This window comes from Sulfitobacter sp. LC.270.F.C4, assembly GCF_032922545.1.
In the GTDB taxonomy this organism is placed as follows: Bacteria; Pseudomonadota; Alphaproteobacteria; order Rhodobacterales; family Rhodobacteraceae; genus Sulfitobacter; species Sulfitobacter profundi.
Genome location: NZ_CP136692.1, coordinates 2,126,370 through 2,241,712, shown reverse-complemented (window position 1 = coordinate 2,241,712; position 115,343 = coordinate 2,126,370). Strand labels below are relative to the sequence as shown.

General features: G+C 61.9%; 99 protein-coding genes, 1 tRNA gene and 1 pseudogene (2 of these 101 cut by a window edge). 48 read left to right on the top strand and 53 right to left on the bottom strand.

All coding sequences use genetic code 11. The features are described 5' to 3' along the window. Positions 1–331, bottom strand: the start of a protein-coding gene (gene gap, locus R1T45_RS14860) for a type I glyceraldehyde-3-phosphate dehydrogenase (RefSeq protein ID WP_317389455.1). It extends 671 nt beyond the left edge of the window; 331 of the gene's 1,002 nt are visible here — the first part of the coding sequence; its start codon is at positions 329–331; the stop codon falls past the left edge of the window. A 218-nt stretch (positions 332–549) separates the two neighbouring features. Between gap and R1T45_RS14855 the strand changes: the two genes are divergently transcribed. Then, a complete protein-coding gene (locus tag R1T45_RS14855; RefSeq protein ID WP_132443532.1) occupies positions 550–1,524 on the top strand; it encodes a DUF808 domain-containing protein in 975 nt (324 codons plus the stop codon). 82 nt (positions 1,525–1,606) lie between these two features. Here R1T45_RS14855 and tkt read toward each other — a convergent pair whose 3' ends face one another. Next, positions 1,607–3,622 (bottom strand): transketolase, encoded by a 2,016-nt coding sequence (gene tkt, locus R1T45_RS14850; protein ID WP_317389454.1) that lies wholly within the window; start codon positions 3,620–3,622, stop codon positions 1,607–1,609. Positions 3,623–3,951: 329 nt separating this feature from the next. Here tkt and R1T45_RS14845 point away from each other — a divergent pair, with 329 nt between their 5' ends. The 4 genes from R1T45_RS14845 to rpiB all read left to right on the top strand — a co-directional run bounded on the left by R1T45_RS14845 (position 3,952) and on the right by rpiB (position 5,758). Further along, entirely contained in the window at positions 3,952–4,482 is a 531-nt protein-coding gene (locus tag R1T45_RS14845) for a hypothetical protein (RefSeq protein WP_067629153.1), read from the top strand. Next, positions 4,482–4,874 carry a cell division protein ZapA gene (locus R1T45_RS14840; RefSeq protein WP_067629152.1) on the top strand — a complete coding sequence of 131 codons (393 nt, stop codon included), beginning with the start codon at positions 4,482–4,484 and terminating at the stop codon, positions 4,872–4,874. Before R1T45_RS14845 ends, R1T45_RS14840 begins: the two co-directional genes overlap by 1 nt. Beyond that, the gene (locus R1T45_RS14835; protein ID WP_317389453.1) at positions 4,871–5,206 is read left to right on the top strand and encodes an MliC family protein; all 336 of its coding nucleotides are present in this window, start codon (positions 4,871–4,873) and stop codon (positions 5,204–5,206) included. The genes R1T45_RS14840 and R1T45_RS14835 overlap by 4 nt, the downstream gene beginning before the upstream one ends. Positions 5,207–5,308: 102 nt before the next feature. Then, the gene (gene rpiB, locus R1T45_RS14830; protein ID WP_067629151.1) at positions 5,309–5,758 is read left to right on the top strand and encodes a ribose 5-phosphate isomerase B; all 450 of its coding nucleotides are present in this window, start codon (positions 5,309–5,311) and stop codon (positions 5,756–5,758) included. Positions 5,759–5,934: 176 nt separating this feature from the next. Here the strand turns inward: rpiB and grxD are convergent, their stop codons facing one another. Genes grxD through R1T45_RS14815 form a run of 3 tightly spaced genes read right to left on the bottom strand, consistent with a single transcriptional unit; the run spans position 5,935 to position 6,882 of the window. Beyond that, positions 5,935–6,297: a Grx4 family monothiol glutaredoxin gene (grxD, locus tag R1T45_RS14825; protein ID WP_317389452.1), complete on the bottom strand. Its 363-nt coding sequence runs from the start codon at positions 6,295–6,297 to the stop codon at positions 5,935–5,937. Position 6,298: 1 nt separating this feature from the next. Further along, entirely contained in the window at positions 6,299–6,643 is a 345-nt protein-coding gene (locus R1T45_RS14820) for a hypothetical protein (RefSeq protein WP_317389451.1), read from the bottom strand. Positions 6,644–6,645: 2 nt separating this feature from the next. Next, a complete protein-coding gene (locus R1T45_RS14815) occupies positions 6,646–6,882 on the bottom strand; it encodes a BolA family protein (protein WP_067629149.1) in 237 nt (78 codons plus the stop codon). 143 nt (positions 6,883–7,025) lie between these two features. On the opposite strand from R1T45_RS14815, the gene R1T45_RS14810 reads away from it, so the two are divergent. From R1T45_RS14810 to R1T45_RS14785, 6 genes are all read left to right on the top strand, one after another. Beyond that, positions 7,026–7,985 carry an XdhC family protein gene (locus R1T45_RS14810; RefSeq protein ID WP_317389450.1) on the top strand — a complete coding sequence of 320 codons (960 nt, stop codon included), beginning with the start codon at positions 7,026–7,028 and terminating at the stop codon, positions 7,983–7,985. Then, positions 7,982–8,983 (top strand): molybdopterin-binding protein, encoded by a 1,002-nt coding sequence (locus R1T45_RS14805; RefSeq protein WP_317389449.1) that lies wholly within the window; start codon positions 7,982–7,984, stop codon positions 8,981–8,983. Before R1T45_RS14810 ends, R1T45_RS14805 begins: the two co-directional genes overlap by 4 nt. Before the next feature lie 86 nt (positions 8,984–9,069). Further along, positions 9,070–9,555: a (2Fe-2S)-binding protein gene (locus R1T45_RS14800; protein WP_120350911.1), complete on the top strand. Its 486-nt coding sequence runs from the start codon at positions 9,070–9,072 to the stop codon at positions 9,553–9,555. Between the two features lie 115 nt (positions 9,556–9,670). Further along, positions 9,671–12,046: a xanthine dehydrogenase family protein molybdopterin-binding subunit gene (locus R1T45_RS14795; RefSeq protein ID WP_317389448.1), complete on the top strand. Its 2,376-nt coding sequence runs from the start codon at positions 9,671–9,673 to the stop codon at positions 12,044–12,046. A 71-nt stretch (positions 12,047–12,117) separates the two neighbouring features. Then, positions 12,118–12,906 carry an FAD binding domain-containing protein gene (locus R1T45_RS14790; RefSeq protein WP_132443524.1) on the top strand — a complete coding sequence of 263 codons (789 nt, stop codon included), beginning with the start codon at positions 12,118–12,120 and terminating at the stop codon, positions 12,904–12,906. Between the two features lie 162 nt (positions 12,907–13,068). Beyond that, positions 13,069–14,994 carry an OmpA family protein gene (locus R1T45_RS14785; protein WP_317389447.1) on the top strand — a complete coding sequence of 642 codons (1,926 nt, stop codon included), beginning with the start codon at positions 13,069–13,071 and terminating at the stop codon, positions 14,992–14,994. A gap of 111 nt (positions 14,995–15,105) precedes the next feature. On the opposite strand, the gene infC is transcribed toward R1T45_RS14785, so the two are convergent. After that, a complete protein-coding gene (gene infC / locus R1T45_RS14780; RefSeq protein ID WP_067941840.1) occupies positions 15,106–15,654 on the bottom strand; it encodes a translation initiation factor IF-3 in 549 nt (182 codons plus the stop codon). 199 nt (positions 15,655–15,853) lie between these two features. Between infC and R1T45_RS14775 the strand changes: the two genes are divergently transcribed. Continuing rightward, complete coding sequence (locus R1T45_RS14775; RefSeq protein ID WP_067629134.1) at positions 15,854–16,123, top strand: hypothetical protein; 270 nt, start codon at positions 15,854–15,856, stop codon at positions 16,121–16,123. Between the two features lie 88 nt (positions 16,124–16,211). Here the strand turns inward: R1T45_RS14775 and purF are convergent, their stop codons facing one another. The 5 genes from purF to alr all read right to left on the bottom strand — a co-directional run bounded on the left by purF (position 16,212) and on the right by alr (position 22,119). Further along, positions 16,212–17,696: an amidophosphoribosyltransferase gene (gene purF / locus R1T45_RS14770; RefSeq protein ID WP_067629132.1), complete on the bottom strand. Its 1,485-nt coding sequence runs from the start codon at positions 17,694–17,696 to the stop codon at positions 16,212–16,214. A 245-nt stretch (positions 17,697–17,941) separates the two neighbouring features. After that, positions 17,942–18,496 (bottom strand): CvpA family protein, encoded by a 555-nt coding sequence (locus R1T45_RS14765; protein WP_067629130.1) that lies wholly within the window; start codon positions 18,494–18,496, stop codon positions 17,942–17,944. Between the two features lie 29 nt (positions 18,497–18,525). After that, positions 18,526–19,893, bottom strand: a complete 1,368-nt coding sequence (gene radA / locus R1T45_RS14760; protein WP_120350916.1) for a DNA repair protein RadA — start codon at positions 19,891–19,893, stop codon at positions 18,526–18,528. A gap of 104 nt (positions 19,894–19,997) precedes the next feature. Beyond that, complete coding sequence (locus R1T45_RS14755; protein WP_067629125.1) at positions 19,998–20,795, bottom strand: DNA repair protein; 798 nt, start codon at positions 20,793–20,795, stop codon at positions 19,998–20,000. A gap of 280 nt (positions 20,796–21,075) precedes the next feature. Next, positions 21,076–22,119, bottom strand: coding sequence for an alanine racemase (gene alr / locus R1T45_RS14750; protein ID WP_317389446.1), 1,044 nt, complete (start codon positions 22,117–22,119; stop codon positions 21,076–21,078). Between the two features lie 147 nt (positions 22,120–22,266). Here alr and R1T45_RS14745 point away from each other — a divergent pair, with 147 nt between their 5' ends. Together R1T45_RS14745 and R1T45_RS14740 are read left to right on the top strand one after the other, a co-directional pair. After that, entirely contained in the window at positions 22,267–22,974 is a 708-nt protein-coding gene (locus R1T45_RS14745) for a sterol desaturase family protein (protein ID WP_317389445.1), read from the top strand. Positions 22,975–23,074: 100 nt separating this feature from the next. After that, positions 23,075–24,382: a dienelactone hydrolase gene (locus R1T45_RS14740; protein WP_317391102.1), complete on the top strand. Its 1,308-nt coding sequence runs from the start codon at positions 23,075–23,077 to the stop codon at positions 24,380–24,382. Between the two features lie 48 nt (positions 24,383–24,430). Here the strand turns inward: R1T45_RS14740 and R1T45_RS14735 are convergent, their stop codons facing one another. The 10 genes and pseudogenes from R1T45_RS14735 to R1T45_RS14690 all read right to left on the bottom strand — a co-directional run bounded on the left by R1T45_RS14735 (position 24,431) and on the right by R1T45_RS14690 (position 35,371). Continuing rightward, positions 24,431–24,886 carry a DsrE family protein gene (locus R1T45_RS14735; RefSeq protein WP_067941853.1) on the bottom strand — a complete coding sequence of 152 codons (456 nt, stop codon included), beginning with the start codon at positions 24,884–24,886 and terminating at the stop codon, positions 24,431–24,433. A gap of 177 nt (positions 24,887–25,063) precedes the next feature. Then, positions 25,064–26,563, bottom strand: a complete 1,500-nt coding sequence (locus R1T45_RS14730) for a replicative DNA helicase (RefSeq protein WP_067629172.1) — start codon at positions 26,561–26,563, stop codon at positions 25,064–25,066. A 150-nt stretch (positions 26,564–26,713) separates the two neighbouring features. Further along, the gene (locus R1T45_RS14725) at positions 26,714–27,391 is read right to left on the bottom strand and encodes an orotate phosphoribosyltransferase (RefSeq protein WP_132443518.1); all 678 of its coding nucleotides are present in this window, start codon (positions 27,389–27,391) and stop codon (positions 26,714–26,716) included. Positions 27,392–27,446: 55 nt separating this feature from the next. Then, positions 27,447–28,479: pseudogene (gene pyrC / locus R1T45_RS14720) on the bottom strand (dihydroorotase). 46 nt (positions 28,480–28,525) lie between these two features. Next, positions 28,526–29,485, bottom strand: a complete 960-nt coding sequence (locus R1T45_RS14715) for a phosphoadenosine phosphosulfate reductase (protein WP_317389444.1) — start codon at positions 29,483–29,485, stop codon at positions 28,526–28,528. A gap of 142 nt (positions 29,486–29,627) precedes the next feature. Then, entirely contained in the window at positions 29,628–30,692 is a 1,065-nt protein-coding gene (locus R1T45_RS14710; protein WP_317389443.1) for a glycosyltransferase family 2 protein, read from the bottom strand. Further along, on the bottom strand, positions 30,682–31,371 hold the full coding sequence (locus tag R1T45_RS14705; RefSeq protein ID WP_317389442.1) for an FkbM family methyltransferase: 690 nt from the start codon (positions 31,369–31,371) through the stop codon (positions 30,682–30,684). Before R1T45_RS14705 ends, R1T45_RS14710 begins: the two co-directional genes overlap by 11 nt. Before the next feature lie 3 nt (positions 31,372–31,374). Continuing rightward, complete coding sequence (locus R1T45_RS14700; protein WP_317391101.1) at positions 31,375–33,729, bottom strand: glycosyltransferase family 2 protein; 2,355 nt, start codon at positions 33,727–33,729, stop codon at positions 31,375–31,377. Beyond that, complete coding sequence (locus tag R1T45_RS14695; protein ID WP_317389441.1) at positions 33,729–34,355, bottom strand: sulfotransferase; 627 nt, start codon at positions 34,353–34,355, stop codon at positions 33,729–33,731. The genes R1T45_RS14700 and R1T45_RS14695 overlap by 1 nt, the downstream gene beginning before the upstream one ends. Then, positions 34,352–35,371, bottom strand: a complete 1,020-nt coding sequence (locus R1T45_RS14690) for a glycosyltransferase family 2 protein (protein ID WP_317389440.1) — start codon at positions 35,369–35,371, stop codon at positions 34,352–34,354. The genes R1T45_RS14695 and R1T45_RS14690 overlap by 4 nt, the downstream gene beginning before the upstream one ends. Before the next feature lie 185 nt (positions 35,372–35,556). Here R1T45_RS14690 and R1T45_RS14685 point away from each other — a divergent pair, with 185 nt between their 5' ends. Together R1T45_RS14685 and R1T45_RS14680 are read left to right on the top strand one after the other, a co-directional pair. Next, positions 35,557–36,465, top strand: a complete 909-nt coding sequence (locus tag R1T45_RS14685; RefSeq protein WP_067629100.1) for an AAA family ATPase — start codon at positions 35,557–35,559, stop codon at positions 36,463–36,465. 5 nt (positions 36,466–36,470) lie between these two features. Further along, on the top strand, positions 36,471–37,730 hold the full coding sequence (locus tag R1T45_RS14680) for a VWA domain-containing protein (protein ID WP_317389439.1): 1,260 nt from the start codon (positions 36,471–36,473) through the stop codon (positions 37,728–37,730). A 209-nt stretch (positions 37,731–37,939) separates the two neighbouring features. Here the strand turns inward: R1T45_RS14680 and purL are convergent, their stop codons facing one another. Further along, on the bottom strand, positions 37,940–40,099 hold the full coding sequence (purL, locus tag R1T45_RS14675) for a phosphoribosylformylglycinamidine synthase subunit PurL (RefSeq protein WP_120350930.1): 2,160 nt from the start codon (positions 40,097–40,099) through the stop codon (positions 37,940–37,942). Positions 40,100–40,383: 284 nt separating this feature from the next. After that, the gene (locus R1T45_RS14670) at positions 40,384–41,295 is read right to left on the bottom strand and encodes a LysR family transcriptional regulator (protein ID WP_120350931.1); all 912 of its coding nucleotides are present in this window, start codon (positions 41,293–41,295) and stop codon (positions 40,384–40,386) included. 169 nt (positions 41,296–41,464) lie between these two features. On the opposite strand from R1T45_RS14670, the gene R1T45_RS14665 reads away from it, so the two are divergent. The 10 genes from R1T45_RS14665 (at position 41,465) to R1T45_RS14620 (ending at position 52,726) form a co-directional block, all read left to right on the top strand. Beyond that, a complete protein-coding gene (locus R1T45_RS14665; RefSeq protein WP_317389438.1) occupies positions 41,465–44,881 on the top strand; it encodes an indolepyruvate ferredoxin oxidoreductase family protein in 3,417 nt (1,138 codons plus the stop codon). Positions 44,882–44,938: 57 nt separating this feature from the next. Beyond that, positions 44,939–45,811: a lysophospholipid acyltransferase family protein gene (locus R1T45_RS14660; protein WP_317389437.1), complete on the top strand. Its 873-nt coding sequence runs from the start codon at positions 44,939–44,941 to the stop codon at positions 45,809–45,811. A 9-nt stretch (positions 45,812–45,820) separates the two neighbouring features. Next, positions 45,821–46,630: a glutamate racemase gene (locus tag R1T45_RS14655; protein WP_120350934.1), complete on the top strand. Its 810-nt coding sequence runs from the start codon at positions 45,821–45,823 to the stop codon at positions 46,628–46,630. 38 nt (positions 46,631–46,668) lie between these two features. Further along, positions 46,669–47,697 carry an N-acetyl-gamma-glutamyl-phosphate reductase gene (gene argC, locus R1T45_RS14650; RefSeq protein WP_317389436.1) on the top strand — a complete coding sequence of 343 codons (1,029 nt, stop codon included), beginning with the start codon at positions 46,669–46,671 and terminating at the stop codon, positions 47,695–47,697. Then, positions 47,694–48,137 (top strand): cytochrome c maturation protein CcmE, encoded by a 444-nt coding sequence (gene ccmE, locus R1T45_RS14645; RefSeq protein ID WP_067937768.1) that lies wholly within the window; start codon positions 47,694–47,696, stop codon positions 48,135–48,137. Before argC ends, ccmE begins: the two co-directional genes overlap by 4 nt. Before the next feature lie 82 nt (positions 48,138–48,219). Continuing rightward, positions 48,220–48,831: a holin-associated N-acetylmuramidase gene (locus R1T45_RS14640; protein WP_317389435.1), complete on the top strand. Its 612-nt coding sequence runs from the start codon at positions 48,220–48,222 to the stop codon at positions 48,829–48,831. Further along, positions 48,822–49,397 (top strand): holin family protein, encoded by a 576-nt coding sequence (locus R1T45_RS14635; protein WP_317389434.1) that lies wholly within the window; start codon positions 48,822–48,824, stop codon positions 49,395–49,397. The genes R1T45_RS14640 and R1T45_RS14635 overlap by 10 nt, the downstream gene beginning before the upstream one ends. Positions 49,398–49,471: 74 nt before the next feature. Then, entirely contained in the window at positions 49,472–51,436 is a 1,965-nt protein-coding gene (locus R1T45_RS14630; protein ID WP_120350938.1) for a heme lyase CcmF/NrfE family subunit, read from the top strand. Then, complete coding sequence (locus R1T45_RS14625) at positions 51,433–51,885, top strand: cytochrome c-type biogenesis protein CcmH (RefSeq protein WP_067626983.1); 453 nt, start codon at positions 51,433–51,435, stop codon at positions 51,883–51,885. Before R1T45_RS14630 ends, R1T45_RS14625 begins: the two co-directional genes overlap by 4 nt. Before the next feature lie 67 nt (positions 51,886–51,952). Further along, a complete protein-coding gene (locus R1T45_RS14620) occupies positions 51,953–52,726 on the top strand; it encodes an enoyl-CoA hydratase-related protein (protein WP_120350940.1) in 774 nt (257 codons plus the stop codon). Positions 52,727–52,728: 2 nt separating this feature from the next. On the opposite strand, the gene R1T45_RS14615 is transcribed toward R1T45_RS14620, so the two are convergent. From R1T45_RS14615 to gltX, 3 genes are all read right to left on the bottom strand, one after another. Further along, positions 52,729–53,028 carry a hypothetical protein gene (locus tag R1T45_RS14615; protein ID WP_120350941.1) on the bottom strand — a complete coding sequence of 100 codons (300 nt, stop codon included), beginning with the start codon at positions 53,026–53,028 and terminating at the stop codon, positions 52,729–52,731. Between the two features lie 480 nt (positions 53,029–53,508). After that, a complete protein-coding gene (locus R1T45_RS14610; RefSeq protein ID WP_067626303.1) occupies positions 53,509–54,804 on the bottom strand; it encodes a citrate synthase in 1,296 nt (431 codons plus the stop codon). Between the two features lie 115 nt (positions 54,805–54,919). Next, positions 54,920–56,320 carry a glutamate--tRNA ligase gene (gene gltX, locus R1T45_RS14605; protein WP_317389433.1) on the bottom strand — a complete coding sequence of 467 codons (1,401 nt, stop codon included), beginning with the start codon at positions 56,318–56,320 and terminating at the stop codon, positions 54,920–54,922. Between the two features lie 115 nt (positions 56,321–56,435). Between gltX and R1T45_RS14600 the strand changes: the two genes are divergently transcribed. Further along, positions 56,436–58,463, top strand: coding sequence for a ComEC/Rec2 family competence protein (locus tag R1T45_RS14600; RefSeq protein WP_317389432.1), 2,028 nt, complete (start codon positions 56,436–56,438; stop codon positions 58,461–58,463). On the opposite strand, the gene lexA is transcribed toward R1T45_RS14600, so the two are convergent. The 7 genes from lexA to R1T45_RS14565 all read right to left on the bottom strand — a co-directional run bounded on the left by lexA (position 58,457) and on the right by R1T45_RS14565 (position 63,936). Next, positions 58,457–59,152, bottom strand: a complete 696-nt coding sequence (gene lexA / locus R1T45_RS14595; protein ID WP_317389431.1) for a transcriptional repressor LexA — start codon at positions 59,150–59,152, stop codon at positions 58,457–58,459. The genes R1T45_RS14600 and lexA overlap by 7 nt on opposite strands. Positions 59,153–59,223: 71 nt before the next feature. Continuing rightward, a complete protein-coding gene (gene glp / locus R1T45_RS14590; protein WP_317389430.1) occupies positions 59,224–60,396 on the bottom strand; it encodes a gephyrin-like molybdotransferase Glp in 1,173 nt (390 codons plus the stop codon). Further along, positions 60,393–60,866 carry a cyclic pyranopterin monophosphate synthase MoaC gene (gene moaC / locus R1T45_RS14585; RefSeq protein ID WP_067941390.1) on the bottom strand — a complete coding sequence of 158 codons (474 nt, stop codon included), beginning with the start codon at positions 60,864–60,866 and terminating at the stop codon, positions 60,393–60,395. Before moaC ends, glp begins: the two co-directional genes overlap by 4 nt. Beyond that, positions 60,866–61,678, bottom strand: coding sequence for an indole-3-glycerol phosphate synthase TrpC (gene trpC / locus R1T45_RS14580; RefSeq protein WP_317389429.1), 813 nt, complete (start codon positions 61,676–61,678; stop codon positions 60,866–60,868). The genes moaC and trpC overlap by 1 nt, the downstream gene beginning before the upstream one ends. Positions 61,679–61,685: 7 nt before the next feature. Continuing rightward, positions 61,686–62,345 carry a uracil-DNA glycosylase gene (locus R1T45_RS14575; protein WP_132443500.1) on the bottom strand — a complete coding sequence of 220 codons (660 nt, stop codon included), beginning with the start codon at positions 62,343–62,345 and terminating at the stop codon, positions 61,686–61,688. Next, positions 62,342–63,358 carry an anthranilate phosphoribosyltransferase gene (gene trpD, locus R1T45_RS14570; RefSeq protein ID WP_120350948.1) on the bottom strand — a complete coding sequence of 339 codons (1,017 nt, stop codon included), beginning with the start codon at positions 63,356–63,358 and terminating at the stop codon, positions 62,342–62,344. The genes R1T45_RS14575 and trpD overlap by 4 nt, the downstream gene beginning before the upstream one ends. After that, a complete protein-coding gene (locus R1T45_RS14565) occupies positions 63,355–63,936 on the bottom strand; it encodes an anthranilate synthase component II (protein WP_132443498.1) in 582 nt (193 codons plus the stop codon). The genes trpD and R1T45_RS14565 overlap by 4 nt, the downstream gene beginning before the upstream one ends. Positions 63,937–64,102: 166 nt before the next feature. Between R1T45_RS14565 and R1T45_RS14560 the strand changes: the two genes are divergently transcribed. Beyond that, a complete protein-coding gene (locus tag R1T45_RS14560; RefSeq protein WP_317389428.1) occupies positions 64,103–65,668 on the top strand; it encodes a divergent polysaccharide deacetylase family protein in 1,566 nt (521 codons plus the stop codon). A 24-nt stretch (positions 65,669–65,692) separates the two neighbouring features. Here R1T45_RS14560 and R1T45_RS14555 read toward each other — a convergent pair whose 3' ends face one another. The 6 genes from R1T45_RS14555 to fabI are packed head-to-tail and all read right to left on the bottom strand — an operon-like array spanning position 65,693 to position 72,765. Further along, positions 65,693–66,733 carry a succinylglutamate desuccinylase/aspartoacylase family protein gene (locus R1T45_RS14555; protein WP_067935596.1) on the bottom strand — a complete coding sequence of 347 codons (1,041 nt, stop codon included), beginning with the start codon at positions 66,731–66,733 and terminating at the stop codon, positions 65,693–65,695. A 2-nt stretch (positions 66,734–66,735) separates the two neighbouring features. After that, positions 66,736–68,247, bottom strand: a complete 1,512-nt coding sequence (gene trpE / locus R1T45_RS14550; protein WP_317389427.1) for an anthranilate synthase component I — start codon at positions 68,245–68,247, stop codon at positions 66,736–66,738. A 12-nt stretch (positions 68,248–68,259) separates the two neighbouring features. Continuing rightward, positions 68,260–70,104, bottom strand: a complete 1,845-nt coding sequence (locus R1T45_RS14545; protein ID WP_317389426.1) for a peptidyl-prolyl cis-trans isomerase — start codon at positions 70,102–70,104, stop codon at positions 68,260–68,262. A 30-nt stretch (positions 70,105–70,134) separates the two neighbouring features. After that, positions 70,135–71,316 (bottom strand): aminotransferase, encoded by a 1,182-nt coding sequence (locus tag R1T45_RS14540; protein ID WP_317389425.1) that lies wholly within the window; start codon positions 71,314–71,316, stop codon positions 70,135–70,137. Positions 71,317–71,370: 54 nt separating this feature from the next. After that, on the bottom strand, positions 71,371–71,904 hold the full coding sequence (gene gpt, locus R1T45_RS14535; RefSeq protein ID WP_317389424.1) for a xanthine phosphoribosyltransferase: 534 nt from the start codon (positions 71,902–71,904) through the stop codon (positions 71,371–71,373). Positions 71,905–71,958: 54 nt separating this feature from the next. After that, positions 71,959–72,765, bottom strand: coding sequence for an enoyl-ACP reductase FabI (fabI, locus tag R1T45_RS14530; protein ID WP_067629420.1), 807 nt, complete (start codon positions 72,763–72,765; stop codon positions 71,959–71,961). A 238-nt stretch (positions 72,766–73,003) separates the two neighbouring features. Here fabI and pdxH point away from each other — a divergent pair, with 238 nt between their 5' ends. The 10 genes from pdxH (at position 73,004) to R1T45_RS14480 (ending at position 85,102) form a co-directional block, all read left to right on the top strand. After that, positions 73,004–73,609 (top strand): pyridoxamine 5'-phosphate oxidase, encoded by a 606-nt coding sequence (pdxH, locus tag R1T45_RS14525; protein ID WP_317389423.1) that lies wholly within the window; start codon positions 73,004–73,006, stop codon positions 73,607–73,609. 20 nt (positions 73,610–73,629) lie between these two features. Next, positions 73,630–74,178 carry a cold shock domain-containing protein gene (locus R1T45_RS14520; protein ID WP_205570849.1) on the top strand — a complete coding sequence of 183 codons (549 nt, stop codon included), beginning with the start codon at positions 73,630–73,632 and terminating at the stop codon, positions 74,176–74,178. Further along, the gene (locus tag R1T45_RS14515) at positions 74,154–74,645 is read left to right on the top strand and encodes a DUF192 domain-containing protein (protein ID WP_317389422.1); all 492 of its coding nucleotides are present in this window, start codon (positions 74,154–74,156) and stop codon (positions 74,643–74,645) included. Before R1T45_RS14520 ends, R1T45_RS14515 begins: the two co-directional genes overlap by 25 nt. Before the next feature lie 77 nt (positions 74,646–74,722). Further along, positions 74,723–74,799: transfer RNA gene (locus tag R1T45_RS14510), tRNA-Pro, on the top strand. 696 nt (positions 74,800–75,495) lie between these two features. Continuing rightward, positions 75,496–79,152, top strand: a complete 3,657-nt coding sequence (locus tag R1T45_RS14505; RefSeq protein WP_317389421.1) for a vitamin B12-dependent ribonucleotide reductase — start codon at positions 75,496–75,498, stop codon at positions 79,150–79,152. Between the two features lie 557 nt (positions 79,153–79,709). Then, a complete protein-coding gene (locus R1T45_RS14500; RefSeq protein WP_317389420.1) occupies positions 79,710–82,202 on the top strand; it encodes a TonB-dependent siderophore receptor in 2,493 nt (830 codons plus the stop codon). Between the two features lie 61 nt (positions 82,203–82,263). Continuing rightward, positions 82,264–82,947, top strand: coding sequence for a Fe2+-dependent dioxygenase (locus tag R1T45_RS14495; RefSeq protein WP_317389419.1), 684 nt, complete (start codon positions 82,264–82,266; stop codon positions 82,945–82,947). 3 nt (positions 82,948–82,950) lie between these two features. Beyond that, positions 82,951–83,796, top strand: a complete 846-nt coding sequence (gene exbB, locus R1T45_RS14490) for a tonB-system energizer ExbB (protein WP_317389418.1) — start codon at positions 82,951–82,953, stop codon at positions 83,794–83,796. Between the two features lie 5 nt (positions 83,797–83,801). After that, positions 83,802–84,260, top strand: coding sequence for a TonB system transport protein ExbD (exbD, locus tag R1T45_RS14485; protein ID WP_120350966.1), 459 nt, complete (start codon positions 83,802–83,804; stop codon positions 84,258–84,260). Beyond that, positions 84,257–85,102: an energy transducer TonB gene (locus R1T45_RS14480; RefSeq protein ID WP_317389417.1), complete on the top strand. Its 846-nt coding sequence runs from the start codon at positions 84,257–84,259 to the stop codon at positions 85,100–85,102. The genes exbD and R1T45_RS14480 overlap by 4 nt, the downstream gene beginning before the upstream one ends. On the opposite strand, the gene R1T45_RS14475 is transcribed toward R1T45_RS14480, so the two are convergent. From R1T45_RS14475 to R1T45_RS14460, 4 genes are all read right to left on the bottom strand, one after another. Then, positions 85,087–86,187 (bottom strand): alpha-hydroxy acid oxidase, encoded by a 1,101-nt coding sequence (locus R1T45_RS14475; protein ID WP_317389416.1) that lies wholly within the window; start codon positions 86,185–86,187, stop codon positions 85,087–85,089. The genes R1T45_RS14480 and R1T45_RS14475 overlap by 16 nt on opposite strands. 196 nt (positions 86,188–86,383) lie before the next feature. Continuing rightward, positions 86,384–87,451, bottom strand: coding sequence for a tricarballylate utilization 4Fe-4S protein TcuB (gene tcuB / locus R1T45_RS14470; protein WP_317389415.1), 1,068 nt, complete (start codon positions 87,449–87,451; stop codon positions 86,384–86,386). Continuing rightward, on the bottom strand, positions 87,441–88,826 hold the full coding sequence (gene tcuA / locus R1T45_RS14465) for an FAD-dependent tricarballylate dehydrogenase TcuA (protein WP_317389414.1): 1,386 nt from the start codon (positions 88,824–88,826) through the stop codon (positions 87,441–87,443). Before tcuA ends, tcuB begins: the two co-directional genes overlap by 11 nt. Beyond that, on the bottom strand, positions 88,823–89,503 hold the full coding sequence (locus R1T45_RS14460; RefSeq protein ID WP_132443485.1) for a GntR family transcriptional regulator: 681 nt from the start codon (positions 89,501–89,503) through the stop codon (positions 88,823–88,825). The genes tcuA and R1T45_RS14460 overlap by 4 nt, the downstream gene beginning before the upstream one ends. A gap of 88 nt (positions 89,504–89,591) precedes the next feature. Between R1T45_RS14460 and R1T45_RS14455 the strand changes: the two genes are divergently transcribed. Continuing rightward, on the top strand, positions 89,592–90,638 hold the full coding sequence (locus tag R1T45_RS14455) for an AbrB family transcriptional regulator (protein ID WP_317389413.1): 1,047 nt from the start codon (positions 89,592–89,594) through the stop codon (positions 90,636–90,638). On the opposite strand, the gene R1T45_RS14450 is transcribed toward R1T45_RS14455, so the two are convergent. The 6 genes from R1T45_RS14450 to R1T45_RS14425 all read right to left on the bottom strand — a co-directional run bounded on the left by R1T45_RS14450 (position 90,613) and on the right by R1T45_RS14425 (position 96,859). Next, positions 90,613–91,587: a D-2-hydroxyacid dehydrogenase family protein gene (locus R1T45_RS14450; protein ID WP_317389412.1), complete on the bottom strand. Its 975-nt coding sequence runs from the start codon at positions 91,585–91,587 to the stop codon at positions 90,613–90,615. The genes R1T45_RS14455 and R1T45_RS14450 overlap by 26 nt on opposite strands. A 10-nt stretch (positions 91,588–91,597) precedes the next feature. Beyond that, positions 91,598–91,756 carry a hypothetical protein gene (locus R1T45_RS14445; protein ID WP_162931835.1) on the bottom strand — a complete coding sequence of 53 codons (159 nt, stop codon included), beginning with the start codon at positions 91,754–91,756 and terminating at the stop codon, positions 91,598–91,600. A gap of 7 nt (positions 91,757–91,763) precedes the next feature. Then, a complete protein-coding gene (locus R1T45_RS14440; protein ID WP_317389411.1) occupies positions 91,764–92,579 on the bottom strand; it encodes a universal stress protein in 816 nt (271 codons plus the stop codon). Between the two features lies 1 nt (position 92,580). Beyond that, positions 92,581–93,669, bottom strand: a complete 1,089-nt coding sequence (locus R1T45_RS14435) for a 4-oxalomesaconate tautomerase (protein WP_132443481.1) — start codon at positions 93,667–93,669, stop codon at positions 92,581–92,583. An 11-nt stretch (positions 93,670–93,680) separates the two neighbouring features. Then, positions 93,681–95,711, bottom strand: coding sequence for a tripartite tricarboxylate transporter permease (locus R1T45_RS14430; protein ID WP_317389410.1), 2,031 nt, complete (start codon positions 95,709–95,711; stop codon positions 93,681–93,683). Positions 95,712–95,782: 71 nt separating this feature from the next. Continuing rightward, positions 95,783–96,859 (bottom strand): tricarboxylate transporter, encoded by a 1,077-nt coding sequence (locus R1T45_RS14425; protein ID WP_317389409.1) that lies wholly within the window; start codon positions 96,857–96,859, stop codon positions 95,783–95,785. 149 nt (positions 96,860–97,008) lie between these two features. Here R1T45_RS14425 and R1T45_RS14420 point away from each other — a divergent pair, with 149 nt between their 5' ends. Together R1T45_RS14420 and R1T45_RS14415 are read left to right on the top strand one after the other, a co-directional pair. After that, entirely contained in the window at positions 97,009–97,680 is a 672-nt protein-coding gene (locus R1T45_RS14420; RefSeq protein ID WP_120350978.1) for a response regulator transcription factor, read from the top strand. Continuing rightward, entirely contained in the window at positions 97,677–99,041 is a 1,365-nt protein-coding gene (locus R1T45_RS14415) for a sensor histidine kinase (RefSeq protein WP_317389408.1), read from the top strand. The genes R1T45_RS14420 and R1T45_RS14415 overlap by 4 nt, the downstream gene beginning before the upstream one ends. A 13-nt stretch (positions 99,042–99,054) precedes the next feature. Here R1T45_RS14415 and R1T45_RS14410 read toward each other — a convergent pair whose 3' ends face one another. Further along, positions 99,055–104,907, bottom strand: a complete 5,853-nt coding sequence (locus tag R1T45_RS14410; RefSeq protein WP_317389407.1) for a DUF11 domain-containing protein — start codon at positions 104,905–104,907, stop codon at positions 99,055–99,057. Positions 104,908–105,266: 359 nt separating this feature from the next. Between R1T45_RS14410 and R1T45_RS14405 the strand changes: the two genes are divergently transcribed. Then, the gene (locus R1T45_RS14405) at positions 105,267–105,605 is read left to right on the top strand and encodes a hypothetical protein (protein ID WP_067622059.1); all 339 of its coding nucleotides are present in this window, start codon (positions 105,267–105,269) and stop codon (positions 105,603–105,605) included. A gap of 6 nt (positions 105,606–105,611) precedes the next feature. Here the strand turns inward: R1T45_RS14405 and R1T45_RS14400 are convergent, their stop codons facing one another. Continuing rightward, positions 105,612–106,322, bottom strand: a complete 711-nt coding sequence (locus tag R1T45_RS14400) for an endonuclease/exonuclease/phosphatase family protein (protein ID WP_317389406.1) — start codon at positions 106,320–106,322, stop codon at positions 105,612–105,614. Next, a complete protein-coding gene (locus tag R1T45_RS14395) occupies positions 106,319–107,689 on the bottom strand; it encodes a phospholipase D-like domain-containing protein (protein ID WP_317389405.1) in 1,371 nt (456 codons plus the stop codon). Before R1T45_RS14395 ends, R1T45_RS14400 begins: the two co-directional genes overlap by 4 nt. A 457-nt stretch (positions 107,690–108,146) precedes the next feature. On the opposite strand from R1T45_RS14395, the gene R1T45_RS14390 reads away from it, so the two are divergent. From R1T45_RS14390 to R1T45_RS14370, 5 genes are all read left to right on the top strand, one after another. Beyond that, a complete protein-coding gene (locus R1T45_RS14390; RefSeq protein ID WP_067621921.1) occupies positions 108,147–108,746 on the top strand; it encodes an outer membrane protein in 600 nt (199 codons plus the stop codon). 353 nt (positions 108,747–109,099) lie between these two features. Further along, complete coding sequence (gene cysS, locus R1T45_RS14385) at positions 109,100–110,470, top strand: cysteine--tRNA ligase (protein WP_317389404.1); 1,371 nt, start codon at positions 109,100–109,102, stop codon at positions 110,468–110,470. Next, entirely contained in the window at positions 110,467–112,083 is a 1,617-nt protein-coding gene (gene cimA, locus R1T45_RS14380; RefSeq protein WP_317389403.1) for a citramalate synthase, read from the top strand. Before cysS ends, cimA begins: the two co-directional genes overlap by 4 nt. 8 nt (positions 112,084–112,091) lie before the next feature. Beyond that, the gene (locus R1T45_RS14375) at positions 112,092–112,799 is read left to right on the top strand and encodes a class I SAM-dependent methyltransferase (RefSeq protein ID WP_132443725.1); all 708 of its coding nucleotides are present in this window, start codon (positions 112,092–112,094) and stop codon (positions 112,797–112,799) included. After that, positions 112,796–113,560 (top strand): squalene/phytoene synthase family protein, encoded by a 765-nt coding sequence (locus R1T45_RS14370; protein ID WP_317389402.1) that lies wholly within the window; start codon positions 112,796–112,798, stop codon positions 113,558–113,560. The genes R1T45_RS14375 and R1T45_RS14370 overlap by 4 nt, the downstream gene beginning before the upstream one ends. Before the next feature lie 4 nt (positions 113,561–113,564). Here the strand turns inward: R1T45_RS14370 and R1T45_RS14365 are convergent, their stop codons facing one another. After that, positions 113,565–114,776, bottom strand: a complete 1,212-nt coding sequence (locus tag R1T45_RS14365) for an MFS transporter (protein WP_317389401.1) — start codon at positions 114,774–114,776, stop codon at positions 113,565–113,567. A 123-nt stretch (positions 114,777–114,899) separates the two neighbouring features. Here R1T45_RS14365 and R1T45_RS14360 point away from each other — a divergent pair, with 123 nt between their 5' ends. Then, positions 114,900–115,343, top strand: the 5' portion of a protein-coding gene (locus R1T45_RS14360; protein ID WP_317389400.1) for a precorrin-6A/cobalt-precorrin-6A reductase. The gene runs 303 nt beyond the window's last position; the window shows 444 of its 747 coding nt (coding positions 1–444); its start codon is at positions 114,900–114,902; its stop codon lies beyond the right edge, outside the window.

The window sequence follows — 115,343 nt, the reverse complement described above, 5'->3', positions numbered from 1 at the left end:
TAAGGTGAACGTTGGCTTTGTTGCCGTCGTTGAACTTGCCGGTGCATTCCAGAACCACGTCACAGCCGGACCAGTCCAGTTCTTCGAGGTTATAGCTCGACATCATCTCGATGTCGTTTTGGCCGAGGTTCATATAGCCGCCGTCGACAGAGACTTCGCCGGGAAAACGGCCATGGACGGAATCGTATTTGATGAGATGCGCGGCGGTGCTGAGCGGGCCAGTGGCGTTCACCTTGATCACTTCGATGTCATCGCGCCCCGAGGCTGCGATATGGCTGAGGGTGCAGCGGCCGATGCGGCCAAATCCGTTGATGCCAACTTTGATGGTCATGGTGCATTCCTTGTCATGGGCCGCGCGATCGGGGGCCGTATGTCGGGGTTGCGGGCTCTATATCTGGGGTAGGCAGTCAGGGGAAAGGGGCAAAGCTAAATGATTTCCGGATGTTAGCGTTAAACCTGCATGTTAGCGGTAAAGGTCGCTCCGGCTTCGGACTTGCCAGATGGGCTGCACATGCTACTTCGGTTGCAACACGCAAAAAGGGGCATGGAATGAGCGGTTTACTGGCACTTGTGGATGACGTGGCGGCGATCGCCAAGGTTGCGGCGGCGAGCGTGGATGACGTGATCGGGCAGGCGGCCAAGGCGGGCTCGAAGGCGGCGGGCGCTGTGATCGACGATGCGGCCGTGACGCCGAAGTATCTGCATGGGTTCAAGGCCGAGCGTGAATTGCCGGTGATTTGGCGGATCACTAAAGGCTCGTTGCGCAACAAGTTGGTGTATCTGCTCCCAGTGGGGCTGCTGTTGGCGAATTTCGCGCCATGGGCGATTCCGCCTTTGTTGATGCTGGGCGGGGCTTACCTGTGTTTTGAGGGGGCCGAGAAGGTTGCCCATGCGCTTGGCTGGGGGCACGGGCACGAGGATTATCCCGATAAGGAGAAGGTCGTCGAAGACCCCGCACAGCTGGAAGAGAAGAAGGCAGCAGGCGCGATCAAGACTGACTTTATCCTCTCGGCGGAGATCATGACAATCGCCCTGTCCGCGATCCCCGAAAGTAACTTTTGGATGGAAGCGGCCACGCTGGCGGCGGTGGCGGTGATGATCACTATCGCGGTCTATGGCTCCGTCGCTTTGATCGTCAAAATGGATGATCTGGGGCTGGTGATGGCGAACCGGGGGCGTTTTGGCCTGACGCGTAGCGTGGGCCGCGGGCTGGTGCGCGGGATGCCGGGGTTCCTGAAACTGCTCACTGTTGTTGGCACGGCGGCCATGCTGTGGGTCGGCGGGTCGATCATCATTCACGGGTTGGAGCAGATGGGCTTTGCCGCGCCCTACAACTGGATCCACGACATCGCGGTCGCCGTCGGTCACGCGGTCCCGGCCCAGTTCGAGGGGGCGGTCGAATGGATCACCACGGCGGGGATTGATGGGCTCTTTGGTCTGGCGCTTGGTCTGGTGCTGATCCCGATCGGGGAAAAGATCGTCACGCCGATATGGCGCAAGGTCTTTCACAAGGCCGCTGTGTAAACCGCAGGCCAGAGGGTAGAACAACGAAAAGGGGGCGACGGATAGTCCGTCGCCCCCTTTTTTGTACCATATGATCCGTGGCTCAGAGCAGTGCTTTGGCTTTCTGAGCGACATTCTCAGCAGTAAAGCCGAACCGTTCGAACAGTTCTTCGGCCGGGGCAGAGGCACCGAAACGGTCCATGCCGACGAAATCGGCCTTGCCGTATTTGCCGCGCTCGCCAAAGAGCCACTGGTCCCAGCCCTGACGCATGCCTGCCTCAACGCCAACACGCACGGCACCACCGGGCAGCACGCGCTTGCGATAGGCTTCATCCTGCGCGGCGAAAAGTTCCATACAAGGCATAGAGACGACGCGGGTGCCGATGCCTTCGGCCTGCAGCAGATCACGCGCGGCCAGTGCCACATGCACTTCCGAACCGGTGGCGATCAGGATTACCTGACGCTTGCCCTCGGCATCGGCCAAGACATAGGCGCCTTTTTCGGTGAGGTTGTTGTTCTTGTGCTCAAGACGCACGGTCGGCAGGCCCTGACGGGTCAGCGACAGAACCGACGGCGTGGTTTTCGAGGTGAAGGCAATCTCCCAAGCTTCTGCCGTTTCCACCGCGTCGGCGGGGCGGAAGACATAGGTGTTGGGTGTGGCACGGCTGATCGCCAGATGCTCGACCGGCTGGTGGGTCGGGCCATCCTCGCCAAGGCCGATGCTGTCATGGGTCATGACAAAGGCCGTGGGGATTTGCATCAGCGCCGCCAGACGCATCGAAGGACGCGCGTAGTCGGTGAAACACATGAAGGTGCCGCCATAGGGACGGATGCCGCCGTGCAGCGCCATGCCGTTCATCGCCGCCGCCATGCCGTGCTCGCGGATGCCCCAGTAGACATAGCGCCCGCCGCGGTTGTCCACGTCGAAGACGCCCAGATCGGAGGTCTTGGTGTTGTTCGAGCCGGTCAGGTCCGCCGAGCCGCCAACCGTTTCGGGCAGGATCGGGTTCAGCACTTCGAGGGCTTTTTCGCTCGCCGCGCGGGTCGCCATTTTGGGCGCGCTCTCGGTGATCTGCTTTTTGAAGGCTTTGACGGTCGCGCTCATCTTTTTGGGCGCGTCCAAAGCCAAGGCGCGGTTAAATGTCTCGCGCTTGGCGCGGGGCATCTTGTCAAAACGCTCTTCCCAGTCGCGGCGCGTGTCGGCGCCGCGTTTGCCGATCTCTTCCCATGCGGATTTCACGTCAGCGGGCACTTCGAAGGGGCCGGTTGTCCAGCCGTAGGCCTTTTTGGCCTCGGCCATCTGGTCGGCGTCTGTCAAAGCGCCGTGGCCTTTTGAGGTGTCCTGCGCCGCGTGGCCCAGAGCAATATGGGTCTTGCAGGCGATCATCGTCGGCAGGTCAGTGGCTTTCGCCTCGGTTAGGGCCGCGTCGATCTCATCGGGGTTGTGGCCGTCGATCTCGATCACATGCCACTGCGCGGCTTTGAAACGCGCGACCTGATCGGTGTTGTCCGACAGGGTCACCGGGCCGTCGATGGTGATGTTGTTGTTGTCCCACATCACGATGAGCTTGCCCAGTTTGTGGCGGCCGGCGAGGGTGATCGCCTCTTGGCTCACGCCTTCCATCAAGCAGCCGTCGCCCGCGATGACATAGGTGTGGTGATCCACGACCTTTGCCCCGTACTGCGCGCGTAGCATTTCTTCGGCCATGGCGAAACCGACCGAATTGGCGATACCTTGGCCGAGCGGGCCGGTGGTGGTTTCAATCGCGTCGGCGAGAAAGTTCTCCGGGTGCCCGGCTGTGCGCGCGCCCATCTGGCGGAAATTCTTCAGCTCTTCGATGGGGAACTGCTCGTAGCCCGTCAGGTGCAGCAGTGAATAGATCAGCATGGAGCCGTGGCCCGCAGACAGGATGAAGCGGTCACGATCAGGCCAAAGCGGGTTCGCCGCGTCAAACTTGAGGTGCTTTTCGAAAAGCACGGTTGCCACATCGGCCATGCCCATCGGCATGCCGGAGTGGCCCGAATTGGCGGCGGCGACGGCATCGAGGGTCAGCGCGCGAATGGCGGTGGCCTTGGACCAGTGATCGGGGTTTGCGCTTGCGAGGGCTGTCAGATCCACGGGGCGTTCCTTTGCGGCTGTGGCAGATTGGGCCTGTGCATACCAGCGATCGGGCAAAGTTCAAGCACAACCGGGCGCCAGAAGCGGTGTGCGGTACGGGCAGAGGTGAACTCTGCGCCTCAAGTCGCTGAAACGAAAGGGGGGGCGCAATTTGCCTGCGCTTTGGCTAGGATTGCGGAAACCGGCTGATCCGGGCGATTCGCGCGCGTGACATTGCGTGGGCTGCGCGCTATCTGCCGAATATGGCGGCCATAACGGGCCGCCGCCACGGGGCACGGCAGGCGAAAACGCCGCCGATAGAGCAGGACGAACGAGGAGACTTCATGCGGATGAGTGAACTTGAAGAATATCAACGCCGCATCACGGCCGCGATGGACCGGATGGCGAAGGGGCTGGATCAGCTCAACGCCGCCCCGGCCGAGCCGGATGAGGATATCGTGCAGGCGCTGGAAGACGAGCGGCAAGCCAACGCTCAGCTGACCGACCGGGTCAAAACCCTGAAGGAAAGCCATCAGGACGAATTGACCGCCCTGCGCGATCAGATGGAATTCAACAATGACCGGGTGACCCAGCTGGATATGGACGTGCAGCGTCTGCGTCAGGCGAATGAGCAGTTGTCGGCGGCCTGTGAACAGTTGCGCTTGGCCAATGCCGAAGGGCTGGCCGACCCCAAGTTGATCGACACCGCCGTTATTGCCGAGCTGGAAAGCCTGCGTGCCACCCGCGCCATTGAGATGGCCGAGATTGACGCCGTGTTGACTGCGCTGGCACCTCTGGTCGAAGACGGTGAGCCCGAACCCGAAGCACCCGCCGAGGATGACCGCGCCGAAGAAGAACCCAAGTCAGGAGGGGCCGACTGATGCCCGAAATACGGATCACCATTGGCGGCCGCCAGTTCGAGGTCGCCTGTCAGGAAGGTGAAGAGAGCTATCTGCACGCCGCCGCCAAGATGCTGGACGATGAAGCCCGCGTGCTGAGCGATCAAGTGGGCCGCATGCCCGAGGCGCGGATGTTGCTGATGGCCGGTCTGCTTTTGGCCGACAAAACCGCCAGCGTCGAAGACCGCATCGCCGAAGTGCGCGCCGAATTGGCCGAGCGTGAGGCCGAGTTGACCAGCCTACGCAACACCAAGATCGAGCCGGAGCGTATCGAAGTGCCCGTCGTGCCGCAGGGTGTCAAAGACACGCTGGCCGAGATCGCCGCACGGGCCGAGGCGCTGGCCGCCGAGATCGAAGAGAAATCTGGCAAATGAGCACTGGCATCAGGGCAGCCCTCTGCGCGCTGCTCTGGGCCGCGCCCGCGGGGGCCGAGACCACCGCCATGACCTATCTCTGTGACCGTGGGGTATCGGTGCCGGTGGTCTATGTCCCCGATGCCGATCCCGCTATTGCGGTGCTTTATATCGAAGGGCGGCTCATCCATTTGCAGACCATGCCCTCCGGCTTTGGCGCGCGATACGGCTGGCCTTCGGATGGGTCGTCCTATGAATGGTGGGAACATCAGGGCCGTGCGCGCCTTGGCTGGCACGAGGGGGCCAGTGACGCGATGACGCCGATCTATACGGACTGTGTGCCGCAAGATTGACCCCATGCGGGATTGCGGCGCGGGCGGCAATATGCTCTGGGGGGCGCGAAAAGTGCCCCTTGGGCGCTGGCTTTTGCGACCTAACAATCAGGACACCCTCCCATGACCGTGAAACCCCGCATCATCATCTCAAGCGACCATGCCGACATCGCCCTGCGCCAAGACATCGCGCGCCATGTGGCCGAGCGCGGTTTTGAGGTCGAAGACATCGGCCCGGCAACGGCAGAGAGCACGGATTACCCCAAACACGGCGAAGCCGCCGCACGACGCATCGCAGCAGGGGAGTTCGACCTTGGCATCCTGATCTGCGGCACGGGGCAGGGCATCATGATGGCGGCCAATAAGGTCAAGGGCATTCGCTGCGGCGTCTGTGCCGATACCTTTTCGGCCAAGATGATCCGGGCGCATAACGACGCGAATATGCTGTCGATGGGCGCGCGGGTGATTGGGGCCGGGCTTGCGCTTGAGATCGTGGATGCCTTTCTTGATACCGAGTTTGAAGGCGGGCGTCATGGCCGCCGCGTCGATATGATCACGGCGATTGAAGACTGAGGTTAAGGTGCTGCCGGGGCGCGCCCGTTTGGGGTGCGTTCGGGGCGGTTTTCGACACCGATTTTGCAGGGCGCTATCGCTGGTGGTGCAGCGCGGGGCGCCTGCAGGTGCCGGACAAAAAAACACCCCGGAGGGCCAAGCCGCTCCGGGGTGTTTTCGTCTAACCTGTGGTCGCTTTAACCGTTGGCTTCGCGGATCTTATCCGCAGCGTCCTTATCAAAGGTCACGCCATTCTCGGCAAAGAGCGTGTCCAACTCGCCCGAGAGCGTCATCTCGGTGATGATGTCACAGCCACCGACGAACTCGCCCTTGACGTAAAGCTGGGGAATGGTCGGCCAGTCAGAGAAATCCTTGATCCCCTGACGCAGCCCCTCATCGGCCAGCACGTTCACATCGCTATAGTTCACGCCCATGTAGTTCAGCACCCCGGCCACGCGGCTGGAGAAACCGCACTGCGGCATTTCTTTAGTGCCTTTCATAAACAGCACAACATCGCTTTTGGTGATTTGTTCTTTGATCTGGTTTGAGGCATCGCTCATGTCATTTGTCCTTCGTATCTAATTTCTTGAACGCAGCGTGATAGCGCCGCGCATAGGTTTCATCGTCGGCCCAGGGCTTCACGTCCAACTCGGCCCCGCCGAGAAAGAAACCGCCCCGTTTCTTCGTCCAATTCGTGTGCCCGCGCTCTAGGCTCTCGTTGCGCCGCGCGGTGCTGGCCACGGCATCTAGATCCAGCGCCTCCATCCCCAGCGGTACTTTGCCGGTCTCAGGGCGCGGAGGCTGGCGTTGCGACAGCGGCACATGCCGCCCGCGCCGCGTCCGGTGCTGGGCATAGGCGGTGGCGGCGATCCCGCCCAGAACAACCGCTGCGGCCCAGCCCCACATCGTTAGTCCGGCGTCCGTGTGGTCAGCGCCAGCGCGTGCAAATCGCCGTTCGATCCGTCCATCTTGCCCTTAAGGGCCGCATAGACGGCGCGCTGTTGCTGGACCCGGTTCATACCACGGAAGCTTTCGTCAACAACCATGGCCGCCATATGCACGCCGTCATTGCCTTCGACGGTGATCTTGGCGTCCGGAAAGGAAGCGCGGATCAGGTCTTCAATTTCGCTGGCTTGCATGGGCATGGGGTGGCTCCGAGTGTTGTGATATCTTGGCCTAGATGTAGTGCCGCACTGCGCTGCGTGCAAGGCGAAGGCTTGTGCCGTTCTCGCATTGACCTTTGCCCGCGAAGCAACACACTCTGCCCCCCGATAGGAAAGGAAACCAGATGGACCGGATCCCCGAACAGGCGCTCGATTGGGCCGAGGCTGGGCAGCCCGTTGCGCTGGCCACGGTGGTGGAGACTTGGGGCTCGGCGCCGCGCCGCGCAGGGGCGCAACTGGTGGTGGCGGGCGATGGCACGATGATGGGCTCGGTGTCAGGCGGCTGTGTCGAAGGGGCCGTGGTGGTCGAGGCGTTGGAGGCGATCGAAGACGGGCGCACACGGCTGTTGGAATACGGCGTCAGCGACGGCGATGCCTTTGCCGTGGGTCTGGCCTGCGGCGGCACGATCAAAGTGCTGGTGGAGCCGGTCGGGCCTGACGCTTTGACCCTAGAGATGCTGCGCGAATTGGTCGCGAAACGCGCAAGCCGGCAGGCGGTGGCCTATGAGGTTGCGCTTGACGGCAGCACCCGGCACCTGACCCACGACGGCCACCAAGACCGCTTCCGCCGAGACCGTTCGGGCGTGGACGAGGAGACCGGGCGTTTCATTGCCATCCACAACCCGCCGCTGCGGCTGGTGATTGTCGGCGCGGTGCATATCGCGCAGCATCTGGTGCATATGGCGGGGGAAGCTGGGTTTGATCCGATTGTCGTCGATCCGCGTGAGGCCTTTGGCTCGCCCGCGCGCTTTCCTGATTGTGACCTTATGAACGACTGGCCCGATGCCGCTCTCAGAGAGATCGGCCTCGACGCGCGCTCCGCCGTTGTTTTGCTCACCCATGACCCCAAACTCGACGATCCGGCGCTGCATGTGGCGCTCGCATCAGAGGCTTTCTACATCGGCGCTCTCGGCTCGACCCGGACACAGGCCAGCCGCCTTGCGCGGTTGGAAGAGGCGGGCGTGGCCGCAGATCAGGCTGCACGGATCCACGGGCCGGTCGGTCTCGACATTGGTGCTGCCAGCCCTGCCGAGATCGCCGTGTCGATCCTCGCTCAAATGATCCAAAGCCTGCGTCGGCCATGAGGTTCGGCCCGGTTCCTTTAAGCGATGCCCTTAACGCGACGCTGGCGCATTCCGTGGCCGTTGCAGAGGGGCGTCTGCGCAAGGGGCGGGTGTTGGAGCAGCCCGATATCGACGCGCTTTCGGCTGCAGGCATCGAAGAGGTGATCGTCGCCCGGCTCGACCCCGGCGACATTGACGAAAACGCCGGTGCTGCCAAATTGGCCCAAGCGCTCTGTGGTCCGGGTCTTCGGATGTCGAACCCCTTCACCGGGCGGGTAAACCTGCTTTCCGATGGGCCGGGTGTGGTGGTGATGGACCGCGCGGCGCTGGAGGCGGTCAATGCGGTGCATCCGATGATCACGCTGGCCACGGTACCGCCCCATCAACAGATGGGCGAGAACGGCATGGTGGCGACAATCAAGATCATATCCTACGCCGTGCCTGCCGAGGCGGTGGCGACCGCCTGCGCGGCTGCGGGAGTGGGCGCGCTGCGCCTTGCGCCACCCGTCTTGCGCAATGCGACACTTATCATTACCGATGTCCCCGGCGGCGCCGGAGAGAAGGGCCGCGCGGCGGTGGAGGGGCGGCTGAAAGCCCTGAACGTGACGCTGAAAGATGCCACAACGGTCCCTCATCGCACCGCCCCGCTGGCCAAGGCCATTGCCGCAGCCCAGACCGATCTGATCCTCATCCTCACCGCCTCGGCCACCTCAGACATCAATGACATCGCCCCGTCGGCCTTGCGCCATGCAGGCGGCGAAGTGACGCGTTTTGGCATGCCGGTGGACCCCGGCAACCTGCTCTTTCTCGGCCACCTTGGGGGCCGCGCGGTGATTGGCCTGCCGGGCTGCGCCCGCTCGCCTGCGCTCAACGGCGCGGATTGGGTGCTGTCGCGGCTGGTCTGCGGCATTCCCGTCACCAGCGCGGATATCGCGGGCATGGGGGTGGGCGGATTGCTCAAGGAAATTCCGACCCGCCCGCAGCCGCGAAACCCCGGCAAAAGCGCAGGTGGGGGCTGAGAAAAAGCCCTAGGAAAATATATGTTCTCAACTAGGGCTTGTCGTGCTTAACTGCCTCTAACAAGCGTCAGACTGGGAGGAAGAACATGACACAGGTCAATATGACCGTGAACGGCAAACCCGCGTCAGGGGAGGTCGAAGGCCGCACGCTGCTGGTGCATTTCCTACGCGATGATCTGGAACTTACCGGGACTCATGTGGGCTGTGACACCAGCCAATGCGGGGCCTGTGTGGTTCATGTGAATGGCAATGCGGTCAAAGCCTGCACCATGTTCGCGATTGAGGCTGACGGCGCCGAAGTCGACACCATCGAAGGGCAGGCGGCCCCAGATGGCACGCTCAACACCATCCAGCAGGCGTTTCAGGATCACCACGGGCTGCAATGCGGATTTTGCACGCCGGGCATGGTGATGTCGGCGGCAGCCCTGCTCAAGGACAACCCCAAGCCGAGCGAGGCCGAGGTGCGCCACTACCTTGACGGCAACATCTGCCGCTGCACCGGGTATCATAACATCGTCAAAGCGATCATGGCCGCCAGTGGTCAGGACGTCAGCGCGCTGGCGGCAGAGTAAATCCAAGAACAGCGTCACGCAGAGCAGACCGGTGATGGCGGAGGGAGGACCACCAGAACCGGGCGCCGCGTGACAGATCAGGTGCATCCGCACCGCCACCAAACGGGAGGACATTATGCCTAAGGATCTTGAACCGACGCGCGGAATCGGCGCTAGCAGCAAACGACGGGAGGACATTCGCTTTCTCACCGGGTCGGGGCGCTACACGGATGATATTAACCTGCGCCGCCAGACCCATGTGTTTTTCCTGCGCTCCGACGTGGCGCATGGGCGGCTGACGGGGGTCGATACCTCTGCCGCTGAAGACATGCCCGGCGTGCTGAAGATTTTCACCGGCGCGGATTTTGCCGAAATCGGCGGGATGCCCTGTGGCTGGCAGATCACCGATAAACATGGCCAACCCATGCAAGAGCCGAAGCACCCGGTGCTGGCCCACGAAAAGGTCCGCCATGTGGGGGAACCAATCGCCGCCGTGGTGGCGGAGACTTTGGCACAGGCGCGCGATGCTGCTGAGGCAATCGTCGTAGACATTGACGAGTTGCCCGCCGTGGTGAACATGAAAGACGCAGTCAAAGGCGATGCGCCCAAGGTGCATGACGATCTGACCAGCAACCTTTGCTATGACTGGGGTTTCGTTGAGGAAAACAAAGACGCGGTGAACAAGGCCTTCGAAGACGCCGCGCATGTCACCACGCTGGAACTGGTCAACAACCGTCTTGTGGCCAACCCGATGGAGCCGCGCGTGGCCATCGGCGAGTACGACCGCTCGGCTGGCGATTATACGCTTTATACAACCAGCCAGAACCCGCATGTGATCCGCCTGCTGATGGGCGCCTTTGTGCTGGGCATCCCCGAGCATAAGCTGCGCGTTGTGGCCCCGGATGTGGGCGGCGGTTTCGGCACCAAGATTTTCCACTACCAAGAAGAAGCCTTTTGCACCTTTGCCGCCAAGGCGGTGGGGCGTCCGGTAAAATGGACCTCCAGCCGGTCGGAGGCTTTCATGTCGGATGCCCATGGCCGCGACCATGTGACCAAGATCGAACTGGCGCTGGATGCCGACAACAACTTCACCGCGCTGCGCACCGATACCTACGCCAATATGGGGGCCTATCTGTCGACCTTCGCGCCCTCGGTGCCGACGTGGCTGCATGGCACGCTAATGGCGGGGAACTACAAAACGCCGCTGATTTACGTGAACGTTAAGGCGGTCTTTACCAATACCGTGCCAGTAGATGCCTATCGCGGTGCCGGACGGCCCGAGGCGACCTATCAATTGGAGCGTCTGATCGACAAGGCCGCGCATGAGTTGCAGGTCGACCCGATCAAACTGCGCCGCCAGAACTTCGTGACGGAGTTTCCCTATGCCACGCCGGTGGCAGTGGAATATGACACCGGCGACTACAACGCCACGATGGACAAGCTAGAGGAGATTGCCGACCACGCCGGTTTCGAAGCCCGTCGCAAGGAAAGCGAAGCCAAAGGCAAGCTGCGCGGTTTCGGCGTGAACTGCTATATCGAGGCTTGCGGCATCGCGCCGTCGAACCTTGTCGGCCAACTGGGTGCACGTGCGGGCCTGTATGAAAGCGCCACGGTGCGGGTCAACGCGACCGGCGGGCTGGTTGTCATGACCGGCAGTCACAGCCACGGGCAGGGGCATGAGACCTCTTTTGCGCAAGTGGTGGCCGATATGATTGGCATCGATGAGAATATGGTCGAGATCGTCCATGGCGACACGGCGCGCACACCGATGGGCATGGGCACCTATGGCTCACGCTCGCTGGCCGTGGGCGGCAGCGCCATGGTCCGGGCGACGGAAAAGATCATCGCCAAGGCCAAAAAGATCGCCAGCCACCTGCTCGAAGCCTCGGAAGGGGATATCGAGTTGAAGGATGGGGCCTTCAGCGTCGCGGGCACAGACAAATCCGTGGCTTGGGGCGATGTGACGCTCGCGGCTTACGTGCCGCATAACTATCCGCTAGAGGAGATCGAACCGGGTCTTGAGGAAACCGCCTTTTACGACCCGTCGAACTTCACCTATCCGGCGGGTGCCTATGCCTGCGAGGTCGAGCTTGATCCCGACACCGGGCATGTCACGATCGAGCGGTTCACCGCAGCCGATGATTTTGGCAACGTCGTGAACCCGATGATCGTGACCGGCCAAGTGCACGGCGGCTTGGCCCAAGGGATCGGTCAGGCTTTGTTGGAGAACTGCGCCTATGACGAAGACGGCCAATTGCTCAGCGCGTCTTATATGGACTACGCCATGCCTCGCGCCAGCGATCTGCCGTTCTATGACGTGGATCATTCCTGCCAGACGCCCTGCACCCACAACCCCTTGGGCGTCAAAGGCTGCGGGGAGGCGGGGGCGATTGGCTCGCCGCCTGCTGTGGTAAACGCGGTCCTCGACGCCATGCGTTCAGGTGGCAAGGACATCGGCCATATCGACATGCCGGTCAGCCCCGCGCGGGTTTGGGAGGCGATGAATGGCTGAGCGCCTTGGCCTACTGAAAAGTGTATTGGACAAAGAGGCGACGCACGGGCGGCCTCTGGGAAGGATGAAAGATGTATGAATTCGAAGTAGAGTGCCCCAGCAGCGTGGCGGATGCGGTCAAGGCCTTGGGGCAGGAAGACGCGCAACCGCTGAGCGGGGGGCAGACGCTGATCCCCACGCTGAAGGCGCGGCTGGCGATGCCCTCGGTTCTGGTGTCGCTGGCGGGGATTGATGCGTTGAAAGGCGTGGAAATGCGCGATGGCGCGCTTTGGATTGGCGGCGGCACGACCCACGCGACCGTCATGCGCGAGGCCGCGGAAAGCTATCCCGCCTTGGCCAGCCTCGCCGCGCGGATCGGTGACCCGGCGGTACGCAACCGCGGCACGATCGGCGGATCGCTTGCCAATAACGACCCCTCTGCCTGCTATCCCGCCGGGGCCTTGGCCAGCGGGGCGACGATTGAAACCGACCGGCGCGAAATTGCGGCTGATGACTATTTTCAGGGCATGTTCACCACCGCCTTGGAAGAAGGGGAGATCGTGACCGGCGTGCGCTTTCCCATTCCGCATGCCGCGCATTACGAGAAGTTCATCCAACCCGCCTCACGCTTTCCGCTGGTCGCGGCCTATGTCGCCCGGTTCAGTGATGGAGTGCGCGTGGCGATCACCGGCGCGTCGAACGATGGTGTCTTCCGCTGGACGGAGGCCGAAGCCGCTTTGTCTGGCCGGTTTGAGGCTGGTGCCTTAGAGGGGCTCACCCTCGGTTCGGATGATATGATCAGTGATCTGCACGGCAGCGGCGCCTACCGCGCGCATCTTTGCGGCGTGATGACCCGCCGCGCTGTCGCAGCCATCGCCTGATAGTCGATAACACTTTGTAAACCTTTGCCGCGTCCCCGAATGGGGGCGCGGTATTTTCATGGGATAAGGTATTGATATTGGATAGCGGAACCAGCGCCCCCATTATGCGTTGGGTGACAAGCGCTGCCCGAACGGCGTTCCCGTAATAATGAGGACGTGAACATGAAAAACCTACTGAGATCTACGACTTCGCTGGGTCTGAGCCTTGCATTGGCCTTCCCGCATGGCGCTTTCGCTCAGGAGCAGAATCTGGCCGAATGCGGCCCCGTGGGCGAAGCGACAGAGTTTCCCTGCGCATTTGACGATCAAACGGTAGAGAACGCCGAAGAGTTGCGCGTCATCGCCGGGCTGAGCGCTGATGCGGAAGCTTCGGCGGAAGTGGAAGCCGAAGCGGAAGCTGAAGTTGAAACCGAGGCCGAAGCGGAACCCGGTTCTGTCTTGGATCAAGCTGCCGATGCGGTTGAGTCCACCGGCGATGCCGCCGCTGCCGCTGTAGACAGCGCGGTTGAACAGGCCGACGAAGCTGCTGATGCCGCAGAGGCGCAAGCTGAAGCTGCCGCCGAAGCTGCGTCGGAAGCCGAGGCCGAGGCGACTGCTGAAGCCGAAGTTGACGAAGAGGTAGAGGCCGAAGCGGAAGCAGAAGCAGAGGTTGAGCAAGAGGTCGAAGCCGAACCCGTCGTCGAGCAAGAGGCTGAAGTTGAAGCCGAGACCATGCAGGACGCGGAAGTTGAGGCCGAGGCCGAAACCACTGCAGAAGCCGAAGCAACTGCTGATACACCCGTAGAAACCACCGAGCCTGTCGAAAGCGAGCTGGAGGGCGAAACTGCGACCGAAGCAGAAACGGTCCAGAATGACGAAGCTGCTGCCACAACCGCTCAGGATGCCGAAACCGAAGCCGAAATGAGCGGCGAAGCGGTGGGCGAAGAAGACAACGCTGGTCTGACCGAAGAGCAGATCCAAGCCCGTGAAGAGCGCCGCGAAGCCCGCCGTGCCGAGCGCCGCGAAGAGCGTCGTGAGGAACGCCGTGCCGAGCGTGAGGCCGCCGCTGCTGCGGCTGCCGCTGCTGCCGAAAACGATGCGGAAGCAGAAGTAGTGACCGAAGAAGTTACCGAAGAGGACGTGCGTACCTCGGACGAAGATTTCGACACCAAAGTGACCGCCGCCGGTGAAGCCGAAGCAGCGGCCTCAAACGATGACGACAGCGGGCTGTCGGACTTCGAGAAAGCCTTGCTGCTTGGCCTTGGCGCCGTGGCCGTGGGGTCGGTGCTGAACAACGGTGAAAAGATCGTCAGCCGTTCCGGTGACCGTGTGGTTGTTCAGGACGACACTGGTGAACTGCGTGTTCTGAAGGACGACAACGCGCTGCTGCGTCGCCCCGGCGATGAAGTGCAAACGCAGACCTTCGACGACGGCTCCACCCGTACCATCGTGACCAAGAGCGATGGCAGCCGGGTCGAGACCATTCGTTCGCGCGATGGTACCGTGTTGCGCCGCACCAACTTTGACGCACAGGGCCGCGAGTACGTACTTGTGGATGACCTTGTCGAAGAGCGTGAAGTTGTGGTGAACGACCTGCCGCAGGTTCAGGAAACCCAGCAAGCTCAGCGCGCCAGCACGCAGGACGAAGCAGCGCTGCGTCAGGCTCTGCAAACGGAATTGCGCAACGATCAGGGGCGGACATTCTCCCTGCGTCAGGTGCGCGAAATCCGTGAGGTGCGCTCTCTCGCGCCGCAGCTGGAACTGGACGCCGTGCGCTTCCCCACAGGCTCTGCTGCGATCCAGCCTGAGCAGGCCCGTTCGCTTGCCAATATCGGCACCACGCTGCGTGACCTGATCCAGAAGGACCCGCGCACCGTGATCCTTGTCGAAGGGCATACGGATGCGGTTGGCGATGCGAGCTACAACCTCGCCCTGTCGGACCGCCGTGCAGAGACCGTTGCACTGGCTCTGACGGAGTACTTCGATGTACCGCCTGCCAACCTGATCACGCAGGGCTACGGTGAAAGCCAGCTGCGCGTGCCGACGACGTCAGCGGAACCTGCGAACCGCCGTGCGGTCGTGCGGAACATTACCGGTCTGCTGCGTTAAGCAGACCTACCCCTAAAATGAAAACGCCCCCGGAGCGATCCGGGGGCGTTTTGCGTTATAGGCTGTAAGATGATCAATCGGGCCCGCCGTGCGGACCCGACATAGAGCGGATCACTTGTTGGGCAGGGGCCCGATCACCATGACCATCTGGCGGCCTTCCATCTTGGGGAAGTTCTCAACCCGGCCGATGTCTTTGGTATCCGCAGCAACGCGCTCCAAAAGCTCACGACCCAGGTTCTGGTGCGCCATCTCACGGCCACGGAACCGTAGGGTGACCTTCACCTTGTCGCCACCTTCGAGAAACTTGAAGACATTGCGCATCTTCACATCGTAGTCGTTCGTATCCGTATTGGGACGGAACTTGACCTCTTTGATCTCGATGATCTTCTGTTTCTTGCGGGCTTCGCTCTCGCGCTTTTGCTGTTCATATTTGAACTTGCCGAAATCCATGATCTTGCACACGGGCGGCTTGGCATTGGGCGAAATCTCGACAAGGTCGAGCCCAGCTTCTTCGGCCATTTCCATGGCACGCTGAGGCGTCACAACGCCGACGTTTTCGCCGTCCGCCCCGATCAGGCGGATTTCATTGGAGCGGATCTTGTCGTTGACGCGCGGGCCGGTGTCACGTTGGGGCGGCGCGTTATGAGGTCTGCGAGCGATGGTGATGGTCCTTTGATTGTTACCTAATTCGAGAATGCAAGGTAAACCCGCAGGGGGGCATCTTCAAGCCGCAAAATCGCGCTATGCGTGGGCTTTGCGGCGATTTACCCTTGATCTGGGGCGAATGTGGCGCAATTGACGGCTATGCGGCCCCGGGGGTAATCTCTAACGTCGCGGGGCGTAGATTAAGGGGAATGGAATGAAGAATCTGGTCTGGTTGGTCGTGGCGGCGTTGATTGCGCTGGCGGGCTATATGCTTTTCACCGGCAAAGGGCCGCAGGAAGTGGCCATCGAAGCCTCTGAGGCGATAAATGCCCCAGAGGTGGCCGAGGATGTGACCAATGCCGCCGAAGACGCGGCAGAGGCGATCACCGATACGGTCGATGCCGCCGGAGAGGCGATCAGCGACGCCGTGGATGATGCGACGGACAGCGCCAATGATGCGGCCGAGCCTGCGGCGCAAAACTAAGCAAGCGACCCCGCGAGGGTGGTAAAAAACAAGGCCGCGTCCGGGGTTCCGGGCGCGGCCTTTGCTTTGATAAAATCTGTCTCGCAGGTTATTCGGCGGCGGGCTTCATCTGGAACCCTTCCTTGACCTGATCGGCAGGGGTGACCGGGTAGTCGCCCGAGAAGCAGGCGTCGCAATACTGCGGGCACTCGGCCTTGCGGCCTTCGGCTTCGCCCACCGCGCGGTACAGACCGTCGAGCGAGATGAACTTGAGGCTGTCGACCTGTAGGTGATCGCGCATCTCGTCTTCGGACATGGTCGCCGCCAGCAGCTTTTCGCGCTGCGGGGTGTCGACACCGTAGAAACAAGGCCATGCCGTAGGCGGGGAGGCGATGCGGAAGTGAACCTCGGCGGCGCCAGCGTCGAGGATCATCTCTTTGATCTTGCGCGAGGTCGTGCCGCGCACCACCGAGTCGTCGACCAAGATCACCCGCTTGCCCTTGATAAGCGCACGGTTGACGTTGAGCTTGAGACGCACACCCATGTTGCGGATCTGCTCTGTCGGCTCGATGAAGGTCCGGCCCATATATTGGTTGCGGATGATGCCCATCGCGTAGGGAATGCCGGATTCAAGGCTGAAACCAATCGCTGCCGGGGTGCCACTGTCGGGCACGGGGCAGACGAGATCGGCGTCAACCGGGCTTTCCTTGGCCAGTTCGCGGCCAATATTCTCGCGCGTTTCATAGACCGAGCGACCGCCGAGGATGCTGTCGGGGCGGCTGAAATACACGTGCTCAAAAATGCAGAAACGCGAGGCGACGCGGCGGAAGGGGAAGTGGCTTTCGACGCCTTTCTCAGTGATTACCACCATCTCGCCCGGCTCGATCTCGCGCACGAATTCGGCCCCGATGATGTCAAGCGCGCAGGTTTCAGAGCTCAGCGCCCATCCATCGCCGACACGGCCCAGAACCAGCGGGCGAACTCCTAGCGGATCGCGCACGCCAATCAACTTGGTGCGGGTCATTGCCACGACAGAAAACGCCCCTTCGACCCGCCGCAGGGCATCTTCCATCCGTTCGGGAATGTTGCGCTGCAACGACCGCGCCATCAGGTGAATGATGCACTCACTGTCCGAGGAAGACTGAAAGATCGAACCGCGTTCGATCAGCTCGCGGCGCAGCGCGTTGGCATTGGTGATGTTGCCGTTATGCGCAATCGCGGCACCGCCCATGGCAAACTCGCCAAAGAAAGGCTGCACATCGCGGATCGCGGTGGGGCCTTTGTTGCCGGAGGTGGAATAGCGCACATGTCCGATGGACAACTCGCCGGGCAGGGTCTGCATGATATCCTGCGAGGTGAAGTTATCACGGACATAGCCAAAGCGGCGGGCCGATTGGAAACCAGCTTCGGGATCGTAGCTGACGATGCCGCCTGCCTCTTGTCCGCGGTGCTGGAGGGCGTGGAGGCCAAGGGCCACGAAAGTGGCGGCGTCAGCAACGCCAACCACGCCGAAAACGCCGCATTCCTCCTTCAGTTTATCCTCATCTCCGCTGTCGCGCAGGTAGGATGTGTCAAAGGGATGGGCGGGTGGCATGAGCTTGGACAACGGGGCAACTCCGAATCCGGGTGGGGTCGGTGCCTATGTAGGGGCTTCGCACCCGACTGTCACCCCGCATGTCGCCCGCAAGGAGCGACAGGCGCGATAAAGCGTGCCGAGGGGTCGAGAACTGGGCAGCAGGTGCACCGCTGCCAGTCCCGGATGTGCCCCAAACGCAAAACAGGCGGCCCGTTGTTCTGGCCGCCTGTCTAAAACGATAGTGTTAAGAGTTTATGAAGGCTTTAGGCGCTACATTTCCCAACGAGCGCCTCATAACGGTTGGTGATCCAACCAAGCGCCTCTTGCGGGTCTTTTTCTTCGATCTGGCCGGTAAAGCGCGAGAATACAGCAGCGGAGCGGCTGTTTTCGACCATTGTCGTGCGCTCACCCGTGATGACCGTGTCGTAGACGAAGAAGGCAATCGCCACCAAAAGCACGCCGCGCACGACGCCGAAAATAAAGCCAAGCCCTTGATCAAGGCCGCCCAGCATCGAACGATGCACCAACGAAGAGAACAGCGGGGTGAAAAGTGAAACCACGATCAAGGCGGCAGCAAAGACCAGCGCGAAGGCACCGATCACCGACAATTCGCAACTGTCGGCAAGGAATTCGCCAACATAGGGCAGCTCACGCACCAGCGGCTCAACCTGCGGCGCAAAGAGAAAGGCCAGCACTGCCGCTGCAATCCAGCCGACAATCGCCATCAGCTCGCGCACCAGCCCGCGGCCATAGGCCAGCAGTGCCGATAGCACGATGACCACCGCGACCACCCCGTCAATAATGGTAAAACCGTCCATGCGCGTTCTCGCCCTCGTCTAAGGGGGGATCAGCCCGCCCCGAAAATTTCGCCAACAAATCCGGTCAGATCGCTCATCGTATTCAGCGCAATTCCGGTCGCACCCACGGCTTTCCCGCCGCGCGGTGCAATAGCGCTCGTAAAACCAAGTTTTTGCGCCTCTTTCAACCTGTTTTCCGTCTGGCTGGCGGGGCGCAGCGCACCGGACAGGCTGATTTCCCCGAAAACAACGGTTTCGGCAGGCAGGGCCGCGTCTTCTCGGGCCGAAAGGATCGCGGCAGCCACGGCCAGATCAGCGGCGGGCTCCGAGATTTTCATGCCGCCGGCCACATTGAGATAGACATCCAGCCCCGCAAAAGGAATCCCGCAGCGCGCCTCCAACACCGCGAGGATCATCGCCAGACGGCCCGAATCCCACCCCACCACGGTGCGGCGCGCCTGGGAATGGGGCGAGGGGGCAACAAGCGCCTGAAGCTCGACCAAGACGGGCCGCGTGCCTTCGATGCCCGCAAAGACCACCGACCCGGGGGAGGGTTGGCCGCGTTCCGACAAAAACAGCGCCGAGGGGTTGAGGACCTCAGACAGACCGCCGCCCGTCATCTCGAACACGCCGATTTCATCCGCCGGGCCAAAACGGTTTTTGACCGCGCGCAGGATGCGGAATTGGTGGCCCCGTTCGCCTTCGAAATAAAGCACAGTGTCGACCATATGCTCCACCACCCGCGGGCCTGCGATCTGACCTTCTTTGGTGACGTGGCCCACGAGGATCACGGCAACCCCGCGCCGTTTGGCGAAACTGGTCAACTCATGCGCCGCGGCGCGCACCTGACTGACCGAGCCCGGCGCGCTTTCGACGTTATCGGCCCACATGGTTTGAATGGAATCGATGATGGCAAGCTGCGGCCGCTCGGCTTCCAACGTGGTGAGGATGTCGCGCAGATTGGTTTCCGCTGCTAGTTTCACGGGCGCTTCTGAAAGGCCCAGCCGTTGGGCGCGCATGCGGACCTGCGCGCTGGCTTCCTCTCCGCTGACGTAAATCGTTTTTAGCCCCGAATTCGCAAAATGGGCGGCGGCTTGAAGCAGGAGGGTTGATTTGCCGATGCCCGGATCGCCGCCCACAAGGATCGCCGAGGCGGGCACCAAGCCGCCGCCCAGAACGCGGTCCAACTCGGCAATACCGGATTGCGCGCGCGGTGGCGGGGTTTCTTGGGTGGCAAGGTCGGTGAGTTCAATGGCAGAGCCGCGCCGTGCGCCCAAGGATTTGCTGGGCGGGCCTGCGGAGATGCCCTTGTCTTCGACGATCGAATTCCAAGCGCCACAGGCGTCACAGCGCCCGGACCATTTGGAATGTTTCGCACCGCATTCGGCGCAGGAAAAACTGGAGGAGGATTTGGCCATGGGCCCTTTTCGCGCAGGTGCCGGATGGCGTCAAAGGAAAAGCATCCGGCCTTTGGGTGATGATCCCGGGGGGGAACCCAATAGGCCGGATGCTGCCGCCGGTGTTACTCGGCAGCTTTGGGAGGCAGATCGATCACGATATTGTCGAGCGATGTCGGCTCCGGCTGGCGCTCGGGGGCTTCGGTTTGCACCACACGTTCGAGGCCAAGCTCCGGCATGATCTCACGCATCTCGTCACGCAGGCGCTCAAGCTGGGCTACGGCGACGCTCTCTTCGAGTTCGACTTCGTGGAGCCAATGTTTCATCTCTGTCGAGATGGCTTTGGCCTGATCCAGACGGCTGTTGAACAACTCGACCTCTTCTTGGCGCTGTTTCAGGAAGCTGCGTGCACGGGCCAGTTTCTCATCCGAGTAAACTTCGGCCAGATCGCGGGCCACGTGGCTCATTTGTGCGGCCATTTCCAGAACGGCGGGCTCCAGCGTGCTGAGGTCGGGGTGATCGCGCAGATAGGCCAGACGTTCGCGCACCGAATCAAATTCCGAACTCATCTGAAAGGTTTCCGCACGGTCGGCAGCGTGCACGGCACCGTAGGCGCGGGCCACGTCCTGCATGCCGACATTGAACTGGCGGTGCGAGGTTTCAAGCTGCATGACGCGACGGTTGGTGGGCAGGAAAAAACACAGGCCCACGGCAAGAGCGGTCAAGGTTAGCTGGGCGTACATCCCAGCGTTTTCAACAGGCTCACCGCCATATCGAAGGTCAAGACTGATCCAATCCCAAAGGCCGATCCCGGCCATGATGCTGGCCACGGTGAGGGCAAGGGCCGCGAGGGCAAAGACCACAACGGCCAGCCGTTGAAAGGCGAATTGGATGAGGTAGGCGAATGAACGAAGCTGGGACATACTTTCTCCCCCCTGGAAGAGCTACTAAGCAAGTTTCTGCCGACCAACGCCTCTTTATCCTTCTTTGTTCCCATTCAGTGCGGAATTATGCTGAGGATTTAACGCAGTTTTGCCCACATTATGGCACAACCTCAGGTTTTTCGTAAACTTTTTGCAGTGATTGGGGTGATTTACCTGTCGCTTGCCGAAGACGGGCGGGGCAGGCCTGTGGGAAAATAGCCACGCTAAAGCGCCGCCGATCTGCAGTCCACTCAATACGAAATGGGGGAAAGTCGCCGAACTATTCGGCGTAGGTCCGCGCGTATCTCGCCCCGAGTGAGGTGAGCATTTCGTAGCCGATCGTCCCGGCCCAATCCGCCAGATCATCGACACCCTGCTTTGGCCCCAGCAATTGCAATGTCGTGGGAACTTCATCCAACGCAGAAACATCCACCGTGATCAGGTCCATCGACACGCGCCCGACAATTGGCAGCGAAATGCCGTCATGTTGGAAAGAGGCCGCGCCGACTGCATTGCCCATGGCGCGCTGGAGCCCGTCGGCGTAGCCCGCAGCGACGGTGGCGAGCTTCACCGTGCTCTCTGCCGTCCATGTGTTGCCATATCCCACAGTCTCTCCCGGGGTGACGTTGCGGGTTTGGATCACCGGCACATCAAGGGTGACCACAGGCCGCGCATCGGTGAAGGGCCGCCCGCCATAAAGGCCAATCCCGGGCCGCGTGACATCGAAGTGATAATCAGAGCCCAGCAGGATGCCCCCCGTGGCAGAGAGCGAGCGCGGGACGTCGATCCCTTGGGTCATCTCGTGAAAGCTGCGCAGCTGCGCGTCGTTCATCTCGTGTCCCGGTTCGTCTGAGCAGGCCAGATGCGACATGATCAGCGAGGGGTTCTGGCTGAGTGCGATGTCGCGCAGGGCCGCCCATTCCGCAGGCTCCATCCCCAGCCGGTTCATGCCGCTGTCGAGTTGGATGCCAAAGCCATGGCCGGGCAGGGTCTCAAGCTGGCGCAAAAGCTGCTCGGTCGAGTTGACCATCGGCGTCAAGGCGGCACCGGCAATCGCCTCGGCGTCGCCTGCCATGTGGCCGGAAAAGACATTGATCACCGGGCCTTCGCCCAAGGCCTGCCGCAGTGCTACGCCTTCTTCGGTCAAGGCCACAAAGAACTGTCGCGCGCCAGCCTCGGCCAAGGCTGTCGCCACACGGGCCGCACCAAGGCCATAGCTGTCGGCTTTGACCACGGCGCCGGTCTCGGCTCCCGTCATGCGGTCAAGGGCGCGCCAGTTGTCGGCGATGGCTTGCAGGTCGATGGTCAGGGTCGCTTTGCTCATGGGCGGATGTGGGCCAGAATGCGGGGGGAGGTCAAGCGACCAAGGGCACCTAACGTCATGCGCGACAGGGGCGAGGGGGATTTGTTACACTTTTGCCTACCGGATGCGCAGGATGGGGAGGTCAGGCGGATGTCACGGATCAGGATCATGTTTGGCCACGCGGGGGTATCGCTCATGGCGCTGGCCGGTGTGGTTGCCTTTGGCGCGATGCTCTGGGGCGCGCCGCTGTGGTGCTGGGCGCTGGTGCCGCTGGGGATCGCGGCGCAGATGCTCAATGAATACAACCTGCACCGGCATGTCTTTCACCTTGATCCGCCGAAACGGCAATGGGCCTTTGATCTGCTCTACCGCGCGCATTACGGGCATCATGATTTTCCCACCAATCACGGGCTGTTCTTTGTGCCGCTCTGGGTCGCTTTGCCGATGCTTGTGGGTAATTTCCTTTTGGTTTGGGGCATTGCGGCGCTGCTGGGGTTTGACGCAAGCCTTTGGATTGCCACGGCAATCGTGCCCTTGGGCGGGGTGCTGACCTTTTTGGGCTATGAGTGGTTCCACATGACCGCGCATCTGACGGTCCCCAAAACGCCGGTCGAGCGGCATGTCACGCGGCTGCACAACCAGCATCACTTCCGCGACTTCAACAAGTGGTTCCACGTCAGCCCCGGCGGAGAGATTATCGACCGCGCCATGGGCACGGATATCGACACCGAAGCCTTGAAACAGCAGCAGCGCATCGCCTTTATCCGCACCTTGGGCATGAAACCCGATGACCCAAGGCTGTTGGCCGCCCGCGCCAAATTCGCCGGGAGGTATGGGCTCTCTGAGGCAGAAGTGGCCCGCGCCGCGCGGGGGTAAGTGTGAAACTTCCGTAACGTCACGGCTAGGGCGCTTGCTTGCCTCCGCAACGCAGGTAGGCTCGGGCCTATCCAAGGGAGGACGAACCATGCATAGACATATGACCACCACGGCCCTGCTTGCCGCCAGCCTTACCGCAGGGGCGGCGCAGGCGGAGAATCGGATCGACCGACAATTGCCGAACGCGCCCGAACTCGCGGCCTATGGCGACCACGCGGTGGGCGTGCGCACGCTTGAGATGGTCAACCCCGATCAGATCGACATACTCGCCATCGACCCGGCCGCCGATAAGCCCGATGAGATGCCGCGCTATGACCGACCTTTGACCGTTGAGATGTATTACCCTGCCGCCGAGGGCGCGCAGGGCGAAACCGCCTTCAAAGCCTATCTGCGCGACGGCACCACCGAGGTCACGTTGCAGGGACAGGCGATGCGCGATGTCGATCCGGCCTCGGGCGAGACCTTTCCGCTGGTCCTGATCAGCCACGGCTATCCGGGCAACCGCTATCTGCTGTCGCATCTGGCCGAGAACCTCGCCTCCAAGGGCTATGTCGTGGCCTCCATCGACCACACCGACAGCACCTACCGCACGCAGGCGGCCTTTGGCTCGACGCTGGTGAACCGCTCGCTGGACCAACTCTTTGTCCTGGAGCAGATGGCGCAAAAAGCCGCGGAGGGTGGCGATTTTGCAGGGCTTTATGACGCCGAGAACACCGGGCTGATCGGCTATTCCATGGGCGGCTATGGCGCGATTATCACCGCAGGCGGCGGCGTGACCGAGGCTTCTGTAGGCTACACATGGGGTGGGCCGCATGGCACATTGGGCATTCATCAGGCCGGGTCAGACACCCACGACGCGCTGCCTGATCCGCGCATCAAGACGGCCGTGGCCTTTGGCCCTTGGGGCATGAACCGTGGTTTTTGGGATGCCGAAGGTCTGGCGGGTGTGCAGATCCCGATGCTCTTTATCGCCGGATCGCAGGATGACACATCGCTTTACGAAGACGGCATTCGCGCCATCTGGCAAAACACTTCAAACGTCGACCGTGCGCTGCTGACCTATATGAACGCAGGCCATAACGCCGGCGCGCCGATGCCCGCGCCCACGGAGTCCTATTACTTCAGCGAGGACAAAGGGTTCAACATTTCAGAACATTACACCGATGCGGTTTGGGACACGGCGCGGATGAACAATATCGCCCAGCATTTCGTGACCGCATGGATGGATAGCCATCTGAAGAATGATGCCGAGAAGGGGGGCTACCTTGATCTGGTAGAGGATTCCAACGCTGGCGTCTGGTCGGTCGAAGAAGACGGGACCAAAAAGGACGACCACAGCTATTGGAAGGGTTTCGCCGAAGGCAGCGCCAAGGGGCTGATGTATGAGACCCGCGCAGCGGGAGAGTGACAAAACGAACGCCCGGGGGGAGTGTTCCCCCCTCCCGGGCGGTACGGTTCAAGGTTTGATGTAGGTGTAGCCCATCTGTTGCAGGCGCGACAGTTCCGCCACGCCGGAGGGCACGATGTCTTCCTCCCACACATCATAGAGATCATCCTCATAGCTGATTTCGCGGCCGCGCAGGGTGTTGTTGCAGACGTGAAAGCTGACGTTCTGCCCTTTGAGCGATGATACGGTTGTCTGCATCTTGTCGTTGCCCTTGGCATCGGCCAAGAGGCTCAGCCCATTGCCATGCAGCACGACCTTCACGTCGATATTCTCGGCCCCGACGGCATTGATGTGGTTCTGAATGTTGCGCATGGCCCCCAGATGCGCTTTGGAGCCTTCGCCGCCGTTATAGTTGATGTGATAGACGACTTTCTGCTTGCCGTAACGCTCGGTCTCTTCGGCGTGGAGCGCGAAGGCAAAGCTGGTGGCGAGCATCAGACAGATGGCGCGGATGATATTGGTCATTTTGGTCCTCCCAAGGTGAGTGACGGTACTGGCGCGAGGCGCAGAACCGCCCATCTAGCCTAACGGCAGTTTGGGGCAATCCAAATCACTTATTCAGGACTTTGAATTCGATGGGGATGGGGGCGATGGGCTGAGGGTCACTGCCCGCAAAGAGCGGTGGCCTTCAGCCGTGGGGGATCAAAATTCCTGTTCGTCGCCGCCACCCTGCTGCCAAGGCTGCACAAGGTTGCCAAAACGGGTAAACCGGCCCTCAAAGCTGAGGTCCACCGTGCCGATCGGCCCGTGACGCTGCTTGCCGATGACTACCTCGGCGCGGCCGTGCAGGCGCTCCATCTCTTCTTGCCAGACCGCCATTTTGTCGAGCTCATGATCGCCCGGTTTTTCGCGTTCTTTGTAGTATTCCTCGCGGTAGACGAACATCACCACATCGGCGTCCTGCTCGATCGAGCCCGATTCACGCAGGTCCGACAGCTGCGGGCGTTTATCGTCGCGGCTTTCCACCTGACGCGAAAGCTGCGAAAGCGCGATCACCGGAATGTCGAGTTCCTTGGCGATGGCCTTGAGACCCATGGTGATTTCCGAGATTTCGTTCACCCGGTTTTCCGATTTGCCGGTGCCGCGGACCAGCTGCAGGTAGTCGATGATTAGTACATCAAGCCCGTGGGTCCGTTTGAGCCGCCGCGCGCGGGCGGCAAGCTGGCTGATCGGCAGGGCGGGCGTGTCGTCGATGAACAGCGGGCAGGCTTCCAGTGCTTTGGCGGCATCGACGAAGCGGCGGAACTCTGTCTCGGTCATGTCGCCCGAACGGATCTGTTGGCTGGGGATCTCGGCGGCTTCCGACAGGATCCGCGCGGCAAGCTGTTCGGCGCTCATCTCAAGGCTGTAGAAACCCACCACGCCGCCGTCGACCGCGCCTTCGGTGCCGTCGGGCTTCATCCCGCGTTTGTAGGCTTTGGCCACGTTGAAGGCGATGTTGGTCGCAAGCGAGGTTTTCCCCATCGATGGACGGCCCGCAAGGATCAGAAGGTCAGAGCGGTGCAGACCGCCCAGTTTCTTGTCCATGTCGATCAGCCCGGTGGAGACGCCTGAGAGGCCGCCGTCACGCTGGTAGGCGGCGTTAGCCACGTTGACCGCATCTGTCACGGCCTTGAGGAAAGACTGGAAACCGCTTTCGACCTGACCCTGTTCGGCCAGCTTGTAGAGTTCTTGCTCGGCCTCGACGATCTGCTCGCGCGGCTCGGAGGCGACATCGACCTGCGCGGCCTTGGCCGAAATGTCGCGGCCCAGCTGGATCAGGTCGCGGCGCACGGCGAGGTCATAGATCATCTGCGCGTAGTCGCGCACCGCAAAAGCGCTGATCGCAGCACCCGCGAGACGGGCGAGATAGGCAGGGCCGCCCAGCTCCTTCAGCCCCTCGTCGTCCTCCATAAAGGCTTTGAGCGTGACCGGAGAGGCGAGGTTGTTCTTGGCGATCCGCTGGGAGGCGATGTCGAAGATGCGCGCGTGGACCGGCTCGTAGAAATGCTTGGGGCCAATGACTGAGGCCACGCGGTCATAAACGTCGTTGTTGGTGAGGATCGCACCCAGCAACTGCTGCTCGGCCTCGATCGAATGCGGCATCGATTCCGGTGCCTGCACGGCCAATTGGTTCGCGTTCAGCGATGTAATTTCGTTCATGACCTCACCCATTTCTACCCAGATGGTCGTCATAGCCAGTGGGGTCGTCCGGCGCAAATTGTATCTTTTGTGGATATCTTTATCAACAAAAGGCCCCACCACATTTTGCCTTGTGGAGGGGCCTTGGGTCAACATCTTGCGGAAATTCGGTTAACTTTTGCGGGATTCCTGCCATTCGCGCGGGGCGTTCAGGAAGGCTTCGACTTCGGTCAATGTTGCCGCGTCAAAGGCGCCTTGTGCGCGCGCTTCGGCCAAGACATCCCACCATGTGCACAGCGCATGAAGCGTAACGCCATGGTCACCAAGGGTCTTTTCGGTTTGTGGGAAAATGCCGTAGTGGAAGATCACGGCGGTATGGGCGCAGCTTGCGCCGGTTTCCCGAATCGCGTCGACAAAGCTGAGCTTTGAGCCACCATCGGTGGTCAGATCCTCGACCAGCAGCACGCGTTGGCCTTCGGTCATGTCACCTTCGATCCGCGCGTTGCGGCCATAGCCTTTGGGCTTTTTGCGCACATAGGTCATCGGCAGCGCCATGCGCTCAGCCACCATAGCGGCGAAGGGGATGCCTGCGGTCTCGCCACCGGCGATATTGTCGAAAGCCTCAAACCCCGCGTTGCGCATCACGGTGACGGTGAGGAAGTCCATCAGCGTCGACCGGATGCGCGGGTGGGAGATCAGCTTGCGGCAGTCGATATAGGTCGGGGACGGCAGGCCCGAGGCCAGTGTGAAGGGTTCATCCGCGTTGAAATGCACCGCGCCGATCTCCAGCAACATGCGCGCGGTGAGGCGGGCCATTTCTTCGGGGCTGGGGTGGCTGGTGGGGATCATGGCAGGCGTCCTTGGCTGGGGAGAGGTCGGATCGGTATTTAAGAAAGGATGAAGATTAGGTGGTCCAGTGCAGATCGAAGCCGGGGTCGAAGACCGTGACCGGGCCGTCGGGGGTGTCGATGCTGGTGGGGTGTTTCGGTGTTTCGTGGCGCAGGGTGATGCGAGTTCTCGTTTGGCGGCAGGCCATAGAAGGCGGGGCCGTTGAGCGAGGTGAAGGCTTCGAGCTTGTCGAGGGCGCCGTCCTCTTCGAAAACCTGTGCGAGGATCGACATTGTGTTGGGCGCGGTGAAGCAGCCGGCGCAGCCGCAGGGTTGCAGCTTGGCGCCATCGGTATGGGGCGCGCTGTCGGTGCCGAGGAAGAAGCGCGGATCGCCAGAGGTGGCCGCTTGGCGCAGGGCGAGGCGGTGGGTCTCGCGTTTGGCCACGGGCAGGCAGTAGTAATGCGGGCGGATGCCGCCAGCGAGGATGTGGTTGCGGTTGATCACGAGGTGATGCGTGGTGATCGTGGCCGCAAGGCCGCTGTCGTTGCTGCGCACGTAGTCGGCGGCATCGGCGGTGGTGATATGTTCCATGATCACGCGCAGCGCAGGATGCGCGCGGCGAATTGGGTCGAGCACGCGGTCGATGAAGACGGCCTCGCGGTCGAATATGTCGATCTCGCTGTCGGTGACTTCGCCGTGGGTGCAAAGGGGCAGGCCAATCTCGGCCATACGGTCGAGCACCGGGGCGACTTTGTCGAAGTTGGACACGCCGCTGGCGGAGTTGGTGGTGGCGCCGGCGGGGTAGAGTTTGACCGCGTGGATGAGGCCATCGGCATGGGCGCGGGCCACGTCGTCAGGGTCCGTGTCCTTGGTCAGGTAGAGAGTCATCAGCGGGGTGAAATCGGCATCCTCAGGCAGGGCGGCCATGATGCGGTCGCGGTAGGCGGCGGCTTGGGCGCCGGTGACCACCGGGGGCACGAGATTTGGCATGATGATGGCGCGGGCAAAGTCGCGGGCGCTATGGGGCAGCACGGCGCGCAGCATGTCGCCGTCGCGCAGGTGCAAGTGCCAGTCGTCGGGACGGCGGATCGTGAAGCTTTGTGTCATGGCCGCGGGGCTAGCACAGAGCGGGGGCGCGCGCCAGATTGAAAACCTATCCGGTGGCGGTCGCCACCTCTGTCACGGCGGCTTCTCGGCGGGCGCGAATGCGTTCAAGGCGGCGAGCAAAGCGTGGGGCGCTCATCCGCGCGCTGACATTGGCACAGACCGCTTCGAGCAGTCTCTCGCGCCCTTGGGCGTTGACCGCTTGGCTGAGGTTGCGCAGGTAGGGCAGATAGTCGCGTCGTGCGCGGTAGAGGGCGGCGAAACGGGCCGCGTCCAGCGTGCCGTCGGCGGCGGCCTGCAGCAGCGGGTCAAGCTGGTCGATCTCCAGCAGGTCGGTTTGCAGCGCATCGCCCATGAAGGGCATGCGCAGTTTGGTGACATTGGCGCGGGTAAAGAGCGCGGCATGCATCGCGTCGAGTTTTTCTCGCGGGTCGTAGAGCACAAAGACCCGTTCTGCGGCGTCAAGCATATCGGGCGCATAGCCATAGCGGGAAGTGAAATCGAGGATGCGCATATCGGTGAAGCGGTCGTCCCAATCGGTGATGCGCGGGTTAAGTGTGGCCTGTGGTTGGATCGCCACAACCGCTGCACCGGGGGAGGCGACGGAGTAGGCGGCGGCGGCATAGGCGCAGGGGCCAGCGCCGTAGAACAGCACCTGATCGAATTCATCAAAGAACCCGTCGTCGATCAGCCTGTCGAAATAGGCATAGACCTCTTCGGCGCGGAACCATGTGTCGCCATCGCTGGCAAGGCAGAGATGCGACCAGTCGTGATTGCGGACCATGTCCCAGCCCAAGGGCTGCGCCTTGTCGGAAAGAGCGTGCATGCCTTGATAGGTCTCAAACGTGACCAGCAGGGTGGTCTCACGCTCAATGAAGGCAGAGAAATGACGTTTGCCCAAGGACTGGAAATAGCCATCCTCTTCGGCCACGGCCTCTATTGCGCGCAGCCAGTCGCGTTTGGGCATATCGGCCAGTGAGCTTTCGATCGTGGGCGTCTCGCGCGGCATCGGGCATCCTCGGGCTTGTCAGGGCGGGGCAGAACCGCCGTTTCAGCAGGGTATAGCCGGATAATAGGGCGAAAATGCGGAAAATCCGTGAGAAATTGAAGAGAATGTGACGGTTTTCCGGGGGCGGTGTGGTGGCTGTGCGCTATTGGGATGGCTCGGCGGCTTGGGCGCGCCTCGCATATTCCAGCATGATACGCGCCGCTTTGGCGGTGACCGGGCGGCTTGGCGGGGCCATCAGCAGGCGTCCGAATAGGGCGCGGAATGGCTCTTGGGCCATTAGCGCGTCGAACCGGGTGCGACGCCAAGCGACGGCCGTTTCGTGCAGGGCGGTGAGGGGTGCGTCGGCCTTGAGGGCGGCAAGTTCGCGGGCCCGCGCCGGGGCGCTGGCGTTGATGGTTGTGTCGGTTTCGGTGTTGAAATTCCGCTCAACCCAATAGTCCAGCCCCAGCATGTCTGCGCGGTGCACCGCGCGGCCGCGGTCGGCTTTGAGCACATAGGATTCCATCGCGCCCAAGGGGTAGTGATTGATCTGGGCCAGCCCATAGTTCTGCCGACCGTAGGTTGAAAAAATGCGCCGCGTCTTGAAGAGATCGGGCAGGGCGCGGCCATGGCCGTCAAACCAGCGGGATTGGTCCAGCCGTGCGGGGTTGGGGCCACGGGGGCGGTGCACGCCCGGCTGCGCATAGGTGCCATCGTTGCGGTAGAGGGTTTTGAACATGGCAGCCCGCCATGGCCAGTGCATCACCGCAGGGGCGCAGCGGGTAAAGCCTTCGGTCACCGGGCGGTCTTCGTAGCGGACCTGATCGCCACTGCCGAAAAGCCGCCATGTGAGGGTGATCGCCGTGGCTTCGGGCAGGGCGGCGTGCAGCGCGGAGAGGCTGTGATCGCCGACATGGATGTTTACAAATTCATCGACATCGAGCGGCAGGATCCAATCGGCCTGCTGCACGATCTTTAGTTCGGCAGCGGCCTTCAGCGCGGTGAACTGGATGCCGCCTTTCTCATAGGGGCCGTCGTTGCGGATGTGGGTGACACCGCCAAGCGCTTGCAGCCGGTCAAGCATGTCATCGGTGCCGTCGTCGCAATCGTTGGAAAAAACCAGCACATGATCGAAGCCGATGGCGCGGTGATGGGCAAGCCATTCCAGCAAGAACGCGCTTTCGTTGCGCACACAAAGGATCGCGAGGTGGGAGACTTTACCATTCACGGCGGAAGGCCACGACTTTGTTATGCGAGCCCCGGTGGTAATAGGCCATGCCCGCCTGCATGAAAGCGGCAAAGACCTTGTTGACCCCCTCGGGGCCGATCCATTGTGGGTGCAACTCGATGATGGCGGCGCGCAGAGTGTCGAGCGGCAGCGACGGGATCAGGTCAACTTCAGCGCCTTCAATGTCGCAGATCAGCACGCTGGGGGCGAGGTCGGCGAAAACCTCAGCGGCGCCCAGCACGTCGATTTGATGGGTCTCGGGCGGGGCTTCGCCTTCGAAACGGGTCATGGAGGAGGACAGGATTTGTCCGCGTACGTGGAAATCAACCTTGCCCGGCGCAGGGCCGAGGATGGCGTTGGTGACATGGGCATTGCTCAGCCCGTTGGCCGCATGGACCCGGCGGATATAGGGGATAAGGTTCGGGTTCGCCTCAAATGAATGAACCGAAGCCACGTTGCGTTTGCTGGCCACCAGCGTCGACATATAGCCCACGCCGCCACCCAGTTCGATCACCCGGTCGCCCTCCCGGACCACGCGCAGCGCGGCCTCGCTTTCTTTTGCCTCATAGGCGTTTTGGCGCAGCAGTTTGCGGACCCGCCCGCGCAGGATCGTTGGATCGTCGGGGAATTTCATGCCGCGCGAGTGGATGAAATTCGGCTCAGGCTTGGTGTCTGTCACGGGTCAGCTTTCCATGTCGAGAGCGAGGGCATAGGCGACACGCTCGGTCGCGCTTAACTTGACGTTAAGCGCTTGGCGGTACAGATCGCGGAACTCTGGCGTTTGGTGCAGCTCTTCTGCCTTGGCGCGGTGCCAGGCAAGGCCCGCTTCGTGATGCGCGCGAAGCGGGTCGTCGGCCAGCAGGCGGGCCATCTCGGCATGCAGACGCGGCAGGTTGCGCTGGATTGAGACATCTTGGTGGTCGTTCCAATCCATGCGGATCCAGTAGTTGATACCGATGGAGCGGTCGACATGCAGCGCGCGCCCGCGCTGGCGTTTGACAAGAAAGGAGTTGGCTGAGCGCAGAGCGTAGTGGTTCAATTGCAGCAGGTCATAGCCGATGTTGCTTTTGGAAGACCGCCACCCGTTGCGCAGCGCATCGCGCGTCATGTCGCGGCCCGAGCCGTTGACCCATTTGACCCGTTCCGCCTGCGCGTCGTCCAATTTGTTGGGCCGGTGGCAGGAGAGTTTTTCATAGGCGCCGATGTTGCGGAACATTGTCTTGAACCCCCATGCGGTATGGGGTTTCGGGCAAAAGCTGGGTGCGCAGTGGTCGAACTGGCCGATCACCGGCGCGCCCGACAGGGCCGTCACGCCGTTATGGCCAAAGAGCCGCCAAGTCATCGCGATATTGGTCGCCTCGGGCGCTGCGGCGAAAAAATCGTTGAGCGTGCCGTTGCCTGTGCGGATGTTCACGAATTCGTCAACATCGATATGCGCGATCCATTCCGCGTCCCGGATCAGCGGCTCTTTCAGCGCTTGGTTCAGGGCATGCTGCTGGGGCGAATTGCCCTTCCAGTCGTCGTTGTTGCGGTGGTGGAGGATGCCCATGTCTTGCAACCGCCCGAGCACGGCATCGGTGCCATCGGTGCAATCGTTGGTGTAGATCAGGAAGTTATCAAATCCCACGGCGCGGTGATAGGCGACCCATTCAAGGATATAGGGGGCCTCGTTCTTCATGCAGCCGACGATGACATTGCCGCTGTTGCCGGGCGGTAATTGGCGCGGCGGGACGGTGGTATAGGCGGGCGCGGGCTGGTCTGCGCCCTCGGACGCCGCGTCGTTATGCGGGCGGAAGGGGCTGCGAAGGATCGTTTCGTGGTTGACCTTTACCCGGTTCAAAAGCTGGGCATTGGCCGCGCGGGCGTCTTCTGAGGCGGCGGGGTCCGATAGCATCGCCTCGAATTTCGCGGCCGACTGGCGCGCCATCTCAGCCTCAGCGCGTTTCTGCGCCAGTGGGGTCGCGGTTGTTCGGATGCGGTGGGCGAAAGCGGCGAGGTACTGCGTGGCGCGAAAGCCGCGTTCGGGGTCTGCTTCGGTCCAAAGGGGTTCTGGCCTGTCGGGGGTGAGCGCCGCAGCCAGCGCGGGATATCGGGTGATGAGGGCTGCGTTGTCGCGGGCGAAATGGTCGGAGATCGGGGCGAGACTGCCGGGCGCAATCGCTGCGCCACCGATCTGCAGCGCCTGCAACATCTGGCTCCATGTGCTGCGCGGGCAGGAGAGGTCATGCGCTTGCAGATAGCGGATCAGTACATCGTTAAACGCGCGCATTCGGGCCAGCCAAGGCGCGGGCAGAGGGGCAAGCGCGCGGCCCGAATCAACCGGACCGAGGAGCGTGGTCAGGTCAAGGCTATCGGAAACTTCCCGCGCCCCGTTTTTGGACAGGAGTTGCGGCAGGTCGAGCGGACGGAATTGGACCTTTTCGGCCCCAAAGGCGTCTGCCCAATGACTGTGAAGGGCCTGATAATCCAGCCAGAAGGGCGGGTTTTGTACATCTGAGAATAGGCCAAAGTCGGGGGCATCCTCAGCAGGTTCGAGCGCGCCTTGCCACCACCTGCCACGCTCCGCCAAGGTGAGTTCCTGTGTCAGCGAATGGCGGCGGCCTTCGGTCACGGCAAAGGTATAATGCGCGGTGAGAAGTCGGGCCTGTTCATCAAGATGCGCGATAATGCGAATGTCGTCGAAATAGGGGCAGAGCAGATCGCGCAGGCGGGCAAGCTCCTCGGGGCGCGACAGCAGGTTGCCCAGTTGTGCCGCGCTCAGCACCACATGATCGGCGCGGCTCTCGGCCAAGTCACGAGGGATCAGCGCGTGAAATTCATCACGCAGCGTGGCGCCGATCAAAGCACTGTCGAGCCCGCGTCGATAGCGCAGCAGTCCAACCGCATCAGGCGCGGCGCAGGCGGCATAGAGGCGGACGTGGTTCCAATCGGGGGCCAAAACCCCTTGTTTCAACAGCGCGCCCTTTCCCTGCTGCAAGATATTGCGCAGTCGCGCGGCGGCTTTTTCGGTCGGGCCGATGAACAGGGTGAGGCGCATCACTCGGCCACTTCTTTGCCGGTGTTGCTTTGGCCCCACCATGGCAGGTCGATGCCGAGGTGGGCGGCGATCTTGTCGCGGGCGCCGGGGTCTTCGATGTCGAATTCCAGAAAGTTGGCATAGCTGGCAAAGACTCGGCGGCAAAAGGTGAAATGCCCCTCAACCCATTTGGCAAGCTCGGCCTCGCTGCGGCCAAACCCGCGGGGCAGGCCCGGCACGTCGGCCTGTGGCAGGCGGCGGCGGCCCAGATTGTTCCAGCGCATCATGCTGTTCGCCGTCTTTGCCGGATCGCGGTGCGACAGCAAAAACTTGATGTCGGGGTGGTGCTGCTGAATGGCGCTCAGCAGCCCCCAATCGGTCTGCGGCCAAAGGCTGCGGTCATGGCGCACGGCGCTCATCTCATTGATTGCGTCGAATTCTTGCAGCCGCGCCAGCGGGTCGCCGCTGGCAAAATAATCGGCATAGATGATCCGGCCGACATGCTCTCCGGTAATGTCAGGCAGAGCGCTTTGCCCTTTGCGGATGCGCCAATCGGCGACCCTAAGCCCCGCGTGGCGCAGCGCATCGGTGAGCGTGGTGGTGCCGGTCTTGGGCAGGCCAAGGTTGATGATCCGTGGGCCGGTCATTTCAGTCCAATCTCGGCACGGACCTGCGCTTCGGCGGCGGAGTAGGGGCTGGCCTCGCGGAGTTGTGCCTGCATCGCGCGGTAGGCCGGATCGGCCAGCAGGGCATCGCGGCGGGCGCGGTGCGCGGCCACGGCATTGGCATGAAGTTCAGCGATGCCGGGCAGCGCTGTGAGGCGGTCCATCTCGGCGCGCAGGGCGGGCAGGTAACGCTGGATCGTGCGATCCTCCCAAGCTGCATCATTGCGGTCGCGCCAATAGGTGTCGTCAAAGGCGCGGTGTTCGCGGTTCACGTCACCCCGATCATTCTTGACCAGATAGCTGTCGAGCGAGCGCAGCGCGTAGTGGTTCAGGGTCGCAAAACGCCGCGCGCCGCGGGCGGGAAAGGCGCGGATGCGGCGCTTGTTGGCGGCAGTCCGAAACGGCGCGGGCACCTGCCTGCCTGCGCCGTCCGTCCAATGGGGTTGAACTTTGCTGTCATCATGAAAAGGGCGGTGCGCCCCGTAATAGCCCAAGGGGAAATCTTGCCGGACCAATGATTTAACCTCAATCGCCGTATCGGCGCACCAGATGTCGGGGTTATGGCTGCGGGTGAATTGCGCGATGATCGGTTCGTCGACGAACTCCTCGATCCCGCCATTGGCGAAGAACTGGAAATGCAGCGAGATTGCCTGCGGATCGCCGCAGGCTGTGATCAGCGCGGGCAGGCGGTGGTCGCCCACATGGATGTTTAGAAACTCGTCCACATCCGCGACCCAGACCCAATCGGCCTGCGTGACGACGGGTTGGCGCCGGGCATCCTTCAGCGCCTGCATTTGGTAGTTTCGATTGCTGGCCGGGTTGGGCAGATGGGTGACGATACCGTGCCCGTCAAGCGCGCCCAGCAGGCGGTCGGTTCCATCGGTGCAATCATTTGAATAGAATAGGAAATCCGTGACCCCGATCACCCGATTGAAGGCAATCCATTCCAGCAGAAACGGGCCTTCGTTCTTGACGCAGGTGACAGCGGTGATGCGCATGTCAGACCCCGCCGCGCCGGATCGCGATGAAAATGCTCTGTCCCATATCCGCCCCTGTGGCCCCGTTGTTCTCGGTGACCGTCGATTATTGCTTGAGACTATGCCAGCGCGGGGAAATCACGTCAATCTGCCCGCGCCCTGTCAGGCCCCTTGACGGGGCGGGGCGGGAATGCACCACTGGGGCCATGAAAAACATTGATACGATCGACGCGGTCCAAGAGATGCTGAGCGCTGAGGGCTATGTTTGCGACCGCGCGCTTGGGGTTGTGGTTTTCCTCAGCCTTACGCTGGGGCGGCCTTTGTTTCTGGAAGGCGAGGCGGGTGTCGGCAAGACCGAGATAGCCAAGGCGCTGGCCGCCGGGTTGGGGCGGCGGTTGATCCGGTTGCAATGCTACGAAGGGCTTGATGCGTCGAGCGCGGTTTATGAATGGAATTTCCCCGCCCAGATGGTGGCGATCCGCACGGCGGAGGCGGGCGGTGGCGCGGATCGGCGCGCGCTGACCCAAGAGTTGTTCAGCGACGACTACCTGATCGAACGCCCGCTTTTGCAGGCGCTGCGCCCCGATGAGAACGGCGCGCCGGTGCTGCTCATCGACGAGTTGGACCGCACCGACGCGCCTTTTGAGGCGTTTTTGTTAGAAGCGCTGAGTGATTTTCAGGTGACGATCCCCGAGCTTGGCACGATCCGTGCGCCGGAGCCGCCGATCGTGATCCTGACCTCCAACCGCACGCGGGAGGTGCATGACGCGCTGAAGCGGCGTTGCCTTTACCATTGGGTCGATTACCCGGATGTGGCGCGTGAGATGGCGATCCTTTCGGCCCGCGCGCCCGAGGCGGCAGAGGCGCTCAGCCGCGAGGTGGTGGCTTTTGTTCAGCAATTGCGGACGGAGGATCTGTTCAAAAAACCCGGTGTGGCAGAGACCATCGATTGGGCGAAATGTTTGCTGGCCTTGGATGTAACGACCCTAAGCCCCGAGGTCATCGCCGATACGTTGGGGGCGGTGCTGAAATACCAAGACGACATCGCCAAGCTGCAAGGGTCCGAGGCCGCGCGCATTCTCGAACAGGCCCGCGCGTCGCTGGTGCCCGCCTAAGCAGGATGGCTGAGCAGACCCCCCTCGACCTGCCGGACGACCCGAAGCTGGCGGGGAATATCACTCATTTCGCCCGCGCCCTGCGGCGGGCGGGGCTGTCCATCGGGCCGGGGCGCGTGGTGGAGGCGGTGGAGGCTGTCGTCGCCGTGGGGTTCACCAGCCGCCGTGATTTCTATTGGACGCTGCACGCTTGTTTCGTGAACCGCCCTGAACAGGCGCGGGTTTTTGCGCAGATATTCCGGCTTTATTGGCGCGATCCGCGCTATCTGGAACATATGATGGCCGCGATGCTGCCCGCCATCCGCAGTGTGCAAGAGGACCGCCCCGCAACCCCGGCAGAGAAACGCGCGGCAGAAGCCCTGCTGGACGGGGCCGAAGCGCCGGAACGAGAAGAGCGGCCCGAGCCGGAAGAGACCCTCATTGAAGTCGATGCGAGCCTCACGATGTCGGCCCGCGAGCGGCTCCGGACGCTGGATTTCGAACAGATGAGCCTCGCCGAGATGGCGCAGGCGAAGCGGATGTTGGCCAAGCTGGAACTCCCGGTGCCGCCGATGCCGAGCCGCCGGAATGTGGCAGCGGCACAGGGGCGGATTGATGTGGCACGCACGATGAAAGCGGCGCTGCGGCGCGGGGGAGAGATGGAACGGCTCTACCGGATGACTCCGCGCGCGCGCTATCCCAACCTTGTGGTGCTCTGTGATATCTCAGGCTCAATGAGCCAATACAGTCGGGTGATCCTGCATTTCCTGCACGCGGTGGCCAACAGCAAGGGCGCGGGCTGGGCACAGGTGCACGGGTTCACCTTTGGCACGCGGCTGACCAATATCACCCGGCATCTTGCGACCCGCGATGTGGATGCGGCGCTGGCAGCGGCGGGCGCGCAGGCGCAGGACTGGGAGGGGGGGACGCGCATTGGGGCCGCGCTGGCAGCGTTCAACCGCGACTGGTCGCGGCGGGTCATGGGACAGGGCGCGGTGGTCTTGCTGATCACCGACGGGTTGGACCGGGACGATCCGGCGGAACTGGCGCGGCAAATGCAGCGGCTGCATTTGACCGCGCGGCGGGTGATCTGGCTAAATCCGCTTTTGAGGTGGGACGGGTTTGCGCCCAAAGCGGCGGGCATTCGCGCGATGTTGCCCCATGTCGATAGTTTTCGCGCGGGGCATTCCATTGCGTCGTTGGAGGCCTTGGCCGAGGCGATCTCGTGCCCCGATGATCCGGGTGAAAAGGCGCGGATGTTGGCGGGGTTGAACGCGGAAGGCTAGGCGCGAGGCCGAGGGAGCCGGCTGCGGGTCTCTCCAAAACCAGAAGGTTTCGGAACCCCCCTTGATTGATCCCGGCCTGTCACCCGCCTGTCGTCGGCTCAAGCGAAATAGCCGTATCCCCTGAAGGGGCCCCTCGGCGATTTAGCTTGCCCCGCCGCCCTGCGCGCGACCGTTTGGTCTCAAGCAAGGGCGGCTCCGAAACCAGAGGTTCAGGCGAAGGCTTGCGCAAAGGTGCTGCGGTAAGTGGCGCGCAGATCTGCCAGCAGTGCAGAGGCCGCGCCGAAGCTGATCTTCTCGCCGCCGAATGCGCCGACTTGGGCCACGGGCACACCGGCCTCTTTGCCTGCGGCGATCAGGGCCTCAGCGGCCTCGGCGGTACAGGCCACAAGGTAGCGGGCCTGATCTTCGCCAAAGAGGGTGGCTGTGTCATCGCTCTCGATCTCGATGCCGATACCTGCGGTCTCGGCCAGCTCGAAGGCGGCGAGGGCGAGGCCGCCATCGCCGAGGTCGGTGCAGGCGGAGATTTGGCCTGACTGGGCGCGGATGAATTCCCCGTGGCGGCGTTCGGCCACGAGGTCGACATGGGGCGCATCGCCCTCGGCCCGGCCGAAGGCTTCGGCGAGCAGGGCGGATTGGCCGAGGTGGCTGCCCGCGCTGCCGATCAAGAGGGCCACATGCCCCTCGCACAGCTGGTTGCAGATGATCTGCTCGACATTGTCGATCAGGCCGACCGCGCCGATGGTGGGCGTGGGCAGGATGCCTTTGCCGTCAGTCTCGTTATAAAGCGATACGTTGCCCGACACGATCGGCATATCGAGCGCGCCCACGGCTTCGCCGATGCCTTTGATCGCGCCGACGAACTGGCCCATGATTTCGGGCTTTTCGGGGTTGCCGAAGTTGAGGTTGTCGGTTGTCGCCAGTGGTTTGGCACCGACCGCACAGAGGTTGCGATAGGCTTCGGCCACGGCCTGTTTGCCGCCCTCGGTTGGGTTGGCTTTGACGTAGCGCGGGGTCACGTCGGAGGTGAAGGCCAGCGCCTTGTCGGTGCCATGGACCCGCACGATGCCAGCGCCAAGGCCGGGCAGACGGACGGTGTCGCCCATGACCATCGTGTCGTATTGCTCATAGACCCACGCTTTGGAGGCGTGGTTCACGGAGCCTATGAGGGCGCGGAGACCGTCGATGGGGTCGATGGTTGGCGCGTCGGACAAAGCGGCGGCGGCAGGGGTTTCGACCCAAGGACGGTCATATTCCGGCGCGGTGGAGGCGAGTTTCGACAGCGGCAGGTCGGCTTTGACCTCGCCATTGAGGCAGATGAGGAAGCGGTCCTCGGGGAGTGTTTCACCGACGATGGCGAAATCGAGGTCCCATTTGTCGAAGACGGCTTTGGCTTCGGCCTCAAGTTCGGGGCGCAGGACCATGAGCATCCGCTCTTGGCTTTCGCTGAGCATCATTTCATAGGCCGTCATATGCGGTTCGCGCGTCGGCACTTTTTCAAGGTCGAGACGCACGCCAAGGCCGCCTTTGTCCCCCATTTCCACGGCAGAGCAGGTCAGGCCCGCAGCGCCCATGTCTTGGATCGAGATCACGGCGCCGGTTGCCATCAGCTCAAGCGTGGCTTCCATCAGGCGCTTTTCTGTGAAGGGGTCGCCGACCTGGACGGTGGGGCGTTTCTCTTCGATGGTGTCGTCGAATTCGGCGGAGGCCATGGTCGCGCCGCCGACGCCGTCGCGGCCAGTTTTTGCACCGAGGTAGACCACCGGCATGCCGACGCCGGATGCGGCGGAATAGAAGATTTTGTCGGCATCCGCGAGGCCCGCCGCAAAGGCGTTGACGAGGCAGTTGCCATCATAGGCTGTGTCGAACCGCACTTCGCCGCCGACGGTCGGCACGCCGAAACAGTTGCCATAGCCACCGACGCCTTCGACGACGCCATGTACAAGTTGGCGGGTCTTGGGGTGATCAGGGCGGCCAAAGCTGAGCGCGTTCATCGCAGCAATCGGGCGCGCGCCCATGGTGAAGACATCGCGCAGAATGCCGCCCACGCCGGTCGCGGCACCTTGGTAGGGCTCGATGTAGGAGGGGTGGTTGTGGCTTTCCATCTTGAAGACCAGCGCTTGGCCATCGCCGATATCGACCACGCCTGCGTTTTCGCCGGGGCCGCAGATGACTTGGGGGCCGTCGGTGGGCAGGGTGCGCAGCCATTTCTTGGAAGACTTATAAGAGCAATGCTCGTTCCACATTGCTGAGAAAATGCCCATCTCGGTGTAGTTCGGCTCGCGCCCGAGGATGTTGACGACCTCGGTGTATTCCTCGGGCGTGAACCCGTGGCTGGCGATGAGGTCGGGCGTGATGGCTGGATCTTGCATGGAAATTCCCCGGCTGGCGCGTTTGCGCCCTCATACAAGGGGAAATGCCGGGGGGGAAGTGGCTTTGGCAGCCTGTGGGCTGAAAGAAGGCGATAGGCCAAAAAAAAGGCCGAGCTAAAAGCTCGGCCAAGTCCAACAGGGAGGTATGAAGCGACGCGCCCTCAGGCTGTCAATCTTCATAATGGTGAAATAGGAGGCAGGGCTGTTCAAATCAAGGCTATTTAACATCGCAAGTCATCATGGCCGATATGCGCTTATTGCATGGCTTGCGGCAGGGCTGCGGTTCAGTTGTCGCCTTCGACCCGTTCGCGCCATTGTTTGCGGTAGGTTATGATCTCTTCCTGCACAAAATCCTTGAAGGCCGCGACGCGTTTGGATTGGCGAAGCTCTTCGGGATAGGCGAGGTAGACCGGCACTTCGGCGGATTCGATATCGGGCATCACCTGCACGATATGCGGGAAGTCTTGGATCAGGTAGTTGGGGAGCACGCCGAGGCCAAGGTGATGCACCACGCCTTGCAACACGCCGAAGTAGTTGTTCACCGTCAAGAGCGAACGCAGGTCATACATCATCAGCTCTTTGACCAGTTGCAGCCCGGCGCCGACTTGATCGCTGTCGGTGTTCTGACAGATCAACCGGTGGTTGGTCATGTCTTCCATCCGCTCTGGCGTGCCGTGTTTTTCCAGATATTCGGGGCTGGCGTAGAGCCCCATCCGCACGGTCATCAGCCGTTTGCGGACCAGATCGGCCTGACTTGGTTCTTTCATGCGGATCGCCACGTCGGCCTCGCGCATCGGCAGGTCGAGCACGCGCTCTTCGAGCATCAGGTCGACCTTAAGGTCGGGATATTGCTCATAAAGTTTGGGCAGCCGCGGGGCGAGCCAGAGGGTGCCGAAACCGGTGGTGGTGGTCACGCGCAATTCGCCAAAGACTTCTTCCTCACTGTCGCGAATGCGCGCGGCGGCGGCGTCAAGACGCTTGGCCATGGCCGAGGTGGCGTCGAACAAAAGCTCGCCCTGTTCGGTCAGGATCAGTCCGCGCGCGTGGCGGTGGAAGAGGTTGGTATTAAGCTGTTCCTCAAGCCCGCGAATTTGCCGACTGACGGCAGATTGCGACAGGTTAAGCTTGTCGCCTGCATGGGTCAGCGACCCGGCATCGGCCACGGCGTGAAAAATTCTGAGTTTGTCCCAATCCATGGCCCGTACTTTCCTTGCCCAGCCTTTCTCCTACCTTAATAGCCGGGAGAAAACAGCACAAACCGTCCCCTTCAGGGCTGCCGTTGCGGAATAACTGCTATACAGGTCAGCAGCTGTGACCTATATAGGAGGCAATCATGCAAGACTGACGTGCTAGGGAGGGCCCGCCATGACAACGCAAAAGATTTCACTGAACGATCGTTTCGACCTTGAGAAAAGCCCGGTGCTGCTGAACGGCACGCAGGCGCTGGTTCGGCTGATGATGATGCAATCCGCCCGCGACCGTGCGGCGGGGCTGAACACCGCAGGCTATGTGACCGGCTACCGGGGCAGTCCGCTGGGCGGGGTCGACCTGCAAATGCAGCGTTCAGAGAAGAAACTCGCCGAGCATAACGTGCGCTTTGAGCCGGGGCTGAACGAAGACCTCGCGGCGACGATGCTTTGGGGCAGCCAGCAGGCGGAACTGCGCGGCGAGGGGAAATATGATGGCGTCTATGGCCTATGGTACGGCAAAGGCCCGGGGGTGGACCGCACCGGCGATGTGATGCGCCATGCGAATATGGCGGGCACTTCGCCTCATGGTGGTGTGTTGATGGCGATGGGGGATGACCATACCGGCGAATCCTCCACCGTGTTGCACCAGTCGGAATGGGCGATGGTGGATGCCTATATGCCGGTGGTCTCGCCCGCTGGTGTACAGGAAATTCTTGATTATGGCATCTACGGCTGGGCGCTCAGCCGGTTTTCGGGCCTTTGGGTGGGCCTGAAGACGATGAAGGACACCGTGGAGGCGACGAGCGTCGTCAACGGCGATCCGAACCGGATGAAGCTGGTGATCCCTGAGTTCGACATGCCCGATGGCGGGCTGAGTATCCGTCTGGGCGACACCCCGCATCTGCAAGAAGCGCGGATGATTGACTACAAGCGCTTCGCCGCCGAGGCGTTCTCTCATGCCAACAAGATGGACAAGCGCGTCTGGGGCAAGCGCGGGGCCAAGATCGGCTTTGCCGCCGCGGGCAAGAACTGGCTCGATCTGGTACACGCGCTGAGCCTGCTGAACATCGATGAGAACGAAGCCGAGCGGCTAGGCATCACCACTTATAAGATCGGTCAGACCTTCCCGCTTGACATGCAGGGGTTCCACGAATGGGCCGACGGGCTTGATCTGGTGGTCGTGGTCGAAGAAAAGCGCAAGCTGATCGAAGTGCAGATCAAGGAAGCGCTGTTCAACGATACCCACCGCCGCGTCTATGGGTGGCACAAAGGTGGCGCGGGCATGGAGCATGGCGAAGAGTTGTTCCCGACCCGTGGCGCGCTCGACCCTATTCTGATCGCCGAAAAGATCGGCGGCATTCTGTTGGAAGAGGGCCGCGAGACCGATGGGATCCGCGCGGGGCTTGAGGCGCTGAACGAGGCACGCCGGTCGGACAATGCCGAAGATATCGCCGCGCGACTGCCGTATTACTGCGCGGGCTGCCCGCATAACTCCTCGACCAAGGTGCCCGAAGGCTCGCGGGCCTACGCGGGCATCGGCTGTCACTATATGGTGCAGTGGATGGACCGCGAAACCACCGGCTTTACCCACATGGGCGGCGAGGGTGCGAACTGGATCGGGGAGGCGCCTTTCTCAAAGACCGAGCATGTGTTCCAAAACCTCGGCGACGGCACCTACAACCATTCGGGCGTGCAGGCGATCCGGGCCGCGCTCGCCGCTGGAACCAACATCACCTACAAGATCCTCTACAATGACGCCGTGGCGATGACGGGCGGTCAGCACAATGAGGGTGATCTGGATGCCTACCGCATTGTTGCGGAACTGAAGGCGATGGGCGTGAAGAATGTCGCCGTGGTCTATGACGAAAAGGAAGATGTGGATCTTGCCCGCTTCAAGGGCGTCGAGATCCACGAACGCGCCGAAATGCCGAATGTGCAAAAGGCCTACCGTAAGCACAAGGGCGTCAGCGCCATCGTCTATATCCAGACCTGCGCCGCCGAGAAGCGCCGCCGCCGCAAGCGCGGACTGTTCCCGGACCCCGACAAGCGTGTCTTTATCAACGAGGACGTTTGCGAAGGCTGCGGCGATTGCGGTGTGCAGTCGAACTGCGTGGCCGTGGTCCCGAACGAGACCGAGCTGGGCCGCAAACGCGCCATTGACCAGTCGCAGTGCAACAAAGACTTCTCTTGTCTTGACGGGTTCTGCCCCTCCTTCGTGACGTTGGAAGGCGCCAAGATCCGCAAGGATCCGACCACCGAACTGACCATCCCCGACCTGCCGCAGCCAGACCTGCCCAAGATCGACGGCACCCATAACGTCGTCATCACCGGTGTGGGCGGCACCGGGGTCGTCACCATCGGCGCGCTGCTGGCGCAGGCGGCTCAACTTGATGGCAAGGGGGCTGGCATGATGGAGATGGCGGGCCTCGCCCAGAAGGGCGGTGCGGTGCATATCCACTGCCGTCTGGCCGAGCGTCCCGAAGACATCAGCGCAATCCGTGTGGCCACCGGCGAGGCGCATGCGCTGATCGGCGGCGATCTGGTGGTTTCCGCCGGCCATAAGACACTGGGTCTGACCCGCGCCGGGCGCACCGGTGCGGTGGTGAACTCGCACCAGATCATCACCGGCGATTTCACCCGCGATACCGAGTTTCAGATGCCCTATGACCGGCTGAGCCTCGCGCTCGAAGCGCGTTTGAAGGATGATGTCGCGATGTTTGATGCCTCGGATCTGGCCAAGGCGAGTTTGGGAGATTCGATCTTTTCCAACATGATGATCTTCGGCGCCGCATGGCAGCGCGGCCTTCTGCCCCTCTCGTTCGAAAGCCTGATGCAGGCGATTGAGATGAACGGCGCGGCGGTAGAGCGCAACAAGCGCGCGTTTGAGATTGGCCGCTGGGCCGTGCTCTATCCCGAAGACGCCAAAGCGGTAAGCCAGCCTGATAACGTGGTGGAATTGCCCAAATCGCTGGGGGAGAAGATCGCCTTCCGTGAGAACCACCTGACCGAGTATCAGGGTAAGGGACTGGCCAAGCGCTACACGAAGATGCTCGACGGTATTGAGGACCGTGACGTCAAGGCGGCGATGGCGATGGGCTATCATAAGCTCCTGAGCTACAAGGACGAATACGAGGTCGCCCGCCTGTTGATCACCAGCCGTGACAAGGCGCGGGCGCAGTTCGACGGCGATTTCAACATGACCTTCCACATGGCGCCGCCGCTCTTGTCCAAGATGGGGCCCAACGGTCGGCCCCAGAAGCGCGAATTCGGCCAATGGCTCGAAGGGCCGCTGCGGGTTATGGCGAAGTTCAAGGGTCTGCGCGGCACGCCTTTCGACCCCTTTGGCTATACCGCCGAGCGCAAGATGGAACGTGCGTTGATCAAACAGTATGAGGCCGACATGGCCGAAGTGCTGCCCAAACTGACCGATCAGACCCGCGGCGCCATCGTGGCGCTGGCCGAACTGCCCTTGCAAATCCGCGGTTTCGGTCCGGTGAAACAGGCCAATGAAGCCAAGGCCGAGAAGCGCCGCGAGGAACTGCTGGCGGTGATCCGCGCGGGCGGCACCTCCACGGCCAAGGCCGCGGAGTAATACGGCTGTTACATTTCTGGGCTAGGGAGAGCATCAGTGCGATCCTGAGGCCCAGATGTGACCTACGCCCGTGACATAAGCTATGCCCATTCCGCCCGAACTCGGGGCGGGAGGGCGCTCATCCGATTGATGGAAAATACCACCGGGCGGGTGTCCTTACTGAAACGGGCCGAGGGCTACGAAGACGATCTGGCCGCGGGGCTGGGGTTCTTTGATGCCATGGTGCGGCGCTGTGGTTTGACATTGGATGTGATGCGCGGGTCTTTGGCCGATATTCCAAAGCGTGGCCCTGTCATTCTGATCGCCAATCATCCCTACGGCATTCTGGACGGGCTGATGCTAGGCCATATCCTCAGCCGGACGCGCGGTGACTTTCGGATCATGGCCAATGCGGTGTTCAGCCAAGCGCCGGATCTGGCACACCATCTTTTGCCGATCAGCTTTGCCGAAGACCGCGCCGCGCTGGCGCTGAACCTCGCCACGCGCCGGACCGCGTTGACCTATCTAGACCAAGGCGGTGCGATTGGCATCTTCCCGGGCGGCACGGTCAGCACCGCCGCGCGGCCCTTTTCGCAACCGATGGATCCCGGATGGCGCAGTTTCACCGCGCGGATGATCGCCAAGTCTGACGCCACGGTGGTGCCGATCTATTTCGACGGCCACACCAGCCGGCTGTTCCAAATCGCCAGCCACCTGCATGCCAATCTGCGAATGGGGCTGCTGATCAAAGAGTTCCGCGCCCGTGTCGATAGCCCCGTGCGCGTGGCCATCGGCGACCCGATTCCGCGCACCATGCTTGACCCGCTGGCGGGGGACGCAAAAGCGATGATGGATTTCCTGCGCAAAGCCACTTATGAGTTGTCACCAAAGCCGGGCCAGTATCAGGGTCTTGGCTACGAGTTTGAGGAACGGCATAGAGCCGACAGGTGACGACAGACCATGGCAGTTGGTATTTTCGATTCGGGACTGGGCGGGCTGACCGTCTGGAACAAGGTGCAAGAACGGCTGCCGGAGGTGGATTTTGTCTATCTCGCTGACAGCGCCCATGCGCCCTACGGCGTGCGCAATGCCGATGATATCTATGCGCTGACCTGCGCCGCCGTGCAGCGGCTGTTTGATGCGGGGTGCGATCTGGTGATCCTTGCCTGTAACACCGCCTCGGCCGCTGCGCTGCGCCGGATGCAAGAGGGCTGGATCCCGCGCGAGAAACGGGTGTTGGGCGTCTTTGTGCCGCTGATCGAGGCGATGACCGAACGCCAATGGGGCGATAACTCCCCGCCGCGCGAAGTGGCGGTGAACCATGTGGCGCTTTTCGCCACGCCCGCGACGGTAGCAAGCCGCGCCTTTCAGCGTGAACTGTCCTTCCGCGCCATCGGGGTGGATGTCGAAGCGCAGGCCTGCGGTGGGGTGGTCGATGCCATCGAAGAGGGCGATATGATCCTCGCCGAAGCGCTGGTGCGCAGCCATGTCGATGCGTTGAAACGTAAAATGCCCGACCCCGACGCGGCGATCTTGGGCTGCACCCATTACCCGCTGATGCAGGAGGCGTTTCAGGCGGCCTTGGGCGGGCAAGTCAAAGTGTTTAGCCAAGCCGAGTTGGTGGCGGATTCATTGGCGGATTATCTTGAGCGGCATCCCAATATGATGGGCAGTGGCGAGGCGGCGTTTCTCACCACCGGCGATCCCGCCCGGGTGAGCGACCGTGCGACGCAGTTCCTGCGACGACAGATCACATTCACCGCCGCCTGAACTCCAATTATATTTCGTTCCGAACAAGGGGACAGACCATGACCCAGAACATCGCCATTCTTGGCGCCTCCGGCTATACCGGGGCAGAACTCATCCGGCTGATCGCTGGCCATTCCTCAATGAAAATCAAAGCTTTGGGGGCGAACTCCAAGGCGGGGCACTCTATGGCCGAGGTGTTTCCGCATCTGCGCCATCTTGATCTGCCCACATTGGTCACGATTGAAGAAATCGACTTTTCGCAGATTGATCTGTGCTTTTGCGCGTTGCCGCATAAGACCAGCCAAGAGGTGATCGCGGCGCTGCCCAAAGACCTGAAGATCGTCGACCTCTCTGCCGATTTCCGCCTGCGCAACCCAGAGGATTACGCCACGTGGTACGGCAATGAACACGCCGCCCTAGAGCAGCAGAAAGAGGCGGTCTACGGCCTTACCGAGTTCTACCGCAAAGAGATTTCAGCCGCGCGGTTGGTGGCAGGCACGGGCTGCAACGCGGCGACGGGGCAGTTTGCCCTGCGCCCGCTGATCGCCGCGGGTGTGATTGATCTGGATGACATCATTCTCGACCTGAAATGCGCGGTCTCGGGCGCGGGGCGCTCGCTCAAGGAAAACCTGCTTCATGCGGAGTTGAGCGAGGGCTATCACGCCTATGCGCTTGGCAGCACGCACCGGCATCTGGGTGAATTCGATCAGGAATTCTCGGCTATTGCCGGGCGGCCCGTGCAGGTGCAATTCACCCCGCATTTGGTGCCCGCAAACCGCGGCATCTTGGCCACCTGCTATGTCAAAGGCGACGCGCAGACGATTTATGAGACGCTGCAGAACGCCTATGCAGATGAGCCCTTTATCGAGGTGCTGCCCTTCGGCGAAGCGCCCAGCACCCGGCATGTGCGCGGCTCGAACTTCTGCCATATCGGCGTGGTCGCCGACCGTCAGACCGGGCGGGCGACCGTGGTCGCGGCGCTCGATAATCTGACCAAAGGCTCCAGCGGTCAGGCGTTGCAAAACGCGAACCTGATGCTCGGCTTGCCGGAAACCGAGGGGCTGATGATGGCCCCGCTGTTCCCATGAAGAGCCTCAAGAAACAGCGCCGGATCCAGATCATTGCCGTTGCGGCGGTGGCCTTGGTACTGTCGACTACTCTGATCGGCTATGCGCTGCGCGACGGGATCAACTATTTCCGCGCGCCGAGCCAAGTCATCGCCGAGCCGCCCGGCCCGGCAGAGGTGTTCCGCATTGGCGGTCTGGTCGAAGAAGGGTCACTCAAACGCGGACAGGGCGAACAGATTCGCTTTGCCGTGACCGATGGTGGGGCCTCCGTGCCGGTCGTCTTTACCGGGGTGTTGCCTGATCTGTTCGAAGAGAACCAAGGCATGGTCGGCACCGGACGTTATATCGATGGGACTTTCGAAGCCTCTGAAATCCTTGCCAAACATGACGAGACTTACATGCCCAAGGAAGTAACGGATGCGCTGAAAGAGCAGGGCGTCTACCGCGAGCCCGAAGGGTGATCTGCGCGCAACGCACGCGGGGCTGAGGCCCCGTTAACCCATCCGGCCGAGCCTGTTTGCACCCAAGACAGGAGAGCCCGCGATGCAGACCGTCCGAGAGATCGCCAGCGCCATCGTCGCCCGGGAGGGCGGCTTTGTGAATGACCCCGATGACCCCGGCGGGGCGACGAAATTCGGGGTGACGATCCATACCATGCGCCGATTGGGACTGGACCTGACGGGGGATGGGGCGGTCGATGTGGCCGACGTGCGCCGCCTAAGTCGCGCGCAGGCGGTGGATATCTTTGTCAGACATTACTTCAACGCCCCGCGCATCGCGGAATTGCCCGCGCCGTTGCAGCCGAGCGTTTTTGACATGTATGTCAATGCGGGCAGCAATGCGGTGAAGATCCTGCAAAGCTTGCTGCGCGAGATGGGGGAGGAGATCGGTGTTGACGGGGCCATCGGGCCGCAGACGATCCGCGCCGCCCAAGCCGCATGGCAGGCCGCCCCTGATCATCTGGTCGACGCCTACGGCATCGCGCGGCGCAACTACTACTTCCGTCTCGCCGACCGTCGCGCCGCCAGCCGAAAATACGCGCGCAGCCGGGCTGGCGGCAAGGGCGGCTGGATCCGGCGCGCCGAAGAGTTCATCGCACCACAATATCGCATGAGCGACGCAGATTTCGCACGGAGGGTGGCACAATGGGGCTGATCGAACGTATTTTTACGACGGTTTTCGGCGGCGAGCGCAATGTCATCCGCGACACGGTCGAAGTGTTTCGCGAGAATGCCGAGGCCGGGGCGCAGCGTGCCCATGCGGTGCAGGGCAAAGCGATGGCGCAATATGGGGCGGAGTTCGCCCAAGCTCGGCAGGGCGGCTTTGACCGCTTCATGGATGGGATCAACCGTTTGCCCCGCCCGATGCTTGCGCTCGGCACCTTGGGGCTGTTCGTCACGGCCATGGTTAACCCTTTGTGGTTTGCCGAACGGATGCAGGGCATTGCGCTGGTGCCAGAGCCGCTTTGGTGGCTGTTGGGCGTGATCGTGTCCTTCTACTTCGGGGCGCGGCAGCAGATGAAATCGCAGGAGTTTCAGCGCGCCATCGTGGGCACCATCGCTCGGGTGCCGCAGGTGGTCGAGAATATCGAGACGCTGCGCAAGTTGCGCGCAGATAGCCCCCATGTGGCCGACACGGGTGCCGACAGCCGCTTGGCCCTTGCCGCAGTCACGCCGTCGGAGAATCCGGCCCTAGACGCATGGCGCCGCAGCCGCGCCTGACTGCGACCGATTGACCGTTTCCTAGGTTTGATTTGCCATGGCTTAGGGGGCTTAGGCCCCCTATAGTCCGCCCCATGATTACAGAACTTGGACATTTCGCGCTTGTGCTCGCCTTTGGCGTGGCCCTTGTACAGATGGTGGTGCCGATGTGGGGCGCTTGGCGGGGCCGTGCTGCTTGGATGGCGATGGCCGAACCGGCGGCGGCGGCGCAGTTCATCCTGATTGCCCTGTCCTTTGGCGCGCTGATGTGGGCCTTCATCACCTCGGATTTCAGCCTGCAACTGGTGGTGGCCAACAGCCATTCCGCCAAGCCGATGCTGTATAAGATCAGCGGGACATGGGGCAACCACGAAGGCTCGATGCTGCTGTGGGTGCTGATCGTGGCGCTTTTCGGTGCCATGGCCGCGTGGTTTGGCGGCAATCTGCCGCCGCGCCTGCGCGCGCGGGTGCTCTCGGTCCAAGCCGCGATTGGCGTGGCTTTTCTGGCGTTTATCCTTTTCACCTCGAACCCTTTCTTGCGCATGGGCACGCCGCCTTTTGATGGCCAAGACCTGAACCCGCTCTTGCAAGACCCCGGTTTGGCCTTTCACCCGCCATTTCTCTATCTCGGCTATGTTGGCCTCAGCATGGCCTTCAGCTTTGCCGTGGCGGCGCTGATCGAAGGGCGCGTGGATGCGGCGTGGGGCCGGTGGGTGCGGCCTTGGACACTGGCGGCTTGGGTCTTCTTGACCATTGGCATCGCGCTCGGGTCTTGGTGGGCCTATTATGAGCTTGGCTGGGGCGGTTTCTGGTTCTGGGATCCGGTCGAGAATGCGAGCTTCATGCCCTGGCTCTTGGCGGCGGCGCTGCTGCATTCGGCGATTGTGGTGGAAAAACGCGAGAGCTTGAAAAGCTGGACCATCCTGCTGGCGATCCTTGCTTTCGGTTTCTCGCTGATCGGCACCTTTATCGTGCGTTCTGGTCTGCTGACCTCCGTCCATGCCTTTGCCAACGACCCTGAGCGCGGGGTCTTTATTCTGGCCATTTTGGGGTCTTTCACCGGCGGGGCGCTGGTGCTCTACTCGCTGCGCGCATCGGCGCTTGAGGCCAAGGGCGTCTTTGGCCTTTTGAGCCGTGAGACCGCCTTGGTGGTGAACAATCTGCTGCTGGCTGTGGCCTGTTTCGTCGTTTTCGTGGGCACCATGTGGCCGCTGGTGGCCGAGATGTTCCTTGACCGCAAACTCAGTGTCGGCCCGCCATTCTTTAACGCTGCGTTTACTCCTTTCATGGTAGCGCTTGGACTGATCCTGCCGATCGGCAGCGCGATGCCGTGGAAACGGGCCAAGATCATGAGGGCGCTATATCCGCTGCGCTATGTCTTCCTCTTGGCGCTGGCGCTTGGGGGCTTGGCCTTTGCCATGCAGTCCGGACGCGGGCTGTTGGGGCCTGTGGGCATGTTCCTTGGGGCATGGCTGCTGATGGGCACCGCGGTGGATGTGATGCAGCGTTTGGGCCGCGGCCCGGGTAAGTTGCGCCGTCTACGGCGTCTGCCGCGCGCTGATTGGGGCAAGGCCACGGCGCATGGCGGGCTGGGCATCACCATGGCCGGGATCGCGGGGCTGATGGCTTGGGCCGTGGATGACATCCGCGTGGCCCGGATTGATGAGCCTTTTGACGTGGGCAGCTACACGCTGACCCTCCGCGACGTGAGTGAAGTCAGGGGGCCGAACTACCTCAGTACTATGGCCGAGATCACGCTGGCGCAGGAAGGCGATGTGATCTCGACCCTGCGGCCCGAAAAGCGGTTCTACCCCGTGGCGCAGATGCCGACGACCGAGGCGGCGATCGATTATAACCTCGCCCGGGACATCTATGTGGTGATCGGCGATGCGCAGGACGGCGGCGGTTGGGCTGTGCGGACCTATATCAAACCGATGACCAATTGGATTTGGATCGGTTGTGCGCTGATGGCGCTTGGGGGGGTACTGAGCCTGAGCGACCGGCGTTTCCGTGTCGCGGCGGGCGCACGCAAACAACCAGCAGGGGTGCCTGCGGAATGAAGCGGCTGCTGCTGATCCTGACCCTGCTCGCCAGCCCCCTATGGGCGGTGCAGCCAGACGAGGTGTTGGACGATCCCGCATTGGAGGCCCGCGCGCGGGAGCTGAGCCAAGGTCTGCGCTGTCTTGTTTGCCGTAACGAGAGTATTGATGAGAGCAACGCAAGCCTTGCGCGCGATCTGCGAATTCTGCTGCGCGAGCGGTTGGTGGCCGGCGACAGCGATGAGGAAGCGGTGGATTTCATCGTCGACCGCTACGGTGAATATGTCCTGCTGAACCCGCAGGCCACGGGGGCCAATTGGCTGCTGTGGGGCGCGGGACCGCTGATGCTTTTGTTGGCCGGAGGGCTCGGGGTGGTCTATCTGCGTGGCCGTGCGCGCAGCAAAACCCCGACCGAGGCCCCACTCTCGCCCGAGGAAGAAGCCCGCCTGCGCGATATTCTCGACCGCTGACGCGCCGTTGTACTGGCAGTGGCAACTTGCTTTGATATGCTGCGGCCAAGCAATCAAGGATAGCAAGATGGACTATGAAACGATCACCTATGCGCTGACCGATGATGTCGCGCTGATCACGCTGAACCGCGCCGACAAGATGAATGCGCTGACCACCCAAATGCGGGCGGAGCTGACACATGCGGTGACCGAAGGCGGGCGCGCGGCGCGGGTCGTGGTCCTGACGGGGGCGGGCCGGGCCTTTTGCTCGGGGCAGGACTTGGCCGACCGGGCAGGCGGCGTCGCCGATCTGGAGAAAACGCTGCGCGAAGAATATGCCCCGCTGCTGCGCGCCATCATCAACTGCCCCGTGCCGACCATCGCCGCCGTGAACGGCCCGGCAGCGGGAGCGGGGGCGAATATCGCGCTGGCCGCCGATGTCGTCTTTGCCAGTGAGAGCGCTTATTTCATGCAGGCTTTCACCCGCATTGGCTTGATCCCTGACGCGGGCGGCACCTATGCGCTGCCGCGCCAGATGGGCATGGCCAAGGCGATGGGCGCGGCCCTTTTCGCCGATAAGATCACCGCGCGGCAGGCCGATGATTGGGGCATGATCTGGCAAGCCGTACCGGATGCCGAATTCGACGCCCATTGGCGCACCAAGGCCGCGCAACTGGCCGCCGGTCCCACAGCGGCCTATGCAGAGGCCAAGAAAGCCATCCGCGCGTCTTGGGACAATGGGTTGGAGGATCAACTGTCGCTGGAGGCCGAAGCGCAGGGTCGCTGCGGAAAGTCACAGGATTTCGCCGAAGGGGTCACGGCCTTTACACAAAAGCGCAGCCCCAAGTTTCAGGGGCGGTAAGGCTAGCAGCTCCGCTCGACCAAAAGCACATCGCTTGCCGAAGGTGCCGGGCCATTGGCCCGCGCCACCACCGCCACCGCGACGCCATCCGCCAAAACCGTATGTACGGAGTTCGACACCTGCGCGATGGTGATCCGTGGCGGGGTCTGGCCCTTGTCATAGACGACCGCGATCTGATCGCAATCATGCAGCGTGTCGGGCACCAGTGCACCCTGAGGGCCGGGGATTTCACTGGCCTTGGCGGGCGTCAGACCGGTTGCGCAGTCCCAGCGAAGCCCTTTGGTCCGTTCTGATCCGGTCATCGTGCTTTCCTTCGTCGCGGGCGGGCTGCTAAGCTGCCAAATGTCATCTACCTTTGGGGCGGACTCCAGCCGGACCGCGAGAGGGGAAATCCCTCAATGCAGTGCCGCGATGATGCCTTTCCCACCCCGAAAAGGCCTCTTGATGTGAGGGTATCGCCCCGGGGGGATTCCCGTCAAGCGGGACTGGGCCATTGTCACGCAAGGCGAAACAGTGCCGTAATTTGGCCGTAATTTGCGCCTCGGTGTTTCGCAACTGGCAAAACGCTTGGAAACATTCACTGTTTTTCGGACCCATTGCATACGTCGCGAGAAGTGGCGTTGATTTACGCGATTCGGAGCCGGGGTATTTGCACGCCGCTTCGCATCTCAATTGTTGCCCTTGGGTCAACAACGTCCAACGCGGGTACCGATTGCAGGGCCGGGGCAAAATGCGAAACGCCCCGGAAATCCGGGGCGTTTGCGATGTTACTGTCGGTTGGTTCAGCGGTTCTCAATATCGACGTAGTCGCGCTTGTCTTCACCAAGGTAAAGCTGACGCGGACGACCGATTTTAAGCTGCGGATCGCTGATCTGCTCTTTCCACTGTGAGATCCAGCCCACGGTCCGCGCCAGCGCGAAGATCGGAGTGAACATCGATGTGGGGAAGCCCATGGCTTCGAGGATGATGCCGGAATAGAAATCCACGTTGGGGAACAGTTTCTTCTCCGCGAAATACGGATCTTCCAATGCCGCTTTTTCAAGTTCCTTGGCGACCTGAAGGATCGGGTTGTTTTCAACACCCATCAGCTCCAGAACCTCGTCGGCGCTTTCCTTCATCACGGTCGCGCGCGGGTCGTGGTTTTTGTAAACGCGGTGGCCAAAGCCCATCAGGCGGAAGGGATCGTTCTTGTCCTTGGCGCGGGCGATGAACTCAGGAATGCGATCGGGCGTGCCGATTTCCTTGAGCATTTCCAAGCAGGCTTGGTTCGCACCACCATGTGCCGGACCCCAAAGGCAGGCGATGCCGGCGGCGATACAAGCGAAGGGGTTCGCGCCGGAAGAAGACGCCAGACGCACGGTCGAGGTCGAGGCGTTCTGCTCGTGATCGGCATGGAGGGTAAAGATCCGGTCCATCGCGCGGCTCAGGATCGGGTTTACCTCATGGTCTTCGGCCGGAACGGCAAAGCACATGCGCAGGAAGTTCGAGGCATAGTCCAGATCGTTGCGCGGATAGACGAAGGGTTGGCCGATGGTGTATTTATAGGCCATCGCCGCGATGGTCGGCATCTTGGCAATCAGACGGATCGTCGCGACTTCGCGCTGATGCTCGTCGTTGATGTCGGTGCTGTCGTGATAGAAGGCCGACATCGCGCCGACCACGCCCACCATGATTGCCATCGGATGCGCGTCGCGACGGAACCCACGGAAGAAGTTCATCATCTGCTCGTGCAGCATGGTGTGGTTGGTCACCAGACATTCGAAATCTTCAAGCGCCTTGGGGGAGGGCAGTTCACCGTAAAGCAACAGGTAGCAAACTTCGAGGTAATGCGATTTGCTCGCCAATTGCTCGATCGGGTAGCCACGGTGCAGCAACACGCCCTCGTCACCATCAATAAAGGTGATCGTGCTGTCGCAGGCTGCCGTCGAGGTGAAACCCGGGTCGTAGGTAAAGACACCCGCCTGAGCGTAAAGCTTGCGGATGTCGACAACATCGGGGCCGTCGGTGGGGCTGTGAATCGGCAGCTCAAAGCTCTGATCGTCGATCGTCAGCGTTGCGGTTTTATTGTTATTGGTCATGAAATCCCTTCCCGAATGTAGGCTGCGGAGATGCTCCCCGCCGTCTGGGCCTAGCCCCAAATGGGGCTGTCCCGTTCAGTTATACCTGCCGCCCAAAGAAGTGGTGAACCAAAACTTAGGCCGCGGCGTCCGTCAGTCGGGCAAGGGTCTCATCGCGCCCCAGCACCAACATCATGTCAAAAACCGATGGGGTGACTGCCCTGCCAGCCAAAGCCGCCCGAAGCGGCCCCGCCAGCTTGCCAAATTTGGTGTCATGCGCGGCAGCAAAGCCGTTCAGTACCTCCTCCAGCGTTTCTTTGTTCCAGCTAGCATTTTGCAATTGCGGCGTCAATTCCGACAGTATGCCACGGGATACCGTATCGAGGTTCTTTGCCGCTTTCTCATCCGGGGTGATCGGGCGCTCGGCTAAGACAAAGGTCGCTTTTTCAAGCAGTTCCGGGAATTTCTTCGCGCGATCTTTGAGGCAATACATCGCCCGCTCCAAACCCTCGGCTTGGGGTGCCGTAAGGGCAGGCTGACCTGCGGCCTCCAGATAGGCTTCGATTTCGCGCCGCAGCGCGGCATCATCGGCCTGCGCGATATGCTGGCCGCAAAGATTTTCGAGCTTTTTCAGGTCGAATTGCGCGGGGCTTTTGCGGATGCCGTCAAGGTCGAACCACTCTTGGGCCTGTGCGTCGGTAAAGAATTCATCATCCCCGTGGCTCCAGCCCAGCCGGGCAAGGTAGTTGCGCATCCCCGCTGCCGGGTAGCCCATTACCTGATATTCCTGCGCCCCCAAGGCCCCGTGACGTTTCGACAGCTTCTTGCCGTCCGCGCCGTGGATCAGCGGGATATGCGCCCAGACCGGCACGTCCCAACCCATCGCCTCATAGATCATCATCTGGCGGGCGGCATTGTTGAGGTGATCGTCGCCGCGCACCACATGGGTCACGCCCATATCGTGATCGTCCACCACCACGGCCAGCATATAGACCGGCGTGCCGTCCGAGCGGAGCAGGATCATATCGTCAAGCTGATCGTTGCGGATGGTCACATCCCCCTGCACCTGATCGCGGATCACGGTGGTGCCTTCCAGCGGCGCTTTGATGCGGATCACGTAGGGCGCGTCGGGGTGGCTTGCCGGATCGGCGTCGCGCCAGGGCGAGCGGTAGAGCGTGCTGCGTCCCTCGGCGCGTGCGGCCTCGCGGAATGCGGTGATTTCTTCTTGGCTGGCGAAGCATTTATAGGCTTTGCCCGCCGCAAGAAGCTCATGTGCGACTTCGGCATGGCGGGGGGCGTTTTCGAACTGGCTGACGATTTCGCCGTCGTGATCTAGGCCCAGCCAAGACATGCCGGCGAGAATCGCTTTCGTCGCCTCTGGGGTGGACCGCGCGCGGTCGGTGTCTTCAATGCGCAGCAGGAATTTGCCCCCCCGACCACGGGCATAGAGCCAATTAAACAGGGCGGTACGCGCCCCGCCGATGTGCAAGAACCCGGTAGGAGACGGGGCGAAACGGGTCACAACAGGGGCGTTCATGGCGGTGGGCCTTTCGGTCAGAGATATTGTGCTCGGAGCGGCGTTTACCGTTTGGTAACCCTACCGGTCCTAGGATTTGACGTCTGTCTACCCAGTGCGATCCGCGGGGGCAAGCATGGGCCTTTGGAACCAGTTCAGCACCGTGATGCTGCGCCAGCGGGGGCATCTGTTCGGCTGGGTGCCGGTCTGTCTCGCCTTGGGGATCGGATGGTATTTTTCGCTGGCGGCGGAGCCTTCGATACCATTGCTTTGGGCCACCGCACTCGCCGTCGCCGCGTTGGCGGTTGTGGCGCGGGCATTGCCTGAGGTTACCGCACCCTTCGCGGTCGGTTTGGCCTTGGTTCTGCTGGGATTGCTCCTCGCGGCGTTTCGGGCGCATTCGATAAGCGCCCCCGTGCTCGGCTGGCGTTACTACGGCGCTGTCGAAGGGCGCGTCGTGGCGCTTGACCGCAGCCAATCGGATGCGCCGCGTATCACGCTTGATCAGGTCCGGTTAGAGCGGGTGCCGCCCGCGCGTACGCCGAGCCGGGTCCGGGTCTCGCTCCACTCGAAACTCCCCGGCGCGGTTGCGCCCAAGCCGGGCATGCAGGTGATGACCACCGCGCATCTGTCGCCGCCCGCGGGCCCGGTTGAGCCCGGCGGATTTGATTTTCAGCGCCACGCTTGGTTCGCGGGGCTGGGGGCGGTCGGTTATGCCCGGGTGCCGCTATTGGGCATCGCAGAACCAGCCGAAAGGGACCCCGGTCTGGCCCTGTTTCGGCTGCGCATGGCCGCATCGGCACGGGTGCGCGCGCATCTGCCCGGTGACATCGGCGGTTTTGCCGCCGCCATCACCACCGGCGACCGCAGCGCCATTTCGCAAGCCGCGCTACAAAACCTGCGCAGCAGCAATCTGGCGCATCTATTGGCGATCTCGGGGCTGCACATGGGGCTGCTCAGCGCGGTCGTCTTTGGCGCGGCGCGGTTGATCCTTGCTCTGCATCCGGTCTCGGCCACAGGCTGGCCCAGCCGCAGCATCGCGGCGGCAGCTGCGCTTATCGCCGCCACCGGCTATCTCGCGCTCTCGGGCGGAAATGTCGCGACCGAGCGGGCCTATATTATGTGCGCCGTTGCCTTGTGCGCGCTGATGATCGGGCGGCGGGCGATTTCGTTGCGGGCCGTCGCCGCGGCGGGGATCATCGTGCTGATCCTGCGCCCCGAGGCGCTGATGGGGCCGGGCTTCCAGATGTCATTCGCCGCGACCACTGCGCTTGTCGCAGTCTTTGGCTGGATGCGCGACTTCGAAGGTGAGGTCATCCCCAAGCGCCTGCGCCCGGTCGCTGCTGTCGTGATCTCTTCGGCCGTTGCGGGTTTCGCCACCGCGCCAATCTCCGCCGCGCATTTTAACACGGTCGCCCATTACGGGCTGGTGGCAAACCTGCTTTCGGTCCCGTTGATGGGCGTCTTGGTCATTCCCGCCGCCGTGCTGGCCGCCATCCTCGCGCCCATAGGGGGCGAGGGGCTGCCGCTTTGGGCAATGGGGCTCGGCCTGAGGTGGATACTATCGGTCGCGGATCTGGTGGCGCATCTGCCCGGCGCGCGCAGTTTCGTGCCGGGGCCGGGGGGATGGGTGCTGCCGCTTCTGTCGCTTGGATTTCTATGGCTCATCCTGTGGCAAGGCCGCATGCGCTGGTTGGGCGGGCCCGCGATGCTGCTGTCCTTCGCTGTTTGGCAGGGGGCCACGCGCCCCGATGTGCTTGTCGCCGATACTGGGACACTGGTGGGTGTAATGACCCCGGCGGGCAGGGCGCTCAGCAAAGAGAGGGGCGCAGGATTTGTTGCCCGCAATTGGTTGGAAAATGACGGAGACCGCGTTGATCAGGCCATGGCCGCTCAAAGGTGGGCCGCGCAAGAGGATAGAATTATCCACCTTTCAGGAAAACGGGCGGTCGCCGCATTTACCGGCTGTCAGCCGGAAGATATCGTGGTGGCATCTGTCGAGATAAAGGCAGCCCAGACTTGGGGCTGCCCGATCTATGATCCCGTTCGCCTACGTGAAACCGGCGCACTGGCGCTAACCAAATCGTCCCACGGTTGGCAGATCACCACCGCGAGGGACCGTGCCGGCCTGCGTTTGTGGAACAGCAGGCCAAAGCGTCAGTAGGTGCGGATCAACCCCACCAGTCGGCCCTGAACCTTAACCTTGTCCGAGGGCAGTACGCGGGTTTCATAGGCCGCGTTCGCCGCTTCCAAAGCGACCGAAGACCCCTGCCTACGGAAACGTTTCAGCGTTGCCTCTTGATCCTCGACCAGCGCGACCACGATATCACCGTTGTCGGCCACAGATGTCTCGCGGATCACTACGATGTCGCCATCGTTAATGCCCGCCTCAATCATCGAGTTGCCCCGTACCTCAAGCGCGTAATGCTCGCTTTGACCGGCGATCATTCCACCGGGAACCGTAACGCTGTGCGAGACTTGTGAAATCGCCTCAATCGGAACACCGGCAGCAATCCGGCCCATGACCGGCACATCAAAGGCGTGCTGCGCCGTGACCGATTGTGCTGCGGGCGGCGGCGGGGTGTCGGGGCGATCCCCGTCAATCACGCGCGGGGCAAAACCGGGCGCACCGCCGAGGCTTTCAGGAAGTTTGACCACTTCGATTGCGCGGGCACGATGGGCAAGGCGCCGGATAAATCCGCGTTCTTCTAGTGCCGTGATCAAACGGTGAATGCCAGACTTCGATCGCAGATCGAGTGCCAATTTCATCTCATCAAAACTCGGCGGGACGCCGTCGCGCTGCACGCGCTGGTGAATGAAAGAAAGCAAATCGAGTTGTTTTTTGGTCAGCATTGCACGGCCCCTGAAGCATTTATTGCTTTTGTTCTACGGATGTTCTTGTTTTGTGTCAACCGCTGCGGGCGTTAAATCAAAATGTACTGCTGTATATCCCCGGCATTCCTTGCTGGATCCGCGGGCGGACGAACCATCAAAGCATCCGCCTGTGCCAAGACGGACAGAAGGGATGAATCCTGACGATCATCCGGATAAAGCGCTCCATCGCGAAGCTGAGCTCGCATATAGTGCGCTCGCGGTCCATTTGGGCCAATGCCGCGCCCGAGGGGCGCATCGCGCAGGGGGGCTTGTACGTCTTGCAACCCCAACATCCGCCGCAGCATCGGCAACACGAAGACCGCCCCGCAAACCATTGCTGAGACTGGGTTTCCCGGCAGCCCGATCATTGCTGAGGCTCCGATTTTGCCTGCCATCAAGGGCTTGCCCGGGCGCATGGCGACTTTGTAAAAAGCCTGCTCCATGCCGAGCTCTGCCGCGACCGGCGCAATTAGGTCGTGATCGCCTACCGAAGCGCCGCCGATCGTGACAATAAGGTCCGCGCCGCGGGCCAAGGCGAAAGCTTGTTTGAGCGAGGCCGCAGTGTCGCGCGCGATGGGCAGCATACGCACCTCGGCGCCTGCATCCTCGAACATCGCGGCAAGGCCGTAGCTGTTGGAGGCGATGATCTGGTCAGGGCCGGGGCTCTCGCCGGGTTGCACTAATTCATCCCCTGTGGCGAGGATCGCGATGACGGGTTTGCGCGTGACGGGCACTTTCGCGACGTTCATCGCGGCGAGCAACGCCACGTCTGCAGGGCGCAGAATGCGCGGGGCGGTGAGCTCTTCGCCTTGGGTAAAATCTCCCCCCGCGGGGCGGATATTGTCTTTGTCATCAATGCGGTGGCCAAGGGTGATAAGGTTGCCGCGCCGGGTGACAACCTCTTGGATCACCACGAAATCGGCCCCATCGGGGATCGGTGCGCCTGTGAAGATGCGGATGGCTTGCCCGGCGCGGAGCGTACCTGCGTAGCCATGGCCCGCCGCAGCCTCGCCGACCACCTTGAACATCGCGTCCGGCTCGACCTCAGCCCGGCGCAGTGCGTAGCCGTCCATAGAGGACGCGGCAAAGGGCGGTTGGCTGCGCTGCGCCATCACGGGTCGTGACAAGACGCGGCCATTTGCGGCCCGCAGAGCGACTTCTTCGGTTTCTAGCGGGGTGACGAGGTCTAAAACACCCGCCATTGCCGCTTCAACGCTGATCATGTCGCCTCATAACGGCCTGATTTGCCACCGTCTTTCAATGTGACCCGCGTGCCGCCAATTTCCATCGCCTTATCTACCGCTTTCGCCATGTCATAGACCGTGAGCGCGGTGACAGAGGCGGCAGTGAGGGCTTCCATCTCTACGCCCGTTTGACCGGTGGTCTTGACGGTGGCCGAGATCCGGATGCCCGGTAGGGTGGCGTCGGGCGTTAGATCAACGCTGACTTTCGTGATCGGCAATGGGTGACAAAGCGGGATCAGATCCGCCGTACGCTTGGCCGCCATGATCCCGGCAAGCCTTGCGACGCCTAGAACGTCACCTTTCTTGGCCCGCCCTTCGGTAATAATTTCAAGCGTTTCGGGTGCCATCTTGATGTAGCTTTCGGCTCTGGCCACGCGGGAGGTCACGGCCTTGTCAGAGACATCGACCATATGCGCGTCGCCTTCAGCATCAAAGTGGGTCAGCGCCATCACATACCTCCCGGGATGAGGGGGCTGGCCAACAGATCGCGGGTGGCCTGTTCGACATCTTCCTGCCGCATAAGGCTTTCGCCAATCAAGAAACAGCGCGCACCGTAAATCGCCATATCAGCGAGGTCGGCGGGGGTGTAGAGGCCAGATTCGCAGACCAGCATCCGATCAGGCGGAACCGCCTCGGACAGTTGACGTGTCACATCAAGAGAGGTCTCGAAGGTATTGAGATTGCGGTTATTGATCCCAATCATCCGGCTCGTAAGCTTTTCGGCACGGGCCAGTTCTGCGGCGTCATGCACTTCGATCAGCGCATCCATGCCCCAGTCCTGCGCGGCTTGCTCCAACTCGGCGGCCTGCGCATCAGAAACGGAGGCCATGATGATCAGAATGCAATCCGCACCAAGGCTGCGCGCTTCGGCGACTTGATAGGGGTCGTAAAGGAAATCCTTGCGCAGCACCGGAAGATCGCAGGCCGCGCGAGCCTCGACCAAGAACTCTTTCGCGCCTTGAAAACTGGGCGTATCGGTCAAAACTGATAGGCAGGTGGCGCCGCCTGCGGCATAGGCGCGGGCAAGGTCGGCGGGCTCGAAGTCTTCTCGGATCAGCCCTTTCGACGGGCTGGCTTTCTTGATCTCGGCAATCAGGCCATAGCCCTCGCGGGAGGCTTCGTGCAGGCGCTGCGCAAAGGGGCGCACGGGCGGTGCTGCGCGGGCGGCGGCCTCCATGTCAGCCTGCGATTTTTCGGCCTTGGCAGCGGCGATTTCTTCCAGCTTATAGGCTTTGATTTTTTCCAGAATAGTGGCGGTCATGGCATCCTCACGGCTTTGTCCAATGTATGCCGGGCTTGCCTTGGCCCTGCAACCAGTCATTCACCCGGCTGAAGGGGCGCGATCCAAAGAAGCCGCGCCGGGCGGAAAGCGGCGATGGGTGCGGTGTCTCGATCTTGAGGTTTTGCACCGGGTCAACCTGCGCCGCGGCCTTCTGCGCATGTGCGCCCCAAAGCAGATAGGCGCGGGGGCGATCTGAGAGGCGGGCCAGCACCTGAGCGGTCAGCGTTTGCCAGCCAAGTTTCGCATGTCCATTCGCACAGCCTGCCGGAACGGTTAGGACGTTGTTCAACAACAGGACACCTTGATCGGCCCAGAACCGCAGATCTGGATCTTCAGGCGGTGCGCCAAGATCGCCGTGTAACTCTTTGAAGATATTGGCGAGAGATCGTGGTATCGGGCGCACGTGAGGCTCGGCTGAGAAGGCATAGCCGTGCGCATGGCCGGGTGTGGGATAGGGGTCTTGGCCGAGGATCACCACCTCTACCGCTGCGGGCTGAAGGTGTTCAAGTGCTGCGAATATCTTGGGAGCGGGCGGCAAAATCTCACGCGGCTCGGCAGCTAGCCGTTGGGCGATGCGCGGCCAGTCCGCAGCGAAAAAGGGTAGTTCGGCCCAATCACCAAGCGCGCTGAGGCTTGGCGGTGTCATTTCGACTGGCTGATCTGCGCCACTTTTTCGATCCGGTCACGCGCTGCGCCGCTGTCGATGCTTTCACGGGCCATTTCGACGCCGGTTTTCAGATCGGGGGCCACATCCGCTACGACCAAGGCAGAGGCCGCGTTGAGCAACACAGCGTCGCGGTAACCCGATGGAACGCCGTCTAACAACGCTTTGAAATGTTTGGTGTTCTCGGCAGGTTCACCCCCGGCGATGGCCTCAAACGGATGGACCGGCAGGCCCGCGTCTTCGGGGTGCAATTCGCGCAAGTTAACCACGCCGTCTTCCAGTGCGGCGACCCAGCTTACACCGGTGATGGTCAGTTCATCCGTGCCGTCGGACCCGTGCACGAGCCACGCTTTTTCAGAGCCGAGTTGTTTTAGCGTCAGCGCCATCGGTTCAATCAGATCGCGGCTGTAGGCACCGGTAAGCTGGCGTTTGACGCCTGCGGGATTGGTGAGCGGGCCGAGGATGTTAAAGATCGTGCGGGTGCCAAGCTCGGACCTTGTGGGCATAACATGGGCGACGGCGGGGTGATGCATGGGGGCCATCATGAAACCGATGCCCGCCTCGGCCAATTCACGCTCGACCACCGCAGGGCCGACCATGACGTTGATGCCAAGCTGCGACAGCGCGTCGGAAGCGCCGGATTTCGAGCTAAGGTTGCGGTTGCCATGTTTTGCTACGACCGCGCCTGCGCCTGCGGCCACAAACGCGGCGGCGGTCGAGATGTTCAGCGTCCCCTTGCCATCGCCGCCCGTGCCGACGATGTCGATTGCCCCTTCGGGCGCGCGCACGGCGTTGCATTTGCTGCGCATGACCTTTGCGGCGGCGGCATATTCGGTGACCGTTTCGCCGCGCGTGCGCAGGGCCATGAGAAAGCCACCGATCTGGCTTGGCGTGGCTTCGCCTTCGAAGAGGATTTCAAAGGCCTCCACAGCCTGTTCCGAGGTGAGCGGCCCGTTGGCAGCGGCGTCAAGCAAGGGTTTCAACGCGCTACTCATGCCGGGACCTTCATCTCATTCAGGAAGTTTTGCAGCAGGGCGTGACCATGCTCGGACCGGATCGATTCTGGATGGAATTGCACGCCGTGCAACGGCAGGTCGCGGTGTTGCAGGCCCATGATCGTGCCGTCTTCGAGTGCTGCGGTGATCTCAAGACACTCCGGCAGGCTTGCGCGTTCCACCACCAGCGAGTGATAGCGCGTGGCCCCAAAGGGCGAGGGCAGTCCGGCAAAGACACCGCGCCCCTCATGTTGCATCTGGCCCAGCTTGCCGTGCACGATGTCATCCGCACGCACGACCTTGCCGCCAAAGGCTTGGCCAAGGGTCTGATGGCCCAGGCAGACGCCCAAGAGCGGCACCCGCGCTTCGGCAGCGGCATGGGTCAGCTCTAGGCATATCCCCGCTTGGTCAGGGTCACAGGGGCCGGGGGACAGCAAGATACCGGCGGGGTTCATGGCCATCGCTTCGTCCACGCTGAGCGCGTCGTTGCGGTGCACCTGCACATCCGCCCCGAGGCTGCCCAGATAGTGGACCAAGTTATAGGTAAAGCTGTCGTAGTTATCGATGAGCAGCAGCACAGGCAGGCATTTCTTTGTATTAGGACTGGAGAAACCGCGCCGGAGCGCGGTATAGGTTTTGGCATACATGTTCAGGCTTGAACCCCATCGTCAAGAGTTTGGGGCAAGCCAATTGAGGGGAACGCCGGGCTTTCTGGCCATGGCGCAGACAGCAGGAGTAGCGCAGATGGCACGCGGAGTTCTGAGCGGGCTGATTTGGGGGGGTGTGACGTGCATCGGTGTGGCCGGTGCGGTGTCGTTGATGATGCCCTTGCCCTTGCCGCCGCAGGTGGGTGATGCGCCCGGCTCTGGTCCCGCCCCGGCGCGGATCAATGTGACCGATGCAGGTGAGCAGGGGCGCAGCCGCGATTCTGCGCCTGTGTTGAATGCTCCCGCGCCGCGTGCCGATGTGCCTGAGCAAGACAGCCTAGCCGCGCTTGACCCCGACACGCAGACGTCGGCCAGCCTGCCAGAGACCGGCAGCGCAGAGGGGCTCAGCACCCCCGCGGCACCAGAGGGGCAAACCCCGATGTCTCCGGGCGCGGAAGAACCGGTGTTGCCCAATCCGCAGGCCGTGGCCCCCGATGCGCCGCAGGCCGCCGACGAGCTTTCGATCAGCACCGAACCCGCGCAGCCGCCTGCGCCGGATGTGGCCGATATAGAAGGGGCGTTTGACGCGCCGCAAGGCATGGAAGCGCCGGAGGTCGAGGAGGACGAGGCGATCACCCTGCCAGCGGAAGAGATTGCCGTTGAAGAGGATGCGGTGCCGGAACCGGCACCGGAGAGCGATATCGTCGAAACTCCGCCTGTCGTTGATGCCAAGGAAGATGCGCCTACACCCGAGGCTGCTCCTCAATCCACCGCAGCAGACGCCCCCGCGCCGGTGGAAGAGCCGCAGTCTGCGGAAGCGACGCCTGAACCCGCCGATACGGAGAGCGATGGCCGACCGATCATCGGCACACCCGCAGTCACTTTGTCAGACCGTGATACGGGGGTGGTGATCAACCGCCCCGGTGCGACACCCGCGGCAGAGCCCGCCGAGGCTGACGAGATTGTGAACGACGATCCGCGCCCCGTGGTGGTCAACAGCCTTGCTGGTGACCAGCCCGAGGGCAAGCCGCTGATGAGCGTGGTCTTGATCGACGATGGCACGTCGGTCACCGCGGGCAGCGCCGGGCTGGCCGCGCTGCGCAGTTTTCCCTATCCGCTGAGCTTTGCGGTCGACAGCGGCCTCTCGGACGCGGCGGAACGGGTGGAAACCTATCGCGAGGCCGGGTTTGAGGTCTTGGCGCTGGTCGATCTGCCGCAGGGCGCACAGCCAAGCGATGCCGAGACCGCCTTTGCCGCCACGCTCGACCGGATCGGGCCCGTGGTCGGTGTGCTGGAAGGGACCCAGAGCGGCTTTCAAGGCAGCCGGGCGCTGGCCGATCAAGTGACGGATATCCTTGCGCAGTCTGGCCACGGGCTGGTGACGCAGGACAAAGGGCTGAACACCATGCCGAAACTGGCGCGGAAGGCCGGGGTGCCTGCGGATCCGGTGTTTCGCGATTTCGACAGCAAGGACCAGACCGCACGGGTGATCCGCCGCTTCCTCGATCAAGCGGCGTTCAAGGCCGGGCAAGAGGGGGCGGTGATCATGCTGGGCCGTCTGCGGCCCGATACCGTCTCGGCGCTGCTGCTTTGGGGCTTGCAGGACCGGGCCAGCGATGTGGCCTTGGTTCCGATCTCGGCAGTGCTGCTGCGCGAGGAGTGACCCCGCGCAGGGTATGGCCCTGAATTAGATGATCTCGTCTTCGTCGAAAAGCGGGTCTTCTTCCAACTGATTGACCAGTTCATCCACCGTCGCCTCTGCCGCGCGGGGGCTGAGCTTGGCGAGGTGAAAGACCGCGTCGCCTTCGTTGACGATCGGCAGAATGGCACGCCCAATAAGAATGCCCGGCGCGTCGGCCAGCAGTTCGGCCTCTTCTTTGCCAAAGGGGTCCGACACGATGGCAAGCAGATCGCCTTCGGCCACCGTCTCACCTTCGGCACGGAAGGTGCGCAGCAGGCCGCCCGCAGGGGCACGAAGCCAATGCGAGGCGGTGCAGATATAGGGCGCGCTGCGGGCGCTGGCGATGCCCTTGGCGGGCAGCATGTCTTGTCCGCGCATGACCCGCAGGATGCCTGCGAGCCCGGCACGCACGGCCATCTCGTCAAAGCGCAGCCCTTCGCCCGCTTCATAAAGCAGAATTGGCGTGCCTTCGCGCGCCGCAACCGCGCGCAACGACCCATCGCGCAGCGGCGAGGTCAGCACCACCGGGGCGCCGAAATCCATCGCCATCTTATGGGTCACCTTGTCCGCGGGCGAAACACGCACCTGAGGCAGGTTCGTGCGGTGGATCGCCGCCGAATGCAGATCGACACCAAAGTCGCAGCGCAGCACCACCTCTTGCAGGAAAATATGCGCCAGCCGCGCGCCAAGGCTGCCCGAAGGCGAGCCGGGGAAACAGCGGTTTAGATCGCGCCGGTCCGGCAGATAGCGTGAGCGGTTCAGAAAGCCAAAGGAGTTCACCACCGGCACCACGATCAGTGTACCGCGCAGGGCGGAGAGCTGCGGCGCGCGCAGCAGTCGGCGCGTGATCTCAACGCCGATGACCTCATCCCCATGCACGGCAGCCGAGACGAACATCGTCGGCCCCGGACGTTTGCCGTGATAGATCTCAAGCGAAAGATGCACCGGCGTGTGATCCGGCAGGATCGAAACGGGCAGGTCAACCGCAAGGCTGCTGCCGGGGGCAACGGAATGCCCCGCAATCTGAAAGGGGGCCCGGTTTGGCATGGTCAGCTGTTCCCTTTACCGCCAAAGCGCGCCGCATCGGCTGCGGCACGGCGGATCGCGCCGGATTTATGCACCGTCTCCATGAACTCGGCCTCTGGATCGCTGTCATAGACAACGCCGCCACCGGCTTGGATGTAGAGCGTTTCGTCTTTCACCACTGCCGTGCGCAGGGCGATGCACATATCCATGTCGCCGCCCGCGCTGAAATAGCCCACGCCGCCGCCGTAAACGCCACGCTTTTCGGGTTCCAACTCGTCGATGATCTCCATCGCGCGGACCTTGGGCGCGCCCGAGACGGTGCCTGCGGGCATTCCGGCAAAGAAGGCGTCGAGCGCATCTTTGCCCTCCTTCAACTCTCCGACCACGTTGGAGACGATGTGCATGACATGGCTGTAGCGTTCGACGATGAACTCTTCCGTCGGGCGTACGGTGCCGATCTTGGCGACCCGGCCCACATCGTTGCGGCCCAGATCGAGCAGCATGAGATGTTCGGCCAGCTCTTTGGGATCGCTCAGCAGATCGGCCTCTAGCGCGCGGTCTTCCTCCGGCGTGGCACCGCGTTTGCGGGTGCCTGCGATAGGGCGAATGGTGACTTCGTTGCCAAAGACCCGCACGAGGATTTCGGGGCTTGCGCCGACCACATGGAAGCCACCGAAGTTGAAATAGAACATGAAGGGCGAGGGGTTGGTGCGCCGCAGGCTGCGGTAAAGTGCGAAGGGGGCTTGGGTAAACCCTTGGGCCCAACGCTGGCTTGGCACCACCTGAAAGATATCGCCCGCCTTGATGTAATCGCGCGCCTTTTCGACGGCGGCCTTGTACCCGTCGTGGGTGAAATTGCTCACCGACTCCGGCGCGTCTTCGGCCTCTCCCAAATCGCGGGAGGTCTGCGGCATGGCGCGTTCCAGATCACGCACCGCGTCCATCACCCGCTCGGCGGCTTGGGCATAGGCAGCGCGCGCGGTCTGGCCCTCGGACACCCAAGCGGGGGAGACGATGGTGACTTCGCCCTTCACCCCATCCAGCACGGCCACGACCGAGGGGCGCATCATCACCGCATCAGGCAGGCCCAAAGGGTCGGGGTTCACATTGGGCAGATGTTCGACCAGCCGGATCATATCATAGCCGAGATAGCCAAAGAGACCGGCGGCGGCTTGGGGCAGATCATCGGGCAGGGTGATGCGCGATTCCGCGATGACATCGCGGAGACGGTCCAGCGGATCGCCGGGCATGTCCTCAAAGGCATCCGCATCATAGCGCGCCGCACGGTTCAGTGCTGCGGTCTCACCCCGGCAACGCCAGATCAGGTCGGGCTTCATGCCGATGATGGAATAGCGTCCGCGCACGTCACCGCCTGTGACAAACTCCAGCACAAAGGCATTCTCCGCCGCGCCCGTCAGTTTGAGCATAAGCGACACCGGCGTGTCGAGGTCGGCAGCAAGGCGGGTGTAGACGATCTGGTTTTCGCCCGCTTCATAAGCGCGGGCGAAAGTGTCGAAATCCGGGGTCAGGGCCATCAAATTTGCCTATCAGGGAAAGTTCACATGCACGGCACTGACCGCGCGCTGGTCAATCTGGGGATCGGCATCGCGCATCACTGCATTGCTGTAGATATCGAAAAGACCTTGGGCCAGCGCCTGATCCAATTGCTGTGACAGACGGGTCATCAGCGCTTGGGTCTGGTCGTCTTCGCCCGCGGGGGTCACGGCATCAAGGCGCAGTACCACGACGCTGTCCCCTGCGGGCAGGACCGCGACGCCACCCTCGTCGAGGTCAAAGACCTGATCCATGAAATCGTCGGGCGTGCCGTCGACATAGGAACTGCGGGTCAGGCCTTCGCCAAGCTGCGGCGTGAGACCGGCGGCCTCAAAACCGTCCGCTTCGGCCAATGTGCCGGTCAGGCTCTCGGCCTTGGCGGTCAGCGCCTCCACGATCTGGGCATTGCGCCACGCGGTCTCAACCGCATCACGTGCCTGCTCAAAAGGTTCGGGGCGCTCTGGCTTGGTCTCATCAAGGCGCATGGCGAAAACGCCGCCGTCTTCCAACTGGTCGATCTGCGGGAAGGCATCCGCGCTCAGGCTTGCTGCGGCTTCACGGAAGGCGCCATAGGCGGCGATGCCCTCGCTGCTTTCTTGGGTCCAGTCGATGGTGCCGAGGTTCATTTTGGTTTCCTCGGCCAGATCTTCAAGCGTGGCCCCTCCGGCGAGGCGGTCGTCGATTTCCTGTGCGCGGGCTTCGACAGCGCGGGTCGCGCGGGAAATGGCGAGGGTTTCTTCCAACACCTCACGGGCCTCTTCGAAAGGTACGTTCTGCGCAGGCAGAACCGCGTTCACGCGGAAGAGGGCCGGCCCAAGCGAAGTGGGTAGAGGGCCAACGATGTCGCCGCTTTGCGCTCCAAACACCGCGTCACCTGCGGCGTCGAGATCGGATTTGGCCACGTCGCCCATATCCACATCCGCCAGAGCCAAGCCGCGCTCTTCGACCAGCGCCTCAAAGGTGGTGCCGTCAACTTCGAGCGCTGCTGCGGCCTGCGTGGCGGCCTCTTCGTTGGCAAAGACCAGACGCTCGACCAAGCGACGCTCGGGCTGGTCGTATTCATCGCTGCGGGCGTCATATTCGGCGCGCAGCTCTTCTTCGGGCACCTCAACCTCGTCCAGCAGGTCTTCGGGGCGGAGCCATGCATGGGTGATGCTTTTGCTGGCGGGCAGCATGAAGTCATCGGTGTTGGCGTCGTAATAGGCCTGAAGCTCTTCTTCTGTCGGCGCGGCCACGGGGGTGTCGAGGTCACTCTCGCTGAGGCGGGCCCAAGTAAAGCTACGCTGTTCGGCGACGTAGTCGACCAACGTGCGGGCATAGGTATCGGGCATGGAAACACCGCCCAGAACCGCACGCTGCAACAGGCCGCGCGCGGCCTCTTCGCGGATCGAACGCTCGAACTCGGCCTCGCTCATGCCGCTTTGCTGAAGGGCGAAACGATAGCCTTCGCGGTCGAAGTTGCCATCGATCCCTTGGAACGCCGAAATGGCCACGATCTCGTCGCGCAGGGTGGCATCGCCGATGGAGAGGCCCATTTCATCGGCTTCGTGATCCAGCGCGCGGTTGCGGACGATCCGTTGCAGAACGGCGCGGTCCAGACCCATTTCTTGGGCGCGGGCAAAGGACAGGCTCTCGCCGGTTTGTGCTTCAATCGCGCGGATTTCCTGCTGCAATTGGCGGGCGTATTGATCGACCGAGATCGACTTGTCCCCGACACTGCCGATGCTGCGCAGATTGCCGCTGAGGTTGATCGCACCAAAGCCGCCAAGACCCAAGATCAAAAGGGCCATCAAGGCCCAGACGGCGGTTTTCGAAAAGCTGAAGCCTTTTTTGGCCATGACACGGTCCCTCGTTAATTTCGGACCTGTCTATGCGTTGCGTGGCAGGGCTGCAAGCCTGTCGAAAAGCACTTCGAGACCGGCGGTGTCGAGGTTTGCAAAGGCGATGCGCAACTGGCTTTCGCCGCGCGCGTCGTCTGCGGGCTGGAACATCGTGCCGGGCAGGCAAAGCACGCCCGCGTCGCGCACCAGATCGCGCGCCAGGTCGGCCGAGGAGACGGCGAAGGGATGGCGCATGTAGGCGAAATAGCCGCCCAGACCCAGAAGCTCCCAGCCCAAGGGTTCGAGTTTGGGCATCAGGTCGGCAATGGCGGCGCGGCGGGCGAGGATTTCTTCACGCTCCTCAGCGAGCCAAGCCCGCAGGTTCTGCATCCCCCAAAGCGCGCCGTGCTGGCCGATTTGCGCGGGGCAGATGGCGACAGTGTCGAGGAACTTCTCGACCTCGGCGAGCCGCTTGCGGCTGGCGATCAGCGCGCCGACGCGGTGGCCGGTGAGGCGGTAGGCTTTTGAGAAGGAATAGAGGTGGATGAGCGTGTCATGCCAATCGGGATCGCGGAACAGCGCATGCGGCGCGCCAGGGCGGCTGTGGAAGTCGCGGTAGGTCTCGTCGAGGATGAGCGCGATGCCGTGACGACGCGCGAGCTCGAAGAATTCTTGAACGAGGGCCGCGGGATATTCCACGCCGCCGGGATTGTTGGGCGTGACCAACGCGATGGCGCGGGTGCGCGGGGTGATGGCGGCCGCGGCCTTTTCGGGGTCGGGCAGCATGTCGGCCTCGACCGGCAGCGGCACGGCCGCAACGCCGCTCATGTCGAGCCACATCTTGTGATTGAAGTACCAGGGCGTCGGGATGATCACCTCGTCGCCCTCGCCACAAAGCGTGGCGATGGCGGCGGCGAAGGCCTGGTTGCAGCCGGATGTGATGCAGACCTGTTCGTCGGTCACCACGCCCGCGTATTTTTCGGCCGTTTGCCGCGCGAGTTCCGCGCGCAGTTCCGGCAGGCCCAGCACCGGCCCGTAGAGATGCGCCTCATCGTTGTGAAGCGTGACATCGGCCATCGCCTGACGCAGCCCCGCGGGGGGCGGATCGACCGGGGCGGCTTGGCTGACGTTGATCAGCGGACGGTCAGGCGGGAAGTCGACGCCATCGAGCCAGCGCCGCGCCTCCATCACCGGGGGGAAGAACGTGGTGGCGGTGCGCGAAAGCGTCATTGGGGCTCCGGGATGAGAGGTCGGATAAGTATTTAGGGCCAGAAAGAGGGGGGCTCAGTCCTTGCCGCGGTAGGGCTCGACATATTGCAGGGCCATGTCCCACGGAAAGAAAATCCAGGTGTCCTGGCTCACGCCGGTGATGAAGGTATCGACCTGCGGCTCGCCTTCGGGCTTGGCATAGACGGTGGCGAAATGGGCGTTGGGGTAAAGCTCGCGCACCAGTTCGATGGTCTTGCCGCTGTCGACCAGATCATCGACGATCAGGATGCCGGTGCCGTCGCCCATCATCTCGGCGTCGGGGGATTTCAGTACCTTGGCCTCGCGGCGCTGGTCGGCGGCCCCGCCGCCCGCGTGGTAGGACATGACCGAGATCGTGTCGACGGTGCGGATGTCCAGCTCGCGCGCGACAATCATCGCAGGCGCCATGCCGCCGCGGGTGATCGCCACCACCGCGCGCCAGGCGCCGTCGTCGGGACCCAGACCATCGAGCCGCCACGCCAGCGCACGGCTGTCGCGGTGGATCTGATCCCAGGAGATGTGAAAGCCCTTTTCGTGGGGCAGGCGCGAGGCGTCCTTGGATTTGGTCATGGTGGTCCTTTGCAGCAGCTGGCGCGGGCACCCGCGCGAATTAGTTTGGGCGGCTTATTCCTTGGACATGTCGGGCGCGTCAACCGCCTTCATGCCGACGACGTGATAGCCCGCGTCCACATGGAGGTTCTCGCCCGTGGTGCCGCTGCCCAGATCCGACAGCAAAAAGAGCGCGGCCTTGCCCACGTCCTCGGTGGTCACGTTGCGGCGCAGGGGCGAGTTGTACTCGTTCCATTTCATGATGTAGCGGAAGTCGCCGATGCCGGAGGCGGCCAGCGTCTTGATCGGCCCTGCCGAGATCGCGTTGACGCGGATGCCGTCCTTGCCCAGATCCTCGGCGAGGTATTTAACGCTCGCCTCCAACGCGGCCTTGGCCACACCCATCACATTATAATGCGGCATCACCTTTTCGGCGCCGTAGTAGGTCAGCGTCAGGGCGCTGGCACCGGGCGACATCATCTTTTCCGCGCGCTGCATCACGGCGGTGAAGGAATATACCGAGATATCCATCGACATGGCGAAGTTGCCGCGGCTGGTGTCGACGTAGCGGCCCCGCAGTTCCCCCTTGTCGGAAAAGCCGATGGCGTGAACGATGAAATCAAGCCCGTCCCAGCGTTCTTTCAGCCCATCAAACATCGCGTCGATCGAGGCTTCGTCGCCGACGTCGCAGGGCAGAACGATGTCGCTGCCAAGCTGTTCGGCCAAAGGACCAACGCGCTTCTTGAGCGCATCGCCTTGGTAGGAAAAAGCCAGCTCAGCCCCCGCATCGGCCAGCGCTTTGGCCACGCCCCATGCGATGGATTTGTCATTCGCAAGCCCCATGATGAGCCCGCGCTTGCCCCGCATCAATTCGTTTCCCATTCCGCCGCCTTGTCTATGTTCCGTTTAGGTTGTCTTGGTCTAGGCGATTGCTGCGCCACCATCAAGACTGCACAGGCGGCTTCACCCCCGTGATTTGCCATAAGATCGGCGGCTAACTGACGGAAATCGGGTAAGGTTGTCCTTTGAGTTGCCGATCGTTAACAAATGTCTTAGCGAATAACTCAGACTCCGGCGAAGAACCGGTTACGGGCTCGAACACTCTAAAAGGGGATGCCGAATGGAAACGCGGACTGGTATATTTGCGGGGGACGATCCCTTTGCGATTGCGCAGCGTTGGCTTTCCGAAGCAGACACGAGTGAGCCGAATGACCCCAACGCCATCGCGCTGAGCACGGTAGATTCGCAAGGGCTGCCAAACGCCCGCATGGTGCTGTTGAAAGAGATCGAACCGGACGCCTTTGTCTTTTACACTAATTACGAAAGCCAAAAGGCCCATGAGCTGGATTGCGCGGGCAAGGCGGCTTTTGTCATGCATTGGAAATCATTGCGCCGTCAGGTGCGGGTGCGCGGGCTGATTAGCCGCGAAGACGGGCCAAAGGCCGATGACTACTACGCATCGCGCTCGCTCAAGAGCCGTTTGGGGGCTTGGGCCTCGCGCCAATCGCAGCCTCTGTCGGGGCGCGGGGCGTTGATGGCCGAAGTCGCCAAAGTGACCGCGCAGCAGGGGGTGAACCCTAAACGTCCGCCGTTCTGGGGCGGCTATCGGATCACCCCGCTGGAAATCGAATTCTGGGCAGATGGCGAATTCCGCCTGCATGACCGTTTTCAATGGCGCCGCACGGATGCCGCAGCGCCCTGGGCCGTCACACGGCTCAATCCTTGATAGGACGGCACGGATTAGCGATGAAAGATGTGTCTGATACCCAACCGGCAGAAACGCCGGGGCTAAACGATCCCCTTGAGGGCGTGGTCAAATGGTTCGATCCGCTCAAAGGCTTCGGCTTTGTCGTGGCCGATGCGGGCGGGGCCGACATATTACTGCACGTCAATGTTCTGCGCAATTTCGGCCAAAGCTCTGTCGCTGATGGGGCCCGGGTGACGGTGCGGGTGCAGCAGACCGATCGCGGCGCGCAGGCGGTCGAGGTGCTTGCCGTCACGCCCCCCAGTGAGCCGCCCGCCGCCGTGGTCGAATTCGCAGGATTTGACCCCGATCAACTTGCCGCTGCCGAGTTCGAGCCCGCCCGTGTGAAATGGTTCGACAAGGCCAAGGGTTTTGGGTTTGCAAATGTCTTTGGCTGCGCGGAAGATGTGTTTCTGCATATCGATGTACTGCGCCAATCCGGACTTTGTGATTTGCAACCGGGCGAAGCGCTTGCCATGCGGGTGATTGTTGGCGATCGGGGCCATCTGGCGGCGGAGGTAAGTTCATGGGACGCGGTGATAGACGGCTGACAGGGCAAATTGCAGGGGCGGCGCTTGCCAGCCTGCTGCTGACCGGTGCGGCGCTGGCCGAGGTCTGTCGCGCCGATAGCGTGAGCCTGCGGGGCGACTGGGGCAAGGCGCGGTTCTCCGTCGAAGTGGCGGATGACACGGCGGAACGCGCCAAGGGGCTGATGCACCGGCGCTCTCTGCCGCTGAGTGCGGGGATGCTCTTTATCTATGAGACCCCCCAACCGCTGAGCTTTTGGATGCGCAACACGCTGATCCCGCTCGACCTGTTGTTCATCGACGAGAGAGGCGTGGTGCAGAAAATTCACCACTCCGCCAAACCACTGGATGAGACACCGATTCCGGGCGGGGATGATCTGCTGTCGGTCTTGGAGATTAATGGCGGTCTGGCGAAACGTCTGGGCATCACCGAAGGCAGCGAAATCCGCCATCCGGCCTTTGCTGGGAACACCCCGGCCTGGCCTTGCTAAAGACTTCGTCGTTTTTCTGAGTTTAAGGTCATTCGGGGCTTTTCAATCGGCGGGCTTATGGCTAAAGAAGCCCCAGTCGGAGCGTGGCGCAGCCTGGTAGCGCACCTGTTTTGGGTACAGGGGGTCGGAGGTTCGAATCCTCTCGCTCCGACCACTTTCTTCCAGTCTTGAGATTATCTCAGTCCTTAGCGATCTAGGGGCTGTATCGGCTGGAATATTTCCATTCTGCACAAGATATAGTGTCTGCCGCCTGTGCTTTGGCAGATTTACGCCAATGCCCGCGAAGACCGTGATGATTCTGTCGCGGTTTTGCATTGAGCTGACGGGCAGGGGCGCTGGACCCCTTCCGCGGCGATATGTGGCCAGCTTCGGCGAGGCTGTCGCCCTCACAGGCGCTGCGGCCTGTGGATGAATTCGACCAATCCCTCAAGCACCGCCCCTAACTCTGCCGGGGCAATGGATTATTTGGAATTCAACGCTGCACCGGGCTTGCGGGTATCTTTGGGGATATCCTGAGGCTGAATCACTTCGCGCGCGGATGGCGCAAATAGGGGCGCATCGGTCAACTGTCTTGCCGGAAATAAAACGTAAAAAAACCGTTGACCGATTAGGTCTATCTACGTCAGTTTGTGGGGGTCAAGTAGAGCGCCACAAGATGTTGTGTGTAACGCAGCCGGCGCTTTGGCAGTGGGGACAGAATACAAGCACCAGTGTTTCAATGGGATTCCAGCCGCCCGCGTCAGCAGGTGGCACGGCGAAGCTCTGTCCAAACTGCCAACAAGCGGGGGGAGACGGTCTGCTTAGAGCGGGTCGGCTTAGGATTTTAAAAGTTTAGGAAAGGGCAGCGACGATGAAGATTGAACGGAATTTCACCAAAGCCGGGCAGGACGCCTATGCGGATTTGGACTTTGTCACCACGGTGTCAGAGATCCGCAACCCTGACGGTTCGGTGGTGTTCAAGCTCGACAACGTCGAAGTCCCGAAATCCTGGAGCCAGGTCGCAAGCGACGTGATCGCGCAGAAGTATTTCCGCAAAGCGGGCGTGCCAAGCGCCACGCGCCGCGTCAAAGAAAAGGGCGTGCCGGAGTTCCTCTGGCGGTCGGTCCCCGCCGAGGGCGCCGAGATGGGTGGGGAAACCTCCTCCAAGCAGGTCTTTGACCGTCTGGCGGGCGCTTGGGCCTATTGGGGCTGGAAGGGCGGTTATTTCTCGACCGAAGAAGACGCCCGCGCCTATTACGACGAAATGCGCCACATGTTGGCCAGCCAGCGCGCGGCCCCCAATAGCCCGCAATGGTTCAACACCGGGTTGCACTGGGCCTACGGCATCGATGGCCCGGCGCAGGGGCATTACTACGTCGACTACAAGACCGGGAAACTGACCCGTTCGAAGTCTTCCTATGAGCACCCGCAGCCCCATGCCTGCTTCATCCAGTCGGTCGCCGACGATCTGGTGGGCGACGGCGGTATCATGGACCTCTGGGTCCGTGAAGCGCGGCTTTTCAAATACGGCTCAGGCACGGGCACCAACTTTTCATCGCTCCGCGGAGAGGGCGAGAAGCTGTCGGGCGGCGGCAAGTCGTCGGGTTTGATGGGGTTCCTCAAGATCGGGGACCGCGCCGCTGGCGCCATCAAATCCGGCGGCACCACCCGTCGCGCGGCCAAGATGGTGATCGTCGACGCCGACCACCCCGATATCGAAGATTTCATCAACTGGAAGGTGCTCGAAGAGCAAAAGGTGGCGAGCATCGTCGCTGGCTCCAAAATGCATGAGCAGAAGCTGAACCTGTTGTTCGACGCGATCAAGGCCTGGGACGGCGCCGAGGCGGATGCCTACGACCCGGCCAAGAACGACCAGCTGAAGGCCGCGATCCGCGAGGCCAAAAAGGTCGCGATCCCCGAGACCTACGTCAAGCGCGTGCTGGACTATGCCAAACAGGGCCATACCGGCATCGAATTCCCGACCTATGACACCGATTGGGACTCTGAGGCGTACAACTCGGTTTCGGGCCAGAACTCCAATAACTCGATCCGGGTCACCAACGCCTTCCTCAAGGCGGTGGAAAAGGACGCCGATTGGGAATTGATCAGCCGCACCGAAAACCGTGTGGTGAAAACCATCCGGGCCCGCGATCTTTGGGATCAGGTCGGCCATGCCGCATGGGCCTGCGCCGATCCGGGGATCCAGTACCACGACACGGTGAACGACTGGCACACTTGCCCCGAAGACGGTGCGATCCGCGGCTCGAACCCCTGTTCGGAATACATGTTCCTTGACGACACGGCCTGCAACTTGGCGTCGATGAACCTGCTGACCTTCCTCAAGGACGGCGTTTTTCAGGTCGAGGATTACATGCATGCCTCGCGTCTGTGGACCGTGACGCTTGAGATCAGCGTGATGATGGCGCAGTTCCCCTCCAAAGAGATCGCGCAGCGGTCTTATGACTTCCGCACGCTGGGGCTTGGCTATGCGAACATCGGCGGGCTGCTGATGAACATGGGCTATTCCTACGACAGTGACGAGGGCCGTGCCCTTGGCGGGGCGTTGACCGCGATCATGACCGGCGTGGCCTATGCAACGTCGGCGGAAATGGCGGGCGAACTGGGGGCCTTTCCGGGCTATGCCAAGAACGCTGAGCATATGCTGCGCGTCATCCGCAACCACCGCACCGCCGCCTATGGCAAGGCGGATGGCTATGAGCAGCTTTCGGTCACGCCGGTCCCGCTGGATCATGGCAATTGCCCACAGGCCGGGTTGGTCGACATCGCCAAATCCTGTTGGGACGAGGCGCTGAAACTGGGTGAGGTGCATGGCTACCGCAACGCCCAGACCTCTGTCATCGCGCCCACCGGCACCATCGGTCTGGTGATGGATTGTGACACCACGGGGATCGAGCCCGACTTCGCGCTGGTGAAGTTCAAGAAACTCGCCGGGGGCGGGTACTTTAAGATCATCAACCAATCCGTGCCCGCAGCGCTTGAGAAACTCGGCTACGGGTCGGCCCAGATCGAAGAGATCGTCAGCTACGCCGTGGGCCACGGCACCATCGGCAACGCGCCTGCGATCAACCATACCACGCTGGCGGGCCACGGCTTTGGCGCGAATGAGTTGGCCAAGGTGGATGCCGCGCTGAAGCAGGCATTTGATATCCGTTTCGTGTTCAACCAATGGACGCTGGGCGAGGCGTTCTGCACGCAGGTGCTGGGCATCCCGACCGAAAAGCTGAACGACCCGACCTTCGATCTGCTCCGCTCCCTCGGTTTCAGCAAGGCGGATATCGAAGCGGCCAATGACCACGTCTGCGGCACTATGACGCTGGAAGGCGCGCCGCACCTCAAGGCCGATCATTACGGCATCTTCGATTGTGCCAACCCCTGCGGCAAGAAGGGCAAACGCTATCTGTCGGTCAACAGCCACATCCATATGATGGCGGCGGCTCAGAGCTTCATCTCGGGGGCGATCTCCAAGACGATCAACATGCCGAATGACGCCACCATCGAGGACTGCCAAAAGGCCTATGAGCTAAGCTGGTCCTTGGGGATCAAAGCCAATGCGCTTTACCGCGACGGTTCAAAGCTGAGCCAGCCGCTGGCGGCCGCGCTGGTCGAAGACGACGATGACGCCGCCGAAACGCTGGAAAGCGGCAACGCGCATGAGAAAGCCGCCGTGTTGGCCGAGAAGATCGTCGAAAAGGTGATCGTCAAAGAGATCATCAAATCGCACCGCGAGAAGATGCCGCAGCGCCGCAAGGGCTATACCCAGAAGGCGAATGTCGGCGGGCATAAGGTCTATCTGCGCACCGGCGAATACGAAGATGGCAAGCTGGGTGAAATCTTCATCGACATGCACAAGGAAGGCGCGGGTTTCCGGGCGATGATGAACAACTTCGCCATCGCGGTTTCCGTGGGCCTGCAATACGGCGTGCCGCTGGAGGAGTTCGTCGACGCCTTCACCTTCACCAAATTCGAGCCCGCGGGCATGGTGCAGGGCAACGACAGCATCAAACAGGCGACCTCGATCCTTGACTATGTGTTCCGCGAACTCGCCGTGTCCTACCTCGACCGGACCGATCTGGCGCATGTGAAGCCTGAAGGCGCGACCTTTGACGATCTGGGTCGAGGTGAGGAAGAGAACCTTGGCAATGTGAGCGAGTTGAGTGAGAACGCGGCGAATAAATCGCTTGAGGTGCTCAAGCAAATCAGCTCGTCCGGGTATCTGCGCAACCGCCTGCCGCAAGATCTTGTGGTGCTGCAAGGCGGGCAAAGCGCGGACACAGATGCGGGCCTGCAGGGCCTCGCGCCACAGATCAGCAGCAGCGGTGACATGGCCTTGGCGGTGAAACCCTCCACTGCTGTCAGTTCCGGCGGGGTCAGCCTTGATGCGCGGTCCAAGGCCAAGATGCAGGGCTACGAAGGCGAAGCCTGCGGCGAATGCGGCAACTATACGCTGGTTCGCAACGGCACCTGCATGAAGTGCAACACCTGCGGCGGCACCAGCGGCTGTAGCTAAACGGGGTTGTGGCGCTCATTTGCGAGGGTTTTGAAGCCCGAGGGCGCCTAAGTGCTCGCAATTTAAAAAGTCAAAGCTTCAGGTCCTTTGGGTCTGGAGCTTTATTTATGTCGGGGTGCTGTACCCACTGGTTCAGACGTTTTGCGCTTTCCGATGTCGGAGATACGAAATCACGTAGCGGTCTCACTGATCGCGGTCTGCAGACGCGCTGCGCGACGCCGAAAACACCCTCTGTGAACCAGACTTCCGCTTGTTCTTGAGGGCACCGGTTCGATGCGCCCCCGCCCGAATAGCGAAGACGCAGGCTGCCGCCACGCTAGAGCCCAGCCGCTTTCACCGCCCATCCAGCCTCAGTCATGAAATCCTTCACTACCCGCGCCCGGGCGCAAACGCCGCTACCAGAGTGGTGTAGCTTCACAACAGGGCGCTATACTTGACTATTTTAATAGGATTAATATCTTTACTTACTAAAATACTCAGATTAAGCGGTGACCCATTCAAATAGCCAGCCGTTGGAAGCGCGGTCAGCAAGAAAAAATCTTCTCCGCGAGGGACTTATGCGCCGTACCAACGACACCCAAAACTGCACAGACAAAATTCACAGACATTCCACGCTGGTGGTCGGGGGCTTCGGAGCCTCCTTGGCCATGGCCTGCATGGCCACACCCGGCGCCGCGCAGGACAGTGATCTGATCATCCTGCCAACAGTCGAGGTCGAGACGACCGAAGAACCAACCCCCCAGCCGGCGGCAAAGCCTGCGCCGCGCGCCGCCCAGCCAGCGCCACGCCGAGCGGCCCAGCCGCGTGCCGCTGAACCCACTGTCTGCACAGCTGCATTGGCGGGCACCCCCGTCTGCGCCGCCGAGGAAGCCGCGGAACGCCAAGCGCAGGAACTGGCCGATGCGCAGGCCCGCGCTGCCGCAAAAGCGGCGGCAGGTGGCAGTTCGTACGTTGATCAAGACGCCCCATTCAAAGCCAACACGCTTGCCAACAGTCGGATGCCCGGCCCGCTGAAAGACAATCCGCGCACGGTGACAGCGATCACCCAAGAGGTCTTGGAAACCACCGGCACAACCAGCGTGCGCGAGTTGGCGCGGTCGACACCGGGCATTTCGCTTGGCTTCGGCGAGGGCGGGAACTCCTTTGGGGACAACATCTATATCCGCGGGTTCAAAGCCAATAACGACACCTATACCGATGGCATCCGCAGCCCCGGCACCGGTGTCGCCGAGACGTTCAACACCGAGCAGGTCGAAGTCACCAAAGGCCCGGCGGGCACAGTCGGCGGGCGCGGGACCACGGGCGGCGCGATCGATGTGATCTCCAAAAGCCCGCAGGATGTTGATTTCACCAAAACGGTGACCACTGTCACCGACGCGACCACCCTGCGCCAGACCATCGACACCAACAAGGTCATCAGCGACCGTCTGCAACTGCGTTTCAACGGAATGCTGCAAGATGGCGAAGTGGCCGGGCGCGATGAGATCACCGATGACCGCCGGGGTGCTGCACTGGCGCTGAAATTCGCGGCGACCGATGCGCTGACCTTGGAAGGCAACCTGAGCTACACCAAGATCGAGCAGACGCCCGATTGGGGGGTGCCCTACGTCAACAACGAAGACCTGGGCCTGGTCGGTCCGGTCACGGAATACGGCATCGACCGGGATACTTTCTACGGGGTGCCGGGCCGCGATTTCCAGACTGTCGAAGAGACGGTGGCCACGGCCAAGGCAAACTATGCCTTTGACAACGGCATGACGCTGACCAACACATTCCGTGCGGCACGGTCGACCAACGACTATGTTTTGACAGCACCCAGCAGCCTGATCGACAATGATTCCACCAATCCCGAGGATTGGGAAGTCGGGCTCAGCTTCAAAAGCTGGAACCAGCAAACCGATGTGCTTGCCAACGTTCTGGAACTGAGCGGGGCCGCCCAATTCGCCGGCGCGTCTCATTCTTATGTGCTTGGTCTTGCCACCTCACGCGAAGAGATTGAGAAGTTGAGCTACTCGAACCTCTCCAGCGAGGATTATGAGCCACCGGCTGGCCAACGCGGCTGCACCGTCAGCGCCGTCAATCCCGATCCCATCGGGGAAGGCTGCTGGAGCGGCGAAGAACCCGTATTGGGAACGGACCTTACGGAAACGACGGTCAAGACCACCTCCCTCTATGCGCTGGATACCGTGACCCTGTCGAACCGCCTAAAGGTCAACGGCGGGCTGCGGGTGGATATGTATGACATCTCTCGTAGTGGCGGCACCGGCGAAGATGCCTATGAGCTGTCGCGCGATGATGTCATGCTGAACTGGAACTTGGGGGCGACCTATGCCTTTACCGACCGTCTGAACATCTATGCAGCGGCGGCTACTTCGACCAACCCGGCGGGGCAGGAACTGGAAGCGGGCGGCGGTTTTTACGGCGGGCTGGATGATAACGGGTCAGGGCTTGCACCCGAAGAGAACACCTCGCTTGAAATCGGTGCGAAATACAGCTTCACGCCGAACCTTCTGTTCACTGCGGCGCTCTATCAAACCACCAAAGACCAAGCGCGTGAGGATATCGGGCCACGCGGTGCGACCGTCACCTCCGACACGCTGAAGTACCGCATGCGGGGTCTTGAACTCGGCGTTGCGGGCAAGGTGACCGAACGGTTGAGCCTTTTTGGCGGCGCCAACTTCATGGACAGCAAGGTCTTGCGCAGTGCCGACAGCGACAACATCGGCCTCTCGGTGGCGAACGTTGCGCATGAGCAGCTGAATCTTCTCGCCACCTATCAGGTGACCGACAAGCTGATGCTGGGCGGGCGTGTGAACTATCAAGGTGCGATTGATCTGGGCAGCGTGGCCGCCAATGGCCGGTCCATTCCCGACGCATTTACCTTTGACTTGCTGGGTGAATACGAAGTCGCCGACAACACCATGTTGAAGATGGCCGTCACCAATGTCGCGGATGAAACGGTCTATGACGCTGCCTACCGTTCGGGCACGCCATTCACCTATGTCGCGCCGGGCCGTGAAGTTTCCTTCTCTCTGGAAATGAAGTTCTAAACCGCAGCCATCAAGGCGGGCAGCCCTCTTGGGGTTGCCCGCTGACAGCAAGAGGTATGATATGCTGATCACGATCCCTTCGATCCTGAGCAAAGACGACGTCAAACAGGTCCGCGCGCATCTTGATGCAGCTGATTGGGAGGACGGAGCCAAGACCGCAGGCGCGCAATCACGGGAGGTCAAACGCAATCAACAATTGCCGTCAACCTCGGACACGGCGCAAACATTGGGCAAGTTCATCTTGCAAAAGCTGACCAGTGATCCGCTGTTTCTGTCTGCCGCGCTGCCCGCAAAAATCCTGCCGCCGATGTTCAACAAATACGCGCAGGCCGAAACCTTTGGGGCGCATATCGACAATGCCATTCGGGTCAACCCGCTGACACAGGAACGGCTGCGCACCGACCTGTCGATGACGCTATTTCTCAGCGAGCCAGAAGACTACGACGGCGGCGAATTGGTGATCGAGGATCACTATGGCCGCCAGACCGTGAAACTGCCTGCGGGGGATATGATCCTCTATCCGGCCACCAGCCTGCATGAGGTCACCCCCGTGACCCGAGGGGCGCGTGTGTCGTCCTTTTTCTGGCTGCAAAGCATGATCCGCTCTGACGCGAACCGCCGCATCCTGTTCGATCTGGATCAATCCATTCAGGCGCTCAGCGACAGCATCGGGGCAAATGATCCCGAAACGGTGCGTCTGACCGGCATCTATCACAACCTTATTCGCACATGGGCCGAGACTTAAACGATGAAGCTTTCTCTGGTTTTTCCCGCTGCTGCCTTTTGTATCGCCGCAGCCCCCGCCGCCGCTTTCGATCTTGAGACGGTGACCACGCTGCTTGAGCAGGCCGAGCATGACGAGATGTCGCCCCTTGGCATGTTCATGGCGGCCGATTGGGTTGTCAAAGGCGTCATGCTGTCGCTGCTCTTTGCCTCAGCTCTGGTCTGGGTGATCTTTGTCGCACGGGTGATGATCCTGCGATGGGAACGCGGCGTGCTGCGCCGCCGGTATCGCGATCTGGACAAGGCAGGCTCGCTGGTTGCGGCGCGTGCGCGTTTCGCCAAACGCAAAGGCGTCATGGGGCAGATGGTGCGCGCAGCCGAGCGTGAGCGCGCAGCCTCGGGCACGAGTGCCGGGATGAAGACGGGGATCAAGGCCGGGATCAAGGAGCGCGCGGGGTCGGAAATCGCCCGGATTGAGGCCGGGGCCGCCCGGCGCATGGGGCTGGGGGCAGGGGTCTTGGCCAATGTCGGCTCGGTTGCACCCTTTGTTGGGCTGTTCGGCACCGTTTGGGGGATCATGAACAGCTTCATCTCGATCTCAGAAAGCAACACCACCAATCTGGCCATCGTCGCGCCGGGCATTGCCGAGGCGTTGTTAGCCACGGCCATCGGCCTTGTCGCGGCGATCCCTGCGGTGATTTTCTACAACATCCTCGCGCGGGGCTTGGGGGGCTATAAGGTGATGCTGGCCGATGCGGGCGCGCTGGTCGAGCGGACCTTGTCGCGCGATCTGGACCTTGCCGATGACGAGATGGCAGGGGCACGACCCGCCTACCATCTGGGGTCCGTTTCAGCCCCGGCGGCGGAGTAGGCGGCGTGGGTGCGCGGCTGCGCGGTGACGACGATGGCGATCTCAGCGAAAACAGCGAGATCAACGTCACCCCCTTTATCGATGTCATGTTGGTTCTGCTGATCATCTTCATGATCGCGGCCCCGCTGTCGACGGTCGACATCCCGGTGGAATTGCCCGTAGCGGTGGCCGAAGCCCCGGAACGCCCCGCCGAGCCGGTTTTCATCACCATCACCGAAGACCTCGCCCTTTCAGTGGGCGAGACGGCCACGACGCACGACAGGCTTTATATCGACGTCGGCATCGCCACCTTGCAAAAACGCGACACGCGGATCTTCATCCGCGCAGATAAATCGGTGCCCTATGGTGAATTCATGCGGGTGATGAACATCCTGCGCGCAGACGGGTTTCTGAAAGTCGGGCTGGTCGGACTGGATGAAAATGTAGAAGAGGCAGCCATGCCTGAGCCGGAGGCGGCGCAGTGAGCCTGACCTACGCCTCGCGCAGCGTCAGACCCGTTTTCTGGGGCGTTGCGATCGCCCTGAGCGGTGCGCTGCATGCAGGGCTTCCCGTCTTGCTGCTTGATCAGCCCCCCGCCGCAGAACCCGCCGAGCCCAAGACAGAGGGGATTACCGGCGCGATGATGTTCGATCTGTCGGACATCATCGCGGCCCCCTCGGCCTTGCAAGAAGACAGCGTGGCGCAAATCGAGGCCCAGGATGCGCCGACGGTAACCGAAAGCCCTGAAGTCTTGGAGGCCGCTAAGGCCGCCGAACAGCCAATTTTAAGTCAGATACCCTATGACGTTGAGGACGAGAGCCTGAAATTCGGCGTGGCCGCCCCCGAGCCCGAAGCCGAGACGGAGGAGGTGGCCGAAGAGATCGCCGCCGAGCAGGACCCCGAGCAAATCGCCGCGGAAAGCCAGATCGGTGCCGAGGCGCGGCAGGCCTCTGAGCAGTCTGTCGCCGGGGTTGAGGCAGACACCGAAGCGGAAACCGCCAAGGCTGAAAGTGAAGGGCTGACCGCCGAGCAGACGGAAGAGATCCGCGACTGGCAGAAAAGCATCGTGTTGTTGATCAGCGGTGGCAAAACCTATCCGGCCAAGGCGCGCAGCGACCGGATCGAAGGCGAGGTTCAGGTGCGCTTCACGCTGGACCGCTATGGGGCGCTGATCGCGGCCGAGGTGGCGCAATCCTCGGGTTCAGAAATCCTCGACATGGCTGCCGTGCAGACGGTCAAGACGCTGGAAAAGATGCCCACGCCGCCCAACTATCTGAAAGGCGACGAATTCACGCTGATCATCCCGCTGCGTTATAGTTTCAGGTGAACCATATCGCGCTCTATGTCTTGCACCGTTGCGCAGCCGCTTAGCAACATAGCGATTTCCAACTCGTCGCGCAGCAAGCGCAACACATGGCTGACGCCCAGATCGCCAGCCACCGCCAATCCGCAGGCGATGGGCCGCCCGATCAAAACGGCCTTTGCCCCGAGGGCCAGCGCGATCAGGATATCGACCCCGCGCCGGATGCCTCCGTCCATTAACACAGGGTAATCCGGTCCGACCTTGGCAACTATGGCGGGCAGGGCGCTTAGCGTTGAGGGCGCGCGGTCCAGCACCCGGCCACCATGGTTTGACACGATAACGCCCGCCGCGCCGATCCTCTGCGCCTGCGCTGCATCTTCGGGATGCAGGACGCCTTTCAGCAGCAGCGGAGCCTCTAACGTCTCGATCAGCCAAGCGATATCAGCCCATGTGGGCAGGGTCTCGGCGATGTGGTCAAAAATGATCGACTGCGCGTCTTCACGCGGCGTGAAGGCAGGCGGCGTGAACCGCGCGAGATTGACCGCGCTGACATCGGGCGGCAGCTGAAACTGCGCCTCGATTTCGCGGTCCCGCACCCCTTGGACGGGCGCATCAATGGTCAGGATCAATCTGGTGAAACCCGCGTCCAGTGCCATCTGCGCAAGCGCTTGCGTGGCCTCTCTGCTCCCCAACCAGTGCAGCTGAAACCAGTCACTGCCGGGGCCGCTGCTGCGCACCCTGTCGAGCGGTTCGCTGCTCTGCGCGCTCAGCACCATCTTGATCGACTGGGCCTCGGCCGCGCGGGCGGTTGCGCTCTCGCCTGCGTCATGCAGCAGTCGGTGATAGGCAAAGGGCGCAATCAGAAAGGGCGCAACAAGCTTTTGTCCCAGCAGCGACACCTCTGTCGACCCGTCCCGCAGATCGCGCAACATCCGTGGCGTGACCTCAGCCTGCTGAAAAGCGGTTTCATTGGCTGAAGCAGTCTGCCCATCCCCGGCACCGGCCAAGAAATACGCGCGGTTGCGCGGGCTCATCCCTGCGCGTGCACGGCTGTAATAATCGTTCAATGTGCGGGGCAATTGGTCTGAATCAGGCGCTGTAAAACTCAATGTTCCGGCTCCATGCAACGCCCGACCCTGTAAGCCGCCAAAGCCTAAGCTTCGGCGGACAGGCGCTATTTACCGCAATTGGATGCTGGGTAAAACCCAATGCTGGCCCGATCGGCACAGAGAATGAACATTCCCAACGTCCGTTTTGTCATGAACCCGCGCCGTTGCGGGCCCGGCCCGCGCTGTACCATTTCGCTCAAACCCCCTGACGTCGCTGCGCATCCCGTACCAAAGCCGCCATTCGGTAAAACCCATGGGCCATTTTGGTGAAGGGTGTCAGCAAAAAGAACGCGAGCACGGCGCCGAGGTGTATAACCAACAGCCCCGGCATCCAGCCAGAACCGCTTGCCGCATAGAGCAACAGCCCGCTCAGCCCGACAAACCCCAGCAACCCGGTAAAGGCGATCTCTCCGCCAAAGGCATTGGTCGCACCGAGCGATTTGTCCGACCGCAGCTTGAGCCAGACCATCTTGCCACAGCCCAACACCAACAGAACACCGCCCGACAGTCCAAGGATTTTGGGGGCGGAGAACAGCCCGTAAGGAGCGGGCATACCAAGCAGGTAGTGCATAAGCGTCGCCACGCTGGTCGAAGCAAAGCACAACAGAAAGCCGTACATGATTGCCTGATGCGCATAGCGGCGGGCGTGGGTGAAACGGTCTTCGTCTTCAAAGTTGCAACCGTCGCCGTGCCCGCCCTTGAGATTGCGCATATACGCGATTGAGGCAACGGCCCCGCGCAGATGCGAGAGGCGAACCGGGGCACCGCCGACGGTTTGCCAGTAACGGCGCAGCCCGATGGCGATGCTGATCAGCGGAAACAGAAAGGCGGGCAGAAAGATCGACACCATCGCATTGTGAGACAGCACCGCATAGAAACCTTCGCCTCCTGCGGCGGCCAGCGCACGGGCAGCCCAGAACAGCAGGGCAAAGCCCACGACAGTGGCGAGCACGATGGCGAGGCCGTTTTTCTGGAACGTTTTCCCGGCGGCACGTGGAAAGGCGAACTCCTCCCAACTGTCTTGGCGCACATCGGCCAAGGCTTGGGGCAGGTTCAGGTCAAACTCATGCGGAGCGGTGTATTGGCAGGCGTAATAGCAGCCCCGGCAGTTGTGACAAAGGTTCGCCAGTTGCGTTAAATCCCCGTCAGAAAAGGCGCGTTCGGCCTGAAGGGCAGGGAAGACCGAACAGTAGCCCTCGCAATAGCGGCAGGCGTTGCAGATTTCTGCCTGACGGCGTGCTTCTTGGAGTAGATCAATTTGCATGGGCTGCGGCCTCCTTGCCTGCGATACGTCCGAAGACGGTGCCGATGGTCATGCCAAATCCGGCAAGATAGCCTTGGCCCAAGATCGAGCCCGCCATGGTTTCGCCCGCCGCCCAGAGGTTGCTGACAGGGCGGTCGCCGATGGAGCATTGCGCGTTTTCATCTACTTTCAGGCCAAGGTAGGTAAAGGTGACGCCGGTCCTGAGGGAATAGCCGTAGAACGGCGGCTCGGTGATCGGTCGCGCCCAGTTTGTCTTGGGCGGGGTCAGACCCGTGGTCGCCACGCCATCAAGTTCGGTTGGGTGGAAGTTACTTTGATCGCCGCAGGCTTCGTTGAACTCGGCCACGGTGTGCTCCAGCGCATCAGCAGGCAGGCCCATCTTTCCCGCCAGTTCCGCCAGCGTATCGGCTTTGATCGGTGGGAAGACCGAAGGCATGAACAGGTTCAACGATTTCGCGTCGATGATGACATAGCCCACTTGGTCAGGCTGCGCAGCCACCAGACGACCCCAGATTGCGTAGCGTTTGGGCCAGACATCCTCGCCCTCGTCATAGAACCGCTGTGCGTCCTTGTTGACGACGATGGAGAAGGGCACGCAATCCAACCGCGTGACGATTCCGCCGTCGAACTTTGGCGCGCGCCCGTCGATGGCGACCGCGTGGCACTGCGTCGGGTCGCCCACCTGTGCGATGCCTTGGTCCAGCAGGTCCGCCAGTACCACGCCGCGGTTATAGGGCGTGCCACGGATCAGGAAATTCTTTGCCGCTGGCCCCCATGCGCGGGCGAGCCAGTCGGTATCCGCCTGAAAGCCGCCAGAGGCAACGACGACGGATTTGGGCGAGAGGCTCTTGGCCGCCCCCTCATGCGTATAGTCCACCCGCGTCACCCGGTCGCCTTCCAGTTCGAGATGGGTCACGGCAGCTTCATAAAGCACATCCACGCCTAAACCCTCGGCGGTGCGGTAATACGCATTCACAAGGCTTTTGCCACCGCCACGGAAGAAGGCGTTGGTGCGGGCCAGTGACAGGGTGCCCGAGAGCGACGGCTGAAACCGCACGCCATGTTCCTCCATCCATGGCAGGCATTCCTCAGAGGTGCGGATGGCGAGGCGGGCGAGGTGCTCATTCGTCTTGCCGCCCGTCACCTTCATCAGATCGGCGAGGTATTCCTCTTCGGTGTAGCTCTCCACCAACGGCCCCAGCGGCCCGTGGTGCATGCAGCGGAAGTTCCGGGTGTGGCGCGAATTACCTCCCCGGTAAGGCTTTGGCGCGGTCTCTAGGATCAAGACGCGGGCACCGGCCTCGGCGGCGGTGATCGCGGCACAAAGCGCCGCATTGCCGCCGCCGATCACGACGATATCGTAAGCTTCGGTCACAGCAGGTCTCCGTCATAGGTCTCATCACGCGAGGGCTGCGCGCGCAGGGCGCGAACCCGGACCCGTTGGGCCGCTTCGATATGCGCGCGCATCGCTGCTTCGGCGAGGGCGGCATCACGGGCCTTGATCGCGTCGAGGACGCCAAAGTGCTCTTCCACCGCATTCTCGGCGCGGGCAGGGTCGGTCAACGTCGTCGGGCCGAGGATCATCAGCGTCTTTTGCAGCGTATGGATCGACCGGGTCAGGAAACGGTTCTTCGCGGCGTCCAGAAGGGCTGCGTGGAACTGGCGGTTGAGGGTGAAGGCTTCGGGCACGTTGCCCAAGGTGGCGAGCGACTGGTTCATGTCCTGAAGTTCTTCGATTTCGATATCCGAGGCGGCGCGGGCGGCCAGCCGCGCGGCGGTGCCCTCCAACACGGCGCGCATCTCGTAAAGCTCCATCACCTCAGCATAGTCCAGTGTGCGGATACTCGCCCCTTGGCGGGGGATATGGGCCACGACGCCATCGGCCTCCAACTGTCGGATCGCTTCGCGCACGGGGGTCCGGGAGACGCCCAAGCGCTCGGCCAACTCCGTTTCACGCAGGCGGTCGCCGGGGTTGAGCCGTCCGGCGCGAAGTTCATCCATCAACTGATTGTAGGCAGAGTTGCCTTGCGGTGTGCGGTCTTCTTCGCTCATGAAACCCCCTCCGATAGGTATTGCATACAGGTGGATACAATCGTATCCAGAAAGGGTCAAGCCCGGAAGAAGAAGTGAGTTGAACCCTATGCGCCTCTCCCAACCGACCCGCCGTCGTGCGCTGACCTTGATCCTCGCCGCGGCTGGAACTTTGCTCTTTTGGTGGCTCGATCTGCCGCTGCCATTCCTTTTCGGGCCGATGGCCGCCTGCCTTATCGCGGCATTGTCGAACGTGCCGATCAAAGGCTTCGGCCAAGTCTCGGTCGCGGCGCGCACGATCCTTGGGGTGGCGGTGGGGGCCTCCATCACGCCTGACCTTTTCCACCAACTGCCACAGATGGCGATGTCGGTGGCGCTGGTCCCGGTCTTTATTGCGCTGATCGGGATTATCGGCGTCCCTTTCTTTCGGCATGTTTGGGGGTTCGACGCGCCGACGGCCTATTACGCCGCGATGCCGGGCGGCTTGCAGGACATGGTGATCTTCGGCACCGAAGCAGGGGGCGATCCGCGGGCGTTGTCATTGATCCATGCCACCCGGGTGTTGATCATCGTCACCCTCGCGCCTGCTTTCTTGACGCTGGCTTACGGGGCGGGGCTGACCAATCCCATCGGCGCGCCGGTGACGGAACTGCCGGTGGGGGAGATGGCCTTGATGGCCGCAGCAGCCCTGATCGGCTGGAAGGGAGGAGAGCGGATCGGCCTGTTCGGCGCGTCCATCCTTGGCCCCATGATCGTGACCGCCGTTCTGTCACTGGCCGGCCTGATCCACAGCCGCCCGCCAGCCGAGGCCATCCTTGCCGCGCAGTTCTTCATCGGCTGCGGGATCGGCGTGCATTTTCTGGGCGTGACGTGGAGAGAGCTGACGCGGGTGGTGCTGGCGGGCATCGCCTATGTACTAGTGCTCGCCGTCTTGGCCGCAGGTTTCACCGGGCTCGTCACTTGGGCCGGGTTGGGCGATCCGGTCGAGGCGTTCCTTGCCTTCGCGCCGGGCGGGCAGGCCGAGATGACGGTGCTGGCCATCGTAACCGGGGCCGATCTGGGATTTGTCATCACGCACCACCTGACCCGCATCGTGTTGGTGATCGTCGGCGCGCCGCTGGTTGCGGGACTTATGGCGCGTAGACGGAAGGGTTGATCATATGGATCGGCGCGCCTGCCGCAAAGGCATTCACCTGTTCGAAAATATCGGTGAATTGCTTGTCGAATTCGTCTTCGGTGACAAAGCCGATATGCGGGCTGGCGATCAATCTGGGGTGCGAGAGGAGCGGGTCATTGGGATCCGTTAACGGCTCGGTATCAAAGACATCCACCGCCGCTGCGCCCAGATGCCCGGCGTTGAGCGCTTGCAGCAGCGCGCCTTCGGCAATCAGTCCGGCGCGGGAGGTGTTCACCAGTACCGCGCGGGGCGACATGGCGCTGAGGTCTTCCGCGGTGACACTGCCGCGGGTCTCAGGTGTCAGCCGGAGATGCAGGGAGACCACGTCGCAGGACCCGAAAAACGCCGCGCGGCTTTCGGCGACGGTTTCCCCATCGGCTTTCGCCCGCGCGCGTCCGGCTTCAGAGCCCCACCAGACAACCTCCATGCCAAAGGCGCGGGCATAGTCCGCCACCACACGCCCGATGCGCCCATAGCCATAAAGCCCCAGCCGCCGTCCGCGCAGGCTGCGTCCGACCCCCATCTGCCAGTTGCCCGCCTTGGCGCTTGCCATCTGCTGCGGCAGTTGCCGCATGGCTGAAAGGATCAGTGCAAAGGTTAGTTCAGCTGCCGCGTGGTTGGCCCCATCCGCGCCTTTGTTGGAACACAGCAGCACGCCCTGATCGGTGCAGGCCGCGACATCCACATGCGGATAAGCGCCGCGTTGCGAAATCAGGCGCAGGTTCGGCAGGCGCTCAAGCAGCCCGCGCGTCACCTTCGTCCGCTCGCGAAAGAGCACCAAGCAATCGGCATCCTGCAAACGGTCGGCCAAGACCGCCTCGTCAGGCTGATGATCCGTCCAGACGGTCACGTCGTGTCCCGCCAGCAGGTCAAAGCAAGGCAACCCGCGCAGGGTGTCGAACCAGTCGTCGAGGATATGAACCTTCATCCCGGGCACCTTATGCGGATAGCGCGTTGATCGCTTTGCTCACCCGCTCATGCAGGATCAGCAGATCAGGGTCGCGGTCCTTCTGCGTGCCGATGCTGGCGATCAACTCGGCGCGCAGTTTTTCCAGATCACGGCGGGCGACGTGGATTTTCTCGTAATTGGTCATCATTCGCTTCTCAATGGGACAACAAAACGGGGATTTTGATCTTTTCCAGCACCTCGGCGGTCACGCCACCAAGGAAATCTTCGCGGAATTTGGAGTGCTCATAGGCACCGAGCACCAGCAGCGAGGGATCGTGCCGCTCGCAGTAGGACAGCAGGGTCTGCGCCACCGGATGGGTGGTGGGGAAGTTCTCATGCACCGCTTCGACGCCGTGGCGGTCCAGATGGATCATCAGATCGGCGATCGGCCAAGCGGTGCGTTTGCCCACCGTCAGAACGCTGACCCGGCCATCCGCCTCAAGCAGCCGCAGGCTGTCCGACAAGGCCCGCGCGGCGGCGCGCCCGCCGTCCCATGCCAGCGCCGCATGGCTGTGCTGCGCGCCCGCGTCATAGCCTGCCGGAACCACGATCACCGGTCGCCCGGATTGCAGCGCAATGCGGTCTGGGTGGTGGGTCACATGGGCATCATCGCTTTCGGCCCGCGCGCCGACGATCAGCATGTCATAGTACCGCGCGCCTTCGGAAAGCAGCGTGTCGACGCGGCCTGTCTCCTCGCGGAAATCCAGCGCGTCGCCCAGACCAAGGGCCGGGCGTAGCTCTTCGAACCGGCGGGTGACTTCGGCCAAGATTTCGCTGTTGGCAGCCTCCAATAGGGCGCGGGCCTCTTCGGGGATCCAGCGCGAGCGGCGGTCGATCACCTCATGCGCGGTATGGGCAAGGATCGCCGTGACATGCGCGCCGCGCTGTTTGGCCAGTGAGGCGGCATAGCGCAATGCGGCGACGGAGGCGTCGGAGCCGTTGAAGGCGACAAGCAGGTTCATCACGGGCATGTCAGCGACCCTCCCAAATGCGTGAGGGGACAAAGACGCAGCCATCCGCCAGCTTGCGCGCCGTCCGCAGCAGCCCGGCGGAGTTCAGCGCGAAGCCGTCCGACGTGTCATAATCCACCAGCACGTCAATCGTGCCAGAAGCATGTTCGAGCACAACGTCGGCGGGGCTTTGGGTGGGGCGGTCGAGCAGGCCATCGGCCACACTGCCGGGCGTGAGCGCGCAGGACGCGAGGCATTGCGCCCCGGTCACCGCCATGGAGGGGTGCGTGTTCCACGGCATAAAATAGCGCGTCGCGATAGTGCCGCCATCGCGGGCAGGGGCCAGCAGACCGAACTTGGGCGTGACGGATTTTGCCACATCCCCCATGCCCATGGCGGCCCCGGCCTGAAGGCGAATTGCCTCCATCCGCGCGAAGAAATCTTTGTTCGCGTCGAGTTCGGCGACGCTTTCATACCCCGTCAGACCAAAGTCCGCCGCGCGGGCAATGACCATCGGCATGGCGACATCCATGCAGGTGACGTCGATCCCGTCAAAGGTATCGCGGATGTTGCCCGTGGGTAAAAACGCCCCGGTCGAAGAGCCGACGACGCCCATGAAGTTCAACGCGACAGCCGCACCGGCACCGGGCACGCCCGCGATCTCGGTGTCGCCGTCATAGGTGAGCACGCCGCCGGGGGTTAGCACTTTGGACAGCACCTTGGCCCCGGTGTTGACGGCGTGGATTTTGACATCTGTCACATCGCCGGTGGGTTGGACGAGGCCCAACTCGACCGCCGCTGGCCCGACGCCCGACAGGATATTGCCGCAGGTCGGTTTAAAATCGACCAGCCGATCCTCGACCGAGACTTGGGCAAAGAAATAATCCACATCGGCCCAACCGTCCTCCGAAGGTGAAAGCATCGCGACCTTGGTGGTCACCGCCGCGCCGCCGCCGATGCCGTCGATGTTGAGCGGATGGCCGGAGCCGACGACGGCGAGCAGCACTTCGGCCAATGTTTCGCGATCCTCAGGCAGATCCGCGCGGTTGAAGTATGGCCCCCGCGATGTGCCGCCGCGCATGAAGAGATAGGGGATAGCTGTCTGTGTCATCTCTAAACTCCTCAGTTCAGCGGCCAGGGCAGGTCGACTGCGCCTTGCAGCAGACCCGGCGGGAAATCACGGTTGAGTGCCCCGGCCATGACGCACATCAGCGCGATGCCGCAGGCGGTCAGGATCAGGGTTTTCGGCCAATGCGCCTGTGCACGGACCCGCAGGAAGCTGATCAAAAAGCCCAAGAGCGCGAGGATAAAGCCGACGAAATAGGTGGCGACGATCAGCCCCACGAACCACGCGAGCGTGCTCCAGAGGCCATAGGGTGCATCAGCGTCCTCGCCTGAGACTTCCTTGTCGGCAAAGATCGAATCTCCTTCAGGCCGCAGGATCATCTGCACCAGCAAGATCAGCAGCGCGGCCAAGGCGATGCCCCCCACGACCAGCGGCACGATCTTGTCGGTCATGTTGTAGTCGGGGATCAGCGAGGCATTGATCAGCGCGGCCACGACGTAGCCCATGATGATCAGCAAAAAGACCAACGGCGCGCGTTTGGAGCCGGACTGAACATCGCCCTCGGCCATGATCGACTTGGCTTGACGCAGGCCCAGCACGACAGAGACCACAGTGATTATCAGTAGCACGATGACGATAGGGGAGAAGACATACTCCATGCCTTCCTCAAAAGATTTGCGGAACCGGAACGATGCGATCTGGAACGCTTGGTTCGAGAATTTCTCGACCGGGTTGGACAGCACGAAACCGATCAAGAAGGCTGGGCGCGACCAGTCAAAGCGGCGCAGGAAGATGCCGATCAGGCCGATCACGAAGAGCGCGAGGATGTCTTCGAAGTTCTGCCCGGACTGGAACGCCGCGAAGGAGATCAGCATGAACAGGAACGGCGCAAGGTAGGTGAAGCGGATCGTTGTCAGCTTGGCGATGCCGCCCGAGGCCGCGATGCACAAGAGCGTGCCGACGACGTTGGCCAGTGCCAGCAGCCAGACGATGGAATAGGTGATGTCGAGGTTGTCGCGCAGCATCGAGGGGCCGACTTCGATCTCGCCAGAGCCCAAAAGCGCGATGGCACCGATGAAAATCGCCATCGAGCCAGAACCCGGAATGCCGAAGAGCAGGGTAGGGACCAAGCCGCCGCCCTCTTTCGCGTTGTTCGAGCTTTCCGGCCCGATCACGCCGCGCACTTCGCCTTTGCCGAAGTTCGATTTGTCCTTCGTGGTTTGTACTGCGTGACCATAGGCGATCCAGTCAACGACTGATCCACCAAGGCCGGGGATGACACCGACGACCACGCCGATCAGCGAACAGCGCACCGACAGCCATTTGTTGGCAACCCAATCACGCACGCCTTCACCCCAGCCCGCGCCAAGTTTGGCTTCTTTGGAAATCGCCCGGTCTTGGCGCAAAAGCGAGACGATCTCTGGCACGGCAAAGATGCCAAGACCCACGATCACCAGTTTCAGCCCGTCCGTCAGGTAGGGGATGTCATAGGTCGCCATCCGCAGGGAGCCGCCCGCGTCGGCCTCACCGATGGTGCCGATCAGCAGGCCGAGGCCCGCGGCCGCCAGACCTTTGAGCGCTACGCGCCCGGCCAGAACCGCGACCATCGACAGACCGAGGATCGAGATCATCAGCATTTCGGGCAGGCCGAAGGACAAAACGATGGGCCGCGCGATGACGATGAACAACGTCAGGAATGCCGCGCCAACCAGACCGCCAAAGAGGGATGAGGTGAAAGCCGCCGAAAGCGCCCGTGCGGCTTGGCCCTTTTTGGCCATCGGAAACCCATCGAGCACCGTAGCTTGGCTGGCCGAAGAACCGGGAATGCCCATTAAAACCGAAGCAAAGGTGTCAGAGGTTGGCACCACGGCGACCATGCCGATCATCAGCGCCAGACCCAGCACAGGGTCCATGCCGAACATGAAAGGCAAAAGCAGCGACAGCCCCGCGATCCCGCCGAGGCCGGGAAAGACCCCGACAGCGAGGCCCATGACCACGCCCAGCACCAGATATCCCAGAACCATAGGTTGCAGAATGAGAGCCCATGCCTGGCCAAGCGCAGGCAGAGCGGTTGCGAACAGATCCATCGCACCGACCTCGAAATGTTAGAATAAAGGGGGGTGGCCCCGGGATTGACCCGGGGCCGAGAGGGTTCCGCTTACTTCAGCGAAACGCCATAGGCTTCTTGCAGCCAGTTGGTGACGAAGGCTTTCGCCTCCGCAGAGACGGTCGTGCCGCGCTGCGTCGCCTTTGCCGCGCCTTCGCCTACGAAGACGGGGTACTTACCGACACGTTTCTCGGCAATCTTGGCAAAGTCGTCGCGGTTGCGCACCGCGTCAAAGGCCGCCGTGTAGGTCGCGATCACATCGTCGGGGGTGCCTGCGGGCAGGAAGGCGATCTTTTGTACAGGGAAACCTGCGATAAAGAAGGCTTTCCATGCGTCCCATGCTTCACCTTCGGTGGCGCAGCCTTCGGTCGCTTCGCAAACTTCCTTGAAAGTCGCGATGTCGGGGAAGGTGGGGTCGCGAACGATGTTGCCGTCCTCGTCCAGCGCGCCCCATGTCATCATCGGCACGGCCTGACCTTTTTCGACGAGATCCGCAGAGGCGCCGAGGTAGCTCGACGAGGTCTGATAGTCGATCGTGGCCTCGCCGCGCTCAAACATCAGACGGCCATCGCCACGGCCCTTGATGCCAAAGACAGGCTCGACGTTCATGCCCAGCATTTCCCATGCCAGCAGCGGCACGAGGTCAAGGCGCGTGGCCCCCTGCGAGCCGTAGATGAAGTTGACGTCTTTGAGGTTATTGGCGGTGCCGTCGAATTTCTCACCGTCCGTGGGGTTCAGATAAGCGACCCCGCCGGTGCCCGACGCCATGACCGGGTTCCAGTCGCTGTACTCATAGCGCACCCGCGGATCGTCCAACAGGTAGGGGAACTGGGTCGAACCGGAGGTGCCAAAAAGGACCGTACCTTCGTCATGCTCTTGCTCTTGGAACCAGTTGGCGCCTTTGGTTGAACCCGCACCCGGCATGAACTTCACGACGACCGTGGGGTTGCCGGGCAGTTCTTCGGACAAAAGCGGCGCAAAGAAGTTGGCCCATTTGGCCGAGCCGCCGGTTTCCGAGAAGGGGATGACCCACTCGATGGTTTTGCCTGCAAAATCGACCTCGGCCAGCGCCGGGGCGGCGAGGCAGGCGGCGGATGCAGCGGTGGCGGCGAAATACTTGATAGTCATAGGTGTCCTCCCGTAGACATTCTGTACCGGTCAGACTTTCACGTCTGCCGTCGTTCGGATTTGTTTAGGGAACGAATCCCTCCTCCAACACGGGCACTCTGCCTTTCCAACCTTGCGCGAAACTTGCGCATTAGGATTAAGTTTTAATCATGCGCATTACAGTCATCGAAGACAATGAAGCCCTTGCCCAAGGAATTGCCCATCGCCTGCGGGATCGCGGCCATGCAGTAGACCTGCTGCACGACGGGGAAGAGGCCGATGCCTTTCTGCGCCATGAGGGGGCAGATCTAATCGTGCTGGATTGCAACTTGCCCGGCTGTGATGGGCTGGAGGTTCTGAGCCGCCTGCGCCGCCGCGGCGATGGAACGCCGGTGATCCTGCTGACCGCGCGGGCAGAGACGTCAGAGCGGGTGGCCGGACTGGATGCCGGGGCCGATGATTATCTGACCAAGCCCTTCGAGATGGATGAGTTGGAGGCGCGGCTCCGGGCCATGGCGCGGCGCAAGAACCTTGAGTTCGCCGCCCGCGACGCGATTGGCCCGTTGGTCTTTGACCGTACCAACCGCCAGTTGTTGAAGGACGAACAGCCACTGGCCTTCCCCCGCAAAGAACTGGCGACGCTTGAATGCCTGCTGGAAAGGCGCGGGCGGATCGTCTCGAAATCACAACTGATCACCCATGTCTATGGCACCGGGGCCGCGCAGGAAGACAGCGCAATCGAGCCGCATGTCTCCCGTCTTCGCAAACGGTTGGAGCCCTTCGGCATCCGCATTAAAGCGGCGCGCGGGCTGGGCTATATGCTGGAGGTCGATAGCGCATGACCGCGATGTCGCTGCGCTCCCGGCTGTTCATGCTGATCCTGCCGCCGCTGCTGTTGCTTTCGATCGTTCTGGGGTTCTGGCGCTTTGAAGTGGCGCAGCGCACCTCTGAAACCCTGTTCGACCGCAGCCTGTTGGCCGCGGCTTTGGCGATCTCACGCGATGTGGCGATTTCTGGCGGGGATGCGCTTTCGCCCAGCACGCGGGATTTCGTCTCGGATGCCGGGGGTGGTGAGCTTTTTTACCACGTCACCGGTCCCGGTGGCATCTACATTACCGGCTATGCCTATCCCCCCGTCTCTGGCGGTCGGGCGGGCGAGGATCGGCTGAACTACACGATGGCTGAATACCGGGGCGAGCCTGTGCGCGTTTTGCGGATGCGGGAGAGTACGACCATCGGTAACCTGACGGGCGATACGATTGTCACAGTCTGGCAAAGGGACAGTGATCGCAATGCCTTCGCCGCCGCCTTGGCGCGCCGCGCGGCGGCTTTGATCGCCAGTCTGATGGCGGCCCTTGCTTTGGTGGTCTGGTTCGGGGTGAAGATCGGCCTGCGCCCCTTGAACGATTTGCAAGATGCGATCCAACACCGATCCCCCGATGACCTGCGCGATATCCGCCGCCCGGTCCCGGCTGAGGCCTTTGGTATCGTCGCCACATTGAACCGGCTTTTCGGGCAGGTGCGCCAGAGCATCGAGGACCATCAGGTCTTTATTTCCAACGCCGCGCATCAACTGCGCAACCCCGCCTCCGCACTGTTGTCATTGGCCGAGGTTTTGCCAGATGTCAGCGACCCGCAAGAGCGTCGGTTGAGAGAACGCGAATTGATTGCTGCGGCCCGCAAATCAGCGCGGCTGGCCAACCAGTTGCTGTCTCTTGAACGGTTGCGCTACGACGAGGCCCCTGCATTCGATACGCTTGAGCTCAACGCTGTCGCTGCCGAAGTGTGCAGTGACTTTGCCCCCACCGTCCTGTCGCGGGACATTGGCTTTGGCTTTGAACCATGCACCACGCCGCTCCACGTTGCGGGCGACACTGTGCTGCTCGCCGAAGCGATCACCAATTTGCTTGAAAACGCGCTGACCCATGGCGGCGGCGGCCTCACCGCGATCCGCGTCAGCACCATGGTAGAGGGGCGATTTGCGGTTTTGGCTGTAGAAGATGACGGCACCGGCATTCCCGAAGACAGTGCCGAAGCCGCGTTTGAGAGGTTTGGCCAACTAAGCGAAGGGCAAGGCAGTGGTCTTGGTCTTGCGATTGTTAAAGATGTCCTGCGCCGTCACGGCGGGCAAGCCGAACTGGTGCCGCAAGACAAGGGGTTAATCGTAAAGATCAAAATCCCACTTTCTGCGCCGACTGTCTGAACAGCGGTTCCGATCAAGGTGTCACGCGGACTTTGAAAAACACACTCCCTTCGGCGCCTGCGGCATGCGTCCCGCTGCAATCCCACCGCAGGGGGCCTTCATATCCCGGTAGGTTGTCGCTTGGGGTTGCGAGATCGCAGATCAGCGAGGGGCTCACGGTTTGCGGCGTGCTTACCGCCTCCGCCAATTGAGTATAGGGCGGCGTTCGGTCGTAAATGACGATGGCGGATGCAATGCGCTGGCTCGGGTTCACCACTGTGATGCGGTAGACCAGTACATCCCCGGGCGAGGCTTGATTTGAATAGCCCTCACCCGTGCCTTGCGTTTCGTTCTGTACAGTTTTCACCAGAACGAGCTGACTGCCACCGACTTCGACCGTCACGCGATCCGTATCGGTTGTAATGTGCGAAGCAGTGGTTCCGGAAAAGTCCGTGGCGGCTTGCACCTCGTAGGTCAAAGCGCTGCCCGGAGGCAGGCCGCCACCCGCCGAGACCCTCGAGATCAGGCAGAGTTCGTCCCCCGCTTGAACGGAAATTGGCACGTTCAGCGGGGTGTCGGGCGCGCCATCGCAATCGTTGTCGATAAAGAGCGCAACTGAAAATGCACCGACCGCAGGCTCGGAAATGTTCTCTACGGTAAAGGTGGTGATGCCAGATGAACTGGCTCGATAGAGATGCGGCAAAAGGGCGATTTGGCCCGCGCCGATGTGCGCGTCACGGTCCTCACTCAAAGTGGGGAGTGGAATAATGCCTAAGGTAAGTCCGCTGTAATCGGTCTCAGGCGAAGGGGTGAAGCTGAACGAGCCATCATGTGGATCGCTGTTCACCAAGCCCGGCAGTGAGCCCGGTCGCTCGGAAATCGCTCTCCACCCTTCGGCGGGCACCGTGGAGACAGTCAGACTGCCAGTGTAGTTCGGCGCGAGCCGATAGGACCATCGTCCATCGGCGCCGACCTGCGGGCTTGCCAAAAGCGCACCGGCATCGTCCAGCAGCAAAATGGTTCCTGCATTCGTGCCTACCTCGTCGCCCGTGGCAGAGCCATCGTGCGCGACCCCGCCGCGACCATCATCCCGGATCAGCTGGCCTGAAATTTCACCGCCCGAGGTTGCGAGAGCGATCGTGACGCTGGCTTCGTCGTCGTCGGCAATCCCGTCCTGCAAGTCATCTTGGGCCAGACCAACGGCTGGATCGCTGTCGAGGTCGGGTAGGGAACTGCTCACGATCTCGACGACGTTTGTATAGTTGCCACCCGCTGTGACACGGACACGTATGGTAAGGGTTTCGGTCGCACCCGGCAGAATTTCATCGACGAACCAAAGTCCCGTACTTGGGTCGAAGTAATCCCCAGTCGGAGGGGCCGTGTCGCTGATATAGGCGAAACCTGCGGGGATGTTTTCAATTACCTTGACCCCCGAAGGCGAGCCGGGGCCGTCGTTTGTCACGCTGATCACCCAGTCGATGATGTCGCCTTCGACAGCGGTTGTGACGGGAGAGGTGGTGCCCGCTTGATAGGCCTCTTTGGTGATTGAGAGGTCAGAAAACTGCGGATCGAAACCAAAGTCGTAGGCCACTGTAAAGGCACCGGAATCGGCCTTTACACCAACGAGGGGATTTGAGGTTCCGATCTGCGCGCCGGGGGGGAGGTCTGCGTCATTCACATCGACCTCTACCCGGTAGGTGGTGCCCGCAGGCAAGCCGACAAAGGCATATGTTCCGTCAGGCTCGGTATCGATGGTTCGGATGAAACTGTCATCGTCCAGATCATTTGGCGTTGCGTTATCGGAGTACAAATCCACCCGGATCCCGCCCGCCAAGTTCTCTTCCGCGCCGTCTTTTATGTCGGAACCGTCTTGATCGACATAGATATTGCCACCCAGACCGGACAGTACGAAAGGTGTCCCGCCGCGGCACGAGGTGCCATCGCCGAAACCGCCCTCATCCGTGCCCGTTGCCAGCCTTAACCGATTGCCGGTCGACGTATCGATTAGGTAGATTGAGTTCGATACCTCCTCATAGGCATACATCTGACCGTTCTCGTCAAAGAAAACCGCAGACCAGATGCCCGTGTAGACACTGGGCCCAAATTCCACCACCGTGGTGAAACCGGCGAGACCATTGTTCGCGAACACGCGAAACAGGCTGCCGGTGTTTTCGTTGATGCCGTAGATGAAGCCGTCCAATGGATTAACAGCGAAATCAGACACCGTGACGGCTTGGGAGAGGGTCAATTGCCCGGCATCGATCGGATTGTTGGGGTCGGTCAAATCCAACAACTGCCATGTGACGTTGTCTGCTTCGTAGACCAGTGTACCGTTGGGCAAGATATCGCCCGCATCTTCGGCCCTTTCGGCGCTGTTTGGGAATGAAGGCATTTTGGTGAAGTTTCCGGTACCGTCCACGCGCCACAGCTCATCTTTGCCGGGGCGGACGCCATAGATATAGCCATCGATTTCGTTGTATCCCCAGCCGGCTGCCAGCCGGCGCGGCGCTGTCCCGAGGGGTTGCGATGACATGGAGTAGCCCGACCCGGTGTCGGTAAAGCGCAGTTTGCGCAACTGTGTTGGATCGTCAGACAGCAAGTATAGGCCACTGTCGCAGGAAACCGGAGGAACATCGCCGGAAACCGTCAGCCTGTAGTCCTCAACCTCTCCGTCAAGTGCGACGGGGACGACGCCCTCGGTGGTTGACCACCTGAACCGCGCGAATGTCGGCGTGAGCACGGAACTTCCCGGCACGTTCACATCAAATCGGATCTCGCCATTCAGCGTGTTATCTTTATCCGAAGCGCTGCCGTCCTGCAGATCAGAGGCGATCTGCTCAGTAGCGTCGAAGAGCCCGTTGCCGTTAAAGTCGATCCACGCCTGAAGATAGGCCACGCCGCCTGTCAAACTGCCGACCCCGCCGGTCACCTCGTTTACGAACACGGTTATCTCCGTCGTGCCGCCAGCAAAGAGCTGGGGGAGCGTGACCCCGTCTTCGTCGTCATTCCCGTCAAGATCGTCGCCCAAAGCATCTGCACTTGCTTGAGAGGCAGCTTCGGGGTCAGGAGGGAGGGCCCCTAAGTAGGTCCCCGCGATGCCGGTTTCCGCGATGATGTGCAAAGGGTCGCCATAGCTTGCCGGAGCATCACCGCGATCGACCAGAGGGGCCGCGGCGATATTGATCGGGTAATCTTCGACCTCCCCATCCAAGGAGACATCTGCCACGCCGACGACCGGAGTTGTAGACCACCGAAAGCGGGCAAAGGTCTGGTCTAGTACCGCGTCACCCGGGACAATCACCTCAAATTGGATCAGGCCATCGCCCGCGACCTGATCCCCACCGGTGCCATCGTCTTGCAAATCGCGCGCGATTTCTTCGGCGGTTGCAAGGGCCATGACATCGTTGCCGTCGTAGTCGATCCAAGCGGTCAAAAAGCCACCGTCGCCTTGGACACGTGCTTCTAGTGTTGCGATAAAACCTTGGATGAGCGGGGGAATCGTTATGCCATCGTCATCGTCCGACCCCGCATCATCGGCGTTCCCTGGCCCTGCATCGCTTGTCAAAGCATCGCCCAGATAGACCTTGGGCTCGGACCCCATCGTATGGAGTGCATCCCCATATATCGATGGCGCGTCGGTAAAGTCGGCACAGGCTTGGATGTCGGTCAGTTGCAGAGATCCGGCGAAGTTTGCGCTGTTGTTTTTGCGGGTGCCATGATCGATCACGACCCGATCAACCGGGGCGCCAAATCCGACTTCTACGGCAAAATTTTCGGGTAAGGCTGTTGTCGAGAATGCGCTGTCGCGCTCTGCCAAAACAGAACCATCCGCATTGGCCCGGCGAAACATGGAGGCCGAAAGCGGGCCGTCGGCGATGGCAGGTTGCACGCGCACGCCGTTGCGTTCGCCGTAGACCGCTACGGATTCGTCGAACTCCAAGCTCGTGACGTAGAAAAGGACGGAGTCCATGGGGGTGTCAAAATCAATATTCAAGGTGGCATATTGCTGTGTGAACACGGGATTGCCGCCATACCCGGCGGAGTAGAGTTCATTTGCGTTTCCGATCGCGGCTGCGCGGCCAATTCTGGCATCAGCGTTTGCAGTTGCAGTGAGTGAACCGCCAACTCCATAGCGGGTGAAAGTAGATGTCGCGCCGAGGGCTGCAGGGCTGTCAGATGTCCAATCGACGATTGAAAACCGCGTTCCAGAACAGGTTGGAAGCGTATCGGCTGGCACGGCGGTGACGTTAACGCTGACGCTGTCGGTATCGGCACCGCCTTCATCGCTGGAATTCGCGGCATCGGCGGTGATGCTGCCTCCCGCCGCGGTAGAGACATAGGCGTCAAACTCGATGGCGCCGCTTCCAAGGCCGTTCAAGCTGGTCATCGGAAGGAGCGGGAAAGTGCCGTTTGTCGGGGTGGTCGCAGGGCGGATGTCTTCGCCCGAGATGACCTGAAAGTTCGTCGTACCCGAAATTTCTGGCGGCAGGGTCACCGAGGTTTGCACATTGGTCATGGGGCTGAGCGACGTATTCACATAGCTGACGCGGTAGGTCAGCGTGGCGCCCTGCGGGACGTCGCCCCCCGAATACGGGGTGCCGTTCACCGCTGTAATGGAGATTGATACGAAAAGGTCCTCAGGCCCCGCAGGTGAGACGGCTGAGGTTCCGGCGACCCAGTAGCGCCACGGGTTGTCGTTCCCGGCAGAGGCGCCTTCGGCGGAGTCTCCGCCGTGACCTTCGGCATTGAAATATCCAATGTTGGCCGGGTCGCTGACTTTCACTTCCATGACGGCGTAATAAGTCTCTCCCTGCGCGATCCCGCCGAAGGCGTAGCGCACTGCGTTTGTGCCGCTCGGCAAAACTGACGCGGCGCTGCTATTGAGGTTAAAACCCGCGGTCGTCTCGGTGCAGGCTTCGTAAGAGTTAACGCCCGGGTCCAGCGATTCGGGAAAGACGGATCCGGCGCCAGTGGCAGGCCCGTCTGGCCCCGCGAGCAGCGGATCATCCGCTTCGCAGGAACCGGGATAGCTGATCCGGTTCCAAGGGCCGGTGGTGCCGTAACGGTCCCAATCGGATCCTGAATCCGGGCCTGCCACGGGGCTGCCCGCGCGAAAGGGGGTCGCCCCTCGGCCGCCCGTGATCGTGGTCTCTTCTTGTGTTGAGAAACCGTTTGGGTCGATTGTCCCCCCAGAACCGAATGCGTTGATCTGAACCGCGTCCCATTTGTTGTGAACGCGGGCGGTGCCGGTGCCGCCAACGCTGCTCCAAGGGCTACCATTCGTGGGATTAACGAGGTACCCGTTTTCTAAAGTGGCGATATCCGATCCATTTGCGAACAATGCAGTATCCGGACGGGTTGAGTAGAAAATACCAGTATCGCCATAGATATAGGCCAGCCCGGCGTTGCAATTGGCGATGGAAAACCCCGCTGCTTGGCACTGCGCCGTGTCAGAGGGAGCCCAGCCGTTGGGAGAGATATCAAATACTTGCTGGCCCTTCGGACCCCACCCCTTAGACACGCCAGACCCCGTCGAGGCACGCGCCGGGCGGGCGTCGCGGGCCGCGCCTGTAGCATCAGTCATATAGGCGGATGCGACTTCGGCCCCGGCGGGCACATACAACGTGGCATAGCCGCCCGGACCATCAAGCGTGCCTTCGGCTATGACGGGAAAGTCGGCAATGATGGCAATGTTATCACCGGCTGAAATCGGCGGCAGCCCCGCCGCGACCCGGTCCGCGATCTGCTGACGGCTTGCATCGGTCAGCGAAACCCCACCGCCGCCCAGCCACGCGCCGTGCGAAAGCACCATGGTTGAAAAACAGAGCCAAAAGAATGCCCCCAGAACGGCTTTGGCGCTCGCGCAGAATAATCTAAAGAATATCATGACTTACTCTCAATTTGTCCTGCACTAGGCTTTCATCGGGTAACTTTTGCGTCAATCTGAGCAGGTGGGTCTTGGGCATATGCTTTGGGTTAGGTCTGCTAGGCTTTGGTGAGATTTCTTAACCGCGCAGGGTTAACTATGTATTGAAGGGCGACAGGGTCTGATGATTGCGGCTGCTGGAGGCCGGGCACGTGTCGCGCGCGCTTGGCGCTGTCGCCTGCGTCGGCGCGCCAAGACGACATCCGGGGTTGAGCGCGGCCCTATGGGCCCCGTCGTCAGGTCTTGGCCGTGAGGCAAAACAGTCGTTAACCAAAATTAAACCAGTCCCTCCCTATCAAGGATGTGAAAGGGAGAATTTGATGAAACGTCTTGTTATATTGGGATTTCTCACCGGATCGCTGGCGGCCTGTGTCGAACCTCCGGCCTCACCCATGGAAGCCGCGGCGCGACGGGCGGCGGCGGCGGAATTGACCGCCAAACAATGTGCAGGCTTTGCGGGCGGCTATGAGAGCGTGCGCAAATTGCGGCACGACGCGAACCAGAATATCGCCACGGCACGGCGGCTGGGGGCGACGGATGCGACGATTGCCAAGGCGCGAACGGATGTGCGCATGGCCTTTGATATGCAGGTCGCCTTCTCCAATCCGCAGCAGGCTTGCAACATGATGGTGGGCGAACTGGCTTGGGCTACGGGATGACCCCCTCTAGCGATGCGCCACGTCGAGCCAGATCGGCAGATGGTCCGACGCGCGGCGGGTCTGCGACGTCTCGACCACGCCGCCTTGGCACACTGTCAGATGCTGATCCAACGCCATGCGATCAAGAAAAGCCACGGGCATCCGGGCGTGATAGCTTTTGCCCGGTGCATGGATCGTAAAGCGTTTCGCCAAGCGCCCCAGCCCGACCTTTTGCGACCATTCGTTCAGATCGCCCGCGATCAGCGTGGGGCAGGCGGCGCAGGCATCAAGGTGAGCGATCATGGCGCTTAACTGTTCCTTGCGGGAGGGGCGCAGCAGGCCAAGATGCGAGGCGATGACCCGCAATTGCCGCGCGCCGATGTGCAGGTCGGCCACCATGGCACCGCGCGGCTCGACCCCCGGCAGGGTCAGATGCGCCACCTGATCGATCTTGGCGGAGGGGCGCACCAAAACGGCGTTGCCGTGCCAGCCTATGCTGACATCGCTTGGCGTTGGCACAGGGCGCATGCCCGTGACCTCTTCGACCCGATCCAGCGGCAGGGCAGAGGGGCGCGGGGCGCGGCGGCGGTCGGCTTCTTGCAGCACCACCACATCTGCATGCAGGCTGCGGATGATCCGCATGATCCGCTCCGGATCGCGGCGTCTATCGGTGCCCAGGGCCTTGCGGATGTTATAGCTGACGATGCGCAGCGATTGGGGGGCGACGGCGGGGATCATAGAACAGGCGCTCCCAAACGAAACAGCCCCTCGGCCACCTTGCGGATCATCCCCGTCGGAGGCTTCTCCATGGCGCAGTGTTCGGAGAGATGTTCAAACCAATCATGCAGCTTCGCGACCGACCCCGCGTCATAGACAAAAAGCGTCACCTCAAAGTTCAGCAACATGCTGCGCACGTCGAAATTGGCAGTGCCCACAAGCCCCATATCGTCGATGATCCCGGCTTTGGCGTGGATCATCCCGGGCTGGTAATACAGCACATGGCCGCCAGCTTCGTGCAGGTCGCGCAGGTAGGCACCGCGGGCAAAATCCGCCAGCCGTTGGTTGGAGCGTTCGGGCACCAGCACCCGCACATCCACACCGCGGCGGGCTGCGGTCGTCAAAGCCGCACCAAGTGCTTCGGTCGGCACGAAATAGGGGGTCACGAGCCAAATCCGCGCCTCGGCCAGATGTAATGCGCGGATCAACCCGTCATGCAGCGGGTCCTCGGTGATATCGGGGCCGGAAGGAACCAGTTGCACAGTGGCCGTCCCGCCCGTGTGCGCCGCCACCGATGGGGCAGGGTCCAAGGTCTCCCCACTGGCCACGCCCCAATCCGAGCGGAAAACATCGCCGAAACTCTGCACTGCGCGCCCCTCAAGCAAGAAGGCCAGATCGGTCCAACCGTCCTCAAGCGCCGTGGGGCCGAGGTAGTGCGCGCCGATGTTCATGCCGCCTGAAAAGACCCGCGCATCATCCGCGATAATCATTTTGCGGTGGTTGCGCAGGTTCAGGTGGCCTGAGCCCGGCACTTGCAACAGCGGTGAATAAAAGCGCACGTCACCCCCTGCCGCACGCAGGCGGCGCAGTGCCGCGGCCGGGCCGCGCAGGGTGCCCAAACGGTCCATCAGCAGCCGAACTTTGACACCGGCCTTGGCGCGTTCGGTCAGCGCATCGACAAAGATACGGCCGGTGTCGTCATTGGCAACGATGTAGAAAAGCGCGTCGATCCGTTTCTCGGACCCTTGGATCAGCGCCATCACGGCTTCATGCGCCGCTGTCGGATCACCCAAGAGCCGCAGGTCTTGCCCATGGGCGGCGGCGGGCAGGCCGAAATACTGCATCGTCGCGTCCAGCGTATGCACCGGACGGGGCGGCGGCCCTCCGGTTTCCCCTTTGAGGAAATGCACCGGGGAGTAGCGCGAAGATTGTTTGCGAAAGCCCAGCCCGAGAAACAACGGCACCGCCACCCATGGCAGCGCGATGATGAACAGCAGCCAAGCCGCCGTCGATTGCGGCGTGCGGCGCTGTTGCAAAATCACGATCGCCGCCAGCAGCGTCAGGATCACGATGATGACGATCTCTAGATGGGTGGTGATCCAAGACATGGGGTGGGGTCTGCTCCTTCTTGCTGACAATAGAGGCAAATAACCCGTTAACCTTTGACAGCAAGCCTTGGTCGGTGTCAGGCGTCGAGGAATGATTTTAGTGTGGTTTTTGAGGTGGTGGCTTTGAAAGACGGATCCTGCTTGCAATGCTTCCGTCGGTGCAGGGCCGATCCGCGCAGGCTTTTTTGCACTTGGGTGACAGTGACTGGGGCTGAATTATCCGTATTGCGGCGTCAAGTATCTGACACAGCTTGATAATTATCGCTAAGCCCCAAGGCGGAAACACACTTGATACATAACTTAAGCGGCGCTTGGCCGAGGGTATGTTGCAAATGTGCGACAATCAGCGCATCGCAAATCTGTGAAGTGAAAAACCTGAAACCCAATACTAGATGAGACGTTGCGTAAGTGACCCTGCGGCGAGGATCGCAGGTCACCTGTATTTAAGGAGCAGAACATGAAACGCACGACAACAATCGCCAGCATCGCCCTGATCGCATCCAGCGCCTTCGCGGGTGCAGCAGCAGCCGGTTCGCTGGAAGACACCACAGTTGAAGCACCGGTTTTCACACCTGCGCCGACACCCGTGGCCGTTGATGGCGACTGGACAGGCTTCTACACCGGTCTTCAGGTTGGTCAAACCGACATCGACAGCGACAGCGGCACCCTTGACGGTGACGACACGTCCTACGGTTTCCACGCCGGTTACGACTATGACTTCGGCAAGTTCGTACTGGGTGGTGAACTCGACTATGACAAAACCGACATCGATCTGGGCAACACAGGCGTCGCCGCGGATTCCGTTGCACGCGCCAAGCTGAAAGCCGGTTACGACTTCGGCAACACGCTGGTCTATGCAACAGCTGGTGCAGCCCGCGCCGACACCGACGTTGGTGATGAAACAGGCCCCTTCGCTGGTCTGGGCGTCACATATAAAGTCACAGACCGTTACACCGTCGGTGGCGAAGTGCTGCAGCACAAATTCGATGACGTAGGCGGCACAGGCGACGATCTGGACGCGACAACCATCTCCCTGCGTGGTTCCATGCGCTTCTAATCTATCTTGGCGGGGTAACTCGCTTTGATAGGGGGCCGGCTTCCGAAAGGAGGCCGGCCTTTTTTGTGCGGACAGGCAGCGTGGCGGGCATGTCATATGGCAAAGATGGGCAATGCTGCCCCCAAGCAGGCTGTCTTCGTCCGTCATGGCCGCGCGCTACGCGCATAAAACTTAACCGGACAAGGGGCTTGGCGCAGGGCGGCGGGCTTGCTACAAGCTTGTCATGAACACCGCAACGCTCATTATTTGCTGCATTACCCGCTGAGACATCCTCGCGGGCCGCTGTTCACGTCATTCCCATTCTGACAAAACTATGCCAAGCCCGCGTCACACCCGCGCAAGGACGCCTGCCCATGACCCGTGACCTGACGATCAAGCTGCACAACACCGCCACCCGGAAGAAAGAGGATTTCACGCCGATTGATGCGCAGAATGTGCGGATGTATGTCTGCGGTCCCACGGTCTATGACCGCGCGCATCTGGGCAACGCGCGGCCCGTGATCGTGTTTGATGTGCTCTACCGTCTGCTACGGCATGTCTATGGCCCCGAACACGTTACTTACGTGCGCAACTTCACCGATGTCGATGACAAGATCAACGCCCGCGCCGCCGACAGCGGGCGCAGCATCGGCGAGATCACAGCCGAGACGACCCAGTGGTATCTGGACGACATGGCCGCCGTGGGCGCCTTGGAGCCCGACCACATGCCACGCGCGACACAGTATATCCCCCAGATGGTCGCAATGATCCGCGGGCTGATCGATGAGGGCTACGCCTATGAGGCCGAGGGCCATGTGCTGTTCCGGGTGCGTAAATACGCCGAATATGGCGCGCTTTCGGGCCGCTCGGTCGATGATATGATCGCGGGCGCGCGGGTTGAAGTCGCGCCTTACAAAGAAGACCCGATGGATTTCGTACTCTGGAAACCTTCGAACGAGGGCACTCCGGGGTGGGAGTCACCTTGGGGGCAGGGCCGTCCGGGCTGGCATATCGAATGCTCCGCCATGGCGCATGACCTGCTGGGGGAGCGGTTCGACATCCACGGCGGTGGCATTGACCTGCAGTTCCCGCACCATGAGAACGAAATCGCCCAATCCAAATGCGCGGGCCACGGCTTTGCCAACTACTGGCTGCACAATGAGATGTTGCAAGTCGAGGGCAAGAAAATGTCCAAGAGCTTGGGCAATTTCTTTACCGTGCGCGATCTGCTGGATCAGGGCGTGCAGGGCGAGGTGATCCGCTTCGTCATGCTCTCAACCCATTACCGCAAGCCGATGGACTGGACCGAGAAGAAGCGCGAGGAGGCCGAGAAGACCCTTCGCAAATGGTATCTTCAGGCGGCGGAGGCTGAGGCCGCGACGCCTTCACCGGACCTCGTCACGCTCTTGGCGGATGACCTTAATACCCACGGTGCGCTGACCGAATGCCACCGTCTGTCGAATGCGAACGATACGGCGGGTCTGCGCGGGGCGTTGAAGCTTTTGGGGCTGCTGGATGAGTTGATCCCCGATTGGGCCGCAGTGCAGGCGCTGGATCTGACAGATATCGAAGCCTTTCTGAGTGATGCCCGTGCCACCGCGATGGAGACCAAAGATTTCGCGCAGGTCGACCGGATCAAAACCGCGCTCACCTCTGTCGGGATCGAAGTCCAGATGAGCAAGGACGGCGTGAAACTGACCCCACCGCCCGGTTTTGATCGGGCGCAGTTGGAGGGGCTGTTGTGACGCGCGAACGTCTCTGGCTTTATGACACCACGCTGCGCGATGGGCAGCAAACTCAGGGCGTTCAATTCTCCACCGACGAGAAACGCCAGATTGCCGAGGCGCTGGATGCGCTTGGGGTGGACTATATCGAAGGCGGTTGGCCCGGTGCGAACCCAACCGACAGCGCGTTCTTCGACGCGGCACCGCCCACTTCGGCACGCCTCACCGCCTTTGGCATGACCAAACGTGCAGGCATGTCAGCCGAGAATGACGACGTGTTGGCCGCCGTGCTCAACGCCGGAACGCAGTCGGTCTGTATCGTCGGCAAGACCCATGACTTCCATGTGAAAACCGCGCTAGGCATCACGCTGGAGGAAAACACCGACAACATCGCCAAATCCGTCGCCCATCTGGTCGCCCAAGGCCGCGAGGCGCTGTTTGATGCCGAACATTTCTTCGACGGTTATAAGGCCAACCCCGACTACGCGCTTGAGGCGATCCGCGCGGCCTATGAGGCGGGTGCGCGCTGGATCGTGCTTTGCGACACCAATGGCGGCACGCTGCCCGAAGAGATTGGCCGCATCACCCGCGATGTGATCGCCGCGGGCATCCCCGGCGACCGGCTGGGCATCCACACCCATGACGACACCGAGAACGCCGTGGCCTGCACATTGGCCGCCGTCGACGCGGGCGCGCGCCAAATCCAAGGCACGTTGAACGGGCTGGGGGAGCGTTGCGGCAACGCCAATCTGACCACGCTGATCCCGATCTTGCTGCTGAAAGAACCCTACGCCAGCCAATTCGAGATCGGCGTCACCTGCGCCGCGCTGAAAGGGCTGACGCGGATCAGTCGGATGCTGGACGAAATTCTCAACCGGGTGCCGATGAAACAGGCAGGGTTCGTGGGGTCGTCGGCCTTTGCGCATAAGGCGGGGCTTCATGCCAGCGCCATCGCCAAAGACCCCAGCACCTATGAACATATCGACCCCGCACTGGTCGGCAATACCCGCGTCATTCCGATGTCGAACCAAGCCGGGCAATCCAATCTGCGCAAACGGCTGAGCGATGCCGGTCTGGCCGTGGCCAAGGGCGACCCGGCGCTTGGCCGGATCTTGGAAGTGGTCAAGGGCCGCGAGGCGCAGGGCTATGCCTATGACACCGCTCAGGCGAGTTTCGAGCTGCTCGCCCGCGACGTGATGGACCAGTTGCCGCATCTTTTCGAGGTGGAGCGTTACCGCGTCACGGTCGAACGTCGCCGCAATGCCGAAGGCCGGATGGTCAGCCTTTCCGAGGCGGTCGTGGTGGTCGATGTCGACGGAGAAAAGCGGCTCTCGGTCTCGGAATCGCTGGACGAAGATGGCGCAGACCGTGGCCCGGTCAACGCCCTCTCCAAAGCGCTGGTCAAGGATTTGGGCAAGTACAGCAGTCTGCTGGATGACATGCGTCTGGTTGACTTCAAAGTCCGCATCACCCAAGGCGGCACCGAAGCCACCACCCGCGTCATCATCGACAGCGAAGACGGGCAGGGGCGGCGTTGGTCCACCGTGGGCGTCAGCGCCAACATACTCGACGCCTCATTCGAGGCATTGCTAGATGCGATACGTTGGAAATTGATCCGGGACCGCGCCCAATGACAGACGATATGACCGCTTTTTTCACCCTGCACCGTGATTTGCCACGCGAAGGGCCGGGAGAGCCTGCCGACGTCAACTGGGCCGTGGAGCAGGTCGACCTGCCTGCGCGTGCCGAGATCGCCGATGTCGCCTGTGGTCCCGGCAGTGACATCGGCGCACTCCGCGCGGCGATCCCGCAGGGGCATGTTACAGCACTCGATAAAACCGCCCATTTCGTCGACACCGCGCGGGGGCGTTTTGTGGCGGATGGCAATGTCACCCTGCTGCGCGCGGATATGGCTGCGATCGCCAATGAATATGACCTGATCTGGTGCGCGGGTGCGGTCTATTTTCTTGGTGTGACCGAGGCGCTGAGCCGCTGGCGGAAATCCCTGCGTGAGGGCGGTGTGGTGGCCTTTTCTGAGCCTTGTTGGCTGACCGACACACCATCGGATGAGGCGCGCGCGCAATGGGCGGACTATCCCGCAATGAGTGACGCCGATGGCATTGCCGAACGGGTCCGCGCGGCGGGGTATGAAGTCGTGGCGAGCCGGGTCTTGTCGGATGAGGCTTGGGAGAATTACTACACCCCGCTGGAGGCCCGCATCGAAAAGCTGCGCCCCGGCGCGGTTGACGACTTGGCCCAAGTGCTCGATGCAACCGAGGCGGAAATCGCCTGCTGGCGTGCCCACCGGGATGAGTTTGGCTACCTGCTGACGGTGGCCCGTCCCCTATGACTTTCCACGCCGACCTGAACGCATGCGCCGCCATGGTAGAGCGCGCCGACCCGTGGCGGTTTCGCGCCGCCATGGCCGCGCCTGTGGAAGCACGCAGGCTGCTGTTTCCGCTCTATGCCTTCAACGTCGAAGTCGCCCGCGCGCCTTGGGTGACCCAAGAAGCGATGATCGCCGAGATGCGCCTGCAATGGTGGCGCGACGCGCTGGAGGAGATTGCCAAGGGCGGTCCCGTCAGGCGCCACGAAGTCACCACGCCGCTGGCCCGCGCCATCGCGCCCGAGGATGCGGAACTGCTCGATGAACTCGTCGCTGCGCGGCGGTGGGATATCTACAAAGACCCCTTTGAGGATGCTGCCCATTTCGCGCGCTACATCGACCAGACTGCAGGCCATCTGATGTGGGTCGCCGCACGCCGCCTTGGCGCGACGGAGGAAGCGGTTGTGCGCGATGCAGCCTATGCCACCGGCATCGCCGCATGGCTCTGTGCCATTCCGAATTTGGAAGAGGCGGGCCGTGTGCCGCTGCTCGATGGCACGGCGGAAGGGGTTTCGGCCCTTGCCAATGGGGCGTTGGACCGCCTGAAATCAGCGCGGGCCAAACGGGCGCAGATCCCAAAGGCGGCGCGGGCCGCATTGTTGCCTGCCGCCCATGCCGGACCTGTTTTGCACGCGGCTGTGGCAGACCCGCAAAAGGTCTCCCAAGCAGGCTTGCCTGACCCGCGCCGCCATTTCGCGCTGCGGGCCATGGCGTCTCGCTGGTAGGCGCTTAGCTCAGCTGCGTTTCTTTGCGGCTGCGCAGCACCAGCCAGATCAGCGAGCCACCGGCCAGCACCAAGAACGGCACCATGGCAAAGTTCACCGCTGCCCAGCCTTCTTGCGCCGTGCCGCCCGAACAGTTCATCAAACCGCCCGAGGCGAGCGAGGCGACGGTCACGCCGCCGAACACCAGCAGATCGTTCAGGCCCTGCATCCGCCCGCGCTCATGCGGCTCATGCGCCCCGGCGAGCATGGTCGTGGCCCCGATAAAGCCAAAGTTCCAGCCCAGCCCCAAGAGGATCAGCGCGAGAAAGAAGTTGCCCAGTTCCACCCCCTGCAGCGCCACCAGTCCTGCGGCGGCAAGGATCGCGATGCCAAGGCCCATGATCCGCTCGACCCCGAACCGATTGATCAGGTGGCCGGTAAAGAAGGACGGCGCGAACATCGCCAGCACGTGGCCAGTGACCACGTAGCCCGCGTTATCTTGGCTATAACCGCAGCCGACGACGGCCAGCGGGGTCGAGGTCATCACGAGGTTCATCAGCGCATAGGCCACCATGGCGCAGATCACCGCCACGGCGATGCGCGGCGTGGTCAGAAGCTCCCAGCGGCTGCGGCCCTTGGGCGCGTCATGCGCCGGGATCGGCGGTTTTGGAATGTCGATGAAAAGAAACAGCAGCGCGCCCACAACGTTCACCGCCACCACGGCCAAATAGGTGCCAAGGAAGGGCACCACGAGGCTGCCAGAGGTCGCCGTGGCAAGCTGCGGCCCGATGATGGCCGAGACCAGACCGCCCGCCATCACATAAGAGATCGCCTTGGGCCGGAAGTCATCCGAGGCAGTATCGGCGGCGGCGAAACGGTAGAACCCTTGGGCAGACATATAGACGCCCGTCAGCAGGGAGCCGAGCAAAAAGACCGGGAAAGACGCGAGATAAAGCCCATAGGCCGCGACCGCGCCGCCCAATGCTCCGCCCGCAGCCCCCAGAAAAAACCCCGCCCGTCGGCCAAACCTTTGCATGATGGCCGAAACCGGCGTGGCCGAGAGCATGGAGCCCAGCACGATCATCGAGATCGGCAGCGTGGCGAGACAGACATTGGTCGCCAGCGACTGACCGGCAAGACCACCCACGAGGAAAATCATCGGCATCTGCGCACCAAGAAAGGCCTGCGCTGCCACCAGCACCGCTACGTTGCGCCGGGCGCGTCTGTCGTCGATCATGTCTGAATTCCTCACTTCCCGCCAAGGCGTAGCCCTGCCGATGCGTAAGGGCAAGCCCGGCCCCGGTTTTTGCGCCCCCGATCCCGCTTGCACCCGACGCCAAGCTCGCCGATGATTGCGTCGATGACCGCCTCAAACCACCCTTCGCTGAACCTTCTTCTGCTCGCTGGCACTGCCGAGGCGCGGCAGCTTGGCGTCGCTTTGGCTGAGGCCGGTCACAGGGTCACCGCATGGCTGACGGAACCGCCGCGCGGCAGCAATCCGATGCCGATGGCGTTTGAGATGCGCGACCCAGAAGATACCACCGCCTTGCTGCGCGACATGGCGGGTTTTGACGCGGTTTTGGACCTCAGCCATGGGTTCGACGCGGGGCTGAGCCACGCAGGCTTTGCCACTGCCGCCGCCTTGGATAAGCCCTTTGTCAGTTTTGCGCGCCCCGGCTGGACCTTGGATGATCCGCTGCTGCGGTCGGTCTCTGATGTGCCCGCCGCCGCCCGTGCGGTGCCGCCCGGGGCCTGCGTCTTTGCCGCCACCGGATGGGCCAGCCTGCCACAGTTTCTGCCGTTT

What these genes read in the sequence shown, in the direction of transcription:
- R1T45_RS14395 (WP_317389405.1), bottom strand. Translation starts at nt 107,689, where the DNA reads ATGTCTTGGATCACCACCCATCTAGAGATCGTCATCATCGTGATCCTG.
- purL (WP_120350930.1), bottom strand. Translation starts at nt 40,099, where the DNA reads ATGCAAGATCCAGCCATCACGCCCGACCTCATCGCCAGCCACGGGTTC.
- R1T45_RS14790 (WP_132443524.1), top strand. Translation starts at nt 12,118, where the DNA reads ATGTATGAATTCGAAGTAGAGTGCCCCAGCAGCGTGGCGGATGCGGTC.
- alr (WP_317389446.1), bottom strand. Translation starts at nt 22,119, where the DNA reads ATGAGCAAAGCGACCCTGACCATCGACCTGCAAGCCATCGCCGACAAC.
- R1T45_RS14420 (WP_120350978.1), top strand. Translation starts at nt 97,009, where the DNA reads ATGCGCATTACAGTCATCGAAGACAATGAAGCCCTTGCCCAAGGAATT.
- R1T45_RS14795 (WP_317389448.1), top strand. Translation starts at nt 9,671, where the DNA reads ATGCCTAAGGATCTTGAACCGACGCGCGGAATCGGCGCTAGCAGCAAA.
- trpE (WP_317389427.1), bottom strand. Translation starts at nt 68,247, where the DNA reads ATGGCCCTGACCCCGGATTTCGACACTTTCGCCCGCGCTTATGAAGCG.
- pdxH (WP_317389423.1), top strand. Translation starts at nt 73,004, where the DNA reads ATGGAAACGCGGACTGGTATATTTGCGGGGGACGATCCCTTTGCGATT.
- trpC (WP_317389429.1), bottom strand. Translation starts at nt 61,678, where the DNA reads ATGACCGCCACTATTCTGGAAAAAATCAAAGCCTATAAGCTGGAAGAA.
- R1T45_RS14775 (WP_067629134.1), top strand. Translation starts at nt 15,854, where the DNA reads ATGAAGAATCTGGTCTGGTTGGTCGTGGCGGCGTTGATTGCGCTGGCG.
- R1T45_RS14515 (WP_317389422.1), top strand. Translation starts at nt 74,154, where the DNA reads ATGGGACGCGGTGATAGACGGCTGACAGGGCAAATTGCAGGGGCGGCG.
- R1T45_RS14815 (WP_067629149.1), bottom strand. Translation starts at nt 6,882, where the DNA reads ATGCCCATGCAAGCCAGCGAAATTGAAGACCTGATCCGCGCTTCCTTT.
- R1T45_RS14755 (WP_067629125.1), bottom strand. Translation starts at nt 20,795, where the DNA reads ATGTCCCAGCTTCGTTCATTCGCCTACCTCATCCAATTCGCCTTTCAA.
- R1T45_RS14640 (WP_317389435.1), top strand. Translation starts at nt 48,220, where the DNA reads ATGCAGACCGTCCGAGAGATCGCCAGCGCCATCGTCGCCCGGGAGGGC.
- R1T45_RS14600 (WP_317389432.1), top strand. Translation starts at nt 56,436, where the DNA reads ATGGGCCTTTGGAACCAGTTCAGCACCGTGATGCTGCGCCAGCGGGGG.
- R1T45_RS14460 (WP_132443485.1), bottom strand. Translation starts at nt 89,503, where the DNA reads ATGAGCGAAGAAGACCGCACACCGCAAGGCAACTCTGCCTACAATCAG.
- radA (WP_120350916.1), bottom strand. Translation starts at nt 19,893, where the DNA reads ATGGCCAAATCCTCCTCCAGTTTTTCCTGCGCCGAATGCGGTGCGAAA.
- R1T45_RS14820 (WP_317389451.1), bottom strand. Translation starts at nt 6,643, where the DNA reads ATGTGGGGCTGGGCCGCAGCGGTTGTTCTGGGCGGGATCGCCGCCACC.
- R1T45_RS14540 (WP_317389425.1), bottom strand. Translation starts at nt 71,316, where the DNA reads ATGACGCTTTCGCGCACCGCCACCACGTTCTTCCCCCCGGTGATGGAG.
- glp (WP_317389430.1), bottom strand. Translation starts at nt 60,396, where the DNA reads ATGATCAGCGTTGAAGCGGCAATGGCGGGTGTTTTAGACCTCGTCACC.
- R1T45_RS14615 (WP_120350941.1), bottom strand. Translation starts at nt 53,028, where the DNA reads ATGACCGGATCAGAACGGACCAAAGGGCTTCGCTGGGACTGCGCAACC.
- R1T45_RS14670 (WP_120350931.1), bottom strand. Translation starts at nt 41,295, where the DNA reads ATGGATTGGGACAAACTCAGAATTTTTCACGCCGTGGCCGATGCCGGG.
- R1T45_RS14740 (WP_317391102.1), top strand. Translation starts at nt 23,075, where the DNA reads ATGACCACCACGGCCCTGCTTGCCGCCAGCCTTACCGCAGGGGCGGCG.
- R1T45_RS14500 (WP_317389420.1), top strand. Translation starts at nt 79,710, where the DNA reads ATGCGCCGTACCAACGACACCCAAAACTGCACAGACAAAATTCACAGA.
- R1T45_RS14855 (WP_132443532.1), top strand. Translation starts at nt 550, where the DNA reads ATGAGCGGTTTACTGGCACTTGTGGATGACGTGGCGGCGATCGCCAAG.
- tcuB (WP_317389415.1), bottom strand. Translation starts at nt 87,451, where the DNA reads ATGCAAATTGATCTACTCCAAGAAGCACGCCGTCAGGCAGAAATCTGC.
- R1T45_RS14430 (WP_317389410.1), bottom strand. Translation starts at nt 95,711, where the DNA reads ATGGATCTGTTCGCAACCGCTCTGCCTGCGCTTGGCCAGGCATGGGCT.
- lexA (WP_317389431.1), bottom strand. Translation starts at nt 59,152, where the DNA reads ATGCTGACCAAAAAACAACTCGATTTGCTTTCTTTCATTCACCAGCGC.
- R1T45_RS14405 (WP_067622059.1), top strand. Translation starts at nt 105,267, where the DNA reads ATGAAACGTCTTGTTATATTGGGATTTCTCACCGGATCGCTGGCGGCC.
- fabI (WP_067629420.1), bottom strand. Translation starts at nt 72,765, where the DNA reads ATGGGAAACGAATTGATGCGGGGCAAGCGCGGGCTCATCATGGGGCTT.
- gpt (WP_317389424.1), bottom strand. Translation starts at nt 71,904, where the DNA reads ATGACCAAATCCAAGGACGCCTCGCGCCTGCCCCACGAAAAGGGCTTT.
- R1T45_RS14840 (WP_067629152.1), top strand. Translation starts at nt 4,482, where the DNA reads ATGCCCGAAATACGGATCACCATTGGCGGCCGCCAGTTCGAGGTCGCC.
- rpiB (WP_067629151.1), top strand. Translation starts at nt 5,309, where the DNA reads ATGACCGTGAAACCCCGCATCATCATCTCAAGCGACCATGCCGACATC.
- cysS (WP_317389404.1), top strand. Translation starts at nt 109,100, where the DNA reads ATGACCCGTGACCTGACGATCAAGCTGCACAACACCGCCACCCGGAAG.
- R1T45_RS14690 (WP_317389440.1), bottom strand. Translation starts at nt 35,371, where the DNA reads ATGCGCATCACCGCTGTCACCTGCGTCAAGAACGAAGGCCCGTTTCTG.
- moaC (WP_067941390.1), bottom strand. Translation starts at nt 60,866, where the DNA reads ATGGCGCTGACCCACTTTGATGCTGAAGGCGACGCGCATATGGTCGAT.
- R1T45_RS14455 (WP_317389413.1), top strand. Translation starts at nt 89,592, where the DNA reads ATGCGCCTCTCCCAACCGACCCGCCGTCGTGCGCTGACCTTGATCCTC.
- gltX (WP_317389433.1), bottom strand. Translation starts at nt 56,320, where the DNA reads ATGAACGCCCCTGTTGTGACCCGTTTCGCCCCGTCTCCTACCGGGTTC.
- R1T45_RS14700 (WP_317391101.1), bottom strand. Translation starts at nt 33,729, where the DNA reads ATGCGCCTCACCCTGTTCATCGGCCCGACCGAAAAAGCCGCCGCGCGA.
- R1T45_RS14745 (WP_317389445.1), top strand. Translation starts at nt 22,267, where the DNA reads ATGTTTGGCCACGCGGGGGTATCGCTCATGGCGCTGGCCGGTGTGGTT.
- R1T45_RS14655 (WP_120350934.1), top strand. Translation starts at nt 45,821, where the DNA reads ATGGCAGTTGGTATTTTCGATTCGGGACTGGGCGGGCTGACCGTCTGG.
- R1T45_RS14365 (WP_317389401.1), bottom strand. Translation starts at nt 114,776, where the DNA reads ATGATCGACGACAGACGCGCCCGGCGCAACGTAGCGGTGCTGGTGGCA.
- R1T45_RS14785 (WP_317389447.1), top strand. Translation starts at nt 13,069, where the DNA reads ATGAAAAACCTACTGAGATCTACGACTTCGCTGGGTCTGAGCCTTGCA.
- R1T45_RS14735 (WP_067941853.1), bottom strand. Translation starts at nt 24,886, where the DNA reads ATGACCAATATCATCCGCGCCATCTGTCTGATGCTCGCCACCAGCTTT.
- R1T45_RS14630 (WP_120350938.1), top strand. Translation starts at nt 49,472, where the DNA reads ATGATTACAGAACTTGGACATTTCGCGCTTGTGCTCGCCTTTGGCGTG.
- R1T45_RS14810 (WP_317389450.1), top strand. Translation starts at nt 7,026, where the DNA reads ATGGACCGGATCCCCGAACAGGCGCTCGATTGGGCCGAGGCTGGGCAG.
- R1T45_RS14620 (WP_120350940.1), top strand. Translation starts at nt 51,953, where the DNA reads ATGGACTATGAAACGATCACCTATGCGCTGACCGATGATGTCGCGCTG.
- R1T45_RS14555 (WP_067935596.1), bottom strand. Translation starts at nt 66,733, where the DNA reads ATGCCAAACCGGGCCCCCTTTCAGATTGCGGGGCATTCCGTTGCCCCC.
- R1T45_RS14695 (WP_317389441.1), bottom strand. Translation starts at nt 34,355, where the DNA reads ATGACCGGCCCACGGATCATCAACCTTGGCCTGCCCAAGACCGGCACC.
- ccmE (WP_067937768.1), top strand. Translation starts at nt 47,694, where the DNA reads ATGAAGAGCCTCAAGAAACAGCGCCGGATCCAGATCATTGCCGTTGCG.
- R1T45_RS14575 (WP_132443500.1), bottom strand. Translation starts at nt 62,345, where the DNA reads ATGACACCGCCAAGCCTCAGCGCGCTTGGTGATTGGGCCGAACTACCC.
- R1T45_RS14685 (WP_067629100.1), top strand. Translation starts at nt 35,557, where the DNA reads ATGAAAAACATTGATACGATCGACGCGGTCCAAGAGATGCTGAGCGCT.
- R1T45_RS14495 (WP_317389419.1), top strand. Translation starts at nt 82,264, where the DNA reads ATGCTGATCACGATCCCTTCGATCCTGAGCAAAGACGACGTCAAACAG.
- trpD (WP_120350948.1), bottom strand. Translation starts at nt 63,358, where the DNA reads ATGAGTAGCGCGTTGAAACCCTTGCTTGACGCCGCTGCCAACGGGCCG.
- grxD (WP_317389452.1), bottom strand. Translation starts at nt 6,297, where the DNA reads ATGAGCGATGCCTCAAACCAGATCAAAGAACAAATCACCAAAAGCGAT.
- R1T45_RS14435 (WP_132443481.1), bottom strand. Translation starts at nt 93,669, where the DNA reads ATGACACAGACAGCTATCCCCTATCTCTTCATGCGCGGCGGCACATCG.
- R1T45_RS14445 (WP_162931835.1), bottom strand. Translation starts at nt 91,756, where the DNA reads ATGATGACCAATTACGAGAAAATCCACGTCGCCCGCCGTGATCTGGAA.
- R1T45_RS14800 (WP_120350911.1), top strand. Translation starts at nt 9,070, where the DNA reads ATGACACAGGTCAATATGACCGTGAACGGCAAACCCGCGTCAGGGGAG.
- R1T45_RS14375 (WP_132443725.1), top strand. Translation starts at nt 112,092, where the DNA reads ATGACCGCTTTTTTCACCCTGCACCGTGATTTGCCACGCGAAGGGCCG.
- R1T45_RS14835 (WP_317389453.1), top strand. Translation starts at nt 4,871, where the DNA reads ATGAGCACTGGCATCAGGGCAGCCCTCTGCGCGCTGCTCTGGGCCGCG.
- purF (WP_067629132.1), bottom strand. Translation starts at nt 17,696, where the DNA reads ATGCCACCCGCCCATCCCTTTGACACATCCTACCTGCGCGACAGCGGA.
- R1T45_RS14520 (WP_205570849.1), top strand. Translation starts at nt 73,630, where the DNA reads ATGAAAGATGTGTCTGATACCCAACCGGCAGAAACGCCGGGGCTAAAC.
- R1T45_RS14715 (WP_317389444.1), bottom strand. Translation starts at nt 29,485, where the DNA reads ATGCCGCGCGAGACGCCCACGATCGAAAGCTCACTGGCCGATATGCCC.
- R1T45_RS14765 (WP_067629130.1), bottom strand. Translation starts at nt 18,496, where the DNA reads ATGGACGGTTTTACCATTATTGACGGGGTGGTCGCGGTGGTCATCGTG.
- R1T45_RS14400 (WP_317389406.1), bottom strand. Translation starts at nt 106,322, where the DNA reads ATGATCCCCGCCGTCGCCCCCCAATCGCTGCGCATCGTCAGCTATAAC.
- R1T45_RS14545 (WP_317389426.1), bottom strand. Translation starts at nt 70,104, where the DNA reads ATGGCCAAAAAAGGCTTCAGCTTTTCGAAAACCGCCGTCTGGGCCTTG.
- R1T45_RS14805 (WP_317389449.1), top strand. Translation starts at nt 7,982, where the DNA reads ATGAGGTTCGGCCCGGTTCCTTTAAGCGATGCCCTTAACGCGACGCTG.
- R1T45_RS14370 (WP_317389402.1), top strand. Translation starts at nt 112,796, where the DNA reads ATGACTTTCCACGCCGACCTGAACGCATGCGCCGCCATGGTAGAGCGC.
- R1T45_RS14725 (WP_132443518.1), bottom strand. Translation starts at nt 27,391, where the DNA reads ATGATCCCCACCAGCCACCCCAGCCCCGAAGAAATGGCCCGCCTCACC.
- exbB (WP_317389418.1), top strand. Translation starts at nt 82,951, where the DNA reads ATGAAGCTTTCTCTGGTTTTTCCCGCTGCTGCCTTTTGTATCGCCGCA.
- R1T45_RS14635 (WP_317389434.1), top strand. Translation starts at nt 48,822, where the DNA reads ATGGGGCTGATCGAACGTATTTTTACGACGGTTTTCGGCGGCGAGCGC.
- R1T45_RS14390 (WP_067621921.1), top strand. Translation starts at nt 108,147, where the DNA reads ATGAAACGCACGACAACAATCGCCAGCATCGCCCTGATCGCATCCAGC.
- R1T45_RS14625 (WP_067626983.1), top strand. Translation starts at nt 51,433, where the DNA reads ATGAAGCGGCTGCTGCTGATCCTGACCCTGCTCGCCAGCCCCCTATGG.
- R1T45_RS14665 (WP_317389438.1), top strand. Translation starts at nt 41,465, where the DNA reads ATGACAACGCAAAAGATTTCACTGAACGATCGTTTCGACCTTGAGAAA.
- R1T45_RS14415 (WP_317389408.1), top strand. Translation starts at nt 97,677, where the DNA reads ATGACCGCGATGTCGCTGCGCTCCCGGCTGTTCATGCTGATCCTGCCG.
- R1T45_RS14680 (WP_317389439.1), top strand. Translation starts at nt 36,471, where the DNA reads ATGGCTGAGCAGACCCCCCTCGACCTGCCGGACGACCCGAAGCTGGCG.
- R1T45_RS14560 (WP_317389428.1), top strand. Translation starts at nt 64,103, where the DNA reads ATGGCACGCGGAGTTCTGAGCGGGCTGATTTGGGGGGGTGTGACGTGC.
- R1T45_RS14425 (WP_317389409.1), bottom strand. Translation starts at nt 96,859, where the DNA reads ATGACTATCAAGTATTTCGCCGCCACCGCTGCATCCGCCGCCTGCCTC.
- R1T45_RS14440 (WP_317389411.1), bottom strand. Translation starts at nt 92,579, where the DNA reads ATGCCCGTGATGAACCTGCTTGTCGCCTTCAACGGCTCCGACGCCTCC.
- R1T45_RS14730 (WP_067629172.1), bottom strand. Translation starts at nt 26,563, where the DNA reads ATGAACGAAATTACATCGCTGAACGCGAACCAATTGGCCGTGCAGGCA.
- R1T45_RS14505 (WP_317389421.1), top strand. Translation starts at nt 75,496, where the DNA reads ATGAAGATTGAACGGAATTTCACCAAAGCCGGGCAGGACGCCTATGCG.
- R1T45_RS14610 (WP_067626303.1), bottom strand. Translation starts at nt 54,804, where the DNA reads ATGACCAATAACAATAAAACCGCAACGCTGACGATCGACGATCAGAGC.
- R1T45_RS14410 (WP_317389407.1), bottom strand. Translation starts at nt 104,907, where the DNA reads ATGATATTCTTTAGATTATTCTGCGCGAGCGCCAAAGCCGTTCTGGGG.
- R1T45_RS14845 (WP_067629153.1), top strand. Translation starts at nt 3,952, where the DNA reads ATGAGTGAACTTGAAGAATATCAACGCCGCATCACGGCCGCGATGGAC.
- argC (WP_317389436.1), top strand. Translation starts at nt 46,669, where the DNA reads ATGACCCAGAACATCGCCATTCTTGGCGCCTCCGGCTATACCGGGGCA.
- R1T45_RS14450 (WP_317389412.1), bottom strand. Translation starts at nt 91,587, where the DNA reads ATGAAGGTTCATATCCTCGACGACTGGTTCGACACCCTGCGCGGGTTG.